The following is a 115,343-nucleotide window of genomic DNA, read 5'->3' as shown; positions in this document are numbered from 1 at the left end:
ACACGGCGCTCCAGAATCAGCTTCGCGAAGCCGTCGAGCAGCGCCTGAACAAGCTCAACGAGGACAACTCCAAAGAGCTGGAGAAGATGCGTCAGACCGTCGATGAAAAGCTCAACGACACCCTGCAGACCCGCCTGACCGAGAGTTTCGGTCAGGTGACCGACCAGCTCAACAAGGTACATAGCGGTCTGGGCGAGATGACCAAGCTCTCGGACGGCGTCAACGACCTGAGCCGCATCTTCACCAACGTAAAATCGCGCGGAGGCTTTGCCGAGGTCCAGCTCGGCATGCTGCTCGAGCAGATGCTCGCGCCAAGCCAGTTCGTCCGCAACGCCAGGGTGAAGGATGGGTCGCTCGAAGCCGTGGAATTTGCAGTCCGGTTCCCCGGCCAATCCGGCGAAACGCTGCTGCCGATCGACGCCAAGTTTCCCCGTGAGGACTGGGAGCGCCTCGAAGCCGCGTATGAGAGCAACATCCCCGAGCAGATTGCAGCCGCGGGTAAGGCCTTCGAAGCGGCAATCCGCACCGAGGGCGATCGCATCTGCTCCAAGTACATCAATCCGCCGCGAACCACTCCCCACGCCATCATGTTTTTACCCACTGAGGGCCTTTACGCAGAAGTGATGCGCCGGGACGCATTGCAGGCGGAGGTTCAGTCGAAGTGTCGGGTCACCATCGCTGGCCCCAGCACTCTGTCGGCAATCCTCACCAGCTTCCAGATGGGCTTCCACATGCTTGCCATCCAGGAAAAGGGGGACGAGGTCTGGCGGGTTCTGGAAGGCACAAAGAAGGAGTTCGGCAACTTCGAGATCCTGATGACCAAGATGGAATCTCAGGTAGGAACGGTACAAAACACCATTCAGAAACTTGGTGTGCGAACCCGTGCCATCAACAAGACACTTCGCGAGGTCGCCGAGACGGACAAATCGCTCCCCGGCGCGCAGCTGATCGACTTCGACCAGGCTGCCGGGATCACCACCTTCCTTGCAGCCTCCGGCGAGGAGGATTGACAATCCTTTCGCACTCTGATTTTCCTGCAGCCCGGTTTGCTTTACACTCTCCTAGGCCCTCAGTATGCTTGAGATTGGCCTGCGCCGGGATGAACGTCAGCGCATCGCAACGGTTTTGACCCTAAGAGATATACAGGAGAACGACATGGCAGCAGTTGATGAAAAGGTAAAACAGATTATTGTCGAGCAGCTTCAGGTCGACGAGGCCGAAGTCACCCCGGGAGCAAGCTTCCAGGAGGACCTTGGCGCCGACTCTCTCGACGTAGTCGAGCTCGTCATGCAGTTCGAAGAGGCCTTCGACATCCAGATCCCGGATGAAGATGCCGAGAAGATCAAGACCGTCAAAGATGCTACCGACTACATCGAAAAGAATCAGAAGGCGAAGTAATCATGCTTGAGCGTCGTGTCGTTGTAACCGGCCTCGGACTGATCTGCGGGGTCGGCAATACCGCGCCTGAAGTCTGGGACGGCCTTATGGCCGGCAAAAGCGGAATGGGTGAGATCAAAGCTTTCGATCTCACCGGACACCCCGTGCGCTTCGCCGCCGAGGTGAAGGACTTCGACCCACTCAAGTTTGTGGAGAGAAAAGAAGCCCGCAAGATGGGCCGCTTCATCCACTTCGCCCTGGCTGCGTCCGACGAAGCAATGAAGCACTCCGGCCTGACGGTTACCGATGAGATCTCCGATCGCGTCGGCGTCCACATCGGCTCCGGAATCGGAGGCTTCGATGTGATCGAGCGTGAGCACTCGGCCATGCTCGCCGGCGGTCCGCGCAAAATCTCGCCATTCTTCATTCCAGGTTCCATCGTCAACCTAGCCGCAGGCCATGTCTCCATCCGCTTCAAGGCCAGGGGGCCGAATGAGGCTACCGCAACCGCCTGCACCACAAGCGCGCACTCCATCGGCGATGCCTTCCGCATCATCCAGCGCGGCGATGCCGATGTCATGCTGGCCGGTGGAACCGAAGCCGCCATCACGCCCATGGGAGTTGGCGGATTCGCTGCCATGAAGGCGCTCTCCACCCGCAACGACGATCCCACGCACGCCTGCCGTCCCTTCGATAAAGATCGCGACGGCTTCGTCGTTGGCGAAGGCGCGGGAATCCTGATCCTGGAGGAGCTAGAGTTCGCAAAGGCGCGCGGAGCGAAGATTCTCGCCGAAATCATCGGCTACGGCCTTTCCGCCGACGCCTTTCATATGACCGGCATGGCGCCGGAAGGCGAGGGCTGCTATCGCTCCATGAACCACGCTCTCAAGGTCGCTGGCGTCTCCCCGGACCAAATTGACTATGTCAACGCGCATGCCACCTCGACCCCCCTTGGGGATGCCCTGGAATCGAAGGCCATCGAGAATGTCTTTGGTGACCGAGCCAAAAACGGTACTCTGCTGGTCAGCTCAACCAAGTCCATGACCGGGCATCTGCTCGGCGGAGCGGGCGGGCTTGAGGCAGGCATCACCATCATGGCCATGCAGCAGCAGATCGCGCCTCCGACGACGAACCTGGTAGAAGCCGATCCGGAGTGCCGCCTGAACTACGTTCCCAACAAGCCTCTGCCGGCGAAGATCGATTATGCGCTTTCGAACTCCTTTGGATTCGGTGGCACCAATGGATCGCTCGTTTTCAGACGCTGGACCGAATAGATAACAGTAATAGTTACAAATTAAAAGGCACGGTTTATTCCGTGCCTTTTTTCTATTAGCGGTCTCCTCGCTATATAAAGGTAGCGTCTGGAGATACCTATGAAACCTCGATCCCTGCTCATCCTGCTCGTGGCGACGAGCTCACTCGCGATTGCGCATGCCGAAGTTGCCCTGCCGAAGATCTTTTCCAGCCACATGGTGCTGCAACGCGATATGCCGATCCACGTATGGGGAACCGCGTCTCCAGGCGAGCAGGTTGCCGTCTCGTTCCACGACAGCTCCTCCACCACTGCTGCCGACAAGGCAGGACGGTGGAGCGTCTATCTGCCTCCACAGCCCTCCGGTGGACCATTCACCCTTTCCGTACGAGCCTCCAATACGCTGCAACTCGAAGACATCCTCCTCGGCGATCTTTGGTTTGCCTCCGGCCAGTCGAACATGGAGATGCCCTTGGCAGGCTTCCCCGGAGCCGTCATCAAAGACTCCGAAAAGGAGATCGCCGCCGCGAATCATCCCAAGATTCGCCTGTTGCATGCCGATCGCGACAGCTCCAGCTACCCCCTCGAGGACGTCAAGAGCGCAACCGGATGGTCGGCCTGCACGCCAGAGACCGCCCGCACCTTCTCCGCCGCCGCCTACTTCTTTGCTCGCGACCTGCAGCAGCATCAACATGTCGCCATTGGCCTGATCGACTCGACCTGGGGTGGAACCCCGGCCGAGGCGTGGATGAGTCTCAACGGCATCTCCTCCGATGCGTCCTTGATGCCGGTATTCTCCACCCGGGCCAACCGCATGGATCGTGAGAGCTCTGAACTCAGGCTGGAACAGCTCGATAAACAGTCAAAGCTCGAAGGCAAAACTCCCAGGCCTCCCCGTCCCTGGCATCCCGACCCCGCCTCGTGGGAGCCCGCGGGGCTTTTCAACTCCATGGTCGCCCCCTTCATACCCCTCCCCATTCACGGTGTCATCTGGTACCAGGGCGAAAGCAATGCCGGACCAGATACCGCAGGGCTCTATAACCGGCTCTTCACTTCACTCATCAAGGATTGGCGTCGGCAGTGGCATCAGGACGATCTTCCATTCCTCTTCGTGCAGATCTCCGCATACACCAGTGGCCCGCAGGACCAATGGGGACTGTTGCGCGATGCCCAGCGCCGCACCCTCTCCCTGGCCAATACCGGAATGGCCGTCACGATCGACTCCGGCGAAGAGCACAATATTCATCCCGCGAACAAAGAGGTGGTCGGCGAAAGACTATCCCTGCTGGCGCGCAACATCGTTTATGGAGAGCACATCGCTAGCTCCGGTCCACTCTTCCGCTTGGCCTATCCTGAAGGCGGAGCAATGCATGTCTGGTTCTACGACGCCGAAGGCCTCACCGCACATGGTGCGCCAGAGGGCTTCGAAGTGGCAGGAGCCGACGGCGAATTCGTTGCAGCCAAGGCCAAAATCGAAGGGGACACAATTGTTGCCAGCAGCCCCTCGGTTCCGGAGCCACGCTATGTCCGCTACGCCTGGCCGAGCTTCCCCGCTGTAAATCTCTACAACGGAGCAGGTCTGCCTGCGTCCACTTTTACCTCGTACCCTGTGCCATAACGTTAGCTTGTGGAGACGGCGATACCGGTCATCACAATCAACCCGAAGAGCCACCAGCCAAGCACAACCATGGCCGCCTTACCCCGTGAAACCTTTGCGACGATTGCTGTGCCGATCACCAGGAGCACAACCACCCATAGCCCGATCACGTCGAAGAAGCTCAGGATTGTACGCATCCAGGGAGTGGTGTCAGGCATGTAGTACGCAAGATTCGTTCCCACCGGGTTCTGCATGTTGTAACTGTCGGTGTTCACTCCAGCCAGCAGCAGAATGATTGCAAGCAGCCCGCCTATCAACCTGGGCAGCGAAGCGTACATCCAGATCGCGAACATCTGGCTGTACGTAGTGCGCGCGCCAAGGCCAAAGTTGAAGCTGGCCCAATACAACAGTGCGCCGATCGCGACGAAGACCAGGATAAAAATGAATGCCCCATAGCTGGAATATCGATACCCCTTCGCCATGCTCTGCAGCCGCGCCGCTCTCTGTTCCGCAGTCAGGCTATTGAAGGCCTCAGCCTGTTTTGGATTCTGCTGGATCTGATTCTCCGCAACCCGCGCGAAGCCTACCTGCTTGTCAACAACGACCGTGGTGCCGAAGGTGATCAGCAGCGTCAGCACGAACGGCAGCCACCACTTCGCACTGCGTAGAATATCGGTGAAGGTTTTCGACGGCGCTACAAAGACATCGACAACACGTTCTACTTCACTCAGTCCTGTTCCTGCCTGCTCACTCCCGACAACAGCATCGTTCATACGCCACTCTCCTGGTCGCTGCAGCTAAGCAAATTGCGGAAAGATTCGTTGCCAGATTGTAGCCTGCAGGATCACACCTAGAAACAAGATTCTCACTCGCTTCCACAAGCTCTTTTTCTCTCGAACGGTATCCAAACGCGATATTTTTCCTTTTACGATTCAGAAAGCAGTGAGAATCCGCTAAACAGCCACTTTGCTCTCAGTTCTAAAGAACGCACCGCCGATCCACATGTGTGGGCTGCTTACGGCCAGTGACGGGTCAGACCTTGCGAACAATAACATCCTCCGGTTTGAGGAGGGTTCCGTGTTGAGAACGAAGTTCGAGCAAGTGGACTGCTTTGCCTGAGGTACGTTCAACCAGGATCGAATGTTCTTCCCGCGGTGCGAAGAGAAAATCCTCTCCCCACTGCCTGAATCCCACCAGCACATGGAACAACCCGAATCCTTTTTCGGTCAGTCCGTATTCCTGATACGCACTGCCATCGGCACCGGGCTCCACGCGAAGAATTCCATTCGCAACAAGGGATTGAAGACGGGAAGCCAGGACGCTTTTAGAAAGCTTAAGGTTCTTCTGGAATTCGCTGAAACGACGGATCCCATCGAACGCATCGCGAAGAATGAGAAGAGACCAGCGATCACCAACGATCGCAAGAGATCTTGCAACCGGGCACTTCTCCCCTTTTGATTTCTTTTGTCGTTTCATCGCTTCCTCCCATCTCGAAAAAGTCCTTTTTACAACTGGTTTGATTATCGAACCGGTTTAGGTAGAATTCAACTGGTTCTATTTTAGAACCAGAAAGGGGAGACGCAATGCGATGTGAAGAAAGCACGGAGGCCTTTACTCCGATTCTGATCGAGGAGCACCAGACGGCACCGCTTTCGAAACGGATTCTCCTGTTGTTTGCCACTGCGGCCGGTTTGAGTGTAGCGAACATCTACTGTGCCCAACCGCTTCTTGAAGCATTGGCACTGGAGTTTGGTTTCAACAAGGCGTCGGTTGGTTCGGTGATCACGCTCACTCAGATCGGTTATGCATCAGGGCTCTTCTTCATCGTTCCGCTTGGAGATCTTCTAGACCGCAGACGGCTCATCCTGTGCCAGCTCACGCTCTCTGCAATTGCACTGATCATCGTGGGCTTTGCTGCTTCTAGGAGCACGTTGCTCATCGCGATGTTCTTTGTTGGTCTTTTCGCGGCGGTCGTGCAAATCCTGGTCACCTTTGCGGCCAGCTTAGCCCCTCCTGAAGAGCGCGGCCGCGCGATTGGCACGGTGACCAGCGGCATCGTTCTGGGCATATTGCTGGCGAGAACGTCGTCCGGCATTCTGAGCGACTTGGCTGGTTGGCGATCTGTCTATCTCATCTCCGCGCTGTTCACTCTCCTCTTAGCCTGCGCTCTATTTCGCGTATTGCCGGAACTCGAACCTCCGGCACGAGACTCTTATCCAAACCTGCTTCGTTCTGTCGTCGAACTTTATCTCGAGCTTCCAGTTCTCCGCGTAAGAGCATTCATCGCTCTATTGCTATTTGCCGCGTTTAGTACATTGTGGACTTCGCTGGTGCTTCCATTGAGCGAGCCGCCGCACTTGCTTTCACGAACGGCAATCGGTCTATTTGGCCTGGCGGGCGCGGCTGGAGCGGTGGCCGCAGGACGTGCCGGGCGTCTTGCCGATCAGGGCTTCGGACAATGGACGACCGGCATCAGCCTGGGATTATTACTCGTCTCGTGGATATTCATTGCCTGCCTTCACCGGCAATTTGTCATGCTGGGAATAGGAATTATCCTTCTCGACTTTGCCGTGCAGGCGGTGCATGTTACCAACCAGAGCATGATCTTTGCGTTACGCCCGGAAGCCAAAAGCCGCCTGGTGGCTACCTACATGATTTTCTATTCTCTTGGCAGCGGCCTTGGCGCTTATGTTTCTACCTGGGTGTACGCTGCGTTTCACTGGACAGGGGTTTGCGTGTTAGGGGCCGGTTTCAGTGCAGCAGCTTTAGGAGTGTGGGCCTTCACCCTGACTAGTCGAAGAGAGGAAGCCTGATCTCCCGGCTTGCTACATCAGGCCAATGCACTCGATGAAGAACAAGGGGACTGTCGCAGTTTGATGCAGGCAGTTTTCAGGAAATTAGCTACTCAGCACGCAAGGCTTCTACCGGATTCACAGATGCCGCGCGCCGCGCGGGCAGAAAACTCGCTGCGGCCGATGCCAGCCCGAGCAAGACAGCCACCCCACCCAGAGTCATTCCGTCCCACGCCTCGACTCCAAACAGCAGCTTGCGAATTAACATCGAAGTTCCCACCGAACAGACCAACCCAATCAACAGGCCCGCTAGAGTGAGCCATCCCGCCTGCTGCATAACGAGCCGATACACTGAGTTGCGCTGAGCCCCTAGCGCCATGCGTACTCCGATCTCACGCGTCCGCTGGTTCACCGAGTAGGCAATCACTCCGTAAAGTCCAACGACACCCAGGATCAGCGCCATCGCCGCGAACCCGCCTACTAACCACGCCGAAAACCGGTGCAGCAGCGCCGACTGCGTTTCGCCAATCTTCTCGTTCATGGTCGCTTCGTCGGATACGCTTAGCTCCGGGTCGATCTGGTGGAGCGTGCTCACGATCATCGGCAGCACGCCTCCAGCGTCCTGCCCCGTACGCACCGCCAGACTAAAAAATAGGTCACGCGTCTGGTTGATAGGGAAATACTCCGCGGGCCAGGTTTCGACATCGAGCGGTCCTTCCCGAACGTCATCGACCACGCCAACAATCTCCCATGTGGAGGGATGGCCCCCTTCTTCATTGGCGATCCTCTGGCCGAGGGGATTCTCGCCTGGAAAATACTTTTGGGCCAGCGTCTGATTGATGACGGTCACTCCGGGTCTGGAAGAATCATCAGCATCGGTGAAAAACCGTCCGCGCAACAACCGGGCCTTGAGCGTGGACAAGTACTCACCACTCACGTGACGCTCGTCTACGTCGTTATGCTCGCCATGGTACGGCCTTCCTGGGAAATGAATCCTGTCGATGGCGCAGTTACACTGCACCGGAAGCATGCTGGTCATGCCCACCGACTCTACGCCCGGCAGACTTGAGACGCGACGCACAATCTCCCTGTAGAGCCCTGACGTCTGTTCGTCATCTTTGTAAACTGTTCCCGAAGCCTTTACTTGCACGGTTGCAAGATGGTTTGGATCAAAGCCCAACGGTACGTGCAGCAAACGATAGAGGCTCTTTCCCAACAACCCTGCACCAGCCAGCAGCACTACCGCGACGGCTAACTCAACAATCACCAGGTTCGTTCCCAGCCTGCGCCACAGGCGGCCTGCGGCACCACGGTCTCCGTCTGACAATCCATCACGAATCTCTCGAAACGCAAGTTGCAGTATCGGCGTGACCGCCAGCAGCAACGAGACCATCAGTGCAATGGCTGCGGCAAATGTGCCTGTATGCGCGTTCAGGCCGACACCCCCGAGAAACGGCATGTTCATCGCCATATCTTTGGGAACCAGTCGGGCAAGAAATTTCATGACAATGCCGGCAAAAATCACGCCTGCCAGGCTGCCGAATCCGGCGAGCAGGAGTCCCTCAGTAACAAACTGATACACCAACCGAGCCCGCGTGGCACCCAGCGCGCCTCTCACAGCAATCTCGCGCCTCCGGCTCTCCGAACGGGCCAGCACAAGGCTGCCCACGTTGACGCACGCGATCAGCAACAATAGCCCGGCTCCGCCCAGCAGCGTAAGCAGAATAGGTCTCACCTCGCCGATGATGATCTCGGAAAGAGGAACGACACTCGCGCTCAGCTCGGGCCCTGTCATGCCATATTGCCACTTGAGTTGCTCTGAGATTGCCTTCATTTCGGCCAGAGCGGTCTGTATCGTGACCCCGTCACGCAGCCTTCCTACTCCCCAGAAGTTATAGAAAGTTCGCATCGTCTCATGAAAGCTGAAGTTGTTGAGAGGAACCCAGAACTCCGCGTTGCCGCTTGGAGCGAAGGAAAACTCACGGGGCAGAACTCCAATAACCGTGTATGCCCCTTTGTCCAGGTCAACCGTCTGGCCGATCACATCGTTCCGAGCGCCGAAGCGATTAAGCCATGCTCCATAACTCAGGATGACAACGTTCGGTCCCCCGGGCCGATTCTCCTCAGGATAGAAATCGCGCCCAAGTATGGGGTGAACACCAAGGGTCTGAAAAAAACTGCCGCTAACGCGTTCGCCATGAACCGGCTCCGAACCCGCAGGAGTGCGAAGTAGAAAGCCCCTGCCACCGTAAATATCGAGCGAGGTGAAAGATTGATTCAGCCGCTGCCAGTCAAGATAATCCGGATACGATAGCGGCCAGCGCGGAGATTCAACGCTGCCTTCATTCACCGACATCAGCCGACCGGGATTTGCATAAGGAAGCGGCTTGAGCAAAGCCGCGTCCACAAAGCCGAAGATGGCCACGCAGGCACCGATGCCAAGAGCAAGCACAAGGATCGCAGTCACTGAGAAGCCTGGATTCTTCACCAGCTGGCGAATCGCAAACTTCGCGTCCTGCACAAGATTGTCGACCCATGCCACACGATTTTTCAGGTAGAAGCGCTCTTGCGCCGCGCTTACATTGCCGAATTCAAGCCTTGCCCTCCGGCGCGCCTCAGCTTCGCTCAAGCCTTCACGCTTCAACTCATCTGCCTCGAGTTCAAGATGAGCCTTGATCTCCTCAGCAAAATCATCTGTGCTCCGGGTGCGCTTGAACATGACTACACCTCCTCGGCGCTCGATCCCGCGCTACCGCTCAGAATCAAACCCATCGCCTTCGTCAGCCGCTCCCACTCGCTCGTCTTCTCCACCAGTTGCTCGCGGCCTTTTGGCGTCAGCGAATAGAACCGAGCCTTACGATTGTTCTCGCTCACACCCCACTTTGCGCTGATCCACTTCTTTTCTTCGAGCCTCTGCAAAGCCAGATAAAGCGAGCCATGGTCGACGAAAAAGACCTCTTCCGATTGGCGCTGTATCGACCGCGCCACGCCTTGGCCATGGCAAGGTCCCAGTACAAGCGTCTTCAGAATCAGCAGGTCCAGCGTCCCCTGCAACAAGGCAATTCGGTCTTCGGGATTCTTTTGGGTTGTCATCCGACCCAAGAATGGCATTACTTGGGTCGGATGTCAACCTGAGTCTGCAAGTGCAGACTCAAAATGTATTTCTTCCTTGGCGATATGAGGGCAATGCACATTTCCAGAAATGCTGATCAGCGAAACAAGCGATTCTGAAATCCATCCAGTCTCAACTTAGTCCGCGGTGGCGAAATGTTCAGCAAGATCCACTTCTCTTCGATTTGCCAACCGGCCACCGACAAACTCCGCGAATGTCCAGCAGGCTGCAATTGCGGTGAGGTTGTATACGGCTCCGCCCCATGCTCCCTGGCTGCGTGGATGGGCGAAGACTGGGGGCACTTCTACCATGAACTCAAACAACAAGAGCATCAGCGCGAGTAGCCTCGCGGCCAACACGTCCCGAATTCCCGAAATAATTGCACTGCCTGCAAGCAGGAAAGCGATGCCAGTTAGCACCACCCAAAACAAACTAAACGGTGCCCAATTCGGGACGAAACGTGCATAGGCGTGGAGATTGATGAGGTGTCCTAAGCCGAAGGCTATGGGAGGCAGTCCCAACATCCAGCGGGCTGCGATCGCTGCTCTCTCGCGCCATATTGAACCTGGTGTTGCTGTCGCAGCGTAAACGATGGAAGCAGGGGTGACCAGAAGCAACTGTGCGGCGACCCCGCCTAAGCCGAAAACGATGACACCAATTCGAAAGCCCAACACATGAGTCATCGCATAAAGCCGGGGCACCCAGAACAGAGCAAAGATAAGGTAGATCATGGCCGATCCTGCGGCCCCGATCCGCGCGGTCGGTCGCCACAGGATCGCGATACCAGCAGCGACCAGCCAAATACCTGCGACGCACGCTAGCACCTGCTCTCCAGGAATATGCTGGCTGAGCGCTTTTATCGGTTGATGGGAGGCTTCGAATTCCCGCCAAACAATATCTACAATCCCCGTTGCGATTGTTGACAACCCGTATAACCAAACTCCAGCTCTCATTTGGTCCATCTTCATTGGAGTACTCCAGTTACAAGCACGATCAGATTTAACGAGTTCCAGAGCTGATACTATGAACTGCATTGGTACGTGGGTAGAGCCATTTCGCCTTAATATCGTTAGACCAATCAGAAACTCATGCCACGAACCATCAGCTCGTTTGAGTTCACTCTCAAGAATCGGCCGCAGCATCAGACGCTAACAAAATGGCTTTACGGAGAACTGCGCAACGCGATTCTCGAAGGCCGGCTTGGGTCTGGCACCAGGCTGCCAGCCTCGCGAGATTTCGCCCGCCAATATGGGCTTTCGCGCGGGACGGTGGTCAGCGTTTTCGAGCGTCTGCTGGACGAGGAATACATCTCCAGCAAGGTTGGATTTGGTACCTGGGTCAATCGGGTCGTGCCAGTTCAACCTAACCAGCAGACGACTTCGACACCTCCCGCCTACATTCACAGTGTCATCTCGGCATATGTGCGACCAAAGCCTTACGTCGACCTGGTTTGGAAAGAAGAGAGTCGTCCGTTCCGCGCGGCAGATCCGGCCATTGCCGAATTCCCGTCTGAGGTTTGGGGACGTATTTCGGCAAAGCACGCTCGGAATTTCAGGTCGTGGCTTGATACACCGGGCGATGGACGCGGTTATAAACCATTGCGCAATGTGATCGCAGATTATTTGCGCACTTCACGAGGAGTGCGTTGTAGCTCGGAACAGATCATGATCGTTTCCGGAATACAGCAGGCGCTCGATCTGTTAGCACGCCTTCTCGTGAAGCGGCGCGATCCGGTGTGGATGGAAGATCCCGCATATTTTGGAGCGAGCACCGCTTTTGGCAACGCGGGCGCCAGGATCATTGCCGTGCCAGTGGACGAAGAGGGACTGTCGGTCTCAGCCGGCAAAAAACTTTGTCCGCATGCCAAGGGTGTATATCTAACGCCGGGTCACCAGTTTCCGTTGGGTGTGACGATGTCTTTGGAACGGCGGATGGCCGTTCTCAATTGGGCATCGCGCGCCGGCGCTTTCGTGATTGAAGACGATTATGACAGCGAATACCGGTTCGAAGGCCAGCCGATACCCGCCTTGCAAAGCCTCGACGAAAATTCAAACGTCATCCTCATCGGATCGTTCAGCAAGACGTTGTTCCCATCTTTACGTTTGGGCTACATCGTCTTGCCTCCGTCCTTAGTGGACTATTTCTTAGCCTTCCGTTATCAAACTGATTTCCGCAATTCGAGTTTCGATCAGGCGGTGCTTTGCGATTTCATCGTGGATGGGCATCTGGCTCGTCATCTGCGACGGATGCGTGATCTGTACGCCAGCCGCCTCGAAGCATTGATTGAAGGCGGGAATAAGTATCTAGGCGGTTTGCTTGAAATCTCCAATGTCAGGGCTGGACTCTATACTGTCGGGTTCCTCAAGAATGGGATGACATCGCGGCAAGCAGAGAAGGCAGCGGCAGCTCGAGGGGTCGAGGCCATCGGTATCGACAGATACACCTTGAAACGTCCCGACCCTAAGGGGGTGCTCCTTGGCTTTGCTGCCCACAATGAGACTGCAATCCGCCAAGCATTAATTCAGCTCTCTGCGGCGTGGAGCTGACTCGGCTTATGTTTACTCACGGCTTGTCTAGCGATCCCTCTCCAGAGTAGAAACCTACGACCTCAGCAAACTATTTGGGCATCGGGATCGACACGGCCTTGCCGGCGCCACGCTCGGCGATCCAAAGAGTATCGCCAGCAGGTTCAACTCCGGTTGGCGTGTTGAGTCCCTCTTTAATCACCGTGACGCTTGCCTTGTCTCCATTGACCGTGAGGGCGGAAATCTTGCCGCTGCCATTTTCGGCGACGAAGAGCTTGCCATTCGCCGCACGCATGCCATCAGGTCCCTTTACCGGCTGATCCATCCAGATGTCGACCGGCGGTCCTGCCTTGCCGGCAGCGTCCACCGGAATGCGGTAGAGCTTGTTGAAGATCACGTTGTTCACGTAGATCGTGCCATTCAGAAAGGTGATGCCATCGACGCCCATAAGCGTCCGATGTTCGAGAAAGAGTTCCGCCGTGGAGGCACCGGCCGGCAACTTATAGATTTTGCCGGTTGCAGTGTCCGTTATATAAAGCGCCTTATCCGGTCCGATCGCAAAATCGTTGCACGTTGTGTTGTCCCCTGGCAGCTCCCAGCGGATCTTCGGCGCGCCGGTAGAGAGGTCGAAGCTTCTCAGAGCGGTATGTCGCTGCGCGGGAGTGGTGTTCGGCACCGGAGTCAGCACACATGTCCACAATGTATTGCTTGAGGCGTCCGCCAGCACGCCTAAGAAAAACGTTCCCGGGCCTTCAGCACTGGCATCGACAAATTTTTCAGCCGTCGATGAACCCGGACGCACTTTATAAACGAACGGCGAGCTGGCGCTGCCGACGATCAGCACGCCGCCCGGAGCCACGGTCAAGCTTTCCGGCTGTGATTTCGCATCGGCGATCAGGATATCTGCCGCGGATGCGGCTTGCGCAAAGCCTATGGCTAGAGCAATGCAGGTGGCGAGGCGGCGAGCATTCCAAACACACATCGTCTGAATCTCCTCAGAATCGATCTTCCGTATATTGATTTGACCCAGTCCAGTATCCGGGACCAGTATACGGATGACAAGTCAGCTTGTGTTTACCAATAAGTTTGAAATGGCGAACGAGGACATCGATGAGCGCATTGGCGATTTAGCGCTAACCCTGAGGATGCGTCTATGGTCATCTCCGGGGTGCGCAGCAAACCTGGAGTCGCTGGCTCTATCCGGAATGACGGAAAGAACCGCCCGCGATTCCAGGATCCGAAGTGTATAGTCCTCGTCATGGCGAGCCTAGATCCGGTTACGCAGATTCAACTTATGAGCGGCGGTTACTATCTCTCACGCTGCTTACAGATCGCCGCCGAACTCGGAATCGCCGACCTTATTTCGGATATCCCTGTTTCCAGTTTCGAACTGGCAAAGGTCACTGGGTCTGACCCGGATGCGCTTGCCAGAATGCTCAGCTTGCTCTGCGTCCACGGTGTGTTCCAACGGGTGGATGGAGGCTTTGGTCACACGGAATTATCAAGAATTTTGCGAACGGATCATCCCGCGTCAATGAGGTCATTTGCCCAAATGTTTGGGATCACCGTCCTGTTGCAGGCCGCCATGCGACTCGATGAGTCGATCGCAACAGGACGACCCATGGGCGACGTAGTCACTCCAGACGGCTTCTGGCATTACTTGGAACAACATCCCGACGCTAGCAGAAAGTTCAACCAAACCATGGTCGCTAAGTCACAGATGGTCGTTCCGCTAGTAGTAGCCGCCTATGATTTTGGACAATTTTCCCGGATTGTCGATGTGGGTGGCGGCCGTGGTCATCTTCTGAGTGCCATCCTGGCGTCATCGGCACACATGAGCGGCATACTATTCGACCAGCCCCATGTAGTCGCGGAGGCGGAAGGAATTGCGAGTGATCGGCTCGAACTGCGTGGTGGTAACTTCTTCGCAGACGAGCTACCGGTGGCCGACGCCTATGTACTCATGGAAGTGATCCATGACTGGGACGACCAGAAGGGCGGAGAAATTCTTCAGGCAATTCGCCGCGTAGCGCCTGTTGGAGCCAAGCTGCTTCTAGTAGAGGCCATGATGCCAGATCCCCCCGTGCCGTGTTGGACAACCACACTCGATGTAGTAATGCTCAACCTGCTTGGAGGAAGACAGAGAAGGTTGTCAGAATATGAAAGCCTGCTGAACAGCTGCGGATTCGACGCAGTGCGGGAAATTCCTGTTGGAGCTGGGCATTCAATGATTGAGGCCTGCCCCTGCTGATTCACTCACGCGTCATATTAGTTTTCGCGCGCCGAGGCAAGTCGGGGACGTGGCTTCGGTCCTGCGATCTCTTCCAGGGTCAATGAACGCATTGGCGATTTGGCACTCGTTGAAAAGAAACCGGCGCTGCCTTGCGTCAACTGTCGCTATCCGCCAGGCAAATTTCCTCGTCCTCACTGTGAAATCAGGTGGTCTGTTGAACCCATTGCTTCCGCCACGCCGGAGCTTCGAAGGGATCCGCGAAATACTGTGTCTCGTGCACGACCTTACCGTCGCGGAACTCCATGATGCTCACTGTGTATGCCGGTCGCCCTTGGTAAGTGATCGTGTATTCCGTAACCCAGAGATCACCTCTTCCGACAATTCGCTTAACGTCGAAACCGGATGGCTTGCCGGGATGATGGCTCCGCAAGGCCTGCAAATTGCTTCGCCCTAGGATTCGCTCGCCTGACTGGGGATAGTCACAAACGGCATCGTCATCGTAGATATCGTGCTCCGCATCTGCATCGCCGATTGCCGACGCGTGCCAGTGCCTATTCAGAGCTTCACGTATTTGTTCCTCTTGCATCGACTCCATTGGGTGCTCTTCGGTTTTCATGTCGAGCTACCTTGTGGGATGAAACCCGGAACGCCGGTCTTCACCACTTCATTGAGCCGCTGCCTGGTCTGAATTCGACTGATTTCGTCAACCGCGTCTTGCGGAAGCGCGGAGATCTCGAAATTTTCCTTCGCGCGGGCAGCAGTCCTGGGAGTGGTAAGCAAAGCTGTGCCGCGCTGGATCGCCCAGGCCAACAGCACCTGTGCCGGGGTCTTCCCAACCCGCGCAGCGATTGACACAATGACGGGATCTTCGAGTGGCCCTGGCCTCATTCCGTGACCCAATGGCGCAAAAGCCAAAAACACAATGTCCTTCTCTTTGCAGAATTCCAAAAGCTCCGTCTCCGGCAGATAGGGATGGGATTCCACTTGGACCACGGCCGGCTTGATTCTCGCCGATTCGTAGATGGGCATCAGTCCATCCAGGGTAATGTCAGACAATCCGATGGCCCGGCATTTACCGTGATCCACAAGACTCTCCATCGCCCTCCAGGTGTCGAGCAGAGTCACGCCGCGGTCATAGAGAACGTTGCCGTTTTGATCCCGCGGGTCCTGATCATCCCCGGGTTGAAATGCAAATGGGGTGTGAATGAGATAGAGATCCAGATAGTTGAGCCTGAGTCTGTCCAGACTCGCCTGGAAAGCTGGCTCGACTCGCTCCGGCCGATGATTGGAGTTCCACAACTTTGTCGTAACAAAAATGTCTTCGCGAGCGATCCCACCAGCAGCAAGCCCCGCTTGCAAAGCCTCACCTACTTCGCGCTCGTTCCGATATCGTTCCGCACAATCGAAGTGCCGAAATCCGGCTTCCAGTGCGTCTCGCGTCGCTGTTACCGTCACGACTGGGTCGGGAATTAGAGTGCCAAAGCCGAGTGCAGGCATTTGGCCGCCTCCGTGGCTGAGCGGTACTCTCGTCATTCGAAGATCAGAAGCGTCAACCACGGTTACACCTCCGCAACATCTTTGCGTGCTGCATCATCGCCCAGATTTTAAAAATTAGGATGCCCAGCCCAAGAACAAATACCGACGAAACCGTCAAAGGTATGCCCAAACTGTATACCCGTTTTTGCCTGCTCGCCTACTCTGCCTTCGACCGGGTAGGAACTGCTCGATCTATGGAAAGAATTCAGCACCCTACCAATTCGAAAAATTACACCCATCTTGCATTGCCAATGGCCAATCGCTTCTAAATCAACCCCTTGGAACAATCTGAGTGGATACCTGGTTTGGCACGACACTTGCCATTTGGCTGAGAACCTCGTGACCGTGTCGCGGACGTACGGGACGGACTTGTGGAAACGGAGGATTTAATGAAATCAAGCACAGCGCTCGTATCGAGCCTATTCGCTTTAGTAACCTTCCCCATCCTGGCACAGCAACCATCCCCAGCGAGCCAACAAAACAGTCCCGCCACTCAGCAGAACCCCTCGAGCACAGAGATGACTCCGCAGAATAGTGCGACAGCAAGTCCGGAAACACCTGCTGCGAGGATGAGTCCAATCAACGGCGAACTTGTCAGCAAGCTGGACTCAAAGACTGCCAAAACTGGCGATAACGTAGTGATCCGGACCAAGACGTCAGCAAAGACTGCCGACGGCACCGAGATCCCCAAAGGGTCGAAACTGGTTGGGCGTGTTCTCGGCGTACAACCGGGCGGGTCAGCCGAAAACTCCCAGGTAGTCCTTCAGTTCGACCACCTTGAGTTGAAGGGCGGTCAGAACCTCCCGGTACATTCGCAGATTCAATCGATTGCTCCGGCGACGGGCGCGGCATCGACCAGCGAGTCTGCTGCCATGAGCGGAGCCACGAGCTCTCCGTCAGGCGTCTCGGCGAACTCCAGTGCGAACGGAGCGAACGGAGCGAACGGAGCGAATGGCAGCAGCCAGGCGAGTAGCGCACCGCAAGGCGCGAGCAGCGGTCCCGGGGCAGCTCCCGCAGGAAACGGCAGTCCTGCAGCGGGAACTGTTGTAGCCAAAACCGGCAAAATAGACATCCAAACCACGTCGATTCCCGGCGTGCTGCTGGCGAACAATGCGCCGGGGCAACAAGACCCAAGAATGGCTACCGCCTCCAGCATTCTGCTCGGCGCAAAGACAGATATCCAATTGGACGGTGGCACCCAGATGGTGATTGGCATCTCTTCCGCAGGAGGAGGGGGAGCACAATAACCAGCACTGGTTGCGAAGATTGCACTCCTAACCGCATCTTGGACAGAAGGAGATGGAGCCTGACGGTTAAGGATCGCGTTCGTTGAACCAAGGGCCGGAGACTGGCTCCGGCCCTTGGCGTATACACGAGTGCAGTAAGAATCATTAGCCCGATTTGAATCGGATGTTCTCCAAATCACAGTTAAATACAAAGTGATTGGCGAGAACAGGGCGACTCACTCAATGTGCATCGTTCATCGTGCTGACTTCCACCATTACACCGCCGGGGGCGTTGTAGTAGAAGCCGTATGTTGGTGGTCCGCCGCGCTGTAGCTTCGCAGGTTTAGGCGCAACATAGTTTCGAGCGCTCAAGTCATCGTGTATGAGGTCCACAGCATGCTGCGTGGGCTGAAGAAAGCCGACATGAAACATTCCGGGATATCCCTGCTCCGGACTCATGTGCTTGTCGTACATCAGTGTTAGCAGAAAGCCCTCGGCATTCCGCAGCACCGACAGTTTATCGCCGCGTTCCTCTACAAGCTGAAAACCAAACATCGAGCGGAAGAACTCCGTTAGTGCTGGAACGTCGTAGGTGGTGAGATTGGTGTGATTTATCGTTGCCATTGCGATCTCCATTACAGAAAGTTCCATCGCATGGCTCGTCAGGGGTTCAGATCCGAACGCACCACGCGACAGGCAGCAGTACCGTAGCACTGCCGCTATCGCCGTGGGTCCCTTCTCCACTGTGGTGCAGGAGTTGACTGAACTGCGGATTGGCATCCGCAGCGAGCCGTGCTTACCAATACGGCTCTGCGTTTTTCGGCAGCTATTTGATGTTGCCCCATTTTCCTCGGTCGCAGGATTTTGCTCGCGCCCTTGGAACATCGGCCGACCGGTGAATCGCTATACAGGTTCGGAGTCTGGAGCATCCAGGCAGTGTTGAAACTCCTCGACGAACTGTGCAACATGCAGGCCGTCGACAAGTGCATGGTGCACGTGGATCGATACTGGCATCGTGCGGCGTCCGTCCGCCTCAGTAATCTTGCCGAAGGTGATGCGTGGCGCGGAATCTTCACGGGAGAAGTCGCGCGCATGCGAGATGGAGGTGAAGTCGAACCAGGGAAGAACCGAATAACGGATCACGTTGACCTCCGGATGGCGCTCGATGTCATCTCTGAGACGTACTCGATCCAGTTCTATGGACGCCTCGCGAACGAAGTCCGCGATTCCTGGCCGGAACCAATAATGTCCGAAACCAATGGTGCCGTTCGCTCGTCCCACAGCGCTGCCGCCATGAATCTGTTCATAGCGCCAGACACTGCCTTCGACAATGCGTGTCCTGAAGTTCTCAACCTGGTGCGCAGCGACAAGAGAGCGATGCAGCAGCGACAAAAAAACGGAGAGGCCATGTTGTTTGGCGTAAGTGTAGGTCGCCGTGCAGTCAACGCGAAGGCAAACACCGTGATAGGGTTCGGTAAAACTCCTGAAGAAGTCAAAGCTCGCCCGGCGCTCCCACGTCTCCAGGTCGATCTTCTGTCTGCCGCCGACAACACTTTCGTCCATGCTCGTATTTTAAGTCGAAGAGGCATCTCAGGCTGATGCCTCATGCCCGACCATTCCAAGTCCTGAGAAACAGAAGATCGCCTTGGCCAAACTCATTTGAATGGAACTGGCGGCCCGATCAGCGGCGTCTTCAATGGCCCGGCTGCCCCAATCGCAATCACGATCGCATTACCGAATGGGTTCAGAAATGGATTAGCGTCCCGCTTCCAGTTGTTCGTGATCCAAATATTTCCCGAGGGATCTATCTCAGCGCCCGTGATTCGTTCCAAGGCGTCGCTCCTGTAACCGGTGTCCGGCGAGATCGGATCTCCGACACGCAGGCCAGGCGGGCAATTGCGGATTGTGACGCCGCAGAAGCGGCTGATTCCTGTCGCAACATCAGTGGGAGTGCCGACCTTGGCGGCACCAAAGTTGAACACCCAGACCGTATCGTCTCCATCGACTGCGATCCCCCACGGGAGAACAAGGCCCCCGCCGGTGAAGGGCGAGCCAGGATAGGCTTGCCGGCTTTTGCCGCGGAACAGTGTGATGGAAGGATTGGTGGCAGCACCAAGTTGGGTTCGGGTCGGGCAAGGCGAATCGAGCCAATCGGAATTGGCCACCCAAATGTTCCCCTCGATGTCTGCAGCGTTCCCAACCGGATGACTGAGAACTGTTTTGCCTTCGTAGATACCCGGCACCGTGTCGATCAGCTCGCCACGCGGTGAGATAACCGACATCGTATTGCTGCGGTTGTTGGCGACCCAGAGATTGCCAAAGAGATCAATGGCAGCCCCGAACGGTTTCATCTGCGGATCGTCAGAGGCCGGCGGTGGCCCCAGAGGAATGTTGAATGCTCGATTAGGGTCTCCTCTCGGTATCATCGTGACCGAATCGTTCCCGCAGTTGGCGACCCAGATGTTCCCTTTGCGATCCGAGACCGTCCCTTGCGGCCACGAGATATTGCCTTGCGTGTACCCCTGGGGCGGTGAAACAGGACTGCCGTCCGGCCGAAACTCTGACACGCTGTTGTGTTGCGCCGCCTTGTCAGGTACTAACGCGCAAGGCGGATCCTGGAATCCAAAATTACTAACCCAGACATGACCATCAGGGTCGAGCGTAATGCCATACCCAGCGCCGCTCAGGCCGCCGCCAGTATACGGCGACCCGGGGAAGCTCTCTCCTCCGGGATAGAACTTCATCAGCGTCAAACCTGCGCAGGCGATATTGCCTGGCGCCTGGGGCACAGCATTGTCGTTCGCCCACGCGAAGCCCTTCTCGTCGATTGCGAAATTGCCCGGGCCGTTCATCAGATTATTGCTGTCCTGGGCGCTGTAAAAACCTCCAGTTATTTTCAAGAACAACAGCCAATTCGTCGGCCTGTGCGTTAGCGCAGGCTGGTAAACGGGATTTACCTCCGACAACAAAAACACCGGATCATCCGCATTTGAGGAATACCCGGGATAAGACGGATTCTTCACGATGTTCGCGATTGCCTGGAGCACGTTTTTTGGTCGCGGCCCGCGGGGCGGCGTGGCAGCTTCGAAGAGTTTTGCGCAATTATGAGAATCGGCTACGCAACTTGCCACCACATTGCTCAGCGAATGGAATGTCGCAAGGGTTGAGGTCTCGCTGCCGTTCGGAGAGGAGGCGAGTACAACACCAACCGCACCACTCTCGGGGTCGGCAAGATTGGCCGCCATGCGAACCGCATTGCTCACCCCATAGGTATTGCCTGTTATCTTCCGGCCGTCAACGAACTGCGCAAACGCGTTCCCGGTCGCAACCGTAGTACGCTCGTTCACGACAACCTTCCCGGGGGCGTTGGAAGCTACGCCGATTGCGCTTGCCAGCATCGCCGGGCCGCGCTCAGCCTGGAGGAACAGTAGCGCCTTTTTGTCTAACCCCGACGGTAACCAGTAACGGATCCGGAACTCTCCAGCGCTGTTGCTGGTATCTGAACCCAGAAGCAACCAGGACGGTCCGTGATCGGCGAAACTGGCGAAAAGCGAGACCTTGTAACCTGCCAATCCGTCATCGCCGCTCTCCACGCTGCCTTGAAGTGTCACGGCGCGATCCCAGCCTGATCCTCCGGCCGAGGCAGTCAACACCAAGCTGATCAACGCAGCGACTACAAGCAAGGTTTTTCGGGGCAAGCGATTGGAATACTTGCAAGGGGCTGCCATCAGTTTTTTCATCGCGCTACTCCTCTCTAGCTGTTCAGTTGCTCGGCCCTAACAAGCGCGCAGTTCTGCAACGAGTGCGTAGATGCACTCACACGTTTCAGCAAATACTAGGAACTCTCTGAGAACCTTCGGGTCAGTAAATCCTTCGTAGCCAATTCCTAACGAAAACCGTCAAGCACGACGGCGTTTACACAGAGTCGGACCATGGAATCTCCTGTCCACCATCCGGTGGAAAGCGACCTTGGATCAATCAAGCCTGGATTTGTATACGTTGTTGCGGGGCCCTGAATTCCAGCTATTTCGCCGCGGCCTCGCGGGGGAGAAAAATATAATAGGCTCTTTGCACGGAGAGTCAATAGAAAAAGATTGGCCGCCTCAGCGAAAAGATTTACAGCGGCGTATCGTCTCATGAGCCGGTTTGTCGGAAGGTATCGATTGTGGACGCAAGACCAACCGAAGTTGATCCTATGCTTCGGTCAACTGTCGATAACAGGGCAATGCACTCATTGAGTCGGTCAGCTCGGCATGAGCTTATTCCACAATAACGAGGACGGCCCCGGCTTCTACGGTCTGGTCTGTGGCCGCCGTAACCTTGACCACACGTCCCGCCTTCGGCGACCTCAACTCATTCTGCATCTTCATCGCCTCGATCACGACCAAGCCCTGCCGTTCATCCACCTCATCGCCCTCGCTGACAAGCACGCGGACCACGCGGCCCGGCATAGGGGCCTTCACCGCTCGCGGCCCGACGCCACTATCATTCGCTCCCCGCCGGCCCCGCAGGGAGCGCGGATCGTCCACGACGAATTCGTACCGTCTTCCAGCGATCACAATGGCATCTCCATCGAGAAGGCACCGGTACTGCCGCCCGTCCACGATCAGCGAGAGAATCCCCGGCTCTATCGTCTGCGCATCTACATCGATCGCCCGATCATCCACTGCGCATTGCAACCTGCCACCCGCAGCGCCGGCGGGCAACTCCACACGGCGCCGTCTGCCCGCAATCTCAAGCCACACCGTCATGCGCGAAGCCCCTCGCGCCGTCCCGTTGCCGTCCATCGACTCTCGGAAGCGGCAGCTGCCACCGGAATGTGTTCCTTCTGCCCTGCCATCAACAACGCCGCTGCCAGGGCGAGAACATCGTCCGGAACCTCATCTGCCGATTCCTCCTTCGAGGGAGAGGCCAGAAGCCGCTCCAGGTATCCGGTATCGATCTGTGCGGCGCGGAAGTCATCGTCGAGCAGAATACGCCGGAACAACCCTATGTTCGTCCGGATGCCACCGATGACGTATTCATCCAGCGCGCGCAGCATTCGCGCGATCGCTGCCTCGCGTGTCTCTCCGTAAGCAATCAGCTTCGACAGCATCGGGTCATACTCCAGCGGCACCGTCCAGCCTGCATAGACACCGCAGTCTTCCCGAATGCCCGGCCCTGAGGGCTGTACCAGCCGCGTAATCTTTCCCGGCGATGGAAGAAAATTATTCTCAGGATCCTCGGCATAGATGCGGCATTCAATCGCATGGCCGCGCAGCTGGATATCTTCCTGGCGTAGATGAAGCGGCTCTCCCATGGCGACGCGAAGCTGCATCTGGACAAGATCAAGTCCCGTAATCAACTCGGTCACGGGATGCTCAACCTGGAGCCGGGTATTCATCTCGAGGAAGTAGAAGTTCTCCTCGGCGTCCACAAGAAACTCGACAGTGCCCGCATTGACATACCCAGCCGAGAGCGCAAGTCGCACCGCCGCCTCACCCATCCTGCGACGCAGATCGGGACCGACGACCGCAGACGGAGCCTCCTCGATCACCTTCTGGTGCCGACGCTGCACCGAGCACTCCCTCTCTCCCAGATAGAGGCAGTTGCCATGAGTATCTGCGATCAGCTGGATCTCGATGTGCCGCGGACGCTCGATCAACTTCTCCAGATAGACCTCGCCGGAACCGAAGCTTCGTTCCGCCTCGCTGCTTGCGGCCGCATAGGCCGAGGCGAGTTCCTCTGCATGGAAGACAGCGCGCATGCCCTTGCCGCCACCGCCGGCCGCGGCCTTCAGCATCACCGGATACCCGATCTCCCCTGCAATCCGAAGAGCCTCATCCGCGGTTGCAAGCCCCGTCACACTGCCCGGGACGCGCGGCATCTGGGCCGCGTCGGCGGCCTGTCGCGCCTTTGTCTTCGAGCCCAGCGCTCGCATCGCGCTTGCCGGCGGGCCGATAAATGTAATCCCTGCTGCTACGCATGCCTCGGCAAATGATGCGTTCTCCGACAGAAACCCATAGCCAGGGTGAATGGCATCCGCCCCTGCTTTCCGCGCTGCTTCAAGAATCAGATCGGCGCACAGATAGCTCTCTGTCGCGGGCCCTGGACCCAGGCGATAGGCCTCATCTGCAAACGCAACGTGAAGCGCCGCCCGGTCAACGTCGGAATAAACCGCCACCGTCGGCAGACCCATCTCACGACAAGTCCGCATGACCCTGACAGCGATCTCCCCACGATTGGCAACCAGCACTTTTTTCATAAAGCCCGTAGGGCGGAATTCTATCGCACCACACCTGCCTTGAGCAGGGACAGGATCTCCTTCATTGGTCACCGTGCCGGTAGATCACCCGTCCTCCTCGGATTGTGTACATCACCTGCGTGAACGCTGCGGGATCTCCCAAAGCAGGATCGGCGGAAAGCACTGTGAGATCTCCATCCATCCCCTTTGCCACCGCGCCCTCATGCGCCGACACTCCGAGCCTCCGCGACGGAACCGTCGTCAGCATCGCGAGCACATCGCGATAAGACAGTCCCACCCGGCAAAGCTGCCTGTACTCCTCGCCGACATCGTAGTCCGTGAGAAAGCCCGTATCCGTGCCAAACATCAGCTCGCCGCCCATAGCGTGAAAACTCTTTACAATTGCGCGAATCTCCACAATATTGTTCGTGTCCGAGAAGAGCTTCAGCGTGGGCACCATCGTCATATGATGCTCCACAGCCTTCCTCAGCAGAGCGTCGTCAACGCCATTCACTGTATCCGGGGCATGCGCCAGCACATCCACCCCGCTCTCAATTGCCACCCGGATGCCTTCCGAGTTTGACGGATGCGCAAAGACGATCTGTTCATGGCGGTGGGCATCCTCGACTGCCCTGCGCGCCAGTGTCAAAGACATCGGCACCACCTCGCCACGCTCCACATACGAACCCGTAAAAAGCTTCACCACATCGGAGCCGCGAGCGCGATTGCGCTCGATCAACGCATCCACCTGAGCCTCGTCTTCCGGCTGTCCCAACTGCGCGCGAGCCTGCGGTGGAAGATCGGCCAGATAGAAGGGCAACGCATGCGGCGGAAAAAGCGGCCAGCCGGCCGTGTAGATGCGCGGCCCGAGCACCTCGCCGCTCTCCACACGCCGTCGCAGCGTCACTGTGTTCTGCGGGTCCGAGCCCGTATCGACGATGGAAGTAAATCCCGAGTGGGTCAGCATCGCCTGCATCTGTTCCGTCAGCCGGGCAGCGGGAGCATGGGCAGCATCCTGCCATTTCGGCTCGGTAAAGTGCACATGCGTATTCCAGAAGCCTGCGCAAACAACGCAGCCCTTGCATGGCAACACCGTCGCTCCCCTCGCCTTCACACGGTGTGTCGCCAGCTCCGTGATCTTTCCCGAGCGCACCACAACCGTCGCTCCGGTCAGCGGAGGAGCCTCCGGCGAGATGTAGACCTTCGCATCTTCGATCACCAGGTCCTGAGCCGCACATCTCCCAACCACCGAACACAAGAGCAGGATCAGAAAGAATCTCATTGCCGGGTGATACGCAGGTGCGCTGCAACAAGTTCGCTTCCGCAAAAAGAAGAGCCTCCCGGATCGGGAGGCTCTTCGCTCTTCGAAAGGAGATCAGCAGGCTACTGCATTGTGACGCCGCCCTGCGTCTTCTCTTCCTTCTTCTTCTCGTTCTCCTTGCGAGCTCCCATCGCCTTCTGGGCCCACTCGTCAGCCTTGGCCAGATCATCTTTGCGGGCATTCTCATCGCCGCACTCGATATCGGCCTTGCGGCGATAGGTCAGGTTGAGGTACTGCATGGCATCGTCGTAAGTCGTGTTGATCTGGACTGCCTTCTGCAGATACTGCATGCCTTCATCAATCAGCGGCGTATTCTGATCCTTCAGCTTCTGGCAGGTGGCCTTGCTCTTCTTCACGTTGCCATTGCCGTCATCTGTCAGGCCATCCGCAGCAAGAATCGTCTGGGCATTCTTGTATGCCTGAATCCAGTCCACGACGCCAATCGTGTAGTGCGCCTCTGCGTCGTTCGCATCCAGAGCGATGACCTTCTTCTGATACTCCTTGGCCTCCTCGAACTTCTTGGTATTGAAGTTGATGGAAGCGACCTGTTTGAGCGCCCCTACATCATTCGGATTGTTGGCCAGCACTGCCTGAAAGCCGTCGAGCGCTTTCTTTGCGAGGGCCAGGTTTTCAGGAGTATCGAGATTTGGAACGACCTGGTAGGAATACGCGGTCGCAAGGTAAAGCTTCGCGTCGGCGGAGTTGGGATCCAGGCTGATGGCACTCTGGAAATGGTTAACCGCTTCTTCATAGCGCGCGTTTTTGAAGGCTTGCACGCCTTTAACGAGCTGGTCGCGCGACTTTAGCTTATTGCATCCGGTAACCGTACTAAGCATCAGCGCCAGCAGAGCGGCCGTAACCGGAATCCGAGCGGTCAATTTCATGGGACGTGATATCTCCTTCAGATGGGCGCGTATTGTCTGTGGACGGTTCGATGAAACGAAAAATTGTGCTTGCCGATTGATTGTAATGGTATACCGCCCTCTGTGACCAGTGGCGGAAGTTCTATTCGTTACGATTCTTCGATATGTTGCCGATCTCAATCAAAAATTCTTGAAGGGCAGGCTCAGCGGTGGCCGCTTCAAATCATCGAGATCAAAATTACAACTGCAAAAGCAAACGAATCGGGCGGCCGCTCTTATAGCCGGACCGCCCGAATTGATTCCCTGGTGCGAGACCTGACTAAACTATTGTCCTGCTTCAACCCGCGGTGTGATCAGACCGATATTATCAACCCCGGCCTGATGGCCGAAATCAATCACTTCAGCAACCTTGCTGAAGTCCAGGTCCTTGTCACCCTTGACGAACATGACCTTCTCCTGGCGAGCGGAAAAGATCTCAACCAGCTTGGGCTCGATGTCCTGTTTATTGAAAGAGGTGTCGTTGATCTTGTATGAAGGAGCGCCCGCACCATTGGAGAGGACCTGCACCACGATCGTGCGATCGTTCGGCTGATCCTGCGTCTTTTCCTTCGGCGGCTGCGGAACCAGCGTGTCCAGCCCCTTCGGGGTTACCGGCACGATCACCATGAAGATAATCAGCAGTACCAGCAGTACGTCGATCAGCGGCGTCACGTTCATATCGGACATCGCTCCGCCGGTATTTCCACCACTCATTCCCATCGGATTCTCCTCGGAGCTACGACCTATTCAAATAGGCGCAGCTGGTTACTTCTTCTTCGTATTTATGTCAGCTTCTTCGCGCTTTTCCGTCAACAGGCCAAGCTGGCTCACGCCTGCCGCCCGAACTCCATCGACGGCGTCCATCACCTTGCCATAGTTGGCCCTGGCATCGGCGCGCATATAGACCTGCTTGGTGGTCTTGTTCTCGAGCTTCGCCGAAATCTTCGGTCCCAGGTCGTCCAGAGTTACCTGGTCTCCTCCAAGGAACGTTCGTCCATCCCGCGTCACCGCAATCGTGATCGCGTCTTCCTTGTTCGCGTCTTCCATCACCGTCGCCGAATCGGTCTTCGGAAGGTCGACGTTCACCTTGTTGTTCAGCATGGGGGTGATCACCATGAAGATAATTAGAAGCACCAGCATGACGTCCACCATCGGGGTCACGTTGATGTTGGAGTTGACCTTTTTTCCTTCTTCCCGCTTGCTGATTCCCATATGCCTGTGCTCCGTGCGGCTATGCCGTATTCACTCGTCCTGCAAGGGCCGTTCCCGTCGATCCTGCTGCGGGCCTCGCTTTGGGTTCTCCGGATGCCGTGGTTTTGGGCATCCGGAGAACCTTTGAGCTGTAACTCTCGCGGGATGCTCTCGGTTGTGCGTCTTCCATAGCGGAAAGGCTACAGCTTAGCGGTGGCTCTGCTTGATGAAGTAGTCCACCAGCTCGCTGGAGCTGTTGTCCATCTCCACGTCGAAGGCCTCGACCTTGCCGGTGAAGTAGTTGAAGGTCATAACGGCGGGGATGGCGACCAGAAGGCCGAACGCCGTCGTCACCAGGGCCTCAGAGATACCGCCGGCGACCGCGCCGATACCGGATGTCTTCTGCGTAGCGATCTGCTGGAAGGCGTTCAAGATACCAACGACGGTTCCGAACAGGCCGATAAACGGTGCCGTCGATCCGATCGTCGCCAGACCGCCCAGGCCGCGCTTCAGCTTGGCGTGAACGATCGCCTCCGAACGCTCAAGAGCGCGCTTGGAGCTCTCGATCTGCTGTTCGGTGATGGCGCCGCCGGAACCGAAGCTGCGGAACTCCTGCAGACCGGCGGTGACAACCTCAGCAAGGTGCGACTTCTTGGAGCGGTCGGCAACCTTGATCGCCTCGTCCAGACGGCCGTCCTTGAGGGCACCGGCGACCTTGGGGGCGAACTCACGCGACTGCTTGCGGGCCGCCGAGAAGTAAAGCGCGCGGTCGATGATCACGGCCAGCGACCAGATCGACATGATGAAGAGAAGAATGACGACTGCACGGGCGAGATTACCCATGTTGCCCCAGAGCTGCAGGGGGCTGAATCCAACCTGAGCCTCCTGGAAGAACAGCGCGAGCGAGGTGGGTACATGGGTTACGTTTGCGATATGAGCGAGAATCACAGAATATTCCTCCTGATTGGGAACTCTAAGCTTCGTATTTCAGAGTCGAACTCCCCAGACGTGTGATGCACTGAAGGAGAAGCGAGTAAGGTCGTTATCGTCTCGAGCCGCCCATTTGCGGGCGACCCGCATGAAGGAGTCTAGCCGCCAAAGTTGAAGTTCACAGTAATGGTGGTTTCTACCTCGGTAGCTTCGCCGTTCAGAACATACGGCTTATATTTCCAATTGCGCACCGCATCCAGCGCGGAGGCGCGCAGCATCTCCGGACCGCTGATCACCTGCAGGTTCTGGACGGTTCCAGTCTTGGAGATGATGGCGTGCAGGACAACTGCACCCGAGACGTGGGCCGCCTTGGCGATCGGAGGATAGATCGGCTTCGGCTGCGAGATTGCGTTACCGGCAACCACACCGCTCGAGACACGAATCGGGCCCTTTGGCTTCTCTACCTTGACTACAGGTGCGGGGGCGCTTCCAATGCCGCCCATCACGCCGCCAGGAACGCCGGAGCCGGAACCCATACCGCTCATACCGGCAACACCGGCCATCTGCGGAGGCGCGGCCTCCTCCTTCAACATCTTGATGTCCTTGGGGATCTTGGTCGGAGCGTGCAGACCCTGATCGATCTCCGAAACCATCTTGATCGGCTTAACCACCTGCGCCGGGGGCGGCGGGGGTGGAGGCGGCGGGGGTGGTGGCGGTGCCGTAAGCATGGCGGTCAACGCCGTCCTGGGCAGTGCCTCGGGATACAGCAGTGGGATCAGGATCAAAGTCCCAAGAATGGCGGCATTGAAAACAAAAGTGCCAATCATCCAGTACTTGGACTTCGTCTTGATCTTGCCGCCGGATTCCATCAATGAGTCTTCAAACATATCCAGCCTCGCGGAGAAGAGCTATTTGACTATAGACACCACGGCTTTTTGGTTTGTTCCCGGATTCTGGGTTCTTTTGATTCTTTTTTGAAATTATTTACGCCTTGACCCTTTTGCCCGTAGGCAGGGTCGCGGCCTTGCCCCGTTTCGAGCGCCATTCCTGGTACGCCACCAGCATCGGAGCCGCCACCGCGATCGACGAATACGTGCCGATCAGGATGCCAACCACCAGTGCGAAGGAAAATCCGTGAAGTACCTCGCCGCCAAACAGATACAAGCTCAGCACTGTCAGAAACGTCAGCCCTGAGGTCAATACGGTACGACTCAGGGTTTGATTGATCGATTTATTAACCACCGTGGCCAGCGAGTCACGTCGCGAACCCACAAGATTTTCCCGGATACGGTCGAAGACGACGATCGTGTCGTTCATCGAATAGCCGATCAGGGTCAGGATCGCCGCGATCACCGTAAGGGTAATCTCCTGATTCGTAAGGCTGAAGGCTCCGATCGTAATCAGGGTGTCGTGAAACACCGCCACAACCGCCGCCACGCCGTAGATCAGCTCGAATCGGAACCATAGATAGATCAGCATGCCGATCAGCGAGTACAGCGTCGCCAGCATCGCCTGGTTCTGCAGCTGCTTGCCTGCGGTCGGGCCTACGATCTCTACCTGCTCCACCGTGGCCTTGGAGTCGTGATAGTTGGCGGACAGCGCGTTCTCGACGGCCTGGCGCCCGGCATCATGCGCCTGGTCAGTCGCTGACGTGATCGGCAGTGCGATGATGACCTTGTTCGCCGCATGGCCGCTCGGATCGCTGACCCGCTGAATTCGCGCGTCATGGACCCCGGCCTTATTCATCGCCTGGCGAATGTGATCCTCATTCGGGGCCTGGTCGAACGCCACGCGGATCTGCGTTCCGCCCGTAAAGTCCACGCCTTTGGGAATGCCATGCCAGAACAGCATGCTCAACACTCCGGCTACGGAGAAGATCAGGGAGAATCCAAGGAAATACCACTTCTTCCCCAGCCAGTCGATGTTAGTGCTCTTGAAAAGTTCCACGATACCGTTCCTCTAAGCCTCAGGCTGCAGCCTCATCGTTCAGCTTCAGCTTTCCGCTTTCTAAACTTGTCATTCCTGCCGGAGTGAAGGGGGGTGGAGGAATCTGTTCTTCCACCACCCGACCCTTCGTCCTGCTAAATCGAAAGCGCTGCTCCGCGCTCCTTGTTCTTCAGGTGCGAATCGAAGATCACGCGAGAGACGAATACAGCCGTGAACAGGTTCGCCAAAAGGCCGAACGCCAGCGTCACCGCGAATCCGCGCACCGGCCCCGTCCCGAACACGAACAAAATCAGTGCCGAGACGATCGTCGTCACGTGCGTGTCGATAATGGTGACCCAGGCATGCGCAAAACCCTGCTGCACAGCTACTGCGGCCGACTTGCCAGCCCGCATCTCCTCGCGAATTCTCTCGAAGATCAGCACATTCGAGTCCACGCCCATACCGATCGTCAGAATCACGCCCGCGATTCCCGGCAGCGTAAGCACCGAGCCCGCGAATCCCATAAAGCCCAGCAGGATCACCAGGTTCAGAATCAGCGCGAGACACGCATTGATTCCCGCGCCGCGGTAGTAGATCAGCATGAAGATCATTACGGCCAGAAGCCCTACCACTGCCGCGATGACACCCTGCCGGATAGAAGCCGCGCCCAGGCTCGGCCCCACCGTGCGCGTCTCCAGGAACGAGATCGTCGCCGGCAGCGCTCCGGTCCGCAACATCAGCGAAAGATCGGCAGCCTGCTGCTTGGTAAATCCGCCCTCGATCTCGCCTCGGTCACGAATCGCCGAGTTGATGCTCGCCACCTCGCGCACCTTGTTGTCCAGCACAATCGCCATCGAACCCGGCGTCGCGCTCGTCGAGCTGTGCTCGCTGGTGTACTTGTAGAAACGGTCGCCCGCCTCGGTCGTCAGGTTGAAGGTGATATTCGGACGCCCGTTCTGGTCCGTCGAAGGCTGCGCGTCGCGGAAGTCCGTTCCTTCAACCTCGCTCACCCGCTTCAGCAGCCAGATCTGGTCGGGAGCGCCCGCCGAAACCGAGCCATGCATCAGCACCGAGTCCGCCGGAACCACGCCGCCGGTCGACTGCAGCGCCTCCTGATCCGTAGCGAATGGGCCGCCCGCTACGGCATGAATCTCCAGCTTCGCCGTCGACTGAATAATCTCTTCCACCCTCGCCGGGTCATCCAGGCCAGGCAGTTCCACCAGAATCTGGTTGTCGCCCAGGCCATACTTCTGGATCACCGGCTCGGTCACGCCCAGCTTGTCCACGCGTTCCCGAATCGTCTCGATCGAGGTCTCGACCGTGCGATTGGCAAGGTCGCGAGCCGCGGCCTGCTTCATCGTCAGCGTCGTCGAACCGTCCGCCCCCGAGGCAACATCGTATGCGCTGTAATTCGGGCCATTGAACACACCGCGCGCGTCGGTCAGCTTTCCGGCAGGAATTCCCGTAACCACGATCGTCTGCGGCCGTGAAGCATCGGTCCGCCCGGCGGATACGCCCGAAATGCCCGCAGTCGACAGGTCCGTCTGCAGCCTAACGGCATCCCGGTCTACCGAAGAGGCGACAGCCTCATCCACGTGGACCTCCAGCACCAGGTGGATTCCACCCTTCAGGTCCAGTCCCAGGTTGATGCGCCGGGCGATCGATTCCTTCAAACCGCCATGCGGGATACCCACGATGCCGTAGCAGAAGACCAGCAGCACCCCAATGATGAAAGCCGTTTTATAGGCCAGATTCTTTCCCATGATCTCTCTTCACTTCACAGCGCTTGCGGCCTCATAAACCTGCCGCACACGCCTTCTCTTCCCTTTAAATCTCTCTCGGAGTCGCGCTTCTAAGCTGCCGGTTCCTCGGTCGTAACCGCGGCAATCGCGCTCTTCACAAACTCCAGCTTCACGCCATCCGGCTGCACCCGCAAAATCAGCGAATCGTCCTTCACCGTCAGCACCGTGCCCCGGATTCCGCCATTGGTGGTCACGCGATCTCCGGACTTGATCTGCTCCAGCATCGCCTGCCACTTTTTTTGTTTCCTCTGATTCGGAACAATCATCAGAAAGTACAACACGACGAAGAACAGGATCGGCAGAGCCAGACCGCTCAAACTTCCCAGACCTCCCAGGCCGCTCGGCGCGCTCTGCAACCAGATTGCTGCTGACATCCAAGACTCCATTCCCTTACGAAGCTGACCTCAAAATTGCTGAAAAATGGCTCGTGGAAGCGCGCAGATGACGCACTTCTTCCTTTGAGGCCAAAATGAGTGCCTAGCCCCTAAGCATCGCCGGTCGACTGCCCCACTGTCAAGAAATCCGCGCCGCTCCTCTTCCTTGCCATTCAGAGCAAACCTCGAATCCCCGCCGTCATTTCTTATCGGACACCTTCAGCGGACCCACGCTGAAGTGATCGAACACCACCTGAAAATCCTGCTTCCCCGGAGCAGCCGCCACCATGCCAATCTTCACCGGCACATCCGGCGGAAAATACGCCAGCCTCAGCATCAACCAGTTCGCGTCATCCAGCGAGTACTCGATCTGCACCGCATCCTTATGCCGCTGCAGCCTCAGCCATATCGACTTCGGACTATCCGAGCGCGGAACCACCGACCAGTCCGAGGTCTCACGCGTCACCACTGCGCTGAGATTCTGTTTGCCATCCACAAACTCAATCCCCGTCTTGATCCAGTTCTTCTCATCGATCCGGATCATAAGTCCCGCCTGGTGATACAGTTCGCGATACTGCCCCGAGATCCGGACCTTCGCCTCGAAATCCCCGCTCCGCTCCTGGTATCGAAACGGCCCATTGTCCCGGATAAACCCATAATGGGTCACGCGCCAGTAGTCCGTACCGGCAGGAACAGTCTCGGTTAAACCCCCCGCCGACTCCGTCCACTTCGCGGGCTCATGCTCCCACGCGAGCTTCGAGGTCTGCGCTCCGGACGTAAAGGAAAGGCTCATAAACAGAATGACAAGCGCAACGGCACGGTTCAAGGTCGCCTCCATCGGAAGTCTAGCCGCGCGCCCTCAACCCGTCCAGAAAGCTCTGCCCGTTCTCTCCCCTTGACAACCGACAGGAAGCGGGCGTAAATCTACCTGTCGAAAGCCGAGGGGAACCATGCCGCCTTCCACCGACCTGCTCCAGGGAACGCTCGACCTCCTCATCCTCAAGACCCTCGCCCTCGAGCCCATGCACGGCTGGGGAGTCGCTCAGCGCATCCAGCAGCTCTCCAAAGACGTCCTCCAGATCGGCCAGGGCTCCCTTTATCCCGCCCTCCACCGCCTTGAATACAAAGGCTGGATCCAGTCCGACTGGGGCTCCTCCGAGAACAACCGCCGCGCCAAGTTCTACTCCCTCACCCCCGCCGGCAAGCAGCAGCTCGAGTCCGAGCTCGACACCTGGGAGCGGCTCTCCTCCGCCATCGGCCTCATCGTCCGGCAAACACCCGAGGCCTCCTCATGATCCACACTCTCCTCACCCGTCTGCGCTTCCTGCTCTTCCCCAGGCCGCACAGCGACCTCGACGAAGAGCTCGCGTTCCACATCGAGCAGTCCATACAACAAAAGATCGCCAGTGGCTTCTCCCCTGAAGAGGCACGCCGCCAAACCCTCATCGACTTCGGCGGCATCGAGCGCACCCGCGAGCAATCCCATCAACAACGTCCCGACTGGTGGCTCGAGACCCTCGCCCAGGACATTCGCTACGCCCTGCGCGGATTCCGCCGCAATCCGCTCTTCACCGCCACCGTCATCGTCACGCTTGCCCTCGGCATCGGGACCACCACCGCCGTCTTCAGCGTCGTCGACCCCATCCTCTTCCGCGCCCTACCCTATGGACATCCCGACCGCCTCGTCTCGGTCGGCCTAGTCCAGTCGCTCGAAAAGCAGGAGTTCACCCTCGGCAGCTTCTACTACTACTGGAAGGACAACCAGACCCCCTTCGAATCGCTCACCGAAGAGGGCGGTACAGACGAGTGCGACCTGACCGAGCACAACCCTGTACGCCTGAACTGCGCCCGCGTCGAAGGAAACTTCCTCCCGACCCTTGGAATCTCGCCTCTCCTCGGACGCAACTTCCTCCCCGAAGAAGATCGCCCCCACGGGCCAAAGGTCGCGCTCATCTCCTACGGCGTATGGCTCACTCAATACAACCGCGATCCGGGCGTCCTCAACAAGCTCATCGAAATCGACGGCAAATCCGTGCGTATTATCGGCGTGCTTCCGAAAGACTTCGAGATGCCGAGGCTCCAGGCCGCCGACATCGTCCTTCCACGGGCCGTCGATATCTCGGCCCAGCACACCGTCAATAGTGGTATCGGCATACCGATGTGGGCCTTCGCCCGCCTCAAGCCCGGCATTACCCTCGATCAGTCACGCGAGGCCATGCAGCCTCTCTTTCAATACATCCTCAAGATTCTCCCCGTTGGGGACCGCACCGTGTTCCGCAAGGACTTTCACCTCAAGGTCCGTTCCCTTCGCGACCGCCAGATGCAGGACGTGCGCCTCGTCGCCTGGGTTCTGCTCGGCTCCGTCCTCGCCGTGCTCCTGATCGCCTGCGCCAACGTCGCCAGCCTGTTTCTCACCCGGGCCGCATCCAGAGAGCGTGAGCTGGCAGTCCGCTCCGCACTGGGAGCGAGCCGTGGCCGTCTCATGCGCCAAACCCTCACCGAGGCCCTCCTTCTCTCCCTCACCGGAGCAGCCGCCGGATGCATCCTCGCCGAGATCCTCCTGAAGATCTTCGTCGCCATCGCTCCCGCCGGGGTTCCCTTTCTCGACAAGGCACGCCTCGATCCCCGCATCCTCCTCTTCGCTATGCTTCTCTCTCTGCTTTGCGGTGTGCTGTTTGGCCTGATTCCCGCATTGCAGAAACCGCGCCCGGGTGCGCTTGCCGCACGCGCGACCAGATCCAGCGGACACGCTGTCCTGCGCCGGACCCTCGTCGTCGCTCAGATCGCCGTCAGCATGATCCTTCTCTCCGGCGCCACGTTGCTTCTGCGAAGCTTTCGCAACCTGCAGGCACAGAACCTCGGGATCGAGACCCACGGCGTCCTCACCGTCAACGCCTCTCTCACACGAGACCGCTACGAAGACAATCAGACGACGATGCAGTTTTTCGAGCAGGTGGAAGAGGCTGTTCGACGTGTGCCGGGAGTCACCGCCGTAGGAATCAGCGACTCGCTTCCTCCAGGTGGACGGCACGGCGGCAGGCGCTACTCGGAGCTGGCTGTCGATGGAAGGCCGCGTCCCACGCCGGGCACCGGAGGCACCACCGTCTCCCGTTCCGTCACACCCGATTATTTTCGCGCGCTTGGCGTCGCCATCGTGCAGGGGCGCAACTTCACTCAGGAAGAACGAGACTCCAGCGAACGCTTCATGATCATCAGCAGGCTGCTGGCGGACCGTTTGTTTCCGGGCGAAAATCCGATCGGCCAGCGCATGCAGATCGATTATGACAGTGGGGCGTGGTTCACCGTCATCGGCGTCGCCGCCAATGTGAAGAATGCCGAGTTAGCCGGCGAGGACGACCCCGAGTTCTACGAACTCCGCCGCAACACGCCCGAAGGAGATTGGAACCACACCATCCTCACCGTCGAGACCGCCCTTCCTCCCGATACAGTCACCCCATGGATCAGGACCCAGATTGCCAGGCTCGATCCCACCGTCCCCATCGACATCGCACCCATGCGCGAGCGCGTCAGCAAGCTTGCCGACCGCCCCCGCTTCGAGAGCGCGCTCCTCGGTTTCTTCGCCTTCACCGGACTTCTGATGGCAGTCATCGGCCTCTACGGCGTAACCGCCTATATGGTCGCGCAGCGCACCCAGGAGCTGGGCGTCCGCATGGCCCTCGGAGCCAGCCGCTCCAATATCCTGTACCTCATCCTCTGGGACGGCATACGCCTCATCGCGCTGGGCGGAGCCGTCGGCCTCTGCGCCGCCCTCGCTGTCTCGCGATTGCTCAAAAGCCTCCTCTTCAGCATAGGTCCGCACGACCCCGCCACCTTCATAGGAGTTACAGCCCTGCTCGCCCTCGTAGCTCTGGCCGCAACCCTCCTCCCCGCCCGCTCCGCAACCAAAGTCGATTCCGTCGTAGCCCTACGCTACGACTAGCCCCACCACCACCCATCACCAAACCACCAAACCACGTCATCTCAACCGAAGCGCGGCGGAGTGGAGAGACCCCTGTATTTAGCCCTTTCCGCCCACCAAATCCTAAGAAGGCCACCCATGCGCAAAATCACCAAAACCGGTGCCCCATCTTCGCGACAGTCTCATCGTCGCTAAGGTGGGTCCATTCGAGCGAAGCCTCGAACCGCTTCGCTTAGGGCACGGCTTCAGCCGTGCCACACCCAACAAGAAAAGGAAAGGGCTTCAGCCCCTGGGGTACACTTTTATTCCTATTCCGTGAAGCACTCGAAACCCCCGCAACTATAATCCGCCCATGCCCGACTCACTCGAGCAGGATCCCCGCGTCTACTTCGCCGCCGAGAGAACCTTTCTCGCCTGGATACGCACCGGCATAGCCCTTATGGGCTTCGGCTTCGCCATCGCCCGCTTCGGAATCTTCCTGCGGGAGATGCAGCCCGGCCAGTCAGGCCACCCAAGATGGACCTCTCCGGTTACCGGAGTCTTGCTCCTCGCCCTCGGCGTCGCTGTAAATGTGCTCGCATCGCTCCAGTACGCCGGAACCATCCGCCAGCTTCGCGAAGGTTCCTGGATACCCGGCAGACTCTCGAAGACAGCCCTGACACTCGCCCTGCTCCTCGCTGCCCTCGGAATCATCATGGGTACCTTGCTGCTTCTCATGCAATAAGCAACTCTCCCACCCACTCACCTTCCTCCAGACCGAGCGCCACCCAAACCACGTCATCTCGACCGAAGCGCAGCGAAGTGGAGAGATCCCTGTATTTCGCTTCTCCACCCCCAAACCTAAAAAGGACCAACCCACCCACCAAACCCAGGTGCCCCATCTTCGCGACAGCCTCATCGTCGCTAAGGTGGCTCCATTTGAGCGAAGCTCAAACCCCTCAGAGAGAACCTGTCAAGCCCCTCCGGCACCTAACCCATTCCCCACGAGCAATATAGAAATGCCGATTCTCCCCACCTCAACCACTAAAATAGAACTAGATCCTCAAATCCAGACCTACCCGTAGAACCCAAATAAAATCAGTACTTTAGAACTAAACCTTTTACAATCAGGACTCTGCATCCGAGGTCCGGGTCTAAACAAAACAGAATCAAGACTTTGCACAAAAAGCGGGGGATGGAGTATCACCAACTGCAGATCTGAAGAATTTGAACCGTAAAGACAGCCGCAACACTCAGATACCTAGAGAGCAAGGCCGATGAATCCAGATACCTTCGCAGTCCGCCGCGCCGCCTTTCGCACCCTCCACGAATCCGGCTTCTTTGTCATTCCCAACCCCTGGGACGTGGGCACCGCGCGTTATCTGCGTGGTCTCGGCTTTAAGGCGCTAGCCACCACCAGCTCCGGCTTCGCCTTCTCCCACGGACTCCCCGACGCCGACTGGGCCGTTCCCCGCGATGCCGCCCTCGAGCACATCCGCTCCATCGCCTCTGCCGTAGACCTCCCCATCAACGCGGACTTCGAATCCGGCTATGCGCACTCTCCCAATGAGGTCGCCGAAAACGTCCGCCTCTGCGTCGCCACCGGAGTCGCCGGACTCTCCATCGAGGATGCGACCGGCGATCCCAACCGTCCGCTCTACGATCTCTCCCTAGCCACCGAGCGCATCCGAGCCGCCAAGCAGGCCATCGGACACTCCGGCGTCCTCCTCACCGCTCGCTCCGAAGCCTTCCTCACCGGCCATCCCGAGCCTCTCCGCGAGTCTATCCGCCGGCTCGAAGCCTACGCCGTCGCCGGAGCCGATGTCCTCTACGCCCCCGGAGCCCACACCCGGCCCGAGGTGGAAGCCATCGTCAAGGCCGCCCACCCGCTCCCGGTCAACATCCTCGTCTGCTCCAGCGCTCCGCTCTCGCTCCCCCAGCTCGAGCAACTCGGAGTCCGTCGCGTCAGCACCGGCTCCGCGCTGGCCCGCGCCGCCTGGACCGGCTTCATCGCCGCAGCCCAAGGAATTGCGCGGCAACAGACCATGGCCGGCCTCGACGGAATTACTCCCTACGACGAGATCAACAACTTCTTCCGCAAGGACCGCGCCAACCTCGCCATCGCCGAAGCCGATCGGCAGCGATAGCCAGCAACGCTTCCGCGAGGAAACAGGATTCCCTCAACCCAGCGAGGGCATCGAGCGGCAGCAGATTAGGTCTGAAACCGCAGCACGCTCTTCGCCTTCAGCTTCGCCGCCTCTTCTTCGCGGTTCTTCGGAGGCGCAACCGTCTCGAGCGAGCGGAGAAGGTCAGTCGAAATCCCAGCGATCGCATCGATCGCCTCCTGAAACGCCTTCTCGTTCGCCTTCGACGGTTTGTTGAAGCCTGTAATCTTCCGCACAAACTGCAGGGAAGCCGCCCGCACCTCGTCCTCGGTCACAGGTGGATCGAAGTTGAAGAGCGTCTTGATATTCCGGCACATAGCCGTACCTCCAGTCCCAAGGCATTCGCAACACTGGAGACCACTTTACGCGCTCGACCGGCTCTCCTGCACGGCCTCAATCGCCCGAAACCGCCAGGTCCAGATTCTTCATCACCGCAGGATCTCCAATCACCTCGATGATTGCAATCTTTTCACCGGCAAACGTGAAACGCAGCACGCGCATCAGGCGGCCATGCGGAGCCAGCAGCATGCCCGGAACTCCATCCACCAACACCTGCTGAATGAAGCGCGCTCCCCTCGCGAAGACGATCGCCTGCTTCGCCCAGACCTCGGCTCCACGAACCTCCCTCTGTCCGCCCGGCTCCCTGGAGGCCTCGTCGATTCGAATCACAAACTCGGGATCGAGCACCGCCACCATGCCCTGCACATCCCCTGCCCGAAGCGCCGTCAGAAGCCTTTCGACGAGTCGTCGCTGACCACTCAGCTGCGCCTCCGCCACTGGCGCTCCCTGCACTCTTCGTCGCGCCCGGCTCGCAAGCTGCCTGGCAGCCATCGTCGAACGGCCAACAATATTGCCGATCTCCTCAAACGACACCGCGAACAGGTCATGCAACACGAAGGCCAGCCGCTCTGCCGGGGTTAGTCTGTCGAGAACCACCAGCAGGGCAACGCCAACCGCGTCCGCCATCACCGCCTCGCGCTCCGGGTCAGCTCCGCCGGCTCGAGCTGCAGGCTCTGCTGCCTGGGTCTCCATCGACTCTTCGCGCCGCGACTTCCTCGACCGCAGCATATCCAGGCAAACGCGACTGACCACCGTGGTGAGCCATCCGCCAAGATTCTCGATCGCGCTCGAGTCCGATCGGCTCAGCCGCAGCCAAGCCTCCTGCACCGCGTCATCCGCCTCGTTCAGCGAACCCAGCATCCGGTATGCGACCCCACGCAGATGCCCTCTGTTCTCCTCGAACTGCTCCGCCAGCCAATCCTGTCCTTGCACCGCCATACTCCCTCACTGCAAGCTCTGGAGCATCCTCTATAAATGCTCCCCTAAATGTTACAAATATCGAACCCGCCGAGATCACATCCTACGAAGCAGATGCCTCCGAAGCCGAAAAATCTTTCAGCCTCGGCGAAACAGGCACTCCAAGGATACGGCTCTCCGGCCGGGGAGCCCACGACATCACATTCAGCAGCGCGAGGACCGTCGGCGCAATCACATATCCCATCTCCCCACACACCGCATGCGATACCGCCGCTCCCGTCATCACAAAGAACACTCCAGCGTAAGCCCACTCCTTCAGTCTCGGCAGTCCCGGCCACACCAGCGCCAGCCCTCCCAGCACCTTCCAGAGACCAACGAGCGTCAGGAAGTACAGCGGATACCCGATCCGCGCCATCCCCTCGACCACCACTCGCGGACGCGCAAGATCCACCACCCCGCCGGACACCAAGGCGAATGCAACCAACCCCGTCGATACCCAATACCAGATCGTCTTCCTCTTCATCTCTCTGCTCCGTTCTGTCCGCTGTCACACTCTCGCGATCCGCTCCGTCATGGTGATGACGAAGCGATTTCGCCCGATGTGACAACGGGGCGGAGAAATCGTGTCCGGGTCGGAGCTCGTCCGATCGCAATCCTGCAACACCGAAGGAGAACAACGATGCAACCACGTATGACCAACCCCGCAATGCTCCTGCCAGAGGCCATGCAGGCCCTTATGGCACTGGGCGCAGCCGCCAAGCAAGATAATGGCGTGCCCGCCACCACTCTCAATCTCGTCTACCTCCGCGCCAGCCAGATCAACGGCTGCAGCGTCTGCGTTGACATGCACGCTCGTGCCGCAAAACAGGCCGATGAGACCGACGAGCGCCTCATCGCTGTAGGTGCCTGGCATGACGCACCCTACTTCACCCCTGCCGAGCGCGCCGCCCTCTCCTTTGCGGAGGCCGTAACCCGAATGGCCGACCGCTCCGACCCCGTTCCCGACGACGTCTGGTTCGAGGCTACGCAACATTACGACGAGAGGGCTCTCGCTGCCCTTACGCTCAACGTTGCGATGATCAACCTATGGAACCGCCTCAATGTTCCTTCGAAGCAAGTCGCGGGCCAGTGGATCAAGTCCGCGGAAGCCAAAAAGTGGCAGGAAGAACACGCCGCAGCATCCCGATAATACAAATTGGCGGTCATCGCACCTCGCGACGGCCGCCAGCCCTTTGGAAGTCGCAGTTCTCGAGAAGCTCTGGCACTTCGTGATGAACACATTCCGGTTGAATTGCATCTCACTCACCTATGAGTGGGGAAGTCGTTCACACGCACATTCCTGCGCGACTTGATCGACTTCCATGGTCCCGCTGGCATTGGCTCATCGTCACCGGGCTCGGAATCACTTGGGTCCTCGACGGCCTTGAGGTCACGCTCGCCGGAACCATTGGCGGTGTCCTCAAGCAGGCCCTGAACATGACCGACTCCCAGGTCGGTCAGTCAGCCACCTTTTACCTCGCCGGTGCCGTAATCGGCGCCCTGTTCTTCGGCTGGGCCACCGATCGCCTGGGACGCAAGAAGCTCTTCACCATCACTCTTCTCGTCTACCTGGTTGCGACCGGAGCCACCGCACTCTCCTGGAACTTCGGGAGCTACTCCATCTTCCGTTTCATCACCGGCCTCGGCATTGGTGGCGAATACGCTGCCATCAACTCCGCCATCGACGAGCTTATTCCCGCCCGGCTTCGCGGACGCATCGACCTCATCATCAACTCCACCTACTGGCTCGGCGCCGCACTCGGAGCCGGAATGACCGTCATCCTTCTGAACGGCCATCGGTTCAACCCCGACTTCGCCTGGCGTTTCGCCTTCGGCATCGGCGTCGTTCTAGGAGCCGGAATCCTCTTTCTCCGCCACTTCGTTCCCGAGAGCCCGCGCTGGCTCGTCATCCACGGCAAGAATGAAGCCGCGGAAAAGATCGTCTGCGATGTGGAAGACAAAATCACAGAACAAACCGGGCAGAGGCTTCCCCATCCCACCGAAGACGCCGTCGAGATTCATACCCGCACCCATACCCCGCTCAAAGAGGTCTGGATGGCCATGATGGGAGAAAATCGCTCCCGCTCCCTACTCGGCCTCACTCTCATGGTGGCGCAGGCCTTCTTCTACAACGCCATCTTCTTCACCTATGCACTCGTCCTCGAGCGCTTCTACAACATCCCTCCCACCAAGGCCGGCTACTACATCTTTCCCTTTGCCATCGGCAATGTACTCGGGCCAATCCTTATGGGGCATCTCTTTGACACCGTCGGCCGCAAGAAGATGATCTCGCTCACCTATGGTCTCAGCGGCCTCCTGCTCGCCATCACCGGCTGGCTCTTCGTGGAGGGAATGCTGACCGCCATCACTCAAACTATCTGCTGGACAGTGATCTTCTTTATCGCCTCCTCGGCAGCCAGCGCAGCCTACCTCACCGTCAGCGAAATCTTTCCGCTTGAAGTTCGCGCCATGGCGATCAGCATCTTTTACGCCATCGGCACTCTCATCGGCGGAGTCGCCGGACCTGCTCTTTTCGGCGCCCTGATTCAAATGGGCTCAGCCGTCCATCTCTTCTGGGGATACCTCGCTGCTGCTGCCCTCATGGTGATCGCCGCCGGAACCGAGATCGTCCTGGGAGTCGCAGCCGAAGGGCAGTCTCTCGAAAAGATCAGCAAGCCTCTCTCCGCCAGAGGCTGATGTCGCGTTTTTGAGTCACACCCGCAATCAATGCGCTTCCGCCTGCCGTTTCACATGCTCCAGCACACGCATATGAATGTCGTGCACGATGGAATCGGATATGCCGCGCCAGTACGCCTGAGGCCAGAAGTAATTCTGATACCACGTCGTTCCCTCCAGCAACGTGCGGTGCTCATCCAGCGCCACCAGTCTGAACTGTCCGTGCTTCGACCGCATATAGTTGCGCTCCAGGTGCGGGGGCATCACCTTCCACGGACTGATCTCGCGCAGTGATTGCGGCTGAGCAGCTACATCAAAGGCGAGCAGATGATTCTCATCCCACGTCGTAACCGGCTCGACAAAATCTCCAGTTGAGAATCGGCAGTATCGTACCGCGCCCGGCCCCGATCCCTTGATCTCCGCGCCAATCGGGTACGCGATTCCCGCTCGAAAGATCAGCTCTTCCGGGGGAGCCAGTGGAGGAAAAGAGATTACGTTCTTCCATACCGTCGAGACCGGCGCGTTGATGACGATGCTGCTCGTCACTGAAAGCACAGGCGGCTCCAGCCTGGTGGCATGCTCGGTGAACATGATCATCGGAAGCACCGTAATGCATGCCGCAAAGGTGGGCCGACCCGGCATATCAGGCCGTCTACGCAAGATCTCCCGTGCGATCTCTCCACCCGCAATCGAAAAAGGAAGAGCCAGCGGAAGAGCCATCACAAGACAAAGCGCGCCCTCCAAGGCGAATCCCAGCAAGACCACGCCGATCAACAGCGTTGTAATCATGCATACTGTGGCTGTCTCCTTGCCGGAGCGGATGCCGCCGACGTTCAGGAACCAGGAGGCCACAAATCCCGTGAGAAACGGCACTCCCAGGAACAAGCCCGAGGCATACTCCACCAGGATTCGCGTGTCCAGCGACACAAGGCAAAGGCCAAGCGCCGTTGCAACCACGACCCCTGCTATCGCCCTGCGTCTTCCATCGTCCTCGGAGACCTGCGTAGTTTCCAGACTTACGGCCGTATCGTCCTCGTGATCTTGGTCCACACCGGGCGCGAGTGAAAGCCAGAGAAACATCGCTAGATTTGCAAGCGGAACGAAGAGCAGGAACACCCATCCCGCATGCCTTCCGGCGTCGCGCAGCCTTCGCAGCGTAAGCGCGACACCCGCCCAGAAAAACGGAATTGCGATTCCCCAGAGATAGACATACATCTGTCTGTGGTTCGACACTCCTGCGAACGATCCCCCAAGCTGAGGGAAGACGTAGTTCCAGAGATGCCAGGGCTGGTGAAACTTCGTCGCGACAGACCGGTCGATCGCATACTTCACCGCCACCAGCACGACAGCGGCCAGAAAGTACGGCAGCCGCGATATGCGTCCCTCCCACGTGAACAGCCACATCCATCTCTCGCGTCGCATAGGGCCTCTTGTTTTGAACACGTTCAATATAGGGCACACACGAACAGGAAATCAATCTATTTTTGAACACATTCAAATCTAAGGCTTTGCCTCTGGAAATTAATCCTTTAGCTTTTTGGGTGCGGAGAAGTTCCCAGCAATCGCTGTGACAGCTCCTCCAGCACTCCCTCGGCCTTCTCCTCGCAGAGACCGGTGTGTACAGGCGAGACCTGGACCATCGTGCTGCGCGGCGAGACCAGCCAATGGAACCGTTCCCGCTGCGACAGCTTTGCAATCGGTCCCGCCGAGGGATCGCCCGTTGCAATCTTTGAGATCGCCTCCAGGTGTCGGTGTATCAGCTCCATATCGATCTGCGGCCAGAGCGCCCTCAGGCGCGTCTCGTCCACAACTACGCGTGCGTCGAGAAACCTCTGCTCCAGGCAAAAGACGATCACGCCCGCGTTGATGAACTCCCCACGCTCCACGCGAGGAACCACGCGCACCACCGCATAATCAAACGAGCTCGGCACGGGCACGGTCGGCCTCCTCTCGAAACTTCGTGGACGCCTTCAGCCTGCGCGACAGGAAGTCTGCATAGACCTGGCGCTTTTGCGTTGCGCCCACGCCGTCCCCCTCCCGCAACAGCCACCGGTCGGGAACCTGTTCCAGGATCCGCGAGATCTTTTCATCCGTCAGCAGAAGCCGCGCTCTTTCTTCGGCCTCCTCAAGCTCCGTCGCCCACGGCAGAAGGATGTGATTCTTCGACTCGCGAAACGGCGATTCCGCGCGTTCGAGCATCGTCTCCCAATCGTGGTGGACATAGAGCGCAGCGCCATGATCGATGAAATAGAGCTCGCGGTGCCAGCAGAGCAGATTCGCATTGCGCGGCGTGCGATCCACGTTCATCACAAACGCGTCGAACCACACCGCCATGGAAGCTGTCTTCGCATCCGCCTCGTCTTTCGCTGCAGGGTCAAACATCGTCGATCCCGGAAGATAGTCGAGGGCAAGGTTCAGCCCCACGCTCGCCTTCAACAGATCGCGGATCTCTTGATCCGGCTCGTTGCGTCCCAGCGCCGCGTCTACCTCCATGAAGACGAGCTCCGGAACATTCAATCCCAGCTCGCGTCCAATCTCACCGGCGATCAGCTCCGCCACCAACGCTAGCGGGCCTTGCCCTGCGCCGCGAAATTTCAGCACGTACAATCCCAGATCATCGGCAGCAACGATCGCCGGAAGGCTTCCGCCCTCGCGCAGCGCCGTTACATATTGCGTCGCCCTGACTGTCCTGAGCTGCATCCTTCAAGTGTAGCGGCAATCCAACCGCTGTCCGGTGCATCAGACTTTTACGCGCCCTTCGCCGTTGCTCCAGCGGCCCCATTGGCCTTGAACTCCTCATTGATCCAGAGCTTCAACGCATCGAGACTCTGTGACCGCCCAAGGAAGTCCTTCACCAGGCCGGTTGCTGGCTTTGCCGCTCCCGGCTCCAGCACGGTCCTGCGGTAGCGCATCGCCGTCGGTCCTGACAGCAGGTTCGCCTTGTCGAACTGCGAGAAGAAGTCCACTGCGATCACCTTGTCCAGCACGTAGGTGTAGTAGTTCGACGAGTAGCTGGTCAGGTGCGTGAAGCTCGCGTACATGCGATCCCCCTCGAGGAAGGTGAAGTGCGTGAACCGGTCCGAGTCCTCCCGCAGCAGAGCGTCGAAGTTCACCTGCTCCGGCGCGCGATCATGCACCTGCAGCGAATAGGTCGAATAGAACAGCTGGGCCTGCGTCCACCGCCCGCGCCCATAAGCTCCCGCTGCGTTCATCTTCTCGATCAGTGCCGAAGGAATAGTCTCGCCGGTCTGGTACTGCTTCGCGAAGCTCTGCAGAATCCCGCGATCGCGGAACATCTCCTCCAGCATCTGCGACGGAGCCTCCACGAAGTCGCCCTCCACGCTGAAGCCTCCTGCGTTCGACCACTCTCCCTGGCCGCCAAGAATGTGGTGCATCAGGTGACCGAACTCGTGGAAGAAGGTCACCACCTCGCTGTACTCCATCAGGCCTGGATCGCCTTTGGTGCCGCCCGAGAAGTTGCAGATCAGCGCTCCCTCGGGAAGCTGCCGTCCGCGGATCCCCGGAACGATCGGCGCGCTGGAAAACCACTTGTCCTTGCCGTCGCGTGGATGCATGTCCAGGTAAATCCGTCCAAGCTTCTTCTTGGCCGCGCCTGCATCGTCGAAGACGTCATAGGTCGAGACCGATGCATCCCACGTCTTCGCATCCGGAACCGCGCGGAACTCCACATGGAACAGGCTGGCCGCCGTCTTCAGGATTCCTTCCTGCACCTCGTCATAGGGAAAGTACGGCCGTACGCTCTGTGCGTCGAAGTCGTATCTGGCGCGCCGGTACTGCTCTGACCAGAAGCTCGCATCCGACGACGGGATCTTCGTCAGCCCCGGCTGCTGTTGCTTCGCATACTCCAGCAACAGGACGTACTCCTTGTCGGCCGGCCCGCGCGAGGCCTCGTCCACCTCTTTCAAAAAGGCTTTCAGGTTCGTCGCGGAACCCATCATCTGGTCGGCCATGGCCAGGTCGGCGAAGGTCTTGTAGCCCAGCGTCGTGGCCAGCTCCTGCCGCGCCTCCAGTACGCTCTTCAGAACTGCGACATTCGCCGGATAGGCTCTCTGGTTGTAGGTCAAGAACATCCTCTTGCGCAGGCCCGCGTCCGCCGCGAAGTTCATCACCGGCGTGCTATCGGGTGAATCGGTTGTCAGAGCGTAGGTTCCGTCTGCGGCGGGCTTGTGCCTGGCAATGTAATCCTCCGGCAGGCCTTTCAGCTCCGCCTTCGTGGCCGTCACCGTCAGCTTGCCATCGGCAACGTTGCGTCCGAAGGCAAGTGAGGCGTCGGTAATCTTGTCCTGCAGCTGGCGAATCTTCGCGCGGGTGGCATCGTCCTTGTCCACGCCCGCAAGCCGATACTCCAGCAACGCACGCTCCACATAATGCTTCGTCGCCGGATCGTTCGTGGGCAGTGGAACCGCGGCCAGAGCACGGTACACCGCCTGGTTCAGATTCAGATCCGTCGTCGCGGACGAGATTTTGGCCACCAGAGCCTGCCCTTTATCCCTCAACGGCGCCGAATTGCCTACCGAGTACATCAGGTAAGCCTCGTTGCCCGCCAGGGCCAGTTCATTCTGCGCGTCGTCATAGGGGCGAACCGTGTTCGCTACCGTATGCTCGCCCTTCACCGCGATCACCTTGTCCAGGTCGGCTTTCTCTGCCGCCAGCCGCGCGTTCACCCACGTCTCGAGTGACGCCGGATCGGCGCCTCCCGTCCAGGCATGCAGCACGTCCTGCGCCCCCGCCGTCCCCGAAGCAAATACCAGAGCCACGCAACAGGCGGCACGTAACGATAGCGTTCGAACCAGATCCATTCAGCCTCCTCGGGGACAACAACGAGACAACAAGGATAAAGTTATACCGGCGGCATAACCGCGATCCCACTGTCTTTTACAATAAAGGATTCCCCCACCATGGCCTCATCCGCAGATCTCGCCCGCGTCATCCATCAGGAGACCGAGCTTCGCCTCCCCCACTTCGACTGCGACGACGCCTGGCGCCTCGGCACGCTTCTGCGCGATCTTGCCGTGACTCGCAAACATACCCTCGTCATTGATATCCGGCGCTTCGGGCAGCCCATCCAGCCGCTCTTCTACACCGCGCTCGCCGGGACGACCCCGGATAACTCCCGCTGGGTGCAGCGCAAGTCTAACGTCGTCGCCCGTTTCCATCGCAGCTCCTATCAGGTTGGCCTCTATCTCGCGCAGAGCAACATCACCTTCCACGAGAAGTACGCGCTTGACGACGCCGACTATGCCACTCACGGAGGCAGTTTTCCTCTGCACGTCATCAACGCCGGGGTCATCGGCGCCGTCACCGTCTCCGGCCTTCCCCAACGCGAAGATCACAATCTTGTCGTGGAGGCGCTTTCACGCTTTTTAGATCGCGATCCCGAAGCTCTCCGCTTACCGTAACGGCAGGCCCCAGCACCCCTCTCTCCTGCCCCTTTACGAACCCATGGGATACATTCCGAAAATGCGCCGCTTCGTACTCGTTCTTCTCGCCTCGTCCTTCCCGATCACCGCCTCAGCTCAGATGCCCGTCTCTGCTGAGACCCGTGCCAACGTTGCCCACATCATCGGCGACATCATGGTCAACGGCCAGGCTTACGAATACGACCGCCAGCTCGCCGACACCGTCGGCCCGCGCCTCACCGGCTCCGACAACTACGTCCACGCCGTCTCCTGGGCCGAAGAGAAGTTCCACGCTCTCGGTCTCTCCAACGTGCACACCGAGCCCTTCAACATGCCCGCCACCTGGGAGCCTGAGACGCCGGCGACCGGCCGCATCCTCACGCCGCGCGTCCAGAACCTGCACATTTACTCGCTCGGCTGGAGCCCTTCCACTCCTGATGGCGGTGTGAAGGGAAATGTCGTCTATCTCGAGCACTTTACCGAGGAAGGCATCGACGCCCAGAAGGACAAGCTCGCCGGCAATATCGTCCTCGTCGACGAGAAGAGCCTCGGCGATCAGCCCTTCAGCCAGACTCTCAAAGCGCTCGAGCCTCTCCAAAAGCTCGCTCCCAAGGCGCTTATGCTGTACGGTGGACCCAATGGAATCGAGTCTGCCACCTCGCTGACCTTTGACGGCAGCCTCTCTTCCTATCCCGTCGCCCAGGTCGGCAGCGAGGATGTGGCCCTGATCAAACGCATGCTCGATCACGGTCCTGTCTCGGTTGAGTTCTCCTTCAAAAACCGCATTCGCAAAAACATCAAAGTCGACAACGTCGTAGCTGAGATTCCCGGCCGCGAGTTGCCGAACGAGGTTGTAATCGTCGCAGGCCACCTCGACTCCTGGCATCCCGCCACGGGAGCGCAGGACAACGGCACCGGAGTCTCCACTGTCCTTGACGTCGCCCGCGCCATCAAGGCCAGCGGACATCCACCCCGCCGCACCATTCGCTTTCTCCTCATAGGCGGAGAGGAACAGGGCATCCTTGGCTCAACCGCCTACGTGCGCAGCCACAAGGATCAGATGGCTTCCATTGATTGCGTGCTCATCTCCGACACCGGCACGCAACGCGCGAAAGGTTGGTACGTGATGGGACGCGACGACGAAAAAGACGCTCTGAAGGACGTCGAGCCCCTGCTCGCGGGTCTCGGATCGAACGACACCACTTCCTCCGTCGAGTTCCTCTTCCAGACCGACCACATCTCTTTCGATGTTCTAGGCGTCCCCACGCTCGTCCTCTGGAACGAGGTAGACAAGTACTTCAAGCTGCACCACAAGGCCTCGGACTCGTTTGACTCCGTCAATCAGGCTGACCTGAACCAGGGCGTTGCCACCACCGCCGCCACAGCCTACGCCATCGCAGATTCAGCCCAGTCCTTCGCCCCGCACGATACCGCAGCGCAGACCGAAGAGTGGCTGAAGAAGGTGAACCAATGGGATGACTATCAGTTCTTCAAAGCAGCAGGCGTCCTGCCGTAGATCTTCGGATCGAGAGCGTAAGCGCCCACGGTATTTTGCAACCGCTCCGATTAGTCTTCTTCGAACTTCTCCTCGATCGCTTCGACTGCTTCCTTCCAGCCCGTCTCGGTGCTCTTTGCGAACTCATCCAGCACTTCGGTGTCGGGAAAGTTTTTGCTGCGAAGGAACTTCTTCAACGCCGCAATCTCTCCCTCAAGATGCTCCATAAGCGAGTGCTCCGCCTCCTCCATACGCTCGCGGATAGCCTTCACGTCCATCTTCGGTTTCGGAGGCTCCTTCGGTTTACGTGGGGCACGGCCGACAAAGTTCAGGTCGTCAACCGGTACGCGGAACCGCTCGAGATTTGTTCCCGGAATGCTCAGATTGACCTCGCGCCCGCTATAGCTGACCGAACTGACGGTCCAGACCGTCTCGCGATCACCCACCGTTACCTGGTCGCCGGTCTGCGGGGCATCATGGCTCTCGTGCCTCTCAGGCTTCGACCTCTCACTCAGCGACTCCGCCAGCTTTGCGCTGATGTCAATCGGCTCCGCCGTTTTCTTCGCCGCCTTCTTTCGTGTCGCCATCGCTCTTTTCCACTCCCTCGGCTATGACCTTTAAACGATTTCCATTACCCACCGCGCCCGGTCAACATCTCGCAAGGTACGGAGCTGCACTCGATACACCGCTGGCCCCCACGACCGTCGCATGCCCTCGTCTTTCAGCTCGATCTTCTCCATGCTGTAGGCGAGCGCTGCGGCATCGTACTTCAGCGAGACATCCTTCACTCCTGCCTTCGCGGAACGCAGTACAACCACTCCACGTCCATTTTCCGATGGCAACCGCGAGGTCATAAACGAAAGTGCCACCTGCTCGCTCTTCGCCAGTTCAAACTCTTCGGTCAGCCGTATGGTGTCGGCCTTTCGATCGAGCGCAATCTCGCGAATCCAGCGTTTTACTCCCGCTGCTGCCGGGTACGCTGTCGCAAGATTCATCGTCATGCCCGCACTCGCATCGCTGCTCGCGTACTTCACCTCGCTGGCCGCGTGGGGAGCGTTCGCCTGCTGCATCACCCCGCCAATCGTCGGCAAGTTGTGAAAGGCCGACTGCATCGTCCAGATGGTGTAACGCTCGGGGCTGAAGGTCTTCGCCGTATACGCCTCTACCCCCACATCGATGAAGACCGGCTCACCGTCATGAAACACGATGAAGCTTCCCGAATCGTTGTGTCCGTGGCTGCGGTTGTTGTTTGCGGCCTGCGCCGCAAGATAGAACCCGTCTGTCGTGCTCGCCTTCGCCCGCGCCGTCATCAGGTGGAGCGACGGATACCACGCATCGCGCCCCAGGGCATCTGCCTTCTTCGCCGCGCGAATCTCCCGCGCGCTCAGCACATCTGGAAGCGATCGGGCCAGGCTCGGCAATCCCGCACCCAACGCTCGCTCCAGCTCCGCCTCGTTCCCCACCACTCCCAGGCCGTCTTCAGCCGAATGGAATGCCCCAAAGGCCATCAGCGATGGCAGCTTCGCGGCGCGCCCATAACGATAGACCAGCTCCGGCGATGGAGCATCTTCCATATGGGCATCGCCGTAGTTCACATACGCGTTCCCTGCGATGTGTACATCGGCGATATATTGTCCCATCCGCTGCACGAAGGGATGCGTCATCACATCCGCCGCTCCATTCACCGCTGAGGCAAGCGTCCTGCAGCAATCGAAGTACGATCCCGGCGACCGCTGCCAGTACACCGGACCTTCTTCACAGGCTCCATCTGCCGAGAAGTCGCTGAGAAACTCATCCAGGCTGCGGCAGCTTTTCTCAAGCGCCTGTTGCCGGCGCGCCGCGTCCTGCTCCAGCAGCATGTTCGTCATCAGCCAGTTCGAGTTGATCCATGGGTTCCAGTTGTTCAGGCGGCCACGCTTGGGCTGCAGACCCATCCAGAAGATGTCGTCTCGTTCGAGCAATGGATCGAGCACACGCCGCTTCGCCTCCACCTCAATGCGCGGAGCAAGCAGCGGCGAGACAGCGTTCAGTTTTTCGCCAAGCAGGTAATGCACCCACGCCATCGTCGAAGCAGTCTCCGCCGCAAACAGATCGACGATCGGCTCTGTTACATCTGGAAGCCCCACCTTCGCCCGCTGCGCTCCTAGATGAGCAGGCGCGCCCCAAAAGGTCTCCTCGCAGATCAACCAGATGCCATTCGCAATGTCATCGAGAAATCTTCCATCGCCCACTACGCACTCGCCCAGCACCAGCTCTGTCAGCCTGTGCCGGCGGCCGAACTGCTGGCTCTCATAGCGCGAGCGATCGCCATTGCGTTTGAAATCAAGCGCCGTCGTCGCCAGTAACGAAGGCCAGTCCTTGCCACGAAAAACCTCGGCACGCTTCGTGATCGCGGCCCGAAGATCTTCCGGAACCTGCAGCCATGCCTCGCGCTCTGCCACGCGCGGATAGGGATGCCACGCGCCGATTGGAACCAGCTTCGTCCGTAGCAGCTCGGGTGTGAAGGTCGAGCTCAATAACTGCTTCGGCGGCCCGGTTATCTCAGGAATATTCTCCCAAAGCCCAGACAGTCGAAACGCCGGAGACAGGTACCCGCTCCCCACCAAAGCGGCGGAACCGCACACAAGCTCTCTTCGGTTCATCGAATTCATGCGATCCACTATCGCATCTCTTCGCCGGTTGAAGAAGTATGGGCAATGGAACGACCAGCTACAGAAGTCTTCCCATAAAGCCCGGCGCTACTTCTGCATCGCCCGCACGACCTCTGTCTGTCTTCGCATGATCTCGATGCAACGGTCGCAAAAGTCTTTGATCGTCTCCAGCTCTTTGGTCGAGTATCGCGTTACCAGCTGGGCGGTCTCTCTGCCCAGAGCTTCGTAGACTGGCGCAATCCGCTTCATGGTCGGCGACTGCGAAAGTCGGATAAAGACCTTTCGCCGGTCCGTTTCACTTCGCTCTCTTCGAGCCAGCCCGACTTTTTCCAACCGGTCGATCGCCGCAGTGATCGCACCCGTCGTCAGCCCCGTAACCCGTGCCAGGTCTCCCGCCGTTACATCGCCGCCTCGATCCACATAATCCAGGCACTTGAGGTCGGTTACGGAGACACCCACGAGATTAGCCATGGCTTGATGGAACAGGATGGTTCTAGCGCCAATCTCCCGGCCCACCTCCATGCCCACCTGTCTTTCGAGTTCTTTTCGCTTGCGTGGGTCGCCCATATCCTTTACTTTATCATTATCTCAATTATTGAGATAATTAACAAATAAGGATTATCTCCATGAATCGACCCCGATGCGTTCTTATTATTGGCGCGGGTATCGCAGGTCCGGTACTTGCACTCCTGCTCAAGAAGGCAGGCTTCTGCGTTCATCTCTTCGAGGCGTCCGATGGCCCCAGCGAAGCAGGCGGAGCGCTTGGTCTCGCTCCCAACGGCATGAATGTCCTTGCCGCCGCCGGTGTTGCCGAACTGGTGCGCGATGTGAGCGTGACCGGGCACGAATGGGCGTTCGAAAATCAGCGAGGAAAACTGCTTGCATGCACCAGCGGAGGCGATGCCGCACGTTACGGACAGCCGAGCGTGATGATCACTCGCGCTGCACTACACAAGGTCGTGGTCGAACAGGCCGAGGCCAGCGGCATCTCGATCTCTTACGGCAAGAGGCTGGTCCACATCGAAGATGAGCCGAACTGTCCCGTCTCCGTTCACTTTTCCGACGGAACTGTCATTGAGGGAGATCTCGTCATTGGCGCCGACGGAATCCGCTCGCAGGTTCGTCAGGCGATCCTGCCCGACGCTCCAAAGCCCGAATACACCGGCATGCTGGCTCCCGGCGGCTACAGTCCCTGCATGGAGAGCGACCTTGCACCGCGTTCTCATCAACGCGTTCACTTCATCTTCGGGAAAAATGGCTTCTTCGGTTACTTCCACACCCTGACTGCCGACGGCCCACGCACCCTATGGTGGAGCACTGCCGCGGCACCACTCGACAGCCGGGATCAGATGGCCGCCACCACTCAGGAGGAACTACGGGAGCGCCTTATGAATCTTCATGGCGGCTGGGCTCATCCCGTACCTCAACTTATCCAGTCCGCGACCAGCATCCTCAATGTTGCCATTCACGATGTGCCCAACCTGCCTCGATGGAGCGCAGGCCGTACCCTCCTCATTGGGGACGCCGCGCATGCGGTCGCGCCTCACTCCGGGCAAGGGGCATCGATGGCTCTCGAAGATGCTCACTACCTTGCCAAGCTTCTTCATGAGTCAGCCGATACTCCATTGAGAGAGGTGTTCGCCGCGTTCGAAGCACATCGCCGTCCCCGCACCGATCGCGTCATCGCGCTGGGTCTCCGCAACGGCCAGCGTAAAGCAGCCATGTCGCCCTTCGCATACTGGATTCAGCAACAACTGTTACGGATCTTCGTCCCTCTATCGAGAGCGAAGAAGCAGGAATGGTTACTGGGTTACAAAGTGAACTGGCAACCACCCATAGCGGACACATCATCGCCCATCTTTTCACTGGCGTCGTCTGCCAAGGAGAATCAACCCAGCGGTTCGTTCAAAGACGACGAGGAAAGCTCTGTCCTTACGCGCTCCATCGTGGCCAGATAGAAATGCAGATTGTGCACGGAGTTCAGCGTCAGCCCCAGGGGCTCGCCCGCAACGAATAAATGCCGCAGGTACGCCCGCGTATAGCGAGAGCAAACCATGCAGCTACACGTCGCGTCGATCGGCCCCTGGTCTTCCGCGTATTCCTTCCGCTTGATATTCATCCGCACCGCGCTGCCATCTTCGCCTCGCGTGAACACCAGTCCATGGCGTCCTGCGCGCGTCGGAAGAACGCAGTCCATCATGTCCACGCCCATCTTCGCGTACTCTTCGATCTCATCCGGGTAGCCCACACCCATTACGTAGCGAGGCTTGTCCTTTGGCAGCCATTCCAGCGTGCGAGCAATCATCTCCCGCGTAACTTCGCGCGGCTCGCCGACCGCAAGCCCTCCGATCGCATAGCCGGGAAACTCCATCTCTACGAGCCGCTCCGCCGATTCACGCCGCAGGTCGACATACATTCCGCCCTGCACGATACCAAACAGATTCTGCGTCGCCCCCCCAAACTCCTCGTGCCATGGCACCTTATGCCGATTCGCTTCAAAGTGATCCTTCGATCGCGCGGCCCAGGCATGCGTCAGCCCCATCGACTCCTTCGTGCGTTCCCAGCTCGCCGGCGTCTCCACGCACTCGTCGAAGACCATCGCGATATCCGCACCCAGGGCGATCTGCACGTCCATCGAATGCTCCGGAGAAAAAAAGTGCCGCGACCCATCCAGGTGCGACCGGAACTCCACGCCATCCTGCGTCACTTTGCGCAGGCTGCTCAGGCTAAAGACCTGGAAGCCGCCTGAGTCGGTCAGCATGGGACGCTGCCAGCTCATAAAGCGATGCACGCCGCCCATACGCGCGATCAGTTCGTGCCCCGGCCGCAGATAAAGGTGATACGTGTTCGCAAGGATGATCTCCGCGCCTCTACCGCCGGGCCCGATGCGCTCCAGCACGCCCTGCTCCACCGTCTTCACGCTGGCCACGGTTCCAACGGGCATAAATACCGGAGTTTGTACCACTCCATGCGGCAGAGCGAGCGCGCCCCTGCGACCGCCGCTCTCCGCGGTCCTGCTGATCTCGAAGGTCAAACCCATCTCTTTGATTGTATCGATCCACAGAATCTGCGTAGACTTCCGAAATCTCCAAGGTATCCAAGGCAAAGTCGCATAAACTGACCTCAATCTCCGATGCCCGACCGACTCGACAATACGGAGTCCGCAAGCATTGAGCCCAATCCGCTCTTGACGGAGCCCGAGTTCGTCACACCGCCGCCCGGTGAAGACAACCTTACCCCGCCTGCTCCCGGACGCCGTGCCGCTGCGGCCTTTATCTTCCTCACCGTCTCGCTCGACATGCTCGCTCTCGGCATGATCGCTCCCGTATTGCCGCGTCTCATCGAGAGCTTCCTCCACGGGGATACCTCCAGCGCATCCCGTATGCTCGGCCTCTTCGGAACCGTCTTTGCCGTGGTGCAGTTCTTCTGCTCGCCCATCCTCGGCTCGCTCTCCGACCGCATCGGCCGCCGCCCGATCGTCCTGCTCTCCAACTTCGGGCTAGGCCTCGACTATCTTCTGATGGCTTGGGCGCCTGCGCTGTCATGGCTCTTCCTGGGTCGCGTTATCTCCGGAGTGACCTCATCCAGCATCCCCACCGCCATGGCCTATATGGCCGACGTCACCCCGCACGAGCGCCGCGCCGCCGCCTTCGGCATGTTGAGCGCCGCCTTCGGCCTCGGCTTCGTTCTTGGCCCCGCAGTGGGAGGAACACTCGGAACCATCTATCCCCGTCTGCCCTTCTGGGTGGCCGCCGGGCTCAGCCTTCTCAACGGCCTCTACGGCCTCTTCGTGCTCCCCGAATCGCTCTCTCACGCCAACCGCATGGCCTTCTCCTGGCGCCGAGCCAATCCTGTCGGCTCGCTCAACCTTCTTCGCCGCGACAACATGCTCATGCTCTCGGGAGTTCTTCTACTCGGCTATATCGCGCAACAATCGCTGCTCAATGTCTTCGTCATCTATGCCGACTATCGCTACCACTGGACCGACCGCACCGTCGGACTCTCTCTCGCAACGCTCGGCATCTGCAGCGCCATCTATGGTGCCGTGCTTCTCAAGCCTCTCGTGGCCCGCATCCACGAACGCCGCGCCATCATGCTCGGCCTCGTTGGCGGCTCCATAGGCTACTGCCTCTTCGGACTTGCCCGCGTAGGCTGGCTCTTCTGGCTCGGCATCCCTCTCCTCAACCTGATGACCTTCGCCTGGCCCTCCGCCCAGGGGCTGCTCTCCCGCAAAACCAGCGCCTCCGAGCAAGGTCAGCTCCAGGGAGCCATTAACAGCCTTCGCGGAGTCGCCGGAATCATCGGCCCCGGTGTCTTCACCTGGATCTTCAGCAAGACCATCGGCTCCACAGCGGCAATCCATCTACCCGGATCGCCCTTTTTCCTCGCCGCCTCCATGCTCCTGCTCAGCCTGCTGCTGCTGCGGTTCAGCCCTGACTGAAAATTCGCGCCGATACTGTATTGCGCGCCGATACTGTATTGATAGAGCAGCGGTATAGTGGTAGCCCATGTTCCGATACCTGGCCGCCTCGCTCGCTCTGGTCCTCTCCGCCTCCGCGCAAAACTTCTCCGGCCCAGCGCCGCCTCCTCCCCCGCTTACGGCGGACTCCATGCAGAACCCGAACGTCCCCGCAGGCACACTCTCGGAAAAGCTCTCGATCAGCAGCCATATTTACGACGGCATGACCAGCAACTACTGGATCTATATCCCCGCGCAGTACGATCCAAAGACTCCCGCACCTGTGATGGTCTTCAACGACGGCGGCGGATACATTGATCGCAAAGGCAATCACCCGGCGCTCAACGTCCTCGACAACCTCATCGCCCAGCACAAGATCCCTGTCATGATCGCCGTCTTCACCGATCCCGGCGATATCTCCGGCGCGCCCGGCACGCCCACCTACAAGTTCGTCGACGCCTACTCGAAGAAGTGGTCGCGCACCCTCAAGGACTCCATGCGCTCGACCGAATACGATACCGTCTCCGACCGCTATGCCCGCTTCCTCCGCGACGAGCTGCTGGCCACCGTCGCCCAGAAGTACAACCTCCGCAAGGACGCCTACAGCCACGCCATCACCGGAATGTCCTCCGGTGGAATCACCTCCTTCAACGCCGCCTGGCAGATGCCCGATGAGTTCAGCCGCGTCATCTCCTGGATCGGCAGCTTCACCGCGATCCAATGGCACGAGGATCCTGCTGTCCCCGACGGCGGACAGGACTATCCCGAGAAAGTCCTGCGCGAATCGCACCGCAACCTCCGCGTCTGGCTGCAGGACGGTAACAACGACCAGGAAAACAATCGCTACGGAAGCTGGCCGCTCGCAAACATCCGCCTGGCCAACGCGCTGAAGCTCAAGTCCTACGACTTCCACTTCAGCTTCGGCGTCGGCCCGCATAGCCCCGGCGAGGGTGCAGCCGAGTTCCCCGAGGAGATGGTCTGGCTCTGGCGCGACTACGATCCCGCCAAAACCACCGAAACCTATGCACAGGATCCCGCCGAAGCCACGAAGCCTCCGTTCCGCGTCTCCATCGCGAATCGCGAAGCCCATTAGCTGCCACCAATGTTGTCATCCAGAGGCGAAGTTGTCATCCAGACGCGAAACTCTAACGTCGTCATTCTGAGGCGAGGCCCTCATGTCGTCATTCTGAGCGAAGCGCAGCGAAGTCGAAGAATCCCTGTATTTCGCCTATGCTGCCACAGATATCTACAAGGGCCCCATCTCAACGTGTCATCCTGAGCGAAGCCCGAAGGGCGCAGCCGAAGGATCTGCGGTTCACTCCCACGCTCCATATCGCCTTCCCGGGCGCGTGCAACTCATCGCCGCTTCATTGTTGCGGCGGCGCTCACGGAAGCCGCCACCGCAAGGCCGGCCGCCATCAGCGTCACGACCCTGAAACCGGTGACGAACGCCCCCTCCACAGCCTGTCGGCCTCGTGGATCAGTGGTCTCAATCGCGCCGAGCTTCGCGCGCTGCTCCACAATCCCCCGTGCCGTCTCCTCTGAGACCTGAGCCTTCTCAAGACCTCGCGTCAGGGAGGGCGCGAAGCTATGGAAGAAGATCGGCGCAAACACTGCCAGCGCCAGCAGCGAGGCAACCTGCGACGCTGCATTATTCACTCCCGATGCTGCTCCCGTATTCGACTCGCTCACCGAGCTCATGACCACCGTCGTCAGCGGCGGGACACTTATCGCCATCCCCAGCCCAAGCAGCAACACCGCCGGAAGATAGGTCGTCCAGTACGTTCCACCCACACCGGGCCGCGCCAGCATCGCATATCCTGCAGCCACGATCAGCGGTCCAATCGTCAGCGGCACTCGCGCTCCATATTGCGATGTCAGACCGCCAGACCACCTCGACAGTAAAAACATCAGTATCACCATGGGCAGCATCGCAGCGCCCGCGTGAGTCGGTGTGTACCCCTGTATCTGGATCAGGTTCAGAGGCAGATAAAACAGCGCGCCACCCAGCGCCGCGTACAGGCAGAAGGTCAACAGGTTCGCCCCGACAAACTCCCGGCTGCGAAACAGAGCCAGCGGCACCAGGGGATTAGCTGTCCACGCTTCAAACGCAAACGCTACGACAAGCAGGGCGGCTCCGGCCGTCCCCACCAGCCAGATCGCGCGGCCGCCGTCCGCGCCTTCGATCAGCGCAAAGGTCACTGCCGCCAGACCACCCGTCAGAAGTACCGCGCCCTTCCAGTCCAATCCATGCGTCTCTCCGCGTGCCGTTGGGGCAGTCGTCTCCGGTACATGCCGCATCAGGATCCACACTGCAACCACAGCCAGCGGCACATTGATGAAGAATACCCACCGCCACGATCCATGTTCTACCAAAAAGCCGCCTGCAACCGGGCCCAGCGCCGTCATCATCGCCGCAAAACCCGACCATGTCCCGATCGCGCGGCCACGGCTCTCTGGGGGAAAGTTGGCGCTGACCAGCGCAAGGCTGTTTGGAACCAGCATCGCGCCGCCGACTCCCTGGAGTGCACGTCCCGCAATCAGCTGGCCTATAGTTGGAGCAAGCCCGCACCAGATCGAAGCCGCGGCGAACAACACCACCCCCGCCATGTATACCTTGCGCAGCCCAAGCCGATCTCCCAACGCCCCGCCTACCAGCAGCAGCGCTGAGAGAAACAACGCATACGCCTCCACCACCCACTGGACCTGCGCGCCCGTTGCACCCAACCCTTGCTGCAACGCTGGAAGCGCGACATTCACCACGGTGCCGTCGATGAACTCCATGCTCGAGCCCAGCACCGTCGCGGCCAGCACCCACATACCTCGACGCCCTGTCGTATCCCGACAATGGCCGGAGAGAATGACAGCCTCATCACACGGACGCATTGCGCTTCCAACCACTCGAATCGTCTCCTCAGCCCTTCACCGGGCTTTGCTCCAAACTACACCAGGACACCAGGACGGAGACCTAAAGAAAAATGCCGGCCACCCTCGCAGGCAACCGGCATTCCGCAGTTTCTTTGCAGTTTCTTTGTGGTTTTAGAACAGGATCTTCGCGCCGAATTGAACGATGCGAGGATCGAAGGTGCTGGTGATCGTGCCGCCGGTCAATGTGCCGCTCGACGTCGCTGAAATTCCCCCACCCGGCTGGGTAAAGTTCGTGTGGTTGAAGGCGTTGTACAGCTCGCCGCGAAACTCCACCTTCATCCTTTCCACAGGAGTATCAAATCTCTTGTTGAAAGCGAGGTTCAGCGTCGTATAGAGCGGACTGCGGCCCGGATCGCGCGGCATATTTCCGAACGGGCTTACCGGAACCCCGTTCACGATTGGCGTGGTGGTCGGCAACGAGACTGCCGCAGTGTTGATGTACTGCAGCGAGGTCCCCGTCGACTTCGATTTATCCAGCGAGTTCAGCTTCTGCCCAGCAACACGATTCGGACGATAAAGGTTCGATCCGCGATAGCTCGCCGCGATGCCCGAAACCTGGTTGGAAGTCGGTGGGGTGTAGTTGATCTGGTATGGGAAACCGCTCGTCACCTGGTTCACGGCCGAGACCTGCCACTGTCCCAGCACCTGGTTCAGCACGCCACCTGTGTTCATGAAGTGGCGCCCACGACCGAAGGGAAGCTCATACACCAGCGACGTCGTATTGACGATCGGCTGGTTGTACTCCGACTGGCTATAGTCCGCCGCCGGATTCCGATAGTCCTGGAACGAGGGCGTGTTCGCTTCGAGCGACGCGCCCGCGTTGTCCAGCGCATGCGAATAGGTGAACGAGTTCAGCAGCGTGAGTCCCGCCACCATGCGCTGTTCATAGCGCACTTGCAAGGCATCATAATGCGAGTACGCCTGGTGCAGCGCAATCGTGATGTCGCCGTAGGTCGGGATCGGCCGCGTAAACTTGCCGTTCGTAATCACCCTCGGATCGGCCTGGTTGTAATTGCCAAACTGCAGAAGCTTCAAGCCAAAGTTGCCGACGTAGGCCACGTCGAACAGGATGTTCTTCGCGAAGCTGCGTTGCACATCGAGGTAGTAGTTGTGCACATAGCTGTCGCGATAGCGACTGCCGTCGATGTAGGTGACGTTGGCCGTAATTGGATTGAACGTCAGCGTGCTCGCCGGGAAGCCTTTATCAATGGGCACATACGTCGTCGGGTTGCCGCCCGCGTTCGGAGCTGCCTGCGTCACCGTTACGAACAGCGCCGATGGCGGGTTGATTGCCAGGATATTGCCCGAGCCTGCGCGATCATAGTGCGAGAAGCTGATGCCGTAGCCGCCGCGAATCGCCGTCTTGTCATCCGCTGCATAGGCAAAGCCGAAGCGCGGAGCGAAGTCGTTGCGGTCCGGATCGTAGCCGTACTTGTTGCCTGTCGAGGTAACCGGAACCATCGCCGTGCGCGGGTCCGTGGCATTAGCCAACGCCGGATTGAAGTTTGCCTGACGGTTCTTCTCATCGCAGTACGGTGTGGTGTATTCGTAGCGCAGGCCGATGTTCAGAGTCAGTTTAGGCGAGACCTTCCAGTCGTCCTGTATATAGGCGAAGTTCGAACGGTCGCGTAGCTGCGCAACGAAGTAACTCGACAGGGAGTAGGCACTGGATGCGCCCCATAGAAAGTCGGCCGTGTAGTTATCCGCGTTCGCTGCCTCAAGCTTCCCTGCAGGCACGTTATAGTTTCGGCTGTAGCCACCGGCGAAGGTAAAGCCGCCATACAGCGGATTTGTATCCTGCACGTCCATCCAGACCTGCTGATACTCGTAGCCAGCCTTCAGAGAATGATTCTTTACCACCCAGGTGTAGTTCACCTTGGGGTTGAACAGCGAGGGGTTCTGGAACTGAGGGTTCGTCGTCTGGCGTCCCAGCGCCGCAAAGCCGGTAATGCCGATGCCCGGAATGCCACCCGCTACGATAGGGTCAGTCGGCAGACCAGGAAACGTGAAGCCCGGGTCGGTGCCGATCGAGAGCGAGAACTTACCTGCTCTGGTGCGTGAGAAACCGAGGCGCACATCCAGCAGCTGGTTGGCGCCGATCACGCGGGTATAGCCGCCTGCGATCTGCTGGTCCAGAATGCGTTGCTTGCCGTTTGAGCTGCCGTCCAGCGGAAGACCGAAGATCGGGAAGTCCGTTGCGTTGGTCTTCAAATGCGACGCGCGCACGAAAACGCTGTTCTTAGAATCGATCGCGTAGTCCAGCCGCAGATCGCCCTTGTCGGTGTTGTTGTTCGAGCGCTGGAAGGTCGTGAAGTTGTTCACTGTCGCCGAGGTAAGGTTGGGCAACTGCGAGACCATTCCAGCGATTGTCCTCGCCGAAGGCGAGATGTCAGGCGCATTCAGAATCGAAGTGCCCGCGACGTATTTTTTTGTGCTGTCATACGGATCGTAAACGTCCTTGCTGAAGACACCCTTCAACTGATTCGGCGTCGGCAGCGTAGCGGTCGAGATCTGCTTACGCACCTGGCGAAAACCTTCGTAGTCAAGGAAGAAGAAGAGATGATCCTTGATGATCGGCCCATTGAAGTTGCCACCGAACTGGTTGCGGTTGTACGAAGGCTTCTGCCCTCCCGGTGGACGGAAGAATCCCGTCGCATTCAAATCCGTATTGCGAATGAACTCGTACACGCGGCCGTGAAACTGGTTGCCACCCTGCGCGAAGGCCACGTTGACCACAGCGCCCGACGCGCGACCATATTCCGCGGTCTCGTTATTGGTCACAACCTGAAACTGCGCAATCGAATCCGGCGCCGGCTGAATAATCTGGTTCGAGAAGCCCTGGTTCGATTCGCCATAGGCATTGTTGTCCATGCCGTCCAGCAGGAAGTTATTAAAGATCGAGCGCTGGCCGTTCACGTTGAACGAGCCCTCGCGCACCAGGCCGGTGTTCGAAGTGCTGGAATAGGACTGTGTCGTCTGCCTTACACCTGTCGTCAATCCGATCAGGTCCGAATAGTTGCGGCTTACCAGCGGGAGCGCAGCCGTCTGGTACTGGGTCACAATCTGTCCGCGCTGGCTGGTGTCGGTCTCCATCTGCAGCGAAACGCCCGAAACCTCAACCGTCGTGCTGGTCTCGCCGACCTGCAGGGTGAGGTCGATTCTCTGCCGGGCCGCCACCGAAACCGAGATATCGGTCGCCCGCGTGGGAGCGAAGCCCGGCTTCGTCACCTCGACGTTGTACTGCCCGACGCGCAGCGCAGGAACCTCATAGTCGCCGCTGTCATTGGTCTGGCGCGTGCTCACGACCCCGGTCGCAATATTTGTAACCTTGACCGTTGCAGTTGGAACAACCGCGCCGGATCCATCGTGTACCGTTCCGACAATACTGCCATTCTCGTACTGTGCCAGGGCCCGACCCGGCAGGAACGCAAGGCACACGAGTGCCGCTGTCATTAAATAGAGGATTCTGCGCATACGGATAACGCTAATTCTGCTCCGTGTACGGACGATGACTGGACAATGAATAGAACGTTGCACTGGTGCTCCTTGGAAGAGGGGAAAAAAACAGGAAAAAATAATGCGACAGATCTTTTACTGCTCGCCTGCCGTCGCTCTCAGCTGTTCGGGAACCCACGCACTTGTAAGCATCTTCGTGGAACCCGTCAAATAGTAAGTGGGAATCTTCGGATACTGCTCCTCGACCAGGATCAGCGTCCGAAAGTCAAAGCTCTGCACCTCGGCGCGCGACTCCATGCCGCTCTTTGCGATGGCGCCGCACAACGCATCGACAAACGCCTGGGGCCCTGCAGTATGGTTGGTGTGCCCATCGTCCCCGGGAATGCCTTCGGGCATGATCTTGGTCTCAAGATTGAACCGCGCCCGCGCCGCATTCTCCGCCCGCTCCTTCGCATGCGCATCGCTCTTGCCAGGCCCGGACCGGTAGTAATCCACATAGAAGTTCACGAACCGGAACAGCTGCGCCGCATACGTCGGGACGTAGGGGCTGATCAGCCCCTCCTTCTTCGCAAACGCCACCGCGACCGGCGACAGCGCAAGATCGTTCTTCTGCTCCGCGCCAAAGTGAACCTTGTCACAGATGAAGGTCTTCTGCGCATCCGTACTGGAAATATCCTTGATGAAGACCCGGTTTTCCATCGTGTACGGCGTCCCATCGGCATGGCGGCAGCTCTGCGGACTCAGAAACTGATCGTGCCAAATCAGGGAGACCCCATCCGTCGTCACACCCGTGTCCGTCTCAAGCGTCGTGGCCAGTTGATCCAGACCGCTCTCAAACGAAGGCAGCGTGTTCTCCGGCCGCAGACCGCGTCCACCCCGGTGCGCCGTCACGTCGAACTTCTCCAACCGGTTGCGTTCCTCAGCCGTCTTCGCAGCCGCGCGCTCTTCCTTCAGGACCTGCTGCAGCAGATCGGGACGATCCGTGATCAGTCCATCCACGCCCATGCGAATCTGCGTCCGCATCTTTTCCGGATCGTTCGTCGTCCAGGGCACCACCTTGAAGCGCTTCGCCTGCAGCTCTTTTACTGGAACCTCGCCGCTCAGAACTGTGGCATCCACGGGAGACAGGACCGGTGAAAGCGCTCCGTGCTGCCTGGCATGCGCTCCGGCCTTCTCCATCGCCTGCAGGTACGGATTCGTTGCCGTTCCCTGGGCCTTCATCGCCAAAACTGTGCTCGCAAAGAGAATTACACCACGTAAAAGTCGCTTGCCCATAAAGCTCAAGCATCCTACATGAACGTTACGTTAGCGTTAAAGCCCTAAGGAACCGGACTGATTAACCCAGTCGAATCAGCCCTCTGAATCAGGTCGCCCTTTTAGATAGGCACGGTTTAAGTTATACCTTCAAATCCAGCTGCCCCTCAGCGACTTTTTTTGCCGCTGAGGGGCAGCTGCCTTCCCGCTCTCTTCACAGGTCTCGATTGGCGTCCGTGATCAGAAGTGATGAGAAAGCCCAATAATCACCGTGTAGTCCGCGAAGAACGCATCGCCGTTCTTCGTGTTGTTGGCCAACTCCGGCACGCTCGGCGGTCTGTCTCTCCGCAACGCCCAGGGACCGTTCACCGACAAAGTCGTCCTCCGCACATTCACCATCAGCCCCGGGTCCAGCGAGATCACGCTGCCTGGACGGCGAAAGCCGTTGCTGTCGCCCAACAGATCCCGCACTGGAACTCCTTCGCCCCTCACGCCGAGACTCAGCGCCACCCCGCGCAGCTTCGGCACGCCCTGCGAAACTCCCAGCCGATACAGATACTGGTCCGTCACCGACATCACACCCTGCCCCGGCTGGCTCCTGAAGGTCGCCACGCCATTCGTATCGCGCGGGTTGAACAGATACTGCGCCTGCCCATACAGATCTGCCCTACGCCATATGGATTTATACCCCTGCGCCCCCAGCGAGAGACCCCATCCGCCGTCGCCTGGTTGCATCGACTGATCCGCCGTCGCCTTGACGACCTGACCTTTGTAGAGCGCCGAGCCGGTCGCATTGTTGATGCCGGTCGGAATCTTTACCGAAGCACTCACAGCCACGTTGCCGCCGAACTCCGTCGGCCCGCGAAAGATCCATCGCTGCGCCCCCAGCGTAATATCGCCCAGCCCGCTCACCTGAAAAACTCCCGTCGGCGAATAGAGCTGGTTGCGTGTCCCGTTGAAGACCGGCACATCCGCGATAAAGCTCCACTGCGGAGTAAACCTGTACTCCACGCCGATATCGAAGATGTTCTGGTGATTCCGGATCGCGTTCGGCCGTGCGATCTCCGCATCCCCGACAAAGTACTTGTTCGAGTTGAAGAACCGATACCCGATATCCACCGTAAGGTTGTGGATCGACCATCCGTATCTCGTCCCCCCATCGAACGATCTGACCAGCTCATCCATCGAGCGCTGGTTCGAGTGCGCCGCAACGCACCCCTGTCCGAATCCCGTTCCCGTCGTAGCAGCTACGAAGATCGCAACCGCTGCAGCCATCCAAGTTCTTTGTATTCTCATTATTATCGTTGTCACTCCAGACCACGGCCCCACACGAATCCCTCGCTACGTATGCAAGTTCACTTGTTGAGAGCGAACCCAATCTACGTGCCTATCCCATCGCCCGTCCTCCATCAAAAGGTTGAGCCGGGCAGAAAAAATCTATCGCGGGCAAAAAAAGAGAGGCGCCGTTAAGACGCCTCCGGAGAGCAATACCATTTCGCAGATAACTCTAGCCACGCGGCGAGATCCTGTCATGAGCCATTCGGCCCAACTTTGCCTCCATCCTTCGATGGAGCTCGCCATCTACTCCCCGTCCACCGCCTGCCTCTCCATCCATGCCCGTGCCGTCTGCAGCTGCGGCAGATCCGCATCCGCCTTCGCCCATACCCGTAGCAGATGTGCGTAGTCCTGTGTCGCTTCGGCCCTTCGATGAGCAGCTGCATCCGCCTGTGCGACGCCAAACAGCGCAAATCCCGACTCCGGACGCTGCTTCAAAGCCGCCTCATAAGCCTGCTTCGCCTCGTCGTAGCGTTTCGCCCGCAGCAGCGCATCCCCGCGCGTCTCCTCAACCGGACGAATGTAGAACGGCGGCTCGCGATATCCCAGCTCTTTCTCCGCCTTGGCGGCCTTGGTGAACATCGCGTCCGACTCCACCCCGCGTCCCTCAGCCAGCAAAACACTCGCCCTCAGCTCCATCGCCGCAACATCCAGATAGCTGTGCACAGGCTTCGCCATCGCGTCCTTCGACATCGACATCGCCGCCATTCCCGGCATATCCTCCGGTCCTGTCGTCGGCTTCTGCTTCACATTCGCATCCAGCGCATCGCTCATCGTTGCAGCGCCTTTGGCGTCGTCTTGCTCCAGCGCAGCCATGCCTCGCGTGTAATCCAGCATCGCCTCGCGCAGCTCTGCCAGATTCTTCAACGATGGGTCCGGCGAGCTCTTTTCCAGCGCCTGCGTTGCGCTCATCCACACTCCGGCGCGCAACAGCACCGGAAGCTCCACGCTCAGCCGTGACATTCCATCTCGCGGAGTCTGCCGATACAGCGTGGGCCCTACCTCACCGCGCGCCTTCGTCAGCTTCTCTGAGATCTTCATCGCCTCCGTCACCCGTCCCCCCTCCATCAAGTCGGCGATCAGGTACATCAGGTTGTGCACATAGTTCCAATCATTGGCTACGCTGACCTGCTGCGCTTTCATGTAGGTCTCGTCCACGCGCATCGAAGCCAGAAACGACACCCGAGCCGACTCGTAGTCTCCCGTGCGATAAAAGATATGGCCCGGCATATGGACCATGTGTCCCGACGTCGGCGTCAGCACCCCCAACTTTCTTGCGCTCTCCAGCGCCAGCTCTGGATGATTTCCCGGCTCCACCGCATGGATCCAGTAGTGATTCGCTGCTGTATCGTCGGGATGCTCCTTCAGCACCTCCGCCAGAATCTTCCGTCCCTCACCGTTCTCCTCATATTTGTCTTCCAACGACTGCGCCAGGAAGATTCGTGCCTGCACATCCCCCGGCTCCATCGCCACCAGTTTGCGATACAGCTTCGTCTCCTCTGAATCCACATGCGGAGCACCAACCGGCACCGGCTTCTTCTCAGCGTCCGGTTTCTTTTCTGCTTCTGTCTTAGGACGCAGTTCCTCCAACGCCTTCCTGCGCTCGATCACCGCCGCTTCGATGTAAATCCGATCCGGCTTGCTTCCATGCTTCTTCAGAGCCACCGCGCGATCCAGAGCCGTCTGCGCCCATGGAACATTCGCGCTGCGGAAAACTCCCGCCTTGTACAAGCCCCAGTAGCACATCGCGCACTTCGGATCCGTCCGCGCCGCCTGCTCGAACGCTCTCGCCGCTTCGTAGTCCCAGAAGTCGTGCAGAAGATTCAGGCCCTGCGTAAACCACGCCTGCGTCTCTTCGTTCTTCGTCTTGATCTTCATCGAGGAGTTCCCGATCCCCGTCATCTTCACCGGCACGGGCAAACTCTCCGGCGTAGAGATCTCCGCCGCCGTCTCGTTGCCGTGGCACATCGCCGCCTGCTGCGCACCCATCACCGTTCCACTCAGCAGCGCACCCACAACCACGCTGAAGAAGGCCACCTTATTTGATCGGCTCACTCGACAACCCATAAAACCTCTCGTCCAGAGTCACGCCCTGAGAGTCCAGCATAGACTCTGAACAGACAATCCCTTCGCATAAACCTCACTTACACGCACCTCATTCCCACCCCATCATCTCCCTCACCAACGTCATTCCGAGCGAGCGCAGCGAGTCGAGAGCTTGCCCTGAGTGAAGTCGAACGGGAATCCCTGTATTTCGCCCCTGCCGCCACAAATGACGGCCGATCCACATTCATGCAAACACTCCAAAACCAAAAAAGAGCGCCGCCCCTTGAAAGGAACGGCGCTCCAGGCAATAGCCACCAGTTTAGAAGGTGAGCTTCAGGCCCGCCTGCATCACACGCGGCTTAATCGGGCCGGTCTGGGTAATCCGTCCATAGGTGCCACTGGACGGGTTTGCATCAGGAAGAGCGAAGTTCGCATGGTTGAAGGCGTTGAACAGCTCCCAGCGGAACTGCACCTTGTACCGCTCGTACGCCGTCCAGTTCTTCATCAACGCGGCATCGCTGTAGTTGATGCCAGGGCCCTTCAGCAGATTGCGTCCCGTATTGCCGAAGGTTCCGGGCGCGTTCTGCTGGAACGCCGCGGTGGTGAAATACTGATTGAGCCACTGCTCCTTACTGCCCTGATGCGTTTGGACGATGGCGCCGGGCACAAAGTCTGCACGGTCACCGTAAACCAGCGCACCTGAGTTGTTGTTGCCATTGCCTCCGTTGATGCTGAAGGCTTGGCCGGACTGCAGTGTATAGATCGCGCTGACCTCCCACTCGCCAAGCACGCCGCGTACAAGTCCGTTCCGACCCCGGAGCGCAGGCGTCGTGTAGACCGCGTTCGTGACCGAGACAAACGGATAGTTGAGATCCGAGATGCCGCGGTTGAAACGCAGATCGTAGGGATTGCCGATACCGTTGCCGGTAAAGGACGCATTGCCGGTAGCCGCGATGTCGATGTTCTTGGACCAGGTAAAGCTGGACTGCGCCTGGAAGTTATGGGAAAAGCGCTTTTCAAACTGCGCCTGCAGCGAGTGGTAGCTGCTCGTGCCATTGCTGTTGATGGTGAGGATCTGGCTGTAGTTGCTGAGCGCACGCTGGCCGCGAACAGCCGCGGCGATTTGGCCGGGATTGGCATCGATGATGAGCGTCTGGTGATACGACTGGCTGCCGACGTAGGCCAGGTGCATGACCAGGTCGTTCGAGAACTGCTGCTCGACCGACACGTTCCAGCTCTGCGTCATCCCCAGCTTGAAGCCGGGGCGGAAAGCGGCAGGCACGGTGGTCTGTGTGCCGAAGTTGAAATTGGCCGGCGGCTTCAGCCCCTCATACGCAAACGGAGGAAACGGACTGGAGTTGCCGGTTGAACCGAAGTTGGCCCATGGATTGGAGAAGTCAATCGAATTGGTTGCACTGCCGTTGAGTGTATAGGTGGGGCTGAAGGGGCTGACATCGGCTACGTGGTTGTAGGCCGAGTAAGGCAACGGTGCCGTGAACAGACCGTAGCCTGCACGGAAGGCGGTCTTCGGCGAGGCCTGGTAGGCGATCGCGACACGCGGCTCCCAGTAGCCATAGGTGTTGGTGGCGAGGCTGTTCGGAACGCCTTTATCGCCCGGAAATACCAGCCCGTTGGGAGCGCCGGGATACATTGTGCTCTGTTGACCGGGATTGTAGACCGCGCCGCGCCCGTCCTTTGAAGCAGGAGCCAGATTCGGATCCCAGCGAATGCCGAGAGTGAGTGTGAGGTTAGGACGCACTCGCCATTGATCCTGGCCATACGCTCCAAACAGGATGCCGGTAACGTCCGCGATCTCGCCGGCGCCCTGCGTGTAGGTACCCACCCGGCCCAGAAGAAAGTCTGCGAGACCAAACCCTGTCGAATAGCCGTTGAAGCCGACGATGGGAGCAGCAGGATAAAAAGTATCCTCGCGGGCACGCTGGTGCCAGAGGTCCGCGCCGACGGAGATGGTGTGGTTCCCGACGATCTTAGTCAGGTAGTCGGAGAAGCCCCACGAACGCCGCATCTCGCCCGTGTATTCGGAGTAAGGCGTGCTGAAGCCGCCGTTCGCATTAAGACCCTCGGAGTAGCAGGTGCCCGTCGGATCGGAGACGTTGATGAACTTCGAGAGGCAGAACGCATTGCCATTCGCGTCAAGCTGCGTACCCGCGTTATAGACGTGCATCTGGTTCCAGAACAGCGAGAGAGCATTCACCGTGCTGGGATTGATCGTCCAGGTGTGGTTCAGAACCTCGTTGAAGAACTTGCCCTGCTTACCGGGAGTAATGGCCAGGATGTTGCCCGGCGTGGCCAGCTCTTTCTTGTTGTAGTACTGGTTGAAGCTGCGCAGGGTAAGCCGATGCCTGTCATTGGGCGCGTAGTCAAGACGGCCCGTACCCTCGTCGTACCTTTCAATCGATGCCGGCGCGGTGTAGTAGACCAGTCCGCTGGCAGGATCCTGTCCCTGCGGAAGCGCCGTGCGTGCGATGCGTACCGCAGCAGGATTGAAGAGCGCCGGATCGATGTGGTTGTTCACAAAGCCGCCCGTAAGCGTCTTCGGATAGGCCGAAAAGTCTCCATTGAGCATCGCTGCCGTAGGCGTATTGGTGCTGTTGCTGGTCGCGGTGGTGGATTGCCGCGTTCCCTGGTAGTTGCCAAAGAAGAACAGGCGATCTTTCTTGATAGGCCCGCCAAGGAAGCCACCGAACTGGTTGCGCTTCAGCGCGTCGACCTGCTTGGAGAAATAGTCCGCGGAGTTGAGAGCATTGTTGCGTAGAAATTCGAACGCTCCGCCATGCAAGGCGTTGGAGCCGCCCTTGGTATCGATGCTGACCACAGCTCCGGGAGAGAAGCCGTAATGCGCATCGAAGTTGTTGGAGATGACGCGAAATTCGCTGGTGGCGTCAGAGTTCGGCGAAGGCGCGGAAAGCGCCATGTACGTGTCCATGTTGGGCACGCCGTCGAGAAGATAAAGCGTGCTGCCCTGGCGGCCGCCGCCTGCGGACGCTCCGGACTCGTTGGGGAAGGTCGTCTCACCCTGCAAAGTTCCGGCGCTGGTGTTGAGCACGTTGACGGTGCCGGGCGATAACAACACCAGACTGGACGGATCGCGGCCATTGAGCGGAAGCTCGCGGATGGCATGCTCGCCCACCGTATTGCTGACTTCCGCGTTGGTGGTATTAATCAGCGCGGCCCCTGCCTCGACATTGACCGTCTCCGTCTCGCTGCCGATCTTCAGCGCGAAATCGATCGAAGCCTGCTGGCTGACGGTGAGCACGATGCCCGACTGCTGGAACTTTTGAAAGCCTTTACCCTCGGCTGCGAGCGAATAGTGCCCGGGCGGGACGGTGGGAAACCGGTAGAGTCCGGAGGTAGTGGTCTCTGCGTAAAGGGTTAGGTTGGTATCGACATTGGTGAGGGTAACGCGGGCTGCGGGAATGGCGGCCCCGGATTGGTCGACAACAGTTCCGCTGAGAACGGCGCTCCCGCCCTGTGCAAGGGCGTCTGGCATGAAGACGCTTAGGACAAAGACACTCAGAAAAAGCGTAATCAGCTTTCTGATCTTCATTAATTTTGGCCTCAAAAGATAAAGCTTGTTTCGTTATCGATGACGTGAGCTCTTGCTCATCTTTGCGACAACAATTGGAAATAAGTAGCAGATAGCCGGTCTTCGGAAACAGCCTGCCGTCAGCAACTCCTCCGGCGGGCAGCCACAAGGATACGCAGCGACCAACACCGTTGTCTATTCGATGGAAGGGCTAAGTTGAGGGTGGAGAGGATGTTCCGGGGAGTATCCCCTGATTCGGCGTGTAAGTTTTGCTGTTAACAAAAGAGTGTCCCATCCCATCACAGCGGCAGCAGGGATAGTTCGTCTTTCGTTGTCCCGCTCAAAAAATGATGTCGATACGAAGCAGACCGAAGTCAGCGTCAGCGCTAATGCAGCGAACGTGTTGTCCTTCTGAACAACAGATTTATTCCAGCCGTCGCAGCATCTCCTCCACCGTGACCCTCAGCACCGGATGCACCCAGTCTCCGGCAATCTCGTTCAGCGGCTCCAGCACGAACCTTCGCTCCTGCATCTCCGGATGCGGCAGTGTAAGCTCCGCCGTATTCATCACCCTGTCGCCGTAAAGCAGCAGATCCAGATCGATCACCCTCGGACCCTTTGCGATCAGCCGTTCGCGCCCCATCTCATGCTCGGTCGCCAGCAGCGCACGCATCAGCTCCGTTGGCGTCAGCGAAGTCTCCAGCACCGCTGCGGCGTTCAGGAATCTCGGCTGGTCTATATAGCCCACCGGCTCCGTATCGTGGAAGTTCGATACCGCCTTCACCTCGCCCAGGTCGGCTAACCGTCGAAGCGCCTCACGCAGGTTACCCTCGCGGTCCCCGAAGTTCGATGCCAGGTTCGACCCCAGTCCAATCGCCGCCAGATCCTTCAAACCGGTCAAATCTCCCTGGAACCTGTCCAATCACTCAAACTCGTCATCCCAACCGGAGTCGCGCAACTGTCCGATAATTTCAAAAACTCGGCACCCCAACCAGAAGCGCGCAGCCCCAATCACTCAAAACCACGCACCTCGACCGAATACGCAGCTTCCAAAAAAAAAAACTTCGTCATCTCGACCGAAGCGCAGCGAAGTGGAGAGATCCCTGTATTGCGCCTTTGTTCCTGCCGTTATTTGTTTTCTCTTATTTCGAATCGATCTAGATCTATCTATACGTTACAGGAAGTTTTTAGACAGCCTCTTAGACGGTTAGCGGCTGCAGACGAGACGGAAGCACCTCGGTCTCCGTCTCTGGAGCCTCATCGTAGCCATGCGCCAGCTCCCACGAAGACCGGTCGCGTAACAGCCGCTGCACCAGCGCCGTGTGCATCGCATGACCTGCGCGCTCAGCCACCACTCGCCCCTCGATCCTTCGTCCCGCCAGGGCCAGATCGCCAATCAGGTCCAGCACTTTGTGCCGTACAAACTCGTCCGGGAACCGCAGAGGCCCGTTCTCAACCCCTTTGCGCGAAAGAATGATGGCGCTCTCGTCCGAAACTCCGCGAATCAACCCCATATCCCTCAGCATCGCTTCGTCTTCCTTGAACCCGAAGGTCCTCGCCGGAGCGATCAGCTTCGCGTAATCTCCCGTCGCCAGATCGACCCGTAGCGTCTCATATCCGATCGGCTCCGGAAAGGAGATCGTGTAATCAATCGCATAGCCGCTGCCCGGATAGACCCCGATAAACTTTCCGCCGTCACAAACCTCCACCGGCTTCAGCACCCGCATGTACTCGCGCCTGCGCCGTTGCTGCTTCAGCCCCGTCTCCTCAAAGGCCCGGATATACGGCAACGAGCTTCCATCGAGAATGGGAACCTCGAGGTTGTTGATCTCTACAATGACGTTGTCTACCCCATACCCGATCAGCGCCGAGAGCAGATGCTCTGTGGTCGAGATCAGCACGCTGCCACGCATCAGGCTCGTCGCATAACTCACCTTGGCGACGTTGCGTCCCGTCGCTGCAATCTCGAAGTTGTCCAGATCGGTCCTGCGGAAGACGATGCCGGAGCCAGCCGGAGCCGGAACTAACCGCATAGAGACCTCGGCCCCGCTGTGAAGCCCCACTCCACAGAACTCAATAGCCGATTTTACTGTTCGCTCAAAATGCGGGTCCGATGCCACGAAATGACCTTCTCCGGTACAATCCGCTCATTAGATTACAGTGAGGTCAAGGCGATTTTGTGTTGCAATTAAGACACACTTCTGCTCCCTTTTCTCCCCTGCAATCCCTTAAACCGGCGAAACAAATCCTCTATTATCAAAAACATGACGATATCCCCGACGGACATCCTCTCTCGTACCCAGACGAAACTACCCTGGTTCCTCCAGCACCTTCGGCAGCTCGTTCTTGTCGAGAGTCCAAGTGAAGATCCCGCCGCAGTTAACGCCGCGCAGGAGCTCACCGCCGGCTGGGCCGCCGCCCTCGGAGCTCGTATCAAGCGTCATCGCCAGAAAAGCTTCGGCGACGTCTACGAACTTCGGTTCGGGGCCGGAACTTCTAAATCGACCGCACAGAAACCCATCCTCATCCTCGGCCACCTCGACACCGTCTGGCCCCACGGCACTCTCAAGTCCATGCCTTGGCGGGAGCATGCCGGCAAGCTCTCCGGCCCCGGAGTCCTCGACATGAAGGCCGGCATCGTCATGGCGCTTACCGCCATCTCCGTCCTTCGCGAGCTCCAGCTTTCGCGCCCCATCACCCTCCTTATTAACAGCGAGGAGGAGATCGGTTCGCCTGTCTCCCGCCCCATCACGGAAAAGCTGGCAAAAGAATCCTCCGCCGTCTTGGTCCTCGAACCCGCCCAGGGCCTGGCTCTCAAGACCGCCCGCAAAGGCATCGGCAACTACAACCTCCACGTCACCGGCGTCGGCGCGCACTCCGGCGTCGACTTCGAGCGCGGTCACTCCGCCGTCCTCGAACTCGCACGCCAGGTAGAGCGCATCTCCGCCCTCACCGATCTGGATACCGGCCTCACCGTCAACTGCGGCGTCATCGCCGGAGGAACCCGCTCCAACGTCATCGCTGCCGAAGCCCACGCCGAAATCGACGTACGCATCGCTCGCGCCGGCGATGCCGCAAAAGTAGACCGCCTCTTCCGTCGCCTCAAGCCCATCGATAAAGCATGCAAGCTGACCATCACCGGCGGTCTCAATCGCCCCCCCATGGAGCGCAAGGCCGGAACCATCGCCCTCTTCAAGCAGGCGAAGAAGCTAGCCGGGGACCTCGGCTTTCAGCTCAACGAGGCCTCTACCGGAGGCGGCTCCGACGGCAACTTCACCGCAGCCCTCGGCATTCCCACCCTCGACGGCATGGGAGCCATAGGCGCCGGAGCCCACGCCGCCCACGAGCACATCCTCACCGAACACATCGTCCCCCGCACCGCCCTGCTCGCCGCCATGCTGGCCGCGACTTCTTAACGATTGTTCCCCGGAAGGCATCGCGGATGAAAGACTGTTGAAGTGGGGAATGGGTGGAGTGGAGGGATTGTATGTCTCAATCGCCTGAGACAAAGCAGCGAATGACCGGCAAGAAGGTCATCGGCTGGGTTCTCATTGTTTGTGCGTGTCTGCTCGTAGCTGGAATCGCAGTAGTTAAACTGCGAGGATTTCGAGCATCGGCCCAGCCTTCCGCGTTTGAATCTGCGACTGCGCGTGCGATCAGGAACTTTTCAATTCCGGGCGCGGAAGCGAAACGGGCCAATCCCGTGGCCCATGACGAACTGGCACTCCAACAGGGACGTGACCTGTTTTTGACGCGCTGCGCGGGCTGCCACGGCGTCGATGGCAGAGGCACAACTCCAATTGGAACCAACGTCTACCCACGCGTACCCGATCTCCATGCCAATAAGACGCAGGAGATGAGCGACGGCCAGATACATTACATCATCGAAAACGGCGTGCAGCTAACCGGGATGCCGGCGATGCCGGGCCTCCGCTCTCCATCAAAGACCGATAGCTGGGCTCTCGTCTCGTATGTGCGGAGCCTCCGTTCATCGACTCCTTCAGACGCCAGGCTCATACTTGCTTCCGTAAACGGATCGCACTACGTTGGTTCGCAATCCTGCCAGAGTTGTCACTCAGACATCTATGCGCGTTGGAAGAAGACGCCGATGGCGAATGTGGTGCGCGATCCCCATGAGCATCCTGACGCGGTCATTCCCGACCTCAAGACGAACAACGTTGCCAAGTTCACTATCGATCAGGTCGCTCTGGTGTACGGAAGCATTTGGAAGCAACGCTACTTCACCAAAGTCGGCGACGACTACTATCCGCTACCCGCGCAGTGGGACATAGGCAACAAGAAATGGATGAAGTACCACATTGCGGACACGGGTGCTGACTGGTGGACAGCGTTTTACCCCTCGGACAACATGCAGAGGCCGACCGGCCCGACCTGTGACGGATGCCATTCAGTAAGCTATGACATCCACACGAAGCAGGTAACGGAGTGGAATGTCGGCTGCGAACGCTGTCACGGACCCGGCAGCGAACACGTCGCCCATCCAACGCGGACCAACATCATCAACCCGTCGCAGATGAACTCATTCGCATCGAACGACACCTGCATCCAGTGCCACTCTCAAGGTCAGCCCAAGACGAAGCTCATCGAAGGCAAGGCTTACGACTGGCCGGTTGGATACGACGTGAGTAAGAAACTGCAGGACTTCTGGACGCTGGAAGACATCAGCCTCGGACAAACCGATTTTCTCCACTTCGCGGACGGAACCGCGCATAAAAACCGGATGCAAGGCAATGACTTCATCCAAAGCGTGATGTACGAGAAGGGCGTAACGTGCGCATCCTGTCACGACGTGCACGGAACCGGAAACTATGCGCAGTTGCGGAAGCCCGGCGATCAAATCTGCCTTGATTGCCATGAGGCTAATTCAGCGAACGGCCCGCACGTAGACAGCCTTGAAGAGCATACCCACCACAAGGCTGGCAGTCCGGGCAGCAGTTGCATCGCTTGTCACATGCCCAGGATCGAGTCTCAAGGTGTGCCCGGAGCATTCGTTCGCTCACATACCTTCAAATTCATCAGCCCCTCAATGACAGACAAATACAAGATTCCAAACTCCTGCACTTCGTGTCACAAAGACAAATCGACGGACTGGGCAACACAGCAGATGCTGAGCTGGAAGTCGACGTCTGGTTGGCGGATCGCTCAACGGTAGCTTGCGCGGATCCTCGGCACACGCGAAAAAGGGTTCGACGGCTCTTTGCATTACCTATGTAGCATGCTAGTGTGGTAGACCTGATTTTCCGGTGTCGCTGCAAGGAACGCTACTGATCGCGATCCTTCGAAACAGAGGACGCGCTAACACCAGGTACAGATGCGAGGTGGATATGGAACAGGTCGGACATGCACTGAGCGGTTTCGGGATCCTCCTGCTATTTGCCTTCGGAGCGTCCGCAGAAGCGCAGATGACGACTGCGCAGCACGACAACGCCCGCACCGGCGCAAACCTGAGCGAAACCACGCTGACACCGCAAAACGTCAATCAGAAACAGTTCGGAAAGCTGTTCGCGCTGAAGGTGGATGGAGACATCTATGCCCAGCCACTCTTCCTCCCCGGCGTGCAGATTCCCGGCAAGGGCAAACACGACGTCGTCTTTATCGCGACCGAACACGACAGCCTCTACGCCTTCGATGCACAGGGAAATCCCTCCACGCCGCTCTGGCAGGTGAGCTTTCTGAAGGGCGGGGCCACCACCGTCCCCGCGCGTGATGTCTCATGCCCCTTTACGCAGCCTGAGGTGGGAATCACGTCCACCCCCGTGATCGATGCGAAGTCTGGAACCATCTACGTTCTCGCTCGCACCAAGACTCCCGCTCAATCCAGCGACAAGCAATACCATCAGCAGCTCCATGCCCTGTCTGTGGTTACCGGAGCCGAAAAGTTCGGCGGTCCGGTCGAAATCCAGTCCAGCGTGCGCGGAAGCGGGGCAGGCAGTAAGAACGGAGCAGTCGCCTTTGAACCGTTGCGGGAAAATCCACGGGCAGGCTTACTGCTGTCAAACGGCACGGTCTATCTCACCTGGGGCTCTTCCTGCGATGTAGGGCCGTATCACGGCTGGGTGATGGGATACGACGCCCGGACTCTGAAGCAGACGGCCATCTTCAACACCTCTCCCGACGCGGATGACAGCGGAATTTGGGCAAGCGACACCGCCCCTGCAGCCGACAAGGACGGCAACCTCTTCGTCGCCACCGGCAATGGAACCTTCGATATAGCCACCGGCGGCAGAGACTATGGAGACACTCTTCTCAAGCTGCATCGTGAAGGCCAGACTCTCCAGCCCGCGGACTACTTCACCCCCTTCAACGCCGACGCCCTGAACGCCAAAGATCACGACCTGGGCTCCGGCGGGCCCATGCTGCTGCCCGACCAGACCGGACCGCATCCGCACCTTGCCGTCATCGGCGGAAAGGGCCCCATGATCTACGTCGTCGATCGCGATCGCCTGGGCCACTTTCAACCCGAGAACAACAGCCACGCCGTGCAGACCATTCCGACTTCGCGCGGCATCTATGGATCCATGGCGTACTGGAACCACCACGTCTATGTGCTGAGCGACTACGACTCTCTGCGCGACTTCGAGGTCAAAGACGGAAAGCTTGTCTTCAAGACCGCCAGCAGCTTCAAGCTGGAAGATCACGCTGCAACTCCGGCCATCTCTGCAAATGGCGATAGGGACGGCATCGCCTGGATTGTCAGCTCCAAGGGATGGGCCTCACCCGACAGACAGGCAGTTCTCTACGCTGCGGATGCCTCGAACATCGCTCACCTGCTCTACACCAGCAACCAAAACGCCGCTCGAGACGGGGCGGGCTCTGCCCTGCGCTTCAACATCCCCACCATCGCGAACGGGCATGTCTACATCGGCGCGAAAAAAGAGGTAGACGTCTACGGCCTGCTTCCGGCAAAACCATAACCTCGCCGAGATGCACATCCAATTCGTCTGCTGCTCTCCTCGGACCCAAAAATAATCGAGCGGATTCCTCCTCCAGCCGTCTTTACTGGATAGATGGAGCCTATGGCATCGTTCGAGGAATACAGTCTGGTACTGCCGTCCATAAAGAGCGCCGAATCGAAGGTTAGCCTCGACGCTCTTGTGGAGACATACTCTGCTCTCCTCTTCCGCGTCGCCTATTCCGTCCTTCGCTCGCAATCAGAGGCTGAAGATGTCGTGCAGGAGACCTTTCTCCGCACTCTTCAGCACCAAAACGCTCTCCCCGCGGTCCGCGATGTGCGAGTCTGGCTCACCCGCATCGCCTGGAACCTCGCCATCGATCGCCGCCGCCGCACGCGCCCCGATCAGATGGATCAGGTCTTCGCCGAGAACCTGGTCGCGGCGGAGCTTCCGGCTGACCAGGCAATCGACGAAGCTCGACGCATGAAGGTCGTCCTCGACGAGATCGAAAGACTCCCCCGCGCCGAACGTCACGTGCTTCTGCTCTCTTCGCTCGAAGAGCTGGGAGCCGCCGAGATCGCCACCGTCCTGGGAAGAAGTGAATCCGCAGTTCGAGCCCTCCTCTTCCGCGCACGCACCCGCCTGCGCCAGAGGCTCGAGAAAGGAGGAAGCAATGAAGAAGAGTCCAGAGGAAGCCCTCGAAAGAGTCCTGACCGGCCTGCGCGACTCCGCCATCCCCGACGGGATGGAACGCCGCATCCTTGCCGCTCTTGGGAATCGCGCTTCGGTACCCTCCTCCTGGCGCACGACGAGACCGGACTGGAGGAAGCCTGCCGCTGCATGCTCCTTCGCGATGGCAGCCGCTCTCGCTTTCGTCTTCGTCCCTGCGATCCGGCGTCCGGTCCATGCTCCTCAGAGATCGACGGCAGGTGCAATTCTCCCTAAATCACTACCGCGTGCCAACGCGAACCAGAATGCCGCTCAGGGAAACGACAGAGAGATAGCCGCATCCGCCCCGCATCCAAAGTTGCGCCCGGTGCGGTCGGTTCACAGGAAAGATGCAGCCCCACAGGACGAGGTGCATGCGGTCAGTTATCCTCCACCGCCGATGCCGCTGACCGACGAAGAGAAACTTCTGCTGCGGGCCGCTCACAGGCGCGCCCCGGTCGAGCTGGCAGAGCTTAGTCCCGCGCGACGAGCCTTACAAGATGAGCAGGAACGAGTGGACTTTGAACGATTTTTTGAACCCCCGAAGACGGAGACAATCGATGCGACCAAGCAACCATCAGAGAACAAGACAAAATAGAAAGCTCGTATGTGGAGTCCTCACAGCAGCTTTCGCATTAACCTGGACCGCATCCACAGCCCGGGCGCAGAGTGACGGATCTCCTGCAAAGTCCAGCGAGCCCCTGACGATCCAGTACTTCCACTTGAGCAACGCGATATCGCCCTATGCCAGCAGTGACATCATGAACGCGCTTCGGAACATTCTCACCCCGACTTCGAAAGTCATCCTACTTACGTCTCGGAATGTCATCGCCGTCGCCTCGACCCCTGATCAGATCGCGCAAGCGAAAACGATCGTTCATGAATTCGACCAGCCGCCGAAAAGGTATCGCCTCACCTATACGATCATCGACCTCGACGGGACCCGCAGGATCGGCGAGCAGCGCTACTCCATGGTCGCCCTCGATGGACAGAAGATGACCTTGAAGCAGGGCAGCAAGGTCCCGGTCACGACCGGAGATAGCAAAGACAACTCCAGCCAGCAGGTCACCTATCTCGATATAGGAATGAGCTTCGAAGCCATGGTCAATTCTTCTGGAGACAGTGCGAATCTGCAGACGAAGGTGGCGCGGTCAAGCATCGCTGAGGAGAGATCAAGCATTGGCCCCCAAGACCCGATCGTGCGACAAAGTGTCTTCGAAGGCGCATCCATTCTTACCATGGGAAAGCCGGAAACTCTCGGCTCCATTGATTTCCCCGACAGCACCCGGCATCTCGATATTCAGGTGATGGCCGAGCGCATGAATTAGAAACGGACGTCTTCGTGAAAGGCCTGCTCTCCGGTCATCGCCTGGAGAGCAGGCTCACATCATGCCCTCACAATTTCCCACTTCACCTCTTCCGCAACGCAGTCCATTGCCCATCGGCCCGCCCTTCGACCCTCATGCGCCCCTTGGCCGAATCCCCATCCACCCAGCCCGCAAGAATTGCCGTCACCGGCGCCTCCTCCTTGGGCCACGTTCCATCGAACTTCAGCTCGACATACCCATCCCGCGATGTGCCCTTTACGGGAAGGTCCTTGCCAAAGTCGCCAGACCATGTCCCTGTCACCACTCCACCCTCGCGATGAAGATCCATCGATCCCTTGTACTTGCCGTAATCGCTGGAAAACTCCACCGCCCAGCTTCCTGAAGCCTCACCGCCATTCGTTACCGCCTCCGGCGCAGCTGGCGTGACTCTCACGTTCGAAAAATACGCCTCTTCCCCGGCATAACCCCACAGGGCAACACCGCCCCGCAGATCCTCGCCTTTCAACCCACTCACCATCAGGCTAGGGTTCTCCGACCCGTTGAGGAACAGCTTTGCGTTCCGTCCATGAACCTCAATCTTCACCTTGTTCCACTGTTCCTTGCGCAGCTCCGCATAAGCTTCGTAAATCCACGGCCACTCCTCGCGAAGCTTGTACCAGTCATTTCCCGGAACCGAGACATACTGCACCGAATGGTTGCGCATCCCCTGGTCCTCGGAGTGTGCGTTTCCGGGCCGAAGGTAAAACAGCTCGTAGTGCGAAGCATCGGTCCTGGCCCGAAACGCAATTCCCACAAATCCGGGCATCCGCACACCCGGAGGCGTAGTCGTCTTCAAAGCGATATCGGCCTCGATCGTTCCATCCTGAATCTCAACTCCCTTCAGAAACGTGATCACCTGCTCGCTCGACGGCTCGGTGGTCAAACGCAGAGCCTTCCGCCCCAGGTACTCCACCACCTCTCCCTTTCCACCGTTTGTAACCAAATGATTCGGATCGGTCAGGGCGAAGCTCTGCGCCGCAACCGCGTTGGAACCAGCCGCGGGAACGGCCTGTGTCCCTCCCGCTACAACCCTTTTTTCAGGAGGCGGCACGACCACAACAGCAAACAATGTCGGGGATAACAGGAAAGTTCGTATTGCCTTCTGCATCTCACGTTTCAAAGCTGCACCTCATCGCGGAACGCCGAGCGTAAGTGCACGTGACATACCAGCAACGGAACAACACCAAAGCGACTGAAAAGACTGGCGTTACTACCGTCGCGAAGATTTCTTCAGGCAGCTCCGGTGTCCGGATTCGGATTATCTCTGTTCGAAAATGGGCGGCGGACGAAAACACAAACAGGCCGCTCTGCTTTCGTCGATCGTCCGCCTACTGTGGTCTCCTCTAATTAATCGTTACCGAAGCCGATACCAGTTGAGCGCTTGCAGTAGGAAGCAACGAGCGATGCGGGCTCGTCTCCATATTGGCCTTTCCATCAACCTGCGATGTAATGACGAAGAAGTAAGTCTGCCCTGCCCGCAGCAGATCGGGCGGTATCGTCATCGAGGTCTTTGCCGTGCCCAACGTTGCTGCAGTTATATAAATGACCGAGCCGCCGCCTACCAACGTAGTAGGGCTCATGATCGACACGCTATAGCCGAAGGGTGTGCCAATCGCGGGGGGATCCCAGCTGAGCGTCACGGCTGTGCTGTTGGCTGTGGTTGCGGTAAAGAGGTCGGCTCCGTTGATCTTTGGATTCTGCACCCCCGAAAGCAACGGTTTGACTGTCGAGGTTGGCAGCGAGGTCGTCTGGGTATAGGTCAAGTTGAAGCTCTGGGTCTGACCCGTTCCGGACACCGGAACATTGACTGAAGCGGCGTGGCATACGTTGAAGGTGCGCCTCCAGGTCGCCGGGAACGGGTCGCTGTATGGCACGGTCCCGGCTTCGACATCGGTTGTCAATGACTGATTCGTCGATGGATGCAGCAAATCAGGAGCGCAGGTGCCAGAAGTGAAAACGGAAGCGCGGTTTCCGTTAGCCCGAATGAGATCGATCGGCATCGACGGGTTTGAAGGCGATACGTTAGGGCCATTGGCGGCGACATAGGGCTGAACGGAGAGAAAGAAGCCGCCTCCGATAGCGGCAGGGGCGGTTGTAGCAACCCGTTCGAACAGGGAAGCCCATGCGGAACCCTGGACGCTAAGATCGATCGATGCTGGAACTGCGGAGTTCAGGGATCCACTGAACGTGTTTTGTCCGCCGTTCGTCAAGGTCTGATTCAACAACGTAAGCTCAGGGCCCATGACATATCCGTTGATAGACCCGAAGGAAGCCGGTTCGTACTGCCTCACGAACAAAGTCTTTATCGAGGAATAATCGAGGTTGCCATTAATTGCAGTGCTTCCGGTGAATGTGGTGGAACCTGTATTCGTCAAAGACGCATAGGGAGGCATGCCCGCTTCGAGAGCGTCTATTTCCAACAGACCACCTACGGGCGTGGGATCCAAGGACGTGAAGCTGAAGTTGAAGGTGGTCGTCGAAGGGGTCGTTGCAAGGCCGGGGGTTATTGGAACGAAGATGTCGCTGCCCACGTCGAAGGTGCTGCTGCTGGTCCAGTACGTTTCGCGGGGGCCAAGCCGCAACCAGTAGTATCCGGCAGGAACATTGGGAATCTCGAAGGTTCCATTGGCGCCGGCGGCTCCGGAGAATGACTTGAAGGAGCCATCCGATTGCGGCACGAAAGCCGCAACGGAAGAGCTGACAGAGCTCCAATCGAAGGGCGAACTCGTTGAGCCGGTTTCGTTCCATACCGTGTCAACGTTGCTGATGCGGATGGTCCCGGAGGGCGTCACCACCCAGGACTGTGTCGCGGGTGCTGCGCCAGAGACGGTCGCAGTCGCAGTGAAGCTGTTAGGCGTGCGGGACTGCTGTGCCGTAGGCGTCCACGAGACGGTATTTCCGCTGAGAGTCGCGCCGGTTGGCGCGTTCGACAAGGAGAACGTAACCCCGGTGCCGGTGGCAGCAAGTTGATAGCTGTAGGGCGACCCTTCCGTTGCCTGCGTGTTTGGCGTGCTGGTAAAGACAGCTGCAACCGGGGTCGGGGCCGAGGTGGTCGGGGGAGCCGAGGTGGTCGGGGGAGCCGAGTTAGTGGGAGAAGGAGTGTTATTTCCGCCACAGGCTGTGAGCAGAAGGACGATGCAAGAGGCAGGTAAAACTCGGTATCGCAACAAGATAGTTTCCTAGGCAGATCGCCCTTCACCGGATGCAGGCATAAGGGCAAAGTTTATTGAATTCAGTCGTGCAGTGAATCTGATCTTCGAATCAAGCGGCTTCGACATCGCAACTTTGTCTTTCGGATCGTATGGCTGCAAAGGCGAAGCCAGTTCATTTTCACGGGGCCATTGTCGAATGGCAAGGAAAATGATGCCCCGGGATCGTTTTTGCGGTCCTCGAGGCCCACGTTTGTTTCTCTGCAGACGGCCCGTAAGCCGATTTCTGTTCTAGAGGATCATTCTCCCCGAGTTTCATTGAATGGTTATCGGCGCCGATATCAATTGAGCGTTTGCGACGGGAAGCAAGGAGCGATGCGGGCTCGTCTCCATGTTGGCCTTTCCATCGACCGCCGAGGTAATGACAAACAGGTAGGTCTTTCCGGACGACAGCAGGTCAGGTGGCAGTGTCATCGAGGTCTTTGCGGTGCTCAAAGTAGTAGTGGAAAAAAATACGGCTGTGCCGATCCCGCCGATGATCGTGCCCGGCGGCGTGCCAACCGGGAATGTGCCGGTTGGCGGTGTACCGACCGGCAATGTGCCGGCTGGGGGTGTGCCGCCCGGCGGTGTCACCGGAGTCATGACGGCGACGGTATAGCCGAAGGGTGTGCCAATCACAGGCGGATCCCAACTGAGCGTCACCGCTGTGCCGTTGATTGTGGCGGCAGTGAAGAGATCGGTGCCGTTGATCTTCGGGTTCTGCACCGCCGAAACCAGCGGTTTGACTGCGGCGGTTGGCAGCGAGGTCGTCTGGGTATTGAGCAGATTTAAGGTCTGGGTACTTCCTCCAGGCATAGGAATAGATACCGAAGCGGTCTGGCAGACGCGGAAGGTGCGTCTTCTGGCGGAAGAGAAGGGATCGCTGTATTGCACAGCCCCGGCCTCCACGTCGGTTGTCAAAGGCTGGTTCGTGAGGCCGGAGGGTGTGAGGAAGCCCGAGAAGTCTCCGCCCGAGAAGCCTCCGCCGGTGCAGGTTCCGTTGGTCCAGAGCAGATCAATCGGTCTTGAGCTTGATACGTTTGGACCGTCGGCCGAGATATAAGGCTCTACGGAGAGGTAGAAGCTGCCTCCCACAGCGGTTGGCGCGGTTGGCGCAATGTGATCGAACAGGGGAGCCCACGCGGAACCTTTGAGGCTGAGGTTAATCGAAGTTGGAACTGTGGGATTCAGGGCTCCGCTGATCGTATTGGGGCCACCGGTCGTCAGCGACAGATTCGACAGCGTAAGCGACGGTCCCATCACGTATCCGTTGATGGATCCAAACGCGGCCGGTTCGTATTGCCTCACAAATGCATTCTTTATCGCGGAAAGATCAAGGTTGGTCCCAATTCCAATTCCTCCGGAAAATGTCGTGGAACCTGAATTCGTCGTATTCCGGTAGGACGGAAAGGACGTCTCGATAGGATCGAATTCCAAAAGTCCGGGCGTAGCCGTTGGGTCCAACGAGGTGAAGCTGAAGTTGATGTTCGTCATCGTGGGGGTCGGAGTGGTGGGATTGGCGGTTGAGACAAAGATGTCGCTGCCCATGTCGAAGGTGCTGCTGCTTGTCCAGTAGATGTCGCGCGGTCCTAGCTTCAGCCAGTAGTATCCGGGAGGAACATTGGGAATCTCGAAGGTTCCATTCGCGCCGGCGGTTCCGGGGAATGACTTGAAGGTGCCATCCGATTGCGGCACGAGCGCTGCAACGTAGGCGTTCAGACGACTCCAGTCGAAGGCAGCATTTGTTGAGCCGGTTTTATTCCACAACGTATCGACGCGGCTGATACGGATGGTGCCGGATGGCGTCACCGTCCAGGACTGTGTTGCCGATCCGCCGCCCGACGTGGTCGCAGTCACGGTGAAGCTGTTTGCCGTTCGGGATTGTTGCGCCGTAGGTGTCCACGAGAGGGCGCCTCCGCTAAGCGTCGCGCCGAGGGGTGCGTTCGATAAGGAAAACGTAACCGCAGTGCCGTCGGTTGTAGGTTGATAGCTGTAAGGCGACCCCTCGGCCGCTTGGGTAACTGGTGTGCTGGTAAAGACAGGCGCAGCCGGGACCGGGGTGGTGTTGTTCCCGTTACAGGCTGAGAGCAGAAAGACGAGCAAGGTTACAGGTACGACACGATATCGTGGCAAACGGTACTTCCCCAGGGTGCAAGTGGCGATGCCGGTTCAGTCTCAGGGCATCCCGGTCGAATTTCAAGACAAATGTTGAGCATGAATTGCACTTAAGAGATCTCAACTCACATGCCTAGCCAGCAAGGCTTCGGCGGCTAGGCTCGCCCTGATAGTGCCAATGGAGAAAAGCCATGCTCAATGATTCAATCTGGAGCCGAGACCAGATATGCTTCCGTGAACGGAGCTGTCGCATACTTTCCGTAAGCGGAGGTCCTGTTTATGAAGCAGAATTTCGCCGCAATCATCCTTGGCGGCACCGGACAAGTCGGCGGTGCAACCGTCGAGGAACTGCTGGCAACTCCGGAATGCCGTGAAGTGGTGATGATCACCAGAAAGCCCATTGCGCCCCGATCGCGGGTACGCAACGTCGTTCTTGATACCGGCGCTCAAGACTTTGCCGAGCGTACGGCCGCTGTTGCCCGCGAAGTTTTGAATCAAGGGCCCGTCAGCGCCGTCAGCTGTGCGGGCGTCGGTTCTGGAACAAGGCGCTGGAGCGAAGAAGAACTGAAACAACTTGAACTCGGCGTCGTCGGTGCCTTCGCACGGGGCTGCCATGATGCCGGAATCGCCCAGTTTTGCCTGCTCTCGGCTGTAGGGAGCACAGCTCGCAGCCGGATTCGTTATGTGCGAGTCATGGGCATGAAGGAAGACACCGTGCGCAATGTCGGTTTTACCCGCCTCGCCATCTTTCGCCCCGGCATCATTGCAGGCAACTCTCATAGCCCGGCCTGGTCCGTTTGGTTGGGAAGCCTCGTGCCCGGGCGGTTTGGCAATATTGATCAGCGAATTCTCGGTCGCTCCATCGCAGCAGAGATAGCGTTGCACAGTGGGGAGAACGGTGAAGTGACCCTCGAAAACGCCGCCATGAAAAAACTCGCTGCGCAGTTCAAGAGCGCCACTTAGGAGTTCTTGTACAGGTCCGGGCGAGCAGTCGAGCGAGCTCATATTGGCGATGCTGAGACTGTTTGTTCGACGAGCGCTAAATCGCCGATGCACCGGCAAGCCGAATTTGGAGTTCTGGATGATTGCGTAAACACGAAACCGTCTCTGTAAACAGCCTGCGGATGGAGCTAAACTCGTATCGCGATGCCACACCCATCATGGAATGAGAGTTACGCCTCGGGACAGCTGCCATGGGACACCGGGCAACCGGAGCCTCTACTCGTCGAGTTCGTCACTTCGGACGCGGTCACGCCAGGCCGGGCGCTCGAGATCGGCGCTGGTACTGGTACGAATGCAATTTGGATGGCGGAACGCAACTTCGATGTACTCGGGGTTGATGTCGCGCCGCTCGCGGTTGAGAGAGCACGGACCAAAATAGAGGGACGCGCTCTGCGCTGCAGCTTCGCTGTATCGGACTTTCTCACCGCGCCACCGCCCGGCGGCCCGTTTCAGTTCGTGTTTGACCGCGGTTGTTTTCATGTATTCGATGAACCAGCGGAGAGAGAGCAGTTCGCGGCACATGTCGCTGCTGTGTTGGCACCGGGCGGGTTGTGGCTGAGCCTGATCGGCAGCACGGAAGGTCCACCGCGCGAGGTCGGTCCCCCGCGCCGTTCGGCTCGCGAGATCACCCTCGCCATCGAGCCTGCACTGGAGATCGTGGAATTGCGTTCAGCTGAATTCCGCGGTAGCGACGCAAAGGCGTGGTTCTGCCTGTCGAGGCGGCGCGCGATGCCGGCGGCGCCGTCCTCGCGGCACGGTTGAGGCTCGGACAAACACCGCTCCCCCCTCGGCGGGCGCAAAACGACGAGTCCCCCCTGAGATCAGAGCCCTTCGGCCTCTCTCCTGCCGATCTCAACTACGCTGGCAGAGACTTCGCTGACCATGCTCCTGGTCCCGCGATGTCAAGTCCCATTTAGGCTTAACTCAATAAAAATAAAGGTGATACTAGGTGCCGATCAGTTCCTCATCACTTGCTAGACTTAAAGCAGGGTCAGGGCTCGAGAGGGTAGCTGGACGAATACAATTCCATAGTTAACTCTTTCCGATGCAATACTTTGGCTGCAACCATCTTTGAATTCAAGACTTTACGATGGAAGTACCAGGCTAAATCTCCTGTAATGAAGACTTTGCACAAGAAGTAGGGGAGGGGCCCTAGCTCCGCCAGTGCAGGGTGACAGGTCCTTCCAGAGGATGCTCCCCGGTCCCCTTCAACCGTGCCTGCTTCAGAGCGAAGTACCACTTCGCCGGCTTGTCCGCGTCGTCGATCAGCATCAGCCCCGGGTGGAACCGAAGCCCCTGGGCCTGCTCGATCATCGTCTCCTGATCCTGCCGCACAAACCGAGCGCCAAAGAACTTTGCGATCGGAGTTACGAACGGGACGTTGTAGAAGACATTCCAGGCCGCGATCACATCGATGCGGCAGGTGGAAGCCGTCACCGGAGTGATCGTCGTCAGGCTCGAAAACCACTTCGCCCCCGCGCGGATGGTCTCGTAGCGACGATTGGGAAGAACGAAGTCGATGGTCGTGGTGATGGGCTCGCCATAGACGCCCAGCAACTTGTAAGGAGCTGAGTTCGCGCTCGGAGCATGCGAAGACATCCGGAAGCCCTGTGGGATTGGTTCGAAGTGCTTCTCCTTCTCATGAATGCTCGCGCGGCTGCGCCACCACCAGGCCTGGTGCACAAACGGCCCGTGAGCCGGATCCATCAGCCCGATGATCCCGTGGTCAACGTTGCACGGAAGATCGGCCACAAGATGCGCGCTGCGATATCGCTCCGAGAACTTCGGAAGCTCGGGAACAGGAGGCAACTGGCTTGTCGAACGGCCGGAGCCCGGCTCGGGAAGATAGACCCAAGCGAATCCATCGCGCTCCTCGCATGGATAAGCGCTGGCATAGATCTTTCCCGGATCGAGCGTTTCGAACTTTGTCAGGGAAGGAATCTCGGTGCACTGCCCCGAGCACGGCTCGAACTTCCAGCCGTGATACTTGCACTGCACGTTCTCGCCGTCGAACCATCCGGCGGAGAGCGGAATGCCGCGATGCGGGCAGAGGTCGCGCATGGCGAACAACTGTCCATCCCGCTTGCGGCCCAGCACCAGCGGAATGCCCAGCAGAAGCGCCTGCGTCATCTGGCCCGCGCGAAGTTCGCGCGAGCGAAGCGCCGGATACCAGTCGCCGAAGATCAACTCCGTCGGAGGCCCGGGCATCTGCACAGAAAGTGGAACGAGATCGCGCATCATCGTCTGCATGAGTCTACCAACACCATAGAGGACGGTCATTTACCAGCGGATCGGATCTGATTTTCACCCGTAGGCGGCGAAAACGGATCGCAGTCCCAATAAACTGGACACGTGCCTAACCTCCTGCAGCAACCCGCGATGCGCAACCGGCTCGTCCTCCTGCTGCTGTGGTTTTTCTTCTACTCCAGCTTCCAGTTGCTTGCGCCGCCACTGCTCGACGACGCGGATTCGGTCCACGCCGAGGTCGCGCGCGAGATGCTCGTCCGCCACGACTGGACGACGCTCTACGCCAACGGGATTCGCTACCTTGAGAAGGCGCCCCTGCTCTACTGGTCGATGGCGACCAGCTTCAAAGCGTTCGGCGTCAGCACCGCCGCCGCACGTTTTCCTCTCGCCCTGACCGTCCTCGCGCTCGCCTTTGCCGTCGAAGCATTTGCTCGACGAGCGTTCCGCAAAGGAGAAGATACCGCTGCGAACGATGCACAAGCGCTCGAGCAGGCCGACCATGCCTCGGAGACAGACAGATTCGCCGCGAGAGCCGGCCTCTACGCCGGGTTGATCCTGCTTTCGAGCTTCGGGATCTTCATCTTTACCCGCATCACCATTCCCGACGCGATGGTCTGCCTCTGGCTGACGCTGGCGATCTTCTGCTACTGGATCACCGAGCAGCAATCACAGCCAGGCAGTCTGCCCTGCTTTGGCTTCGCCGTCTGCTGTGCCTTGAACGTTCTAACCAAGGGATTGATCGGCATCGTCTTCCCCATCGGGATCGTGCTGTTGCATCTCCTCCTCACGCGCGGTTTTCGTGGAACCATGTCACGGCTGAGCCAGCTTCACCCATTCGCCAGCCTTCTCGTCTTCCTCGTCGTCGCCGCACCCTGGCACATCTTCATCGGCCTGGACAACCCGGCCCAGGGACATCCAGGAAGCATCCACTTCGCCAACGGCCACTGGATCGTGCCGCAGCCGACCGACGGAAACGTCCACGGTTGGACCTGGTTCTATTTCGTCAACGAGCACCTGCTGCGCTACCTGAACCTTCGCGTTCCCCGCGACTACGATACCGTGCCGCTCCTCCTCTTCTGGGGACTGCTTCTCATCTGGCTGATGCCGTGGAGCGCGTTCGTCTTCCATGCCGTAGCGCAGATCGAGGCTCGCGCCGCACTCGCTGCCTCTCCGCTCTTCGCACGCTGGAGATGGCTGCAACGGCGATTGAATCCCGAGGAGCAGAGCGTATACCTTTCGCCGACCGAGAGCGCCATGCTGCTGCTCGGCATCTGGGCCGCGGTCCCGATGCTCTTCTTCTCGTTTTCAACGCGACAGGAGTACTACGTTCTTCCTGCGCTTCCGGCGCTGATCGTGCTGATTGCGATATGGCTCTCCCGTGAGACCGAGGAGGCCGAAGCGTTCACGGTACCCAACCGCTTCGCCAGCGCAGGACAACGCATTGCGGTGGTCTTGCTCCTCCTCGGCTCGCTCGCCGCCTTCGCCGCACTCTTCTTCATCGTGCACACTCAGCCAGCCGATCCCAATGCCGACCTGGCCAGCCTGCTGCAACAGAACCCCGGGGAGTATGCTCTCTCCTTCGGCCACTTCCTCGATCTGAACGCGAAGGCGATGGGAGCCTTTCGCCAGCCGCTTGCCCTGACCGCATTCTCGTTGTTTGCAGGAACCCTCGCGAGCTGCCTGCTGCGACGCGCTTACCGGCCGCACGCCGCGAACCTGTGGCTCGCCGGCGGAGCCTTCGGGTTCCTTTTGGCGGCTCACCTCGGCCTGCAGATCTTCTCGCCGGTCCTGACCTCGAAACAGCTCGCCGATGTGATCGCCCCCGTCCTCAAACCCAATGACATTCTCGTAATCCACGGCGAGTATGAAGCAGGCAGCACGCTTGGGTTCTACCTGAAGCGGGATGACCTGCATATCTTTGAGGGGCGGAGCTCCAACCTCTGGTATGGAAGTTTTTTTCCGGACGCCCCGGCAATCTTCGAGAGCCCCTCTTCGCTGGCCCTGGAATGGACCGGCACTCGCCGCGTCTTCCTATGGCAGGACGTGACCCAGCCGCTTCCGAAGCTTCACGGGAGAAGCTATCTGCTGATGCAGAGCGGAGGAAAAGAGATCCTCAGCAATCGTCCGAATTGATCCTGCTTCTGAGGCGATGCAGATTCCGAGCAGGTTGTCCTACTCCTGAATTGAGAGAGGCATCCGCCAAAAAAAAATGCGGCCCGAAGGCCGCTTTATCGTTTGAAACAACTTGGTTCCTACCAGAGACCCCAGGCGCGGCTCATGTAGTCGCTCAGCGTCATGGTGATGAGGATCAGGAAGGTAAAGAATCCGGCTGCGACGGTCATCTTGATCAGCTTGGACTGAAAGATGACATGCATGAAGAACAGGATGACGATGACTGCCTTGATGCAGGCGATCGCGACCGCGATGATCGGATTGAAGATATGAAGGTCGACGAAGGCCGCTGCTACCGTGATACCGGTAAAGACCAGCAGCGTGATGTAGACCGCGATGTAGGTTCCCGGCTGAACAACATGGTGTTCAGCGTGTTCCGGATTGGTTATGTTGGCCGGGTCATGATGTTGAGACGACATGATCTTCTCCTTATGGCGCGGCTACGAGCCGGGATGACGGTTAATCAGATAGAGCAGTGGGAAGAGAAAGATCCACACAATATCGACGAAATGCCAATACAAGGCGAAGTTCTCGATGGGAGCGACATATCCTGCCGTAAAGTCTCCTCGCTGGGCCCTTGCGGTCAGCCAGAACAGCAGCACGATCCCAATGATCATATGTAGGGCGTGCATGCCGGTCATGGCGAAGTACAGCGAGAAGAAGACCTGGGTCTTCTGAGCCATGTCTGGAGATAACGGCTGTTCGGACGGCTTCCCGGTCTTCGGATTCAGCGGGGGATTCACGAACTCCGAGATATCGAAGCTGGCTCCCGGGATGTGGTGCTTCTCCCACTTCTCCTTGTACTCAAAGTACTTCACACCGAGGAAGACGCAGCCGGAGACAATGGTCAGAATGAGGAAGATGACCAGCAGGCCCTTCTTGCGAACCTCCGCTGCCCAGACGCCCAGCGCCATGAAGAATCCCGAGGTGATCAGGACGCCCGTATTCACGGTTCCAAGCGGAATGCTTAGCTGGTTCGACGCCGCCACGAAGGCGGGGTTGTACCAGTTGCGATAGAGCAGGTAGGCGAAGAACAGCCCGCCGAAGAACATGATTTCGGTGAGGAGGAAGAGCCACATGCCGAAGGTCCCGGCCTCGCGCTGCTGCTCTTCCGTCTCGAAGTGGTGACGGTGCTGCGGCAGGGAGACGTGGTGCTCTTCTGCGTGGGTGTCGTGTGCTACTGCGATCGCGTTATCCAACGGTCGTCACCTCTTGTTCGGTCTTGTGGGCGAGCCACTCATAGTCATAGGCTTCATAGTCGATGACCGGCGTCTCGATGAAGTTCTCCGTCAGCGGCGGCGACTGGATCTGCCACTCAAGACCGGTTGCCTGCCAGGGATTGTTGCCCGCGATGGCGCCATACTTCAGCGACCAGGCCAGGTAGATCAAGGGCAGCAGGAAGCCGATGCCAAGCACGGTCGCCCCGGCGGTCGAGAGCACGTTGAGCACCTGATACTCCGCCGGATAAGCGTGATACCGGCGCGGCATGCCGAGGTATCCCAGGATGAACTGCGGCATGAAGGTCAGGTTGAAGCCGATAAAGCTGGTCACCGCGGAGAGCTTGGAGAGCGACTCCGGGTACATGCGGCCCGTCATCTTCGGCCACCAGAAATGGATACCGGAGAGGAAGGCCATCAACATACCGCCCACCATGACGTAGTGGAAGTGCGCGACGATGAAGTAGGTTTCGGTGAGATGGATGTCCATGCCGAGGGCGGCAAGGAAGACTCCCGTCAGGCCGCCGATGGTGAACAGTCCGATGAACGCAAAGGCGTAGAGCATCGGAGTCTCAAAGGTGATCGACCCCTTCTGGAGGGTGAAGGCCCAGTTGAAGACCTTGATTGCCGAAGGAACCGCCACGAGCATCGTCAGCAGCGAGAAAACCAGCGCCGAGTAGTTGGAGACACCCATGATGAACATGTGGTGCTCCCAGACGAAGAAGCCGAAGACCGCGATGGCAACCGAGGAGAAGGCGACCGCCGTGTAGCCGAAGACGCGCTTGCGGCTGAAGGTCGAGATGACCTCCGAGATGACGCCCATGCCCGGGAGAATCATGATGTAGACGGCCGGGTGGGAATAGAACCAGAAGAGATGCTGGAAGAGCAGCGGATCGCCGCCGAGTTTCGGATCGAAGACTCCGATGTGAATCGTGCGCTCAAGCACCACCAGGACCAGGGTGATTGCCAGAACCGGAGTTCCGAGCACCATCAGAATGGAAGCCGCATAGTTGGACCAGACGAACAGCGGCATGCGGAACCAGGTCATCCCCGGAGCGCGCATCCGGTGGATGGTCACGATGAAGTTCAGGCCAGTGAAGATGGACGAGAAACCAATGATGAAGACACCGAGACCGGCTGTGACTACGTGCGTGTTCAGGTAGTGGGTCGAGAGCGGAGTGGTGAAGGTCCATCCGGTATCGACGCCACCGAGCACCAGGGCTGCGAGGGTGAAGATTCCGCCCACCATGTAGAGATACCAGCTCAATAGGTTGACCTTCGGGAAGGCCAGATCCTTGGCCCCGATCATGATCGGGATCAGGAAGTTCCCTATGGTCGCCGGAACCGAGGGCACCAGGAAGAGGAACACCATGATGATGCCGTGCATCGAGAAGAGCTTGTTGTAGGTATCCGAGGCCACCAGATCCGGCTGGGGCGTCAGCAGCTCCAGGCGAATGAGCGCGGCGAAGGCTCCGCCGATGAAGAAGAAAAACGTGATCGAGACGAGATACAGCATGGCGATACGCTTGTGGTCGCCTGTAAGCAGCCAGCTGAGAAGACCATCTTCCGCATTAATGTAGTTCTTCTTCGGAATGGTCGCCGTCCTCTGATCCGGAAGGTTGACGATGGTACTGGTACTCATGGCTTCACCACCTCTGGCGTCATCGGCGCCGCTTGGTTGGACTCAGACGTGGTCAGCGTCTGCTGCACACGGTAGTTCGTCTTGAGGGCCTTCAGGTACTCCACCAGATCGATCAGGCCCTCTTCGCTGATCTGCCCCTGGTAGGTGGGCATGATGGGCGCATATCCCGCCATCGCGTGCTGCGAAGGATTCAGGATCGCGTCTCGGAGAAAGGCTTCGTTGACCAGAACCTCAGATCCATTGGCCATCCGCAGCTTCGAGCCATAGACACCGGCCAAGCTCGGACCACGCGCTGCCGCGTTGCCGCTGTGGCAGGCGTTGCAGCCCATGCTGGCGAAGAGGCGTTCGCCGTTCTGCGCCAGCGACATTCCGCTGGTCGAGCCCTCGGTCCACTTCTTGTAATCCTCGGGGGTCAGCACGGTGACCTCACCGATCATGCCTGAGTGCTTGGTGCCGCAGTACTGGGTGCAGAAGATGTGATAGGTCCCCGGCGTGGTGGCTTCGAACCAGACGGTCGAGTAGCGGCCCGGGATGACTTCACGCTTCACGCGAAAGTCAGGAATCGAGAAGCTATGGAACACGTCCTGCGAGATCATCGTCAGCTGAATGGGCTGGCCGGTGGGAACATGCAGGCTGTTGATCTCGTGCTGCCCGCCGGGGTGCTCAGCCTTCCACATCCACTGCTTGCCGACCACGTAGATGTTCATCGCGTTGGTGGGAGGGTTGTAGATACGGAAGTAGAGCAACGCGCCCCAGACGAAGACCACGAGGAACAGCGCCAGAGGAATGATGGTCCAGGTGGCCTCAAGCAGTGTTGAGCCCTCTACCTGGGTAGCAACGGGATTGCGCTCCTTGCGATAGCGGACCGAGAAGCCAAAGACCAGCGCGCCCACCAGCACCAGTCCGACGATGGTGATCAGCAGAAGAAAGAAGTAGAGCGCGTCGGCATAAGGCGCAATCGTCGACGCCTCGCGCGGAAAGAGCGCTGAGTTCGTGAGCCACTTCACCAGAAACTGCCACAGTACGGGACTGATATGCATCGTTACCCTTTATCCATTCTCTTTCTTCGTCAAATCGTGGTCGCGTCCGATCTTCAGGTCTCTGCGGAACATCAGGAACATGAAGCCACCCAGGCCGGCCATTGTTACCACACCGCCCAGCTGCACCACCCGTGCAATGATCAGCGAGTGTTTGTTGGACTGGGGATCGTAGTGATAGCAGTAGGTCAGAATGTTCGCAACCGGAGAGCCGATCTTGTTGCCGGAGGCTTCGACCAGCCCCAGCAAAATGTCTTTGGGCGAGTACTCAACCCCGAGGTAATACTGCGCGAGCTTCCCTTCCGTGGTTACGACCTCGATGGAGCTGGCGTGCGCAAACTGGGTGAGCTTGCCGTCCGGTCCGGGCACGCGAACATAGCCGAAGCCGGTCGCATCCGTCACGCGGTCGATGGACGGGCGCTGTCCGGTAAGGAAGTGCCATCCGGAGGCGGTTTCGGGCTTGCCGTAGCGCTTTACGTAGTAGGCCTTCTTCTTGGCCGCGATCTCGGGGGTCTCACTGGGATCGATCGAGATGACGACCACGTCGAAGTCCTTGCCCGGAGTCAGCTTCACCATCTCAAGCGCGCCGGCCAGCCCGTCCAGCTCTTCTGAGCAGAGCATCGGGCAGTTGTAGTAGACCAGCGTAAGGATCGCGGGATGTTTGCCGAAGTAGTCTCCCAGGCGAACGGTCTTGCCGGTGTCATCGACGAACTGGGCATCCAGCGGAAGCGGCTGGTTCAGACGCTGCGTAACGCCGACCTTCTGAAGGACCTGCGGCAGCTGGTCGCCGGAGTTTTCCCCGGTCTGTTTGTCCCCGTAGCTCGCGACCTGGGCGACAAGAGGGGAACACAGCAACGCGCAGCCGAGCACGGCCATCGCCGCTGCCTGCCATCCGCTCCGTGTTGTGTGCCGCTCCATCATTGCCTGGTTCCTGGTCCGTCTCTCGGGGTTCTTCATACTTCTATTTTAAGGCTGCTCGCCTGCCATCGCCGATTACCGGACGGGCTTGAGCTCTGCGTGGGCAGCCTCTTCGGCCCTGCCGAAGTCCATCTTCTGTTTACGCGCCTCGATCTCCTCCAACTCGACACCGGTACGCGCAAAGCCGTCGGTCAAAGGATCCTGGATCTGCGGCTCCGCATCTCCCGCCATCCTGACCTCGGTCCCTGCCGGGCTTGCGTGCACAGGAAGGCCACGCTGCGCGACGAGCTCCATGGCCCGCTCGATCGGGATGCGGATTCCCGGCTGGCCGGGAGTGCTGCTGTAGTGGTCCAGCATCAGGTCTTCCCTTGCGTGCAGGTCCGCGGTCTGCTGACTATCGTCGTCGGGGTTGACGCGGGGCTCCGGAAAGCTGGCCGTCACCTGTTGCAGCTCACGCTGCTGCATCTCCGGATTGCTCGCCAGGTTTTGACGCTTTTCCGGAGTGGATTTTCCCTCCGCCAGCTGATGCCACTTGTCCGGCGGTCCATCCGACTTCTGCAGAGCGCTGTTGATGACCTTGCCCATCAGGAAGCAGAAGATAAAGAAGACGAAGACCGAGCCCGCCAGGCCGGAGAGGAAGACCACGACGCCGTTGACGTTGACGTCGGTCGTCTCGTAGCCCGGGTCCTCCGGAGTGTGGGCATGGGGATCGTGCAGGGCCGATTTTTTCGGATCGTGTTCGTTAGTGGGCATGTTCGGGCTCCAGCATCTCTTCCAGGTGCGGGTCGTTGACGTTCATCAGAGGACGCTTCATCAGTTCGGTGAGGTAGTAGGCTCCCCAGATGGACAGGACAGCGACCGGGACCGTGATGTAGGCAAGAATTCCAAGGTTTCCCGACAGGTGCAGATTGCCGGCAGCATCTGAGAAGTTCGGCTCAATCAGCCAGAACATATCCAGGCAGCGGGCAAAGATCATGAAGCTGGTCAGCCAGATCATCTTCGACTTATTCCGCTTCAGATCGCGCGAGAGCAGCAGGGTAAACGGAATCAGCCAGTGGCAGATGAAATCGAGCGAGCAGATGGTCCACCATCCTCCATGGATGCGGGCCAGATACCATGGAATCTCGTCCGGAACGTTCCCCGACCAGATGATCAGGAACTCCGCGAAGCAGAGATAGATGTTCAGCATCGTGAAAGCAAAGAGGAATTTGCCTAGGTCGTGCTGTTCGGTGACGCGCAACAGCGTCTTCATGGGCTGGTAGCGCGAGAGCAGGATCACGATCAGGATGCCGAGCGCAAGCGTCTGATAGCCCTGGCCGACCAGGAACTGGAGCCCGTAGATCGACGAGTACCAGGTTACGTCGAGAGACTTGATAAGAAGGATCGCGAGGTCAGTCATCAGGATGACGTAGATCAGGATCCCGATTCCGGAGAGGTTCTCGAACTTGATGCGCCAGAAGTCGAAGCTGGCCTGCGATCCGGCATTGGGATCGGCGTCCCGCTGCAGGGACCAGCGGTTCAACAAGGTCGTCATGAGCAGCAGGATGCCGAAGACGATCACCGTCTGCACGATGGCGGCGGACGGGCTCAGCATGGCGTGCTTGGCATCGGCCGTGAGCATCTGCTCCTGGGTCATCAACCCTTTGGCATAGGCTGCAGCGGTCGCCTGCGCGTTCGGATAAGCCGCCCACTGATAAAGGTGCTTCATGAAAAAGAGGACCGGGATCACCATGGCGGCGACCAGCCATAGGGTGCGAGACGCTGCTTCCAGCGGACGGCGCAGAAGCAGTCCCCACTTACCGCCCGAGACGTACTGCAGCATCAGCATCGCCAGCCCGCCGCCGGCAAAGCCGAACGAGACCATAAAGCCCATCAGATAGGCGCGCAGAATATGGCCGGGACCACCCTTCACCAGAAGGAAGGCCAGCGAGATCAGTGCGGCAGCCCCGCCGACGATCAGCAGACGTGTCCGCCAGGCCTTGATGGCCTCCTCGGGGGCGGCAAGCGATGAAGGAAGCACACGCGGCCCGTGGTCGTGGTGTCCTGCGTCTCCGTGATGTTCGTGTCCAAGTGACATGCGTTTTCAGGCCTTCATTCGGAAGCTTCCGAGATTACTGCTTTGGTGCTGCTCCAGGGGTTGTCGCGGGTTGCTTGGCCGCGGGCTGGGTTGGGACCGGCTTTGCAGAGTCCGCGCCCGGCGCGGGAAGCACAAGGGGTTGATCATTGGGCGTTCCGGTCACCGCTGTAGCTGGGACATGCCACTCCTTGATAAAGGAGGCGGGCATGCCTTCACGCTCGGCGATATCCGTCAGCGGCTCGACATGGGCTCCGGAAGGAACATCGGCCTGGGTCGCCTTCTGGCTGAGTTGAAGTGCGCGGATGTAGGCGGCGATAGCCCAGCGGTCGGCGGGTGCCACCTGTGCCGAGTAATCCGGCATGGCGCCATAGCCATTGGTGATTACGTGGAAGAAGTGACCGAGCGGGGCCGACTCCAGCCTCGACGTGTGGAAGTCCCCGGCCTTGGCATAACCGCGCTGCACAATCATTCCTTCGCCGTTTCCAACACGCGAATGGCAGGGGGTGCAGTAGACGTTGTAACGCTCCTGGCCGCGCTCGAGCACCTGCGCAGTAACCGGGAAGGGAAGACCGTCGCCTTCCTTGCCATCGACCATGCCGGTATAGAAATAGGCGTCCTGATGAAGCTGTTCCCGGGCCACGGTGTTTTCCGCCTGCGGACGCGCGGAGCGGCCATCGGCGTACAACGTGGTCCCGCGCTGGGGGAAGAACTTGGGCTGGTCGTGCATGTCCTGACGGCAGCCGACCGTCGCCGCAAGCGCGATCGTAGCTACCAGAGACATCTTCAGCCTCACGGGTGTGCTCTGGGTATTAATGGTCCACCTCCACCACGGAGACCGCGTGAAACTGCTCGAGAAATGCCCTGGTTCCAGCTGGAGAAAACTGGGGATCGACAGCCTCGAGGCACAGGAAGAACTTGTCCGTCGTCGCGCCATTGCGGAAGTTGGGCGCGTTGAACAAAGGATGATAGAGCTGCGGGAGGCCGTTCAGCGCAATCATTCCGAAGCCAGCCGAAAGTCCAGCGAACAGAATCGTCCACTCGTAGGCGGGAATAATGAACGCCGGCCACGAGAACAGCGGACGCCCCGCGATGTTCAGCGGATAGGCCCAGACCGCGATCCAGGTCTGCATCAGGAAGGCCGTGGTCACACCCATCAGACCGCCGAGCAGGCAGATCAGGGGAACGCGGTTCTTGTGGAACTCGAGAGCCTCGGCGGCCTCTTCGACCGGGTAGGGTGTGTAGCACTCCATGCGGCGATAGCCGGCGCGGCGCGCCTCTTCCGTGGCTGTCACTAGTTCGCCGGGAGTGTTGAACTCCGCCAGCAGGCCGTAGATTCCTTCTCTGCGCGGCATTAGCTCATCTCCTCGCTTGTGGTCTCAGCGGTCTTGCCACCGCGTGTGATTTTGGTCTGCGGCAGCATCATCCGGATCTCGGACATCGGGATCATCGGGAGGAAGCGCACAAACAGGAGGAACAGCATGGTAAACAGTCCCCATGTTCCGATGAAGAGCATGTAGTCCCATTTGGTCGCGCGGTACGTTCCCCAGCTCGATGGCAGGTACTCGCGATAAAGCGAAGTCACGACGATGACGAAGCGCTCGAACCACATGCCGATATTGACGATGAACGAGAGTACGAACAGGTAGCCCACATTCACTCGCAGCTTGCGTGACCAGAGCGTGGTCAGCGGGATCGCGATGTTCGTCAGGATCAGGATCCAGTAGCCCCACCACATTGGGCCGAACATGCGGTTCCACATCATGAAGAACTCCCAGTGGCTGGCCGAGTACCAGGCCATGAAGACTTCCATGCCGTACCCGTAAGCCACGATGGAGCCGGTCGCCAACATGACCTTCGCCATGTTGTCCAGGTGGCGTAGGGTGACCAGGTCTTCCATGTGGTAGAACTTGCGGATCGGAATCGCCAGCGTAAGCACCATGGCGAAGCCGGAGTAGACGGCGCCGGCAACGAAGTAGGGCGGGAAGATGGTCGTGTGCCATCCCGCGAGGGCCGCCACCGCGAAGTCGAAGCTGATGACTGTGTGTACCGAGAGCACCAGCGGCGTAGAGAGACCGGCCAGGAGAAGTGATGCCGTCTCATAGCGGATCCAGTGGCGCGTCGATCCGCGCCAGCCGAGCGACAGCATGCCGTAGAAGTAGCGGGCGAGCGGCAGCGTCGCGCGGTCGCGCAGCGTGCCGAAGTCCGGGATCATGCCGATGTACCAGAAGACCACCGAGATCGTCGCATAGGTCGAAACCGCGAAGACGTCCCATGCCAGAGGGCTGCGGAACTGCGGCCAGACGTTCATCGTGTTCGGGTAGGGGAAGAGCCAGTATCCCAGCCACGGACGACCGACGTGAATCAGCGGGAACATGCCGGCGCAGACGACGGCGAAGATCGTCATCGCCTCGGCGAAGCGGTTGATCGAGTTGCGCCAGGTCTGCTTGAACAGCAGCAGAATCGCCGAAATCAGCGTTCCGGCGTGGCCGATACCGATCCACCAGACGAAGTTGATGATCGCAAAGCCCCAGGCACCGGGCATCGTGACGCCCCAGATGCCGACGCCCTTTAGGAACAGCCAGGTCACTGCGACCACAACCAGCGAGGCCACACCGCCAGCCACCATCAGGCCGAAGAACCAGCCCAGCGGCGTATTCGAGGTCAAAACCAAGCCAGCGATCTTCTGCGTCACCGACTTGAAGTTGTGGCCCGGAGCGATGACCGCGTACTCGCCGGTCCGCGGATCGATCATCGGGTCATGGATGGGTTGTTTGGTCGCCATTTATGCCAGCTCCGAGTTCGGGTTGATGACGCCAGCCGTGTAGGTTGTGCGTGGACGATAGTTCAGGTCACCCAGCACCGAATAGTTGCGCTCCGTGGCTTTGCGCTTCGCAACCTTGCTCGCTGGATCGTTGGTATTGCCGAAGACGATAGCGTTGGTCGGGCATGCCTGCTGGCATGCGGTCACAATCTCGCCATCGCGGATCGCACGATTCTCCTTGTCGGCCGTAATCTTCGCGGACTCGATGCGCTGCACGCAGTAGGTGCACTTCTCCATGACGCCGCGCGAGCGCACGCTGACGTCGGGGTTGCGCATGAACTTCAGGCTCTCGGTCTCGTAGTCCGAGTACAGAAGGAAGTTGAAGCGGCGAACCTTGTATGGGCAGTTGTTCGAGCAATACCTTGTGCCCACGCAGCGGTTGTAGACCATCACATTGAGGCCTTCGGGCGTGTGCACCGTTGCGCCGACCGGGCAGACCTGCTCGCAGCCCGCGTTTTCGCAGTGCTGGCAGGCCATCGGCTGGAAGTGCGCCTTGGGAGCATGCAGGTCGCCCTCGAAGTAGGTATCGATACGCAGCCATTGCATGTTGCGGCCCACCTTGACCTGCTCGCGACCGACAACCGGGATATTGTTCTCGGCGTAGCAGCTGACGATGCAGGCATTGCAGCCGATGCAGCTGTTCAGATCAATCTCCATGCCCCACGCGTTCTGGATCTTCAAGGAAGACGGATCGGTCTTCTTGTAGTCCCAGGCATCCGGGAACATGCTGAGGTTGACTTCTTTCTGCGACTTCCAGCCAGGATCGCCATGCACAGGGTTCTCGCCCTGCGGGCCGTACCCGACCTTGTTCACCAGCGTTCCGCTGGCGCCCTCTTCGGCGAACTTAGGATTCTTTTCCGCCTCTTCCACGGTCGCGTAGCGGATGATCGACCGCTCCATCGCCTCGTGTCCTTCGAGCGAATAGGTACCTTCGGTGTCGTACTGCGGCCGCTCAAGATCATGCTGCGCGAACTTGCCGCGATGCTCCGTACTGTGAACCTTGGTCACGCAGAGGGCGTAGTAGCTTCCGGCCACCGTCTTCGCCGTAGCACCCGATGCACTCAAAGGCGCGGACGCGGTTCGCAGCGTGTAGGCGTTGAAGCCGACCCCGGAACCGACGCGACCCGACTCAACACCGCGGCCAAGGCCGAGGTAGACCGTGATCAATTCGTCAGGGTGGCCGGGAACCATCAGGATGGGAGCTGTAACCTTGCGGCCGCCCAACTCAAGCTCGATCAGGTCAGTCTCTTCCGCCTTCAGGTCGGCCATCGTCTTCATGCTGACCAGAGCGGCGTTGTCCCAGCTCAGATTCGTGACCTGCTTGGGGAGCTCCTGTAGCCAGCCGACGTTTCCAAAGCGGCCATCGTAGAGCGAGGGATCGGGGCGGAAGGAGATCTCGTAGCCAGAGCCGGAGGAAGCCGGAGCCGGGAATGCCGTGACCCGTGCGGGGACGCCGGCCTTCGGTGTGAATGCCGTGCCCTCGACCCAGCCATCGTGCAGCGCTTTGCGCCAGCCGACTGCGAAGTCTCCCTTGATATAGGTTTTCGCGTTCGCGAGTACGACATCGTAGGCAGAAGCCACCGGATCGGCCAGCAAGGCCTGGAAGACATCGTGCGCGCTCTTGCCGCCGTACATCGGATCAATCATTGGCTGGATGATCGAGAGCGTGCCATCGTAGGCCCGGGCATCGGACCAGCTCTCGAGATAGTGCGACTTGTTGATGTGCCAGGTGGAGATGGATCCGGTCTCGTCGAGATGAGTGCCCAGATGGACCGTGACAGGGATCTTCGCCATCGCATCGGCAAAGTTGAAGTCTGCTGGAGCCGAATAGATCGGATTGACACCAAGCATCACCAGCCACTGAACCTTGCCCGCATTCATGTCGGCAATCAGCGTCTTGAAGTCGGCCAATTGCTCGCTCGGAAGCGGGTTCACGGTCTCGGTGTAGACGACCGTCTTACCGACCGCACCGATCAGGGTATTGATGGCATAGGCAGCCGCGTGGACCGAGGCCGGAGCCTGTTCGCCGGGGATCACTACTGCCTTGCCATTGTTCTTCTTAAGATCACTCAGCAGCGCCGTGAAGAACTTCTGCTGCTCGGCATCCAGACCCTGCGGAGCGGATCCGTAGACCAGCGCATCGGCAAACTGGGCGATCTGGCTGGGCTTGAGAGCCAACCGGTGTTCGGCCTTGAAGCCGGTCACCGTCGGCATCGACTCGACAACATAAAGCCGGTTCAGCGTCTTGCCTTCTTCGTAGCGATGACGCTCGGCATAAGCAGCGGCCATCGGAAGGAAGCCGGGGTGAGCGATACCGCCAAGGAAATCGGCGTCGAGCGAGACGATCACATCCGCGTTCTCAAGCTTGTACTGAGCGTCGGCGTAGCTCCCGAATGCCGCCTTCGACGCGGCTCTTGAGGAGTCCTGGCTCACCGGCTCCCACTGCACCAGCTTCGCCTGGGGATACTTCGCTTGAACGGCCTTCCACTGCGCCGCCAAGGTGGGCGAAGTGATGGTCTCACTCAGAAAGTAGAGGCCCTGACCGCCGGTAAGCTTGCTCGCCGCATCCTGGAAAGTCGTCTGGAACTCTCCGTAGCTCGAACCCTGTCCACGCAGCCGAACATGCTGCGAGCGATCCGGATCGTACAGATCGAGCAGCGTTGCCTGGGTCATGGCATCCGATTTGCCTTTCGACATCGGGTGCTCGGGGTTGCCGTCTACCTTGATGGGCCGGAAGGAGTCTGACTTGATCAGCACCGGAATCGCCCCGGTGGGGAAGGGATAGGCCGTGGCAAAGTACATCGGCTTGCCCAGGATCAGGTCCTCGGGCTGCTTCACGTAGGGATAGATGGGCTCATCTGGCTGCTTGGTGCATCCAGCCAGTCCGGCTAGGGCAAAGGACGCTCCCATAACCTTGAGAAAGCCGCGTCGCGAGACTGCATCCACCCACTCGCCCGCGCCTGCCTGCCGGGGAAACTCCTCGCGCATCAACTCGTGGAACGCGGGGGTCTCGGCCAGCTCGTCCAGGTTTTTCCAGTAGCGTCGCCCGGTCTTGCCATCGAGCTTCGCCCGGACCTCGGCGAGGGTCATCTTTGCCGGCGCAATCTGTGTCACCACCTGCGCTTCTGCCTGTGTCTGTGACCTGGTATCAGCCATTGTCTCTTCTGTTCCAATCCCTGTCGTCTTCATCGGTGGCACGTCTCGCAGCTGGAGAGCTCATTCGGCGTGCGAATGTGATACTGCGCCGTCAAGTATTTGCCCAGCTCCATCTGGCTGGTGAACTTTTGATAGCTGACCGGGGTCGCCGCTCCACCTGTCTGCAGCGAAACCAGCTCAGCTCCGCCCTTGTTAGGATCGGCCTCGGTGCAGCTGACCGCATTCGCCGTCGGGCCGCCCTTTCCTGTCGATCCGCACCAGACTGGCTTACTGCTCGAGGGTCCAGCCCACGCCATGTTGTAGATCTCGGAGGTCGGACGCAGGTTCACGGCAGGATTGCGGTGGCAGTTCAGGCACCACTCCATCTGCAGCGTGTTCTGCTGATACATCAGCGGCATCTCGTCCACGCGACCATGACAACTGGCGCAGCCGATGCCCTTGTTCACATGAATTTCGTGGTTGAAATAAACGTAGTCCGGAAGGTCGTGGACACGGATCCACTGAATGGAAGCCCCCGTCGCCCAGCTCTCGCGCACCGGCTCGAGATAGTCGGCATTGGTCCAGATCTGCGCATGACAGTTGATGCAGGTCTTGGTGGGGGGAATGCCTGCATAAGCCGCCTTCTCCACTTGCGTGTGGCAGTACTGGCACTGCAAACCGAGGCCTTCGACGTGATGCTTGTGGCTGAAGGGGATCGGTTGATCCGGCCGCTGGCCCTGCCTGGTGACCCACGGGGATCGCTGCAGCTGGTTCAGGGCAACGCCGAGCGCGATGACGATCAAGCCCGTCAAAACCAGGCTCGCTCGAGCCAGCGCGTTCGAACTGCGGTCAAAAACTTGCGCCATGAGTGCTTTCCTGCTTCCTCTCCGGCGGGAGAAGGGGGTTCAAGGTTTTTTGGTTCTTTTTGGCTGCTGCGCCGACCGGAAACGCATCGGCGGTTATCGGCATCCGCTCAGTTAGCTTCCGCCTGAATTTTCGTCTCTCAGAAACTCCGAGTATAGCAGTGGAAAAAGCCATTCAAAACCCCACTGGCCGATACTCGCCTTTGATTTTCGGCGTTACGCCGATTATCGAAACGTGGGGAGCGCCCTCGAAAAAACAGCTGCACAACATCTCGTGCATCGGTGCGATGAGAGCTCTTCGCACCACAATATCTACCCTGCCCGAAAGGTATACGGCTTGTAAATCCGCACCAATTCAGTCCGAATTAGTGCAACCCATCTTCCCTGTGCCTGATAGCAAACATTGCCGTCGCAGTAGAAGCCGCTTGCCACTCTCTGCTACGGTCATGCTCATGGCTCGAAGCATCCCTCGTCCTCGTGCTCCGCAGTACGACTCCGATACTGCGATCGCGCAACTCTCCGCAGCCGATCCAAAGCTGGGCCGCCTGATCGCTCGAGCCGGCCCCTTTACGTTGCGCCTCGCCAGCGCGCAGTCTCCCTTCGAAGCACTCGTCGAATCGATCATCTATCAGCAGCTTCATGGCAAGGCCGCGGCGACGATCCACAAACGCGTGCTGGAGAGCTTCCACGACGTCTGCGGAATCGGAGTTCATCCCTCCGCGCAGCACCTGCTCGATTGCCCCAACGAGCAGCTTCGCACCGCCGGACTCTCGCACAACAAGATGCTCGCCCTACGCGATCTGGCCGCCAAGACGGTTGATGGAACCGTGCCGACTCTGGCGCGGATCCGCCGCATGTCCGACGAGGACATCATCGAACACCTCACGCAGGTTCGCGGCATTGGCCGCTGGACGGTCGAGATGTTCCTGATCTTCCGGCTGGGCCGACCCGATGTCTTTCCGGTCTCGGACTACGGGATACGCAAGGGATTCGCACTTACCTTCCAGGGACTGAAGCCCACGGTAAAGGTCACGCCGGCCGACCTTCCAACTGCGGAGGTGATGCACAAACGGGGGCGCCGGTGGGCTCCCTGGCGATCGATCGCGAGTTGGTACATGTACCGCGCCTGCGATCTGGCAAATGGGACTGGCACTCCCAGGCCGGGCGACACGAAGTCATAGATCCCTCGCGCTCCACATCGATCGAATGTTTCTTTCCGGGATGACTTTTAGAACTCATTCAGGCCTGCGTCAAAGTCTGATGAAAATTGTTTCTGCGCTTCACTCTCGTTTGTGATTTCCTTAGCCAACCCAACCCCGAGGGGCCCGATAGTCTCTAAGGTGACAGATGGCGACACCTGAACAATCTCCGAGGTCTTCTGAGGTCCCCTTCACGGACCGGTACGTCTGTATTCACGGGCACTTCTACCAGCCGCCCCGCGAGAACCCCTGGCTCGAGACGGTGGAGATCCAGGACTCGGCCGCGCCGTATCACGACTGGAACGATCGCATCACGGCCGAATGCTACGCGCCCAATGGAGCCTCCCGCATCACCGATACGGAGAACAAGATCGTCCGCATCATGAACAACTACTCGTGGATCAGCTTTAACTTTGGACCCACGCTGCTGAGTTGGCTCAATGACTTCGCACCTCGCGTCTATCGCATGATCCTCGATGCGGACCGCGCCAGCGCGCATCATAACGACGGTCACGGATCCGCAATCGCGCAGGTGTACAACCACATCATCATGCCGCTCGCCAACGAGCGCGATGCCCGCACCCAGATTCGATGGGGCATCTACGACTTTGAGCACCGCTTCGGACGCAGGCCCGAAGGTATGTGGCTGTCGGAGACCGCCGCCAACCGCACCGTCCTCGACCTGATGGCCCAGGAGGGCATCCTCTTCACCATCCTGGCACCGCATCAGTCCGCACGAGTTCGCCCCTTGGCCGCGGCGATGCCTGTGGCAGCCGCAAGCGATGGGGCAAAACCCGGGGCTTCGCTTGAAAAAATTCCCTGGACCGAGACGGTCGATGCCTCCGTCGATACCAGGCACCCTTACAGGGTTGCCCTCGATGAGGGCCGATCCATCACGGTCTTTTTCTATAACGGTCCGAGCTCCCGAGCCATCGCATTCGAAGGGTTGCTCAACAGCGGCGTGAGCTTCGGAGAGCGGCTTCTTGCCGGATTCGGGGAGGAATCGGAGGCCACCAGAGAAGAACCCGCGCTGCTCTCCGACGTCGCCACGGATGGGGAGAGCTACGGCCATCACCACAGACATGGAGAGATGGCGCTCTCCTACGCGATTCACTGGCTTGAGGACGGGCGACGGGCCCAGCTGATCAACTACGCAGCTTTTCTCGCAAAGTACCCTCCCCGCTGGGAGGCCGAGATCGTCGACGACACCTCCTGGAGCTGCGCCCATGGCGTCGAACGCTGGCGCTCCAACTGCGGATGCAACAGTGGAGGCCGCCCGGGCTGGAACCAGGAGTGGCGGGCTGCCCTGCGGGTGGCGCTCGACCAGCTTCGGGATGCGACCATTCCCCTGACCGAGAAGCTTTCGTGCACGCTCTACAAGGATCTCTGGGCCGCGCGTGATGCCTACATCAGCGTGATTTTGGACCGATCCCGCCCCAACATCGACGCCTTCTTCGCGAAACACGCCTCCCACGAACTCTCGCAGGCGGAACGCATCACCGCTCTCGAACTGATGGAGCTGGAGCGCCACATCCAGCTGATGTACACCAGCTGCGGCTGGTTCTTTGACGAGGTCTCGGGAATCGAGACGGTTCAAGTCATCGCCTACGCCGCCCGGGTTCTTCAGCTTGCTGCGCGTCTCTTTGGCAAACCAGGCGAGGTTCTGGAGGCAAAATTTCTCGATGTTCTTGCGACGGCCAACAGCAACCTGCCGGAGATCGGCAACGCTGCGGAGGTCTACAAGCGTTTCGTGACCGGAATGAAGATCGGCCTCGAAGAGGTTGGCGCTCATTACGCCATTAGCTCCATCTTCCGCTCCTATCCGGAACAGGGAGAGCTGTTCTGCTACAACGTCCGCAGGCAGAGCCACCAGGTCTTCAGCTCAGGGCGAGGGAGGGTCGCGCTCGGTGCTGCGTGGATCGACTCCCGCATCACCGAGGAGACCGAGGAGATCTGCTTTGCCGTACTGCATCTGGGCGACCAGAACCTCTCCGCAGCGGTAAAACGCTACGACTCCTCTGATCCCGCGCAGGTCGCGGCCTTCGAGACATTCTCCCGTGAAGTCTCCGAGGCCATGCGACGCGCCAATCTCCCAGAGGTCATCCGGCTGATCGACCAGCTCTTCGGAGGGATGGACTATTCGCTGCTGTCGCTCTTTGCGGACGAGCAGCATCGCATCCTCCAGGCGATCCTTACCCAGACGGTCGCGGAGATGGAAAGTTCGCTGAGCAAAATCTACGAGGATCACACCTCCCTGCTCGATTTCCTTACCGAATGCGGGATGGCACCTCCCACCGCTCTCGAAGTGGTCGCCAATTATGCCATCGGGTCGATGCTGCGGCGCGCCATCGAAGCGGAACAGTTCGAGGCCGACAACGTGCTTGCGCTGGCTCAGCGCGCCGGCGCCGAACACATTACCCTTAATACCCAGGAACTCGGCTACGAGGCGGGCCAGCGTATGAAGCGCGCCATGGTGGCGCTTGAAGCCGCTGCAGCCGGTGACGAGCCGGCAGCCAAAGTTCTTTCCGACACACTAGCGATCGCGGAAACCTTTCATCAGCTCCCCTTCGAGGTTAACTTCTGGCAGGCGCAGAACATATGGAACGATCTTCTGCGCCGCAGTGACCGTACTTATTGGACCGATAACTGGCGTGAAGACTTCCGCAAACTCGGCGAGGCAATGAATATCCGGGTGGATCAACTGGTTACGGAAGAGGGAGTCAGCGCCTTCTAGGAATTCTTCTTCGAATCCTTCCCGGAGCGATTGAACTCCGGGACATCCTTCTTAGCTCCATGATGGGGAGTTAGAAGGAAGCAGGTTTGCCCGGCATAGGCCTGAGGGCCTACCCGGCATAAAATAAGACTATGCCTATCGACCAGAACGCTCCGCTTGCCCAAGCCGATCCCGAGATCGCCGCGCAGATCGACGACGAAGTCGTCCGCCAGCACGAAGGCCTCGAGATGATCGCATCCGAAAACTTCGTCAGCCGCGCCGTGCTGGAGGCCGCCGGAACCGTCTTCACCAACAAATACGCCGAAGGCTATCCCGGCAAGCGCTACTACGGTGGCTGCGAGTTCGCGGACGTGGTCGAGAACATCGCCCGCGATCGGGCCAAACAGCTCTTTGGGGCCGAGCACGCCAACGTGCAGCCGCACTCGGGCTCGCAGGCCAACGCCGCCGCCTACATGGCGATCATCAACCCCGGCGACACCCTTCTGGGCCTCGACCTGGCGCACGGCGGCCACTTGACCCACGGGCATAAACTCAACTTCTCAGGCAAGCTCTACCGCATCGTCGGCTACCAGGTCCGCAAGGATACCGAGACCATCGACTATGACGAGCTCGAAGCGCTGGCCCTGCGCGAGAAACCCAAGGTGATTGTCGGGGGAGGCAGCGCCTACCCGCGCATCTTCGATTTCCCCCGTATGCGGGAGATCGCCGACAAGGTCGGAGCGTTTCTGATGGTCGATATGGCCCACTTCGCCGGCCTGGTCGCAGGCGGAGCGCACCCCTCGCCGGTGCCCCACGCCCACATCACGACCACCACCACCCACAAGACCCTGCGCGGACCTCGTGCCGGGCTCATCCTCTGCAAGCAGGAGCACGCCGCAGCCGTCGATCGCAGCGTCTTCCCCGGCCAGCAGGGCGGCCCACTCATGCATATCGTCGCTGCCAAGGGCGTCGCCTTCAAAGAGGCTCTTGACTCGACATTCTCGACCTATGCCCACCAGGTAGTTGCCAACGCCAAGGTTCTGGCCGAGGCTCTAGCTGGCGAGGGCTTCCGCATCATCTCCGGTGGTACCGACAATCATCTGATGCTCGTCGATGTCTTCCAGAAGGGAATCCTGGGCTCCGAGGCGGAAAATGCGCTCGGCGAAGCCGGCATCACGGTCAATAAGAACGCAATTCCTTACGACACTAACCCGCCCATGAAGCCCAGCGGGATTCGTATCGGAACTCCGGCCCTGACCACAAGGGGCATGAAGGAGGCCGAGATGCGCCGGATCGCAGGCTGGATCGCCAGCGCGCTCGACAAGCGCAATGACCCCGCGGCTCTGCGTAAGATTCGCGGCGAGGTTACTGAGCTGGCTGAACAGTTTCCGCTCTATGACTGGCTCCGTCAGCCCCAGCCCGTCGCCTGATCCGCTTCACAGCACTTCCGAGCCCGGCAGCATCTCCCCCTGAGATACTGACCGGGCTTTTCTGCTTTCGTTTACCCTGTCGGCTCCAGCGAGACTTCGTGTACATTCGGCTCGTCCATCTTAACTGTGGAGCAACTGCACCCTGTAGGCAGTGTTGATCTAATACGGAGGATTTGGCTTTCATGACCATCGAGGTCCTCACCTGGCTCATCGCGATCCCGCTGCTCGGCTTCATCACGGGCATGCGGACCATGACCCCGATGACGGTCCTCTGTTGGTTTGCCTGGCTTAAGCTCCTTCCAGTCGACGACTGGGCCGGATGGTCTGCCAAGTTCCCGGTCGCGATCGCCTTTACCGTGCTGGCCATTCTCGAGTACGTCATGGACAAGTACTCCCGGATGCCACGCCCCACACGCCCCACTGTGCTCCTCATCCGCTTCTTTTTCGGGGGCCTGGTCGGGGCCATCGTCGCCTCTTCACTGGATGCTCCGGAAGTCGAAGGCATTATCCTCGGGGTCCTCGGCTCTCTGGTGGGAGCCTTCACGGCGTATCAGCTTCGGCGCCAACTCACCCACCGCCTCGGCTGCAAGACCTGGCATGTCACTGTCAGCGAAGACTTCTTCGCCATCGCCTGTGCCATCCTCTGTATGGGCATCATTACCGGCTGAACGCACGCGAACCGCTACAATAGTCGGGGTACCCCCGGAAGGCATACGACAGGCATGAGCTGGTTCAAACGCGAAGAGAACGAGATCGTCAACGATTCCGAAAGAACGGTCCGCACCGAAGGACTGTGGGTTCGTTGCCCGAAGTGCCGCGAAGTGATCTTCAAGGCTGATCTCGAAGCCAACCTGCAGGTGTGCCCCAAGTGCGGCTATCACTTCCGCATCGGGGCCCGTGAGCGCATCAACAGCCTCCTCGAACCCGGCTATGAGCTTGTGGATCTCGACCTGCGCTCCACCGATCCCCTTGAATTCACAGACCTGAAGCCTTACAAGAAACGCCTGGAAGACGCCCGCCGGAAGACCGGCCTCAACGACGCCATCATCAACGCCTTGGGCAATATCGGCTCCCAACCGGTTGTGCTTTCGGTAATGGAGTACAGCTTCATCGGCGGTTCCATGGGCTCGGTGGTCGGAGAGACCATCGCGCGTGCGGTCGATCGCTCCCTCGAGACCCGCCATCCCCTCATCATCATCTCGGCCTCAGGGGGTGCCCGCATGATGGAGGGCATCGCCTCGTTGATGCAGCTTGCCAAGGTCTCCGCGGGCCTGGCGCGCATGGATGATGAAAAGATTCCCTACATCTCGGTGATGACCGACCCCACCACCGGTGGAGTTACGGCCAGCTTCGCCATGCTGGGCGACCTCAATATCGCCGAGCCCGGCGCGCTGATCGGCTTCGCCGGACCGCGCGTCATCGAACAGACCATCCGCCAGAAGCTTCCCGAAGGCTTCCAGCGTTCCGAGTTCCTTCTCGAACACGGTTTCCTTGACGAGATCGTCAATCGCAAAGAGATGAAGCAGTATCTTGCCCAGGCCCTTGCCTGGATGACTGGACCGACAAAGCAGACTGAAGAATCCGCCTAAGAATTACTTCGGCTTTTTCTTCATCGCAACCTTCAGCAACGCCTCACTCATCCTGGACTCTTCGCTGTTGGGAGGACAGGGTAGCGGTTCCTTGGGCACAATCCGCGCCTCGGGTTCCGGCAAAGGAACAATCGCCTTCTCACAGGATGCTGCCCGCAGATAATCGAGGGCAGTGCGGCCTTCACGGTCCTGAGCGGTGGGATCGGCTCCTGCAGCGATCGCTTCATGCAATTTGTCCGGATCGATATGTTGAGCAAGAAGCATCAGCGTCGTGACGCCATCCGCGTTACGTGCATTGATGTCAGCGCCCGCCTTCAACAGACTCTCGCTGAGCCTGCCGCCGTATGCCGCCATCATCAAGGCAGAATCGCCGTGAAGGGAGACGCGATTTACATTCGCATGCGCCTCCAGCAGAAGATCCACAGGCCGATTGTCCGAGTTCAACTCGGCGGCATACATCAATGCCGTCCATCCGCTCTCATCCGTGGCATCCACATCCACGTTCGATGCCAGGAGATGTTTCAACGCTTCATGCGTCAGTTGCCCGGTCGAAGGACTGAAGTGGAAGATCGATCGTATGAGCGCAGTCATACCGGGCTTCGGCATCAAAATATCGCGCGACATGTTCTCGAACGGCTCGAAAACAGCATCGCCGTGGATCCAGTCATGTGTGTTCGCTGTTTTATCAATAGCCCACTCAAACCGCTTCCCTGACTCGGGATTGCTCCCAAAGGAACTATTTACGTCCAGCGACTTCACATGATCGCCAATCTTCACCGTAAGGTAGTCGCCGCTCTTGAACTCCTGTGCCTCACGATCCTGGCTTAATGGAGGAGGCACAGCCGAACATCCCGACCAGAAAGAATGCGCCTGAGACTTGGAAACCAGTGCAGAAGCGGCCTGCCCAGAAATCTGTCCCCTGCCTTCTCCCTTCGTCACAACCTGATCCCTGCCATGCCATTCCACGCGGCCATCACGATAGACGCGAACCTTGTAGTCAAGGCATCCCTTCCAGCACGCACGAAAGAGTTCGACAAAATCATCCGAATCCGAACCGGAGGGAACCTGCTTCTCTTTGTCGTCCGGACAACGATCCTCGGCAGCCCCTGCAGCAGCCGGAGTTACATCGATCTTCTGGCTTCCATCGAGACTGCGCACTTCGCCCGTAACTGCCATAGCCCCCAATGGCAGAGTTATCAGATGCCCACAGCAGGGATAGTACGGCGGAGCATCAAGGTCGTCATCGAGACTCTCGTCCGCCGCACGCAGACGGAATTTATAGACCGCCTCAAAATCGCTCTGCGCATTTGGTGGCAGCGGTACCCTGAACCTCCACTCCTTGATCTGCCCTTCGACTGAAGGCTGCAATATGGGAGACCCCGATAACGTCTGGACCGAAGTCGTACGACCGTCCGAATCGATCGAAAACCTTACGACAACGTCGCCCTCCACATGCGCCGCCCGTGCAATCGGCGGATATTGAATCCTTGGCTCGGTTGCAAGAACCGGTCCTGAGGCCGTCTGGGCCGAAAGCTGCCCGACGAGCGTGGCCAGAACAATCAGGCAGCACTTAGCAGGACTCATCGTTCGGAGATTCTAGTTCATCCCTTCACCGGATACGCATCTTCTCCCAATCACCCGTGCGTCCTCCCGCCTGCCTAAGCCGAACGCTGAAACGGGCGAACTCCCTGCGGCTTCGCACTCCGAGCCGTCGAAGCATGGTTCTCGCCACTGGTCCTGGCGTCCGCGCCCCACGTACTCTCCTTCGGCCGTACCGGTCCGGCCCAGGACTCCGCCTCGATCAGGGCAGCGGTCTCCCGGTCGTAACCCATCCGTTCGAGGATCGGCATGTCTTCGTGATCGGTTGCGGTCTGAGCAAGGGCCTCCTTCTTTTCGAAGGTAACTTCCTTCACACTCTTGCCCATCTGCAGACCGGCCATCATCGACGCCGTAAAATTGTCCATCAGCCGCTGCACACACTTCTGTCCGCACAGATGCTTCAAGTTCTTCCGGGAGCCCTTCGGGGACTCCCACCCGCGCAGCCTCAACTCGCCGCCCAGCTCGTCCGCCACAAACCAATGACTCGTGGGCTCCAGCCTCTCTGCCCCGCACATATCGCAATTGATCGCCTGCCGGATCATCTCTCTCTCCCGTGGTGTTGCTTCACGACACAACTCTCATCGGCAGAAAAAGAAGGTGGATGAGCGATGCGGGAAGAGATGTTTCGTCTTATTCCCTAACTGCGCCGGAGGAACCGCTGCAGACTGCTCGGCATGGCGACGCCCATGACATGGCTGAAGACCACATACAGCACTCCGAAGAGAGGAAGCACAATCGCCCCGATCAGAAGCGAGGAATAATGGCTGGGCCGAATTGGAAGCACCGTCTTCACGCCATAGCCGATCAGAGCCGCCAGCACCGCAGCTCCCCACAGCCGCGCCGTCCGGGAGCGCTGGGACGGAACCGCGCCGATCCTCTTGTGAAGCTCTTTTCGCAGTAGAACGAATTCGACCCATCCGGCAAGGCCAGCCGAGAACGTAAGCCCGGCGACTCCCCAGTGACGGTCGATTCCGAGGAATCTCGGCAGCGGAAGCGCAAAGAAATATCCCAGGAGGACCGTAAGGGCAACACGGATCACCGCAAAGAGCAAAGGCGTACGCGTATCGCGCAGCGCATAGAAAGCGGAGGAATACAGCCTTCCGGAGGTTGACGCCAGCAGTCCGACCGCAGAACCGGCCAGCACGGTCCACACCAGCATCACATCCTTCATCGTGAACTGTCCCGTCCGATAGATCGTCGCTACAATCACGTCACCCAGGATGAGGAATGCCACCGCAGAGGGAACGACAAAGAATGCGATGTTTTTGAGTCCCTGCGCCAGTCGGTTGCGCAGCACTTCGGCAATCTGCTCCGAGCTTCCCAGCGCGCTCGACATCGCCGGCAGCTCCGCGGCAGAGACCGCCATGCCGAACAGGCTTACCGGAAGCGCATTCAGGTTCTGCGCGTAGGCAAGAGCGGAGACGGCTCCCGTAGGCAGGTAGCTCGCAAGCAGGGAGTCGAGATAAGCGCTGATCTGAACCACTCCACGACTAAGAAAGACGGGAAAGAAGTTGCGCACTACGGATCGCACGGAAGTGCCACGAAACTTCACCCGAAGCGCCAGCGGCCGCAGCAAACTCAGAACGGACGGCACCTGGATCGCAAACTGTAGCCCGCTACCGATCACCGAGGCCACGGCAATCACTATGGCAAGATGCTCTTCCCCCTGGCGTCCCGCGTCCCAAAGGAAGGCGGCGATCATGGTCAAATTCCAGATCACCGGAGCGGCATAGGACAGCAGAAACTTCCGATGACTGTTCAGAACTCCAAGGCACCAAGCCGAGAACACCAGCAGCGCAGCTCCCGGAAACAGGATCTGCACCAAGCGAACGGTCAGGGCACGCTTCGCCCCCTGGAAGCCGGGAGCAATGATGTCAATCAGCCACGGCGCGGCGAAGACTCCCAACAGCACCAGCACCGACGTGACCAGCAGCAAAATCGCAAAGATCGCTTCGGCCAGCTCTGAAGCCTCTTCGTTACGCTCCTCTGCCCTGAGCCGAGCGTAGACCGGAATGAAGGACGCAGAAAGAACCCCTTCGCCGAAGAGATTCTGGAGGAAGTTGGGAATGCGAAAGGCCGCGCGGAAGGCATCGGCAACATCCGAGTTGCCGAGATAGTGCGCAAAAACACGATCCCGCACCAGTCCCAGCAGACGGCTCATCAGAATGCCGCTGGCGACGGCTACTGCGGAGGACCTGGCCAGAAATCCTTTGGGACGGGGTGGGGTCAATGGTTTTGAGGAAGGCTGGCTCACCGTACCTTTAACTTTACCGGGCCAGCGCATCTTCGACACTGCATCCGCGAAGAAGAGTTAACAGGAAGATCACCATCCATCTCCATCGGCTCCTCAACAACCTATTAAACTTTAGGAAAGCCATGGAAGCCGCCCGCCCATCCCGCACTGCCCTTCGCGTCGCCATGCGTCGCGCCGCACACCAGCTTTAT

94 protein-coding genes and 1 pseudogene (2 of these 95 running past the window's edge) are annotated in these 115,343 nt (G+C 58.9%); 34 read left to right on the top strand and 61 right to left on the bottom strand.

Annotated elements, in window-relative coordinates; genetic code table 11:
* The 4 genes from AC5S26_RS03890 to AC5S26_RS03875 all read left to right on the top strand — a co-directional run.
* Positions 1-1,010, top strand: the 3' portion of a protein-coding gene (locus AC5S26_RS03890) for a DNA recombination protein RmuC (protein WP_494183536.1). It extends 478 nt beyond the left edge of the window; the window shows 1,010 of its 1,488 coding nt (coding positions 479-1,488); its start codon lies beyond the left edge, outside the window; the stop codon is at positions 1,008-1,010.
* A 145-nt stretch (positions 1,011-1,155) separates the two neighbouring features.
* Entirely contained in the window at positions 1,156-1,398 is a 243-nt protein-coding gene (locus AC5S26_RS03885; protein WP_026387969.1) for an acyl carrier protein, read from the top strand.
* 2 nt (positions 1,399-1,400) lie between these two features.
* Positions 1,401-2,651, top strand: coding sequence for a beta-ketoacyl-ACP synthase II (fabF, locus tag AC5S26_RS03880; RefSeq protein ID WP_494183535.1), 1,251 nt, complete (start codon positions 1,401-1,403; stop codon positions 2,649-2,651).
* Between the two features lie 99 nt (positions 2,652-2,750).
* Positions 2,751-4,247 (top strand): sialate O-acetylesterase, encoded by a 1,497-nt coding sequence (locus tag AC5S26_RS03875; protein ID WP_494183534.1) that lies wholly within the window; start codon positions 2,751-2,753, stop codon positions 4,245-4,247.
* A gap of 2 nt (positions 4,248-4,249) precedes the next feature.
* On the opposite strand, the gene AC5S26_RS03870 is transcribed toward AC5S26_RS03875, so the two are convergent.
* Together AC5S26_RS03870 and AC5S26_RS03865 are read right to left on the bottom strand one after the other, a co-directional pair.
* On the bottom strand, positions 4,250-4,999 hold the full coding sequence (locus tag AC5S26_RS03870) for a YIP1 family protein (RefSeq protein WP_494183533.1): 750 nt from the start codon (positions 4,997-4,999) through the stop codon (positions 4,250-4,252).
* A 259-nt stretch (positions 5,000-5,258) separates the two neighbouring features.
* Entirely contained in the window at positions 5,259-5,702 is a 444-nt protein-coding gene (locus tag AC5S26_RS03865) for a winged helix-turn-helix transcriptional regulator (protein WP_494183532.1), read from the bottom strand.
* 194 nt (positions 5,703-5,896) lie between these two features.
* Here AC5S26_RS03865 and AC5S26_RS03860 point away from each other — a divergent pair, with 194 nt between their 5' ends.
* Positions 5,897-7,039 (top strand): MFS transporter, encoded by a 1,143-nt coding sequence (locus tag AC5S26_RS03860; RefSeq protein WP_494183531.1) that lies wholly within the window; start codon positions 5,897-5,899, stop codon positions 7,037-7,039.
* 88 nt (positions 7,040-7,127) lie between these two features.
* On the opposite strand, the gene AC5S26_RS03855 is transcribed toward AC5S26_RS03860, so the two are convergent.
* From AC5S26_RS03855 to AC5S26_RS03845, 3 genes are all read right to left on the bottom strand, one after another.
* The gene (locus AC5S26_RS03855) at positions 7,128-9,737 is read right to left on the bottom strand and encodes an ABC transporter permease (protein WP_494183530.1); all 2,610 of its coding nucleotides are present in this window, start codon (positions 9,735-9,737) and stop codon (positions 7,128-7,130) included.
* A gap of 2 nt (positions 9,738-9,739) precedes the next feature.
* Positions 9,740-10,111 (bottom strand): PadR family transcriptional regulator, encoded by a 372-nt coding sequence (locus AC5S26_RS03850; RefSeq protein WP_494183529.1) that lies wholly within the window; start codon positions 10,109-10,111, stop codon positions 9,740-9,742.
* 156 nt (positions 10,112-10,267) lie between these two features.
* Positions 10,268-10,954, bottom strand: coding sequence for a hypothetical protein (locus tag AC5S26_RS03845; RefSeq protein ID WP_494183528.1), 687 nt, complete (start codon positions 10,952-10,954; stop codon positions 10,268-10,270).
* Between the two features lie 264 nt (positions 10,955-11,218).
* On the opposite strand from AC5S26_RS03845, the gene pdxR reads away from it, so the two are divergent.
* Positions 11,219-12,676, top strand: coding sequence for a MocR-like pyridoxine biosynthesis transcription factor PdxR (gene pdxR, locus AC5S26_RS03840; protein WP_494183527.1), 1,458 nt, complete (start codon positions 11,219-11,221; stop codon positions 12,674-12,676).
* Between the two features lie 70 nt (positions 12,677-12,746).
* On the opposite strand, the gene AC5S26_RS03835 is transcribed toward pdxR, so the two are convergent.
* The gene (locus tag AC5S26_RS03835) at positions 12,747-13,637 is read right to left on the bottom strand and encodes an SMP-30/gluconolactonase/LRE family protein (RefSeq protein ID WP_494183526.1); all 891 of its coding nucleotides are present in this window, start codon (positions 13,635-13,637) and stop codon (positions 12,747-12,749) included.
* Between the two features lie 312 nt (positions 13,638-13,949).
* On the opposite strand from AC5S26_RS03835, the gene AC5S26_RS03830 reads away from it, so the two are divergent.
* A complete protein-coding gene (locus AC5S26_RS03830; RefSeq protein WP_494183525.1) occupies positions 13,950-14,906 on the top strand; it encodes a methyltransferase in 957 nt (318 codons plus the stop codon).
* Positions 14,907-15,090: 184 nt separating this feature from the next.
* On the opposite strand, the gene AC5S26_RS03825 is transcribed toward AC5S26_RS03830, so the two are convergent.
* Both AC5S26_RS03825 and AC5S26_RS03820 read right to left on the bottom strand, forming a co-directional pair.
* A complete protein-coding gene (locus AC5S26_RS03825) occupies positions 15,091-15,504 on the bottom strand; it encodes a nuclear transport factor 2 family protein (RefSeq protein WP_494183524.1) in 414 nt (137 codons plus the stop codon).
* Positions 15,501-16,385: an aldo/keto reductase gene (locus tag AC5S26_RS03820; protein WP_494183523.1), complete on the bottom strand. Its 885-nt coding sequence runs from the start codon at positions 16,383-16,385 to the stop codon at positions 15,501-15,503. Before AC5S26_RS03820 ends, AC5S26_RS03825 begins: the two co-directional genes overlap by 4 nt.
* A 428-nt stretch (positions 16,386-16,813) precedes the next feature.
* Between AC5S26_RS03820 and AC5S26_RS03815 the strand changes: the two genes are divergently transcribed.
* Positions 16,814-17,671 carry a hypothetical protein gene (locus tag AC5S26_RS03815; protein ID WP_494183522.1) on the top strand — a complete coding sequence of 286 codons (858 nt, stop codon included), beginning with the start codon at positions 16,814-16,816 and terminating at the stop codon, positions 17,669-17,671.
* Positions 17,672-17,890: 219 nt separating this feature from the next.
* On the opposite strand, the gene AC5S26_RS03810 is transcribed toward AC5S26_RS03815, so the two are convergent.
* From AC5S26_RS03810 to AC5S26_RS03740, 15 genes are all read right to left on the bottom strand, one after another.
* A complete protein-coding gene (locus tag AC5S26_RS03810) occupies positions 17,891-18,274 on the bottom strand; it encodes a VOC family protein (protein ID WP_494183521.1) in 384 nt (127 codons plus the stop codon).
* Between the two features lie 279 nt (positions 18,275-18,553).
* A complete protein-coding gene (locus AC5S26_RS03805) occupies positions 18,554-19,213 on the bottom strand; it encodes a CatA-like O-acetyltransferase (RefSeq protein WP_494183520.1) in 660 nt (219 codons plus the stop codon).
* A gap of 92 nt (positions 19,214-19,305) precedes the next feature.
* Positions 19,306-21,390, bottom strand: coding sequence for an NHL repeat-containing protein (locus AC5S26_RS03800; protein WP_494183519.1), 2,085 nt, complete (start codon positions 21,388-21,390; stop codon positions 19,306-19,308).
* Positions 21,391-21,909: 519 nt separating this feature from the next.
* Positions 21,910-22,401, bottom strand: coding sequence for an acyl-CoA carboxylase biotin carboxyl carrier protein subunit (locus AC5S26_RS03795; RefSeq protein ID WP_494183518.1), 492 nt, complete (start codon positions 22,399-22,401; stop codon positions 21,910-21,912).
* The gene (gene accC / locus AC5S26_RS03790; protein ID WP_494183517.1) at positions 22,398-23,894 is read right to left on the bottom strand and encodes an acetyl-CoA carboxylase biotin carboxylase subunit; all 1,497 of its coding nucleotides are present in this window, start codon (positions 23,892-23,894) and stop codon (positions 22,398-22,400) included. The genes AC5S26_RS03795 and accC overlap by 4 nt, the downstream gene beginning before the upstream one ends.
* A gap of 61 nt (positions 23,895-23,955) precedes the next feature.
* Positions 23,956-25,155 carry an amidohydrolase family protein gene (locus tag AC5S26_RS03785; protein WP_494183516.1) on the bottom strand — a complete coding sequence of 400 codons (1,200 nt, stop codon included), beginning with the start codon at positions 25,153-25,155 and terminating at the stop codon, positions 23,956-23,958.
* Between the two features lie 101 nt (positions 25,156-25,256).
* Positions 25,257-26,078, bottom strand: a complete 822-nt coding sequence (locus AC5S26_RS03780) for a hypothetical protein (RefSeq protein WP_494183515.1) — start codon at positions 26,076-26,078, stop codon at positions 25,257-25,259.
* Positions 26,079-26,381: 303 nt separating this feature from the next.
* Positions 26,382-26,816, bottom strand: coding sequence for an ExbD/TolR family protein (locus AC5S26_RS03775; RefSeq protein WP_494183514.1), 435 nt, complete (start codon positions 26,814-26,816; stop codon positions 26,382-26,384).
* Between the two features lie 45 nt (positions 26,817-26,861).
* Positions 26,862-27,308 carry an ExbD/TolR family protein gene (locus tag AC5S26_RS03770; RefSeq protein WP_494183513.1) on the bottom strand — a complete coding sequence of 149 codons (447 nt, stop codon included), beginning with the start codon at positions 27,306-27,308 and terminating at the stop codon, positions 26,862-26,864.
* A gap of 186 nt (positions 27,309-27,494) precedes the next feature.
* A complete protein-coding gene (locus tag AC5S26_RS03765) occupies positions 27,495-28,235 on the bottom strand; it encodes a MotA/TolQ/ExbB proton channel family protein (protein ID WP_494183512.1) in 741 nt (246 codons plus the stop codon).
* 140 nt (positions 28,236-28,375) lie between these two features.
* Entirely contained in the window at positions 28,376-29,104 is a 729-nt protein-coding gene (locus AC5S26_RS03760; protein ID WP_494183511.1) for an energy transducer TonB, read from the bottom strand.
* Positions 29,105-29,201: 97 nt separating this feature from the next.
* The gene (gene secF, locus AC5S26_RS03755) at positions 29,202-30,164 is read right to left on the bottom strand and encodes a protein translocase subunit SecF (RefSeq protein WP_494183510.1); all 963 of its coding nucleotides are present in this window, start codon (positions 30,162-30,164) and stop codon (positions 29,202-29,204) included.
* Positions 30,165-30,298: 134 nt separating this feature from the next.
* The gene (gene secD / locus AC5S26_RS03750) at positions 30,299-31,906 is read right to left on the bottom strand and encodes a protein translocase subunit SecD (protein ID WP_494183509.1); all 1,608 of its coding nucleotides are present in this window, start codon (positions 31,904-31,906) and stop codon (positions 30,299-30,301) included.
* Positions 31,907-31,995: 89 nt separating this feature from the next.
* The gene (gene yajC / locus AC5S26_RS03745) at positions 31,996-32,319 is read right to left on the bottom strand and encodes a preprotein translocase subunit YajC (protein WP_494183508.1); all 324 of its coding nucleotides are present in this window, start codon (positions 32,317-32,319) and stop codon (positions 31,996-31,998) included.
* Positions 32,320-32,518: 199 nt separating this feature from the next.
* Positions 32,519-33,145, bottom strand: coding sequence for a DUF1349 domain-containing protein (locus AC5S26_RS03740; protein ID WP_494183507.1), 627 nt, complete (start codon positions 33,143-33,145; stop codon positions 32,519-32,521).
* Between the two features lie 124 nt (positions 33,146-33,269).
* Here AC5S26_RS03740 and AC5S26_RS03735 point away from each other — a divergent pair, with 124 nt between their 5' ends.
* The 4 genes from AC5S26_RS03735 (at position 33,270) to AC5S26_RS03720 (ending at position 38,364) form a co-directional block, all read left to right on the top strand.
* Complete coding sequence (locus AC5S26_RS03735; RefSeq protein ID WP_494183506.1) at positions 33,270-33,614, top strand: PadR family transcriptional regulator; 345 nt, start codon at positions 33,270-33,272, stop codon at positions 33,612-33,614.
* Positions 33,611-36,259: an ABC transporter permease gene (locus tag AC5S26_RS03730; protein WP_494183505.1), complete on the top strand. Its 2,649-nt coding sequence runs from the start codon at positions 33,611-33,613 to the stop codon at positions 36,257-36,259. The genes AC5S26_RS03735 and AC5S26_RS03730 overlap by 4 nt, the downstream gene beginning before the upstream one ends.
* A gap of 331 nt (positions 36,260-36,590) precedes the next feature.
* Entirely contained in the window at positions 36,591-36,962 is a 372-nt protein-coding gene (locus tag AC5S26_RS03725) for a YidH family protein (protein ID WP_494183504.1), read from the top strand.
* 532 nt (positions 36,963-37,494) lie between these two features.
* Positions 37,495-38,364 carry an isocitrate lyase/PEP mutase family protein gene (locus AC5S26_RS03720; RefSeq protein WP_494183503.1) on the top strand — a complete coding sequence of 290 codons (870 nt, stop codon included), beginning with the start codon at positions 37,495-37,497 and terminating at the stop codon, positions 38,362-38,364.
* A 65-nt stretch (positions 38,365-38,429) separates the two neighbouring features.
* Here the strand turns inward: AC5S26_RS03720 and AC5S26_RS03715 are convergent, their stop codons facing one another.
* From AC5S26_RS03715 to AC5S26_RS03705, 3 genes are all read right to left on the bottom strand, one after another.
* The gene (locus AC5S26_RS03715) at positions 38,430-38,699 is read right to left on the bottom strand and encodes a DUF2277 domain-containing protein (RefSeq protein ID WP_494183502.1); all 270 of its coding nucleotides are present in this window, start codon (positions 38,697-38,699) and stop codon (positions 38,430-38,432) included.
* A 76-nt stretch (positions 38,700-38,775) separates the two neighbouring features.
* On the bottom strand, positions 38,776-39,660 hold the full coding sequence (locus tag AC5S26_RS03710) for a sigma-70 family RNA polymerase sigma factor (RefSeq protein ID WP_494183501.1): 885 nt from the start codon (positions 39,658-39,660) through the stop codon (positions 38,776-38,778).
* 82 nt (positions 39,661-39,742) lie between these two features.
* The gene (locus AC5S26_RS03705) at positions 39,743-40,162 is read right to left on the bottom strand and encodes a DoxX family protein (protein ID WP_494183500.1); all 420 of its coding nucleotides are present in this window, start codon (positions 40,160-40,162) and stop codon (positions 39,743-39,745) included.
* A gap of 156 nt (positions 40,163-40,318) precedes the next feature.
* Between AC5S26_RS03705 and AC5S26_RS03700 the strand changes: the two genes are divergently transcribed.
* Positions 40,319-40,828 (top strand): carboxymuconolactone decarboxylase family protein, encoded by a 510-nt coding sequence (locus tag AC5S26_RS03700; protein ID WP_494183499.1) that lies wholly within the window; start codon positions 40,319-40,321, stop codon positions 40,826-40,828.
* Positions 40,829-40,947: 119 nt separating this feature from the next.
* The gene (locus AC5S26_RS03695) at positions 40,948-42,375 is read left to right on the top strand and encodes an MFS transporter (RefSeq protein ID WP_494183498.1); all 1,428 of its coding nucleotides are present in this window, start codon (positions 40,948-40,950) and stop codon (positions 42,373-42,375) included.
* A 27-nt stretch (positions 42,376-42,402) separates the two neighbouring features.
* Here the strand turns inward: AC5S26_RS03695 and AC5S26_RS03690 are convergent, their stop codons facing one another.
* The 4 genes from AC5S26_RS03690 to AC5S26_RS03675 all read right to left on the bottom strand — a co-directional run bounded on the left by AC5S26_RS03690 (position 42,403) and on the right by AC5S26_RS03675 (position 47,174).
* Positions 42,403-43,776 carry a DUF805 domain-containing protein gene (locus AC5S26_RS03690; protein WP_494183497.1) on the bottom strand — a complete coding sequence of 458 codons (1,374 nt, stop codon included), beginning with the start codon at positions 43,774-43,776 and terminating at the stop codon, positions 42,403-42,405.
* Positions 43,777-43,883: 107 nt separating this feature from the next.
* Positions 43,884-44,285, bottom strand: coding sequence for a DUF3037 domain-containing protein (locus tag AC5S26_RS03685; RefSeq protein ID WP_494183496.1), 402 nt, complete (start codon positions 44,283-44,285; stop codon positions 43,884-43,886).
* Positions 44,269-45,054, bottom strand: a complete 786-nt coding sequence (locus tag AC5S26_RS03680; RefSeq protein WP_494183495.1) for a HipA family kinase — start codon at positions 45,052-45,054, stop codon at positions 44,269-44,271. The genes AC5S26_RS03685 and AC5S26_RS03680 overlap by 17 nt, the downstream gene beginning before the upstream one ends.
* A gap of 47 nt (positions 45,055-45,101) precedes the next feature.
* Positions 45,102-47,174, bottom strand: coding sequence for a M3 family metallopeptidase (locus tag AC5S26_RS03675; protein ID WP_494183494.1), 2,073 nt, complete (start codon positions 47,172-47,174; stop codon positions 45,102-45,104).
* Between the two features lie 99 nt (positions 47,175-47,273).
* Between AC5S26_RS03675 and AC5S26_RS03670 the strand changes: the two genes are divergently transcribed.
* Positions 47,274-47,774, top strand: a complete 501-nt coding sequence (locus tag AC5S26_RS03670) for a heme-degrading domain-containing protein (protein WP_494183493.1) — start codon at positions 47,274-47,276, stop codon at positions 47,772-47,774.
* A gap of 61 nt (positions 47,775-47,835) precedes the next feature.
* Entirely contained in the window at positions 47,836-49,290 is a 1,455-nt protein-coding gene (locus AC5S26_RS03665) for a M20/M25/M40 family metallo-hydrolase (RefSeq protein WP_494183492.1), read from the top strand.
* A gap of 50 nt (positions 49,291-49,340) precedes the next feature.
* Here the strand turns inward: AC5S26_RS03665 and AC5S26_RS03660 are convergent, their stop codons facing one another.
* From AC5S26_RS03660 to AC5S26_RS03650, 3 genes are all read right to left on the bottom strand, one after another.
* Positions 49,341-49,856, bottom strand: coding sequence for a hypothetical protein (locus AC5S26_RS03660; protein WP_494183491.1), 516 nt, complete (start codon positions 49,854-49,856; stop codon positions 49,341-49,343).
* Between the two features lie 30 nt (positions 49,857-49,886).
* Positions 49,887-51,911, bottom strand: a complete 2,025-nt coding sequence (locus AC5S26_RS03655) for a heparinase II/III domain-containing protein (RefSeq protein ID WP_494183490.1) — start codon at positions 51,909-51,911, stop codon at positions 49,887-49,889.
* A 96-nt stretch (positions 51,912-52,007) separates the two neighbouring features.
* A complete protein-coding gene (locus tag AC5S26_RS03650; protein WP_494183489.1) occupies positions 52,008-52,487 on the bottom strand; it encodes a MarR family winged helix-turn-helix transcriptional regulator in 480 nt (159 codons plus the stop codon).
* A 59-nt stretch (positions 52,488-52,546) separates the two neighbouring features.
* Between AC5S26_RS03650 and AC5S26_RS03645 the strand changes: the two genes are divergently transcribed.
* The gene (locus AC5S26_RS03645; protein ID WP_494183488.1) at positions 52,547-53,878 is read left to right on the top strand and encodes an FAD-dependent oxidoreductase; all 1,332 of its coding nucleotides are present in this window, start codon (positions 52,547-52,549) and stop codon (positions 53,876-53,878) included.
* Here the strand turns inward: AC5S26_RS03645 and tgt are convergent.
* The gene (tgt, locus tag AC5S26_RS03640) at positions 53,809-54,960 is read right to left on the bottom strand and encodes a tRNA guanosine(34) transglycosylase Tgt (RefSeq protein ID WP_494183487.1); all 1,152 of its coding nucleotides are present in this window, start codon (positions 54,958-54,960) and stop codon (positions 53,809-53,811) included. The two genes, AC5S26_RS03645 and tgt, sit on opposite strands and share 70 nt — an antisense overlap.
* 93 nt (positions 54,961-55,053) lie before the next feature.
* Between tgt and AC5S26_RS03635 the strand changes: the two genes are divergently transcribed.
* Positions 55,054-56,361: a TCR/Tet family MFS transporter gene (locus AC5S26_RS03635; protein ID WP_494183486.1), complete on the top strand. Its 1,308-nt coding sequence runs from the start codon at positions 55,054-55,056 to the stop codon at positions 56,359-56,361.
* Positions 56,362-56,428: 67 nt separating this feature from the next.
* Positions 56,429-57,472, top strand: a complete 1,044-nt coding sequence (locus AC5S26_RS03630; RefSeq protein ID WP_494183485.1) for an alpha/beta hydrolase — start codon at positions 56,429-56,431, stop codon at positions 57,470-57,472.
* Between the two features lie 263 nt (positions 57,473-57,735).
* Here the strand turns inward: AC5S26_RS03630 and AC5S26_RS03625 are convergent, their stop codons facing one another.
* The 8 genes from AC5S26_RS03625 to lpxC form a co-directional block, all read right to left on the bottom strand.
* Complete coding sequence (locus tag AC5S26_RS03625) at positions 57,736-59,280, bottom strand: MFS transporter (RefSeq protein ID WP_494183484.1); 1,545 nt, start codon at positions 59,278-59,280, stop codon at positions 57,736-57,738.
* A gap of 138 nt (positions 59,281-59,418) precedes the next feature.
* Positions 59,419-62,760, bottom strand: a complete 3,342-nt coding sequence (locus AC5S26_RS03620) for a TonB-dependent receptor (RefSeq protein ID WP_494183483.1) — start codon at positions 62,758-62,760, stop codon at positions 59,419-59,421.
* 138 nt (positions 62,761-62,898) lie between these two features.
* Entirely contained in the window at positions 62,899-64,038 is a 1,140-nt protein-coding gene (locus AC5S26_RS03615; RefSeq protein ID WP_494183482.1) for a glycerophosphodiester phosphodiesterase family protein, read from the bottom strand.
* Between the two features lie 219 nt (positions 64,039-64,257).
* Complete coding sequence (locus AC5S26_RS03610; protein WP_494183481.1) at positions 64,258-65,292, bottom strand: hypothetical protein; 1,035 nt, start codon at positions 65,290-65,292, stop codon at positions 64,258-64,260.
* A 306-nt stretch (positions 65,293-65,598) separates the two neighbouring features.
* Positions 65,599-67,407, bottom strand: coding sequence for a tetratricopeptide repeat protein (locus tag AC5S26_RS03605; RefSeq protein ID WP_494183480.1), 1,809 nt, complete (start codon positions 67,405-67,407; stop codon positions 65,599-65,601).
* 310 nt (positions 67,408-67,717) lie between these two features.
* Positions 67,718-70,966 carry a TonB-dependent receptor gene (locus tag AC5S26_RS03600; protein WP_494183479.1) on the bottom strand — a complete coding sequence of 1,083 codons (3,249 nt, stop codon included), beginning with the start codon at positions 70,964-70,966 and terminating at the stop codon, positions 67,718-67,720.
* A 403-nt stretch (positions 70,967-71,369) separates the two neighbouring features.
* Entirely contained in the window at positions 71,370-71,867 is a 498-nt protein-coding gene (gene folK / locus AC5S26_RS03595; RefSeq protein ID WP_494183478.1) for a 2-amino-4-hydroxy-6-hydroxymethyldihydropteridine diphosphokinase, read from the bottom strand.
* Positions 71,868-72,144: 277 nt separating this feature from the next.
* Positions 72,145-73,065 (bottom strand): UDP-3-O-acyl-N-acetylglucosamine deacetylase, encoded by a 921-nt coding sequence (gene lpxC, locus AC5S26_RS03590; RefSeq protein ID WP_494183477.1) that lies wholly within the window; start codon positions 73,063-73,065, stop codon positions 72,145-72,147.
* Positions 73,066-73,209: 144 nt separating this feature from the next.
* Here lpxC and AC5S26_RS03585 point away from each other — a divergent pair, with 144 nt between their 5' ends.
* From AC5S26_RS03585 to AC5S26_RS03560, 6 genes and pseudogenes are all read left to right on the top strand, one after another.
* Complete coding sequence (locus AC5S26_RS03585; RefSeq protein ID WP_494183476.1) at positions 73,210-74,361, top strand: M20 family metallopeptidase; 1,152 nt, start codon at positions 73,210-73,212, stop codon at positions 74,359-74,361.
* A 71-nt stretch (positions 74,362-74,432) separates the two neighbouring features.
* Positions 74,433-76,118, top strand: coding sequence for a c-type cytochrome (locus tag AC5S26_RS03580; protein WP_494183475.1), 1,686 nt, complete (start codon positions 74,433-74,435; stop codon positions 76,116-76,118).
* A 172-nt stretch (positions 76,119-76,290) separates the two neighbouring features.
* The gene (locus AC5S26_RS03575) at positions 76,291-77,880 is read left to right on the top strand and encodes a pyrrolo-quinoline quinone (RefSeq protein ID WP_494183474.1); all 1,590 of its coding nucleotides are present in this window, start codon (positions 76,291-76,293) and stop codon (positions 77,878-77,880) included.
* Between the two features lie 93 nt (positions 77,881-77,973).
* Positions 77,974-78,456, top strand: a pseudogene (locus AC5S26_RS03570) (RNA polymerase sigma factor); the annotation flags it as partial.
* 76 nt (positions 78,457-78,532) lie between these two features.
* Complete coding sequence (locus AC5S26_RS03565) at positions 78,533-79,165, top strand: hypothetical protein (protein WP_494184633.1); 633 nt, start codon at positions 78,533-78,535, stop codon at positions 79,163-79,165.
* A 163-nt stretch (positions 79,166-79,328) separates the two neighbouring features.
* Positions 79,329-79,895 (top strand): hypothetical protein, encoded by a 567-nt coding sequence (locus tag AC5S26_RS03560; RefSeq protein WP_494183473.1) that lies wholly within the window; start codon positions 79,329-79,331, stop codon positions 79,893-79,895.
* A gap of 82 nt (positions 79,896-79,977) precedes the next feature.
* On the opposite strand, the gene AC5S26_RS03555 is transcribed toward AC5S26_RS03560, so the two are convergent.
* The 3 genes from AC5S26_RS03555 to AC5S26_RS03545 form a co-directional block, all read right to left on the bottom strand.
* Entirely contained in the window at positions 79,978-81,054 is a 1,077-nt protein-coding gene (locus AC5S26_RS03555; protein ID WP_494183472.1) for a LamG domain-containing protein, read from the bottom strand.
* 223 nt (positions 81,055-81,277) lie between these two features.
* A complete protein-coding gene (locus AC5S26_RS03550) occupies positions 81,278-83,104 on the bottom strand; it encodes a hypothetical protein (protein WP_494183471.1) in 1,827 nt (608 codons plus the stop codon).
* 294 nt (positions 83,105-83,398) lie between these two features.
* On the bottom strand, positions 83,399-85,255 hold the full coding sequence (locus AC5S26_RS03545; protein ID WP_494183470.1) for a hypothetical protein: 1,857 nt from the start codon (positions 85,253-85,255) through the stop codon (positions 83,399-83,401).
* Between the two features lie 261 nt (positions 85,256-85,516).
* Between AC5S26_RS03545 and AC5S26_RS03540 the strand changes: the two genes are divergently transcribed.
* Together AC5S26_RS03540 and AC5S26_RS03535 are read left to right on the top strand one after the other, a co-directional pair.
* Entirely contained in the window at positions 85,517-86,200 is a 684-nt protein-coding gene (locus AC5S26_RS03540) for an NAD-dependent epimerase/dehydratase family protein (protein WP_494183469.1), read from the top strand.
* 183 nt (positions 86,201-86,383) lie between these two features.
* The gene (locus AC5S26_RS03535) at positions 86,384-87,001 is read left to right on the top strand and encodes a class I SAM-dependent methyltransferase (protein ID WP_494183468.1); all 618 of its coding nucleotides are present in this window, start codon (positions 86,384-86,386) and stop codon (positions 86,999-87,001) included.
* A gap of 390 nt (positions 87,002-87,391) precedes the next feature.
* On the opposite strand, the gene AC5S26_RS03530 is transcribed toward AC5S26_RS03535, so the two are convergent.
* Positions 87,392-88,489, bottom strand: coding sequence for a Rieske 2Fe-2S domain-containing protein (locus AC5S26_RS03530; RefSeq protein WP_494183467.1), 1,098 nt, complete (start codon positions 88,487-88,489; stop codon positions 87,392-87,394).
* A 129-nt stretch (positions 88,490-88,618) separates the two neighbouring features.
* Here AC5S26_RS03530 and AC5S26_RS03525 point away from each other — a divergent pair, with 129 nt between their 5' ends.
* Positions 88,619-90,619: a phospholipid carrier-dependent glycosyltransferase gene (locus AC5S26_RS03525; protein WP_494184600.1), complete on the top strand. Its 2,001-nt coding sequence runs from the start codon at positions 88,619-88,621 to the stop codon at positions 90,617-90,619.
* 119 nt (positions 90,620-90,738) lie between these two features.
* On the opposite strand, the gene AC5S26_RS03520 is transcribed toward AC5S26_RS03525, so the two are convergent.
* The 12 genes from AC5S26_RS03520 to AC5S26_RS03465 are packed head-to-tail and all read right to left on the bottom strand — an operon-like array spanning position 90,739 to position 104,371.
* A complete protein-coding gene (locus AC5S26_RS03520) occupies positions 90,739-91,077 on the bottom strand; it encodes a cytochrome C oxidase subunit IV family protein (RefSeq protein WP_494183466.1) in 339 nt (112 codons plus the stop codon).
* A gap of 21 nt (positions 91,078-91,098) precedes the next feature.
* Positions 91,099-91,857, bottom strand: coding sequence for a cytochrome c oxidase subunit 3 family protein (locus tag AC5S26_RS03515; RefSeq protein ID WP_494183465.1), 759 nt, complete (start codon positions 91,855-91,857; stop codon positions 91,099-91,101).
* Complete coding sequence (locus AC5S26_RS03510) at positions 91,850-93,517, bottom strand: cytochrome c oxidase subunit I (protein WP_494183464.1); 1,668 nt, start codon at positions 93,515-93,517, stop codon at positions 91,850-91,852. The genes AC5S26_RS03515 and AC5S26_RS03510 overlap by 8 nt, the downstream gene beginning before the upstream one ends.
* Complete coding sequence (gene coxB / locus AC5S26_RS03505; protein ID WP_494183463.1) at positions 93,514-94,557, bottom strand: cytochrome c oxidase subunit II; 1,044 nt, start codon at positions 94,555-94,557, stop codon at positions 93,514-93,516. The genes AC5S26_RS03510 and coxB overlap by 4 nt, the downstream gene beginning before the upstream one ends.
* A gap of 9 nt (positions 94,558-94,566) precedes the next feature.
* Entirely contained in the window at positions 94,567-95,511 is a 945-nt protein-coding gene (locus tag AC5S26_RS03500; RefSeq protein ID WP_494183462.1) for an SCO family protein, read from the bottom strand.
* A 36-nt stretch (positions 95,512-95,547) separates the two neighbouring features.
* Positions 95,548-96,225: a hypothetical protein gene (locus AC5S26_RS03495; protein ID WP_494183461.1), complete on the bottom strand. Its 678-nt coding sequence runs from the start codon at positions 96,223-96,225 to the stop codon at positions 95,548-95,550.
* Complete coding sequence (locus AC5S26_RS03490; RefSeq protein WP_494183460.1) at positions 96,215-97,549, bottom strand: hypothetical protein; 1,335 nt, start codon at positions 97,547-97,549, stop codon at positions 96,215-96,217. The genes AC5S26_RS03495 and AC5S26_RS03490 overlap by 11 nt, the downstream gene beginning before the upstream one ends.
* A gap of 34 nt (positions 97,550-97,583) precedes the next feature.
* Entirely contained in the window at positions 97,584-98,330 is a 747-nt protein-coding gene (locus AC5S26_RS03485) for a c-type cytochrome (protein ID WP_494183459.1), read from the bottom strand.
* Positions 98,331-98,358: 28 nt separating this feature from the next.
* Entirely contained in the window at positions 98,359-98,901 is a 543-nt protein-coding gene (locus AC5S26_RS03480; RefSeq protein ID WP_494183458.1) for a DUF3341 domain-containing protein, read from the bottom strand.
* Positions 98,901-100,331, bottom strand: a complete 1,431-nt coding sequence (nrfD, locus tag AC5S26_RS03475; RefSeq protein ID WP_494183457.1) for an NrfD/PsrC family molybdoenzyme membrane anchor subunit — start codon at positions 100,329-100,331, stop codon at positions 98,901-98,903. The genes AC5S26_RS03480 and nrfD overlap by 1 nt, the downstream gene beginning before the upstream one ends.
* Positions 100,332-103,526 carry a TAT-variant-translocated molybdopterin oxidoreductase gene (locus tag AC5S26_RS03470; protein WP_494183456.1) on the bottom strand — a complete coding sequence of 1,065 codons (3,195 nt, stop codon included), beginning with the start codon at positions 103,524-103,526 and terminating at the stop codon, positions 100,332-100,334. It abuts the gene before it with no gap.
* A gap of 29 nt (positions 103,527-103,555) precedes the next feature.
* On the bottom strand, positions 103,556-104,371 hold the full coding sequence (locus AC5S26_RS03465) for a cytochrome c3 family protein (RefSeq protein ID WP_494183455.1): 816 nt from the start codon (positions 104,369-104,371) through the stop codon (positions 103,556-103,558).
* A 449-nt stretch (positions 104,372-104,820) separates the two neighbouring features.
* On the opposite strand from AC5S26_RS03465, the gene AC5S26_RS03460 reads away from it, so the two are divergent.
* From AC5S26_RS03460 to accD, 5 genes are all read left to right on the top strand, one after another.
* Entirely contained in the window at positions 104,821-105,549 is a 729-nt protein-coding gene (locus AC5S26_RS03460) for a DNA-3-methyladenine glycosylase family protein (RefSeq protein WP_494184599.1), read from the top strand.
* Between the two features lie 166 nt (positions 105,550-105,715).
* Positions 105,716-108,301 (top strand): DUF3536 domain-containing protein, encoded by a 2,586-nt coding sequence (locus AC5S26_RS03455; protein ID WP_494183454.1) that lies wholly within the window; start codon positions 105,716-105,718, stop codon positions 108,299-108,301.
* A 131-nt stretch (positions 108,302-108,432) separates the two neighbouring features.
* A complete protein-coding gene (glyA, locus tag AC5S26_RS03450; protein ID WP_494183453.1) occupies positions 108,433-109,710 on the top strand; it encodes a serine hydroxymethyltransferase in 1,278 nt (425 codons plus the stop codon).
* A 182-nt stretch (positions 109,711-109,892) separates the two neighbouring features.
* Positions 109,893-110,378, top strand: a complete 486-nt coding sequence (locus AC5S26_RS03445; RefSeq protein WP_494183452.1) for a DUF4126 family protein — start codon at positions 109,893-109,895, stop codon at positions 110,376-110,378.
* 54 nt (positions 110,379-110,432) lie between these two features.
* A complete protein-coding gene (accD, locus tag AC5S26_RS03440) occupies positions 110,433-111,299 on the top strand; it encodes an acetyl-CoA carboxylase, carboxyltransferase subunit beta (protein WP_494183451.1) in 867 nt (288 codons plus the stop codon).
* Positions 111,300-111,302: 3 nt separating this feature from the next.
* Here the strand turns inward: accD and AC5S26_RS03435 are convergent, their stop codons facing one another.
* The 3 genes from AC5S26_RS03435 to murJ all read right to left on the bottom strand — a co-directional run bounded on the left by AC5S26_RS03435 (position 111,303) and on the right by murJ (position 115,182).
* Positions 111,303-112,883: a TonB family protein gene (locus AC5S26_RS03435; RefSeq protein ID WP_494183450.1), complete on the bottom strand. Its 1,581-nt coding sequence runs from the start codon at positions 112,881-112,883 to the stop codon at positions 111,303-111,305.
* Between the two features lie 74 nt (positions 112,884-112,957).
* Positions 112,958-113,440, bottom strand: coding sequence for a hypothetical protein (locus AC5S26_RS03430; RefSeq protein ID WP_494183449.1), 483 nt, complete (start codon positions 113,438-113,440; stop codon positions 112,958-112,960).
* Positions 113,441-113,535: 95 nt separating this feature from the next.
* Positions 113,536-115,182, bottom strand: coding sequence for a murein biosynthesis integral membrane protein MurJ (gene murJ, locus AC5S26_RS03425; RefSeq protein ID WP_494183448.1), 1,647 nt, complete (start codon positions 115,180-115,182; stop codon positions 113,536-113,538).
* A 92-nt stretch (positions 115,183-115,274) separates the two neighbouring features.
* On the opposite strand from murJ, the gene AC5S26_RS03420 reads away from it, so the two are divergent.
* A protein-coding gene (locus AC5S26_RS03420) for a class I SAM-dependent methyltransferase (protein WP_494183447.1) crosses the window boundary here: on the top strand, positions 115,275-115,343 show its 5' portion. 777 nt of this gene lie beyond the right edge of the window; the window shows 69 of its 846 coding nt (coding positions 1-69); its start codon is at positions 115,275-115,277; its stop codon lies beyond the right edge, outside the window.

Source organism: Edaphobacter sp. FHG110511_03, assembly GCF_059115365.1.
This window is presented reverse-complemented; position numbering and strand designations above follow the sequence as displayed.

What these genes read in the sequence shown, in the direction of transcription:
- AC5S26_RS03675 (WP_494183494.1), bottom strand. Translation starts at nt 47,174, where the DNA reads ATGGATCTGGTTCGAACGCTATCGTTACGTGCCGCCTGTTGCGTGGCT.
- AC5S26_RS03650 (WP_494183489.1), bottom strand. Translation starts at nt 52,487, where the DNA reads ATGGGCGACCCACGCAAGCGAAAAGAACTCGAAAGACAGGTGGGCATG.
- AC5S26_RS03630 (WP_494183485.1), top strand. Translation starts at nt 56,429, where the DNA reads ATGTTCCGATACCTGGCCGCCTCGCTCGCTCTGGTCCTCTCCGCCTCC.
- AC5S26_RS03480 (WP_494183458.1), bottom strand. Translation starts at nt 98,901, where the DNA reads ATGCCGCGCAGAGAAGGAATCTACGGCCTGCTGGCGGAGTTCAACACT.
- AC5S26_RS03730 (WP_494183505.1), top strand. Translation starts at nt 33,611, where the DNA reads ATGATCCACACTCTCCTCACCCGTCTGCGCTTCCTGCTCTTCCCCAGG.
- AC5S26_RS03670 (WP_494183493.1), top strand. Translation starts at nt 47,274, where the DNA reads ATGGCCTCATCCGCAGATCTCGCCCGCGTCATCCATCAGGAGACCGAG.
- AC5S26_RS03760 (WP_494183511.1), bottom strand. Translation starts at nt 29,104, where the DNA reads ATGTTTGAAGACTCATTGATGGAATCCGGCGGCAAGATCAAGACGAAG.
- AC5S26_RS03610 (WP_494183481.1), bottom strand. Translation starts at nt 65,292, where the DNA reads ATGGCTGCAGCGGTTGCGATCTTCGTAGCTGCTACGACGGGAACGGGA.
- AC5S26_RS03735 (WP_494183506.1), top strand. Translation starts at nt 33,270, where the DNA reads ATGCCGCCTTCCACCGACCTGCTCCAGGGAACGCTCGACCTCCTCATC.
- AC5S26_RS03655 (WP_494183490.1), bottom strand. Translation starts at nt 51,911, where the DNA reads ATGAACCGAAGAGAGCTTGTGTGCGGTTCCGCCGCTTTGGTGGGGAGC.
- murJ (WP_494183448.1), bottom strand. Translation starts at nt 115,182, where the DNA reads ATGCGCTGGCCCGGTAAAGTTAAAGGTACGGTGAGCCAGCCTTCCTCA.
- fabF (WP_494183535.1), top strand. Translation starts at nt 1,401, where the DNA reads ATGCTTGAGCGTCGTGTCGTTGTAACCGGCCTCGGACTGATCTGCGGG.
- pdxR (WP_494183527.1), top strand. Translation starts at nt 11,219, where the DNA reads ATGCCACGAACCATCAGCTCGTTTGAGTTCACTCTCAAGAATCGGCCG.
- AC5S26_RS03645 (WP_494183488.1), top strand. Translation starts at nt 52,547, where the DNA reads ATGAATCGACCCCGATGCGTTCTTATTATTGGCGCGGGTATCGCAGGT.
- AC5S26_RS03635 (WP_494183486.1), top strand. Translation starts at nt 55,054, where the DNA reads ATGCCCGACCGACTCGACAATACGGAGTCCGCAAGCATTGAGCCCAAT.
- AC5S26_RS03725 (WP_494183504.1), top strand. Translation starts at nt 36,591, where the DNA reads ATGCCCGACTCACTCGAGCAGGATCCCCGCGTCTACTTCGCCGCCGAG.
- AC5S26_RS03680 (WP_494183495.1), bottom strand. Translation starts at nt 45,054, where the DNA reads ATGCAGCTCAGGACAGTCAGGGCGACGCAATATGTAACGGCGCTGCGC.
- AC5S26_RS03870 (WP_494183533.1), bottom strand. Translation starts at nt 4,999, where the DNA reads ATGAACGATGCTGTTGTCGGGAGTGAGCAGGCAGGAACAGGACTGAGT.
- AC5S26_RS03470 (WP_494183456.1), bottom strand. Translation starts at nt 103,526, where the DNA reads ATGGCTGATACCAGGTCACAGACACAGGCAGAAGCGCAGGTGGTGACA.
- accD (WP_494183451.1), top strand. Translation starts at nt 110,433, where the DNA reads ATGAGCTGGTTCAAACGCGAAGAGAACGAGATCGTCAACGATTCCGAA.
- AC5S26_RS03600 (WP_494183479.1), bottom strand. Translation starts at nt 70,966, where the DNA reads ATGAAGATCAGAAAGCTGATTACGCTTTTTCTGAGTGTCTTTGTCCTA.
- AC5S26_RS03580 (WP_494183475.1), top strand. Translation starts at nt 74,433, where the DNA reads ATGTCTCAATCGCCTGAGACAAAGCAGCGAATGACCGGCAAGAAGGTC.
- AC5S26_RS03520 (WP_494183466.1), bottom strand. Translation starts at nt 91,077, where the DNA reads ATGTCGTCTCAACATCATGACCCGGCCAACATAACCAATCCGGAACAC.
- AC5S26_RS03695 (WP_494183498.1), top strand. Translation starts at nt 40,948, where the DNA reads ATGAGTGGGGAAGTCGTTCACACGCACATTCCTGCGCGACTTGATCGA.
- AC5S26_RS03780 (WP_494183515.1), bottom strand. Translation starts at nt 26,078, where the DNA reads ATGAAATTGACCGCTCGGATTCCGGTTACGGCCGCTCTGCTGGCGCTG.
- AC5S26_RS03445 (WP_494183452.1), top strand. Translation starts at nt 109,893, where the DNA reads ATGACCATCGAGGTCCTCACCTGGCTCATCGCGATCCCGCTGCTCGGC.
- AC5S26_RS03510 (WP_494183464.1), bottom strand. Translation starts at nt 93,517, where the DNA reads ATGAGTACCAGTACCATCGTCAACCTTCCGGATCAGAGGACGGCGACC.
- AC5S26_RS03775 (WP_494183514.1), bottom strand. Translation starts at nt 26,816, where the DNA reads ATGGGAATGAGTGGTGGAAATACCGGCGGAGCGATGTCCGATATGAAC.
- AC5S26_RS03615 (WP_494183482.1), bottom strand. Translation starts at nt 64,038, where the DNA reads ATGGGCAAGCGACTTTTACGTGGTGTAATTCTCTTTGCGAGCACAGTT.
- AC5S26_RS03495 (WP_494183461.1), bottom strand. Translation starts at nt 96,225, where the DNA reads ATGCCCACTAACGAACACGATCCGAAAAAATCGGCCCTGCACGATCCC.
- AC5S26_RS03485 (WP_494183459.1), bottom strand. Translation starts at nt 98,330, where the DNA reads ATGTCTCTGGTAGCTACGATCGCGCTTGCGGCGACGGTCGGCTGCCGT.
- AC5S26_RS03465 (WP_494183455.1), bottom strand. Translation starts at nt 104,371, where the DNA reads ATGGCGCAAGTTTTTGACCGCAGTTCGAACGCGCTGGCTCGAGCGAGC.
- AC5S26_RS03850 (WP_494183529.1), bottom strand. Translation starts at nt 10,111, where the DNA reads ATGACAACCCAAAAGAATCCCGAAGACCGAATTGCCTTGTTGCAGGGG.
- AC5S26_RS03620 (WP_494183483.1), bottom strand. Translation starts at nt 62,760, where the DNA reads ATGACAGCGGCACTCGTGTGCCTTGCGTTCCTGCCGGGTCGGGCCCTG.
- AC5S26_RS03585 (WP_494183476.1), top strand. Translation starts at nt 73,210, where the DNA reads ATGACGATATCCCCGACGGACATCCTCTCTCGTACCCAGACGAAACTA.
- AC5S26_RS03660 (WP_494183491.1), bottom strand. Translation starts at nt 49,856, where the DNA reads ATGGCGACACGAAAGAAGGCGGCGAAGAAAACGGCGGAGCCGATTGAC.
- AC5S26_RS03525 (WP_494184600.1), top strand. Translation starts at nt 88,619, where the DNA reads ATGCGCAACCGGCTCGTCCTCCTGCTGCTGTGGTTTTTCTTCTACTCC.
- AC5S26_RS03800 (WP_494183519.1), bottom strand. Translation starts at nt 21,390, where the DNA reads ATGAAAAAACTGATGGCAGCCCCTTGCAAGTATTCCAATCGCTTGCCC.
- AC5S26_RS03820 (WP_494183523.1), bottom strand. Translation starts at nt 16,385, where the DNA reads ATGCCTGCACTCGGCTTTGGCACTCTAATTCCCGACCCAGTCGTGACG.
- AC5S26_RS03830 (WP_494183525.1), top strand. Translation starts at nt 13,950, where the DNA reads ATGAGCGGCGGTTACTATCTCTCACGCTGCTTACAGATCGCCGCCGAA.
- AC5S26_RS03460 (WP_494184599.1), top strand. Translation starts at nt 104,821, where the DNA reads ATGGCTCGAAGCATCCCTCGTCCTCGTGCTCCGCAGTACGACTCCGAT.
- AC5S26_RS03535 (WP_494183468.1), top strand. Translation starts at nt 86,384, where the DNA reads ATGCCACACCCATCATGGAATGAGAGTTACGCCTCGGGACAGCTGCCA.
- AC5S26_RS03795 (WP_494183518.1), bottom strand. Translation starts at nt 22,401, where the DNA reads ATGACGGTGTGGCTTGAGATTGCGGGCAGACGGCGCCGTGTGGAGTTG.
- AC5S26_RS03855 (WP_494183530.1), bottom strand. Translation starts at nt 9,737, where the DNA reads ATGTTCAAGCGCACCCGGAGCACAGATGATTTTGCTGAGGAGATCAAG.
- AC5S26_RS03490 (WP_494183460.1), bottom strand. Translation starts at nt 97,549, where the DNA reads ATGTCACTTGGACACGAACATCACGGAGACGCAGGACACCACGACCAC.
- AC5S26_RS03665 (WP_494183492.1), top strand. Translation starts at nt 47,836, where the DNA reads ATGCGCCGCTTCGTACTCGTTCTTCTCGCCTCGTCCTTCCCGATCACC.
- accC (WP_494183517.1), bottom strand. Translation starts at nt 23,894, where the DNA reads ATGAAAAAAGTGCTGGTTGCCAATCGTGGGGAGATCGCTGTCAGGGTC.
- secD (WP_494183509.1), bottom strand. Translation starts at nt 31,906, where the DNA reads ATGGGAAAGAATCTGGCCTATAAAACGGCTTTCATCATTGGGGTGCTG.
- AC5S26_RS03825 (WP_494183524.1), bottom strand. Translation starts at nt 15,504, where the DNA reads ATGAAAACCGAAGAGCACCCAATGGAGTCGATGCAAGAGGAACAAATA.
- coxB (WP_494183463.1), bottom strand. Translation starts at nt 94,557, where the DNA reads ATGCATATCAGTCCCGTACTGTGGCAGTTTCTGGTGAAGTGGCTCACG.
- AC5S26_RS03565 (WP_494184633.1), top strand. Translation starts at nt 78,533, where the DNA reads ATGAAGAAGAGTCCAGAGGAAGCCCTCGAAAGAGTCCTGACCGGCCTG.
- AC5S26_RS03805 (WP_494183520.1), bottom strand. Translation starts at nt 19,213, where the DNA reads ATGGACGAAAGTGTTGTCGGCGGCAGACAGAAGATCGACCTGGAGACG.
- AC5S26_RS03785 (WP_494183516.1), bottom strand. Translation starts at nt 25,155, where the DNA reads ATGAGATTCTTTCTGATCCTGCTCTTGTGTTCGGTGGTTGGGAGATGT.
- AC5S26_RS03455 (WP_494183454.1), top strand. Translation starts at nt 105,716, where the DNA reads ATGGCGACACCTGAACAATCTCCGAGGTCTTCTGAGGTCCCCTTCACG.
- AC5S26_RS03715 (WP_494183502.1), bottom strand. Translation starts at nt 38,699, where the DNA reads ATGTGCCGGAATATCAAGACGCTCTTCAACTTCGATCCACCTGTGACC.
- AC5S26_RS03560 (WP_494183473.1), top strand. Translation starts at nt 79,329, where the DNA reads ATGAACGCGCTTCGGAACATTCTCACCCCGACTTCGAAAGTCATCCTA.
- AC5S26_RS03815 (WP_494183522.1), top strand. Translation starts at nt 16,814, where the DNA reads ATGAAATCAAGCACAGCGCTCGTATCGAGCCTATTCGCTTTAGTAACC.
- AC5S26_RS03720 (WP_494183503.1), top strand. Translation starts at nt 37,495, where the DNA reads ATGAATCCAGATACCTTCGCAGTCCGCCGCGCCGCCTTTCGCACCCTC.
- AC5S26_RS03690 (WP_494183497.1), bottom strand. Translation starts at nt 43,776, where the DNA reads ATGCGACGCGAGAGATGGATGTGGCTGTTCACGTGGGAGGGACGCATA.
- nrfD (WP_494183457.1), bottom strand. Translation starts at nt 100,331, where the DNA reads ATGGCGACCAAACAACCCATCCATGACCCGATGATCGATCCGCGGACC.
- AC5S26_RS03435 (WP_494183450.1), bottom strand. Translation starts at nt 112,883, where the DNA reads ATGAGTCCTGCTAAGTGCTGCCTGATTGTTCTGGCCACGCTCGTCGGG.
- glyA (WP_494183453.1), top strand. Translation starts at nt 108,433, where the DNA reads ATGCCTATCGACCAGAACGCTCCGCTTGCCCAAGCCGATCCCGAGATC.
- AC5S26_RS03865 (WP_494183532.1), bottom strand. Translation starts at nt 5,702, where the DNA reads ATGAAACGACAAAAGAAATCAAAAGGGGAGAAGTGCCCGGTTGCAAGA.
- AC5S26_RS03530 (WP_494183467.1), bottom strand. Translation starts at nt 88,489, where the DNA reads ATGCAGACGATGATGCGCGATCTCGTTCCACTTTCTGTGCAGATGCCC.
- AC5S26_RS03500 (WP_494183462.1), bottom strand. Translation starts at nt 95,511, where the DNA reads ATGAAGAACCCCGAGAGACGGACCAGGAACCAGGCAATGATGGAGCGG.
- yajC (WP_494183508.1), bottom strand. Translation starts at nt 32,319, where the DNA reads ATGTCAGCAGCAATCTGGTTGCAGAGCGCGCCGAGCGGCCTGGGAGGT.
- AC5S26_RS03430 (WP_494183449.1), bottom strand. Translation starts at nt 113,440, where the DNA reads ATGATCCGGCAGGCGATCAATTGCGATATGTGCGGGGCAGAGAGGCTG.
- AC5S26_RS03540 (WP_494183469.1), top strand. Translation starts at nt 85,517, where the DNA reads ATGAAGCAGAATTTCGCCGCAATCATCCTTGGCGGCACCGGACAAGTC.
- AC5S26_RS03700 (WP_494183499.1), top strand. Translation starts at nt 40,319, where the DNA reads ATGCAACCACGTATGACCAACCCCGCAATGCTCCTGCCAGAGGCCATG.
- AC5S26_RS03885 (WP_026387969.1), top strand. Translation starts at nt 1,156, where the DNA reads ATGGCAGCAGTTGATGAAAAGGTAAAACAGATTATTGTCGAGCAGCTT.
- AC5S26_RS03770 (WP_494183513.1), bottom strand. Translation starts at nt 27,308, where the DNA reads ATGGGAATCAGCAAGCGGGAAGAAGGAAAAAAGGTCAACTCCAACATC.
- AC5S26_RS03875 (WP_494183534.1), top strand. Translation starts at nt 2,751, where the DNA reads ATGAAACCTCGATCCCTGCTCATCCTGCTCGTGGCGACGAGCTCACTC.
- AC5S26_RS03710 (WP_494183501.1), bottom strand. Translation starts at nt 39,660, where the DNA reads ATGGCGGTGCAAGGACAGGATTGGCTGGCGGAGCAGTTCGAGGAGAAC.
- tgt (WP_494183487.1), bottom strand. Translation starts at nt 54,960, where the DNA reads ATGGGTTTGACCTTCGAGATCAGCAGGACCGCGGAGAGCGGCGGTCGC.
- AC5S26_RS03705 (WP_494183500.1), bottom strand. Translation starts at nt 40,162, where the DNA reads ATGAAGAGGAAGACGATCTGGTATTGGGTATCGACGGGGTTGGTTGCA.
- AC5S26_RS03575 (WP_494183474.1), top strand. Translation starts at nt 76,291, where the DNA reads ATGGAACAGGTCGGACATGCACTGAGCGGTTTCGGGATCCTCCTGCTA.
- AC5S26_RS03835 (WP_494183526.1), bottom strand. Translation starts at nt 13,637, where the DNA reads ATGTGTGTTTGGAATGCTCGCCGCCTCGCCACCTGCATTGCTCTAGCC.
- AC5S26_RS03810 (WP_494183521.1), bottom strand. Translation starts at nt 18,274, where the DNA reads ATGGCAACGATAAATCACACCAATCTCACCACCTACGACGTTCCAGCA.